At 65.9% G+C, this 115343-nt stretch carries 106 protein-coding genes, 1 tRNA gene and 2 pseudogenes (2 of these 109 only partly in view); 30 read left to right on the forward strand and 79 right to left on the reverse strand.

Going from position 1 to position 115343, the window contains the following annotated elements; all coding sequences use genetic code 11:
• From infB to E3O06_RS10115, 15 genes are all read right to left on the reverse strand, one after another.
• Window positions 1-792 carry the 5' portion of a translation initiation factor IF-2 gene (gene infB, locus E3O06_RS10045; protein WP_134503246.1) on the reverse strand. Its footprint begins 2064 nt before the window's first position, so only the first 792 of its 2856 coding nucleotides appear in the window; the start codon lies at window positions 790-792; its stop codon lies off the left edge, out of view.
• A 76-nt stretch (window positions 793-868) separates the two neighbouring features.
• Window positions 869-1126 carry a YlxR family protein gene (locus tag E3O06_RS10050; RefSeq protein WP_134503247.1) on the reverse strand — a complete coding sequence of 86 codons (258 nt, stop codon included), beginning with the start codon at window positions 1124-1126 and terminating at the stop codon, window positions 869-871.
• Between the two features lie 8 nt (window positions 1127-1134).
• The gene (gene nusA, locus E3O06_RS10055) at window positions 1135-2172 is read right to left on the reverse strand and encodes a transcription termination factor NusA (RefSeq protein ID WP_134503248.1); all 1038 of its coding nucleotides are present in this window, start codon (window positions 2170-2172) and stop codon (window positions 1135-1137) included.
• A gap of 195 nt (window positions 2173-2367) precedes the next feature.
• Window positions 2368-4134, reverse strand: coding sequence for a proline--tRNA ligase (locus E3O06_RS10060; protein WP_134503249.1), 1767 nt, complete (start codon window positions 4132-4134; stop codon window positions 2368-2370).
• Window positions 4135-4194: 60 nt separating this feature from the next.
• Window positions 4195-4416 carry a hypothetical protein gene (locus tag E3O06_RS10065; protein ID WP_134503250.1) on the reverse strand — a complete coding sequence of 74 codons (222 nt, stop codon included), beginning with the start codon at window positions 4414-4416 and terminating at the stop codon, window positions 4195-4197.
• Window positions 4417-4554: 138 nt separating this feature from the next.
• On the reverse strand, window positions 4555-5709 hold the full coding sequence (gene ispG, locus E3O06_RS10070; RefSeq protein ID WP_174843220.1) for a flavodoxin-dependent (E)-4-hydroxy-3-methylbut-2-enyl-diphosphate synthase: 1155 nt from the start codon (window positions 5707-5709) through the stop codon (window positions 4555-4557).
• 50 nt (window positions 5710-5759) lie between these two features.
• Window positions 5760-6809 (reverse strand): alpha/beta fold hydrolase, encoded by a 1050-nt coding sequence (locus tag E3O06_RS10075; RefSeq protein WP_134503251.1) that lies wholly within the window; start codon window positions 6807-6809, stop codon window positions 5760-5762.
• Complete coding sequence (locus tag E3O06_RS10080) at window positions 6806-7705, reverse strand: alpha/beta fold hydrolase (protein WP_134503252.1); 900 nt, start codon at window positions 7703-7705, stop codon at window positions 6806-6808. The genes E3O06_RS10075 and E3O06_RS10080 overlap by 4 nt, the downstream gene beginning before the upstream one ends.
• Window positions 7702-8376: a TetR/AcrR family transcriptional regulator gene (locus E3O06_RS10085; RefSeq protein WP_134503253.1), complete on the reverse strand. Its 675-nt coding sequence runs from the start codon at window positions 8374-8376 to the stop codon at window positions 7702-7704. Before E3O06_RS10085 ends, E3O06_RS10080 begins: the two co-directional genes overlap by 4 nt.
• Complete coding sequence (locus E3O06_RS10090) at window positions 8373-9932, reverse strand: class I adenylate-forming enzyme family protein (protein WP_134503254.1); 1560 nt, start codon at window positions 9930-9932, stop codon at window positions 8373-8375. Before E3O06_RS10090 ends, E3O06_RS10085 begins: the two co-directional genes overlap by 4 nt.
• On the reverse strand, window positions 9929-10972 hold the full coding sequence (locus E3O06_RS10095; RefSeq protein ID WP_420898879.1) for a branched-chain amino acid ABC transporter permease: 1044 nt from the start codon (window positions 10970-10972) through the stop codon (window positions 9929-9931). Before E3O06_RS10095 ends, E3O06_RS10090 begins: the two co-directional genes overlap by 4 nt.
• Window positions 10973-11031: 59 nt before the next feature.
• On the reverse strand, window positions 11032-11907 hold the full coding sequence (locus E3O06_RS10100; RefSeq protein ID WP_134503256.1) for a branched-chain amino acid ABC transporter permease: 876 nt from the start codon (window positions 11905-11907) through the stop codon (window positions 11032-11034).
• Window positions 11904-12665, reverse strand: coding sequence for an ABC transporter ATP-binding protein (locus E3O06_RS10105; protein ID WP_134503257.1), 762 nt, complete (start codon window positions 12663-12665; stop codon window positions 11904-11906). The genes E3O06_RS10100 and E3O06_RS10105 overlap by 4 nt, the downstream gene beginning before the upstream one ends.
• A complete protein-coding gene (locus tag E3O06_RS10110; RefSeq protein WP_134503258.1) occupies window positions 12662-13432 on the reverse strand; it encodes an ABC transporter ATP-binding protein in 771 nt (256 codons plus the stop codon). Before E3O06_RS10110 ends, E3O06_RS10105 begins: the two co-directional genes overlap by 4 nt.
• 4 nt (window positions 13433-13436) lie before the next feature.
• Window positions 13437-14651, reverse strand: coding sequence for a substrate-binding domain-containing protein (locus tag E3O06_RS10115; protein WP_134503259.1), 1215 nt, complete (start codon window positions 14649-14651; stop codon window positions 13437-13439).
• Between the two features lie 219 nt (window positions 14652-14870).
• Between E3O06_RS10115 and E3O06_RS10120 the strand changes: the two genes are divergently transcribed.
• On the forward strand, window positions 14871-16055 hold the full coding sequence (locus tag E3O06_RS10120; protein ID WP_134503260.1) for an acetyl-CoA C-acetyltransferase: 1185 nt from the start codon (window positions 14871-14873) through the stop codon (window positions 16053-16055).
• A 13-nt stretch (window positions 16056-16068) separates the two neighbouring features.
• On the opposite strand, the gene E3O06_RS10125 is transcribed toward E3O06_RS10120, so the two are convergent.
• Both E3O06_RS10125 and E3O06_RS10130 read right to left on the reverse strand, forming a co-directional pair.
• Window positions 16069-16428 (reverse strand): SHOCT domain-containing protein, encoded by a 360-nt coding sequence (locus E3O06_RS10125; protein WP_241980057.1) that lies wholly within the window; start codon window positions 16426-16428, stop codon window positions 16069-16071.
• Between the two features lie 90 nt (window positions 16429-16518).
• Entirely contained in the window at window positions 16519-17898 is a 1380-nt protein-coding gene (locus E3O06_RS10130; protein WP_134503261.1) for a M50 family metallopeptidase, read from the reverse strand.
• 108 nt (window positions 17899-18006) lie between these two features.
• On the opposite strand from E3O06_RS10130, the gene E3O06_RS10135 reads away from it, so the two are divergent.
• Together E3O06_RS10135 and E3O06_RS10140 are read left to right on the forward strand one after the other, a co-directional pair.
• Entirely contained in the window at window positions 18007-19287 is a 1281-nt protein-coding gene (locus E3O06_RS10135; RefSeq protein WP_241980059.1) for a serine/threonine-protein kinase, read from the forward strand.
• Window positions 19284-19811 carry a hypothetical protein gene (locus tag E3O06_RS10140; RefSeq protein ID WP_134503263.1) on the forward strand — a complete coding sequence of 176 codons (528 nt, stop codon included), beginning with the start codon at window positions 19284-19286 and terminating at the stop codon, window positions 19809-19811. The genes E3O06_RS10135 and E3O06_RS10140 overlap by 4 nt, the downstream gene beginning before the upstream one ends.
• A gap of 37 nt (window positions 19812-19848) precedes the next feature.
• Here the strand turns inward: E3O06_RS10140 and dxr are convergent, their stop codons facing one another.
• Complete coding sequence (gene dxr, locus E3O06_RS10145; protein WP_134503264.1) at window positions 19849-20931, reverse strand: 1-deoxy-D-xylulose-5-phosphate reductoisomerase; 1083 nt, start codon at window positions 20929-20931, stop codon at window positions 19849-19851.
• 200 nt (window positions 20932-21131) lie between these two features.
• Here dxr and E3O06_RS10150 point away from each other — a divergent pair, with 200 nt between their 5' ends.
• Complete coding sequence (locus E3O06_RS10150; protein WP_134503361.1) at window positions 21132-21815, forward strand: lysophospholipid acyltransferase family protein; 684 nt, start codon at window positions 21132-21134, stop codon at window positions 21813-21815.
• A gap of 53 nt (window positions 21816-21868) precedes the next feature.
• Window positions 21869-23215 (forward strand): aminotransferase class III-fold pyridoxal phosphate-dependent enzyme, encoded by a 1347-nt coding sequence (locus E3O06_RS10155; protein WP_134503265.1) that lies wholly within the window; start codon window positions 21869-21871, stop codon window positions 23213-23215.
• 7 nt (window positions 23216-23222) lie between these two features.
• On the opposite strand, the gene E3O06_RS10160 is transcribed toward E3O06_RS10155, so the two are convergent.
• From E3O06_RS10160 to E3O06_RS10170, 3 genes are all read right to left on the reverse strand, one after another.
• Window positions 23223-24437 carry a hypothetical protein gene (locus E3O06_RS10160; protein ID WP_134503266.1) on the reverse strand — a complete coding sequence of 405 codons (1215 nt, stop codon included), beginning with the start codon at window positions 24435-24437 and terminating at the stop codon, window positions 23223-23225.
• Window positions 24434-24784: a PadR family transcriptional regulator gene (locus tag E3O06_RS10165; protein WP_134503267.1), complete on the reverse strand. Its 351-nt coding sequence runs from the start codon at window positions 24782-24784 to the stop codon at window positions 24434-24436. Before E3O06_RS10165 ends, E3O06_RS10160 begins: the two co-directional genes overlap by 4 nt.
• 229 nt (window positions 24785-25013) lie before the next feature.
• Entirely contained in the window at window positions 25014-25496 is a 483-nt protein-coding gene (locus E3O06_RS10170; RefSeq protein ID WP_134503268.1) for an OsmC family protein, read from the reverse strand.
• Window positions 25497-25585: 89 nt separating this feature from the next.
• Here E3O06_RS10170 and gabT point away from each other — a divergent pair, with 89 nt between their 5' ends.
• Together gabT and E3O06_RS10180 are read left to right on the forward strand one after the other, a co-directional pair.
• Window positions 25586-26977, forward strand: a complete 1392-nt coding sequence (gene gabT / locus E3O06_RS10175) for a 4-aminobutyrate--2-oxoglutarate transaminase (RefSeq protein WP_134503269.1) — start codon at window positions 25586-25588, stop codon at window positions 26975-26977.
• Between the two features lie 4 nt (window positions 26978-26981).
• Window positions 26982-27974, forward strand: coding sequence for an asparaginase (locus tag E3O06_RS10180; protein WP_134503270.1), 993 nt, complete (start codon window positions 26982-26984; stop codon window positions 27972-27974).
• Here the strand turns inward: E3O06_RS10180 and E3O06_RS10185 are convergent.
• From E3O06_RS10185 to E3O06_RS10205, 5 genes are read right to left on the reverse strand one after another with little or no spacing between them, the layout of a single operon-like run.
• Complete coding sequence (locus E3O06_RS10185; protein WP_198415807.1) at window positions 27971-28855, reverse strand: diacylglycerol/lipid kinase family protein; 885 nt, start codon at window positions 28853-28855, stop codon at window positions 27971-27973. The two genes, E3O06_RS10180 and E3O06_RS10185, sit on opposite strands and share 4 nt — an antisense overlap.
• A gap of 13 nt (window positions 28856-28868) precedes the next feature.
• On the reverse strand, window positions 28869-29675 hold the full coding sequence (locus tag E3O06_RS10190; RefSeq protein WP_174843221.1) for an ABC transporter permease: 807 nt from the start codon (window positions 29673-29675) through the stop codon (window positions 28869-28871).
• Window positions 29672-30589, reverse strand: coding sequence for an ABC transporter permease (locus tag E3O06_RS10195; protein WP_134503271.1), 918 nt, complete (start codon window positions 30587-30589; stop codon window positions 29672-29674). Before E3O06_RS10195 ends, E3O06_RS10190 begins: the two co-directional genes overlap by 4 nt.
• Window positions 30590-30591: 2 nt before the next feature.
• Entirely contained in the window at window positions 30592-31791 is a 1200-nt protein-coding gene (locus E3O06_RS10200; RefSeq protein ID WP_134503272.1) for an ABC transporter ATP-binding protein, read from the reverse strand.
• Window positions 31791-33005, reverse strand: coding sequence for an ABC transporter substrate-binding protein (locus E3O06_RS10205; protein WP_134503364.1), 1215 nt, complete (start codon window positions 33003-33005; stop codon window positions 31791-31793). Before E3O06_RS10205 ends, E3O06_RS10200 begins: the two co-directional genes overlap by 1 nt.
• A gap of 273 nt (window positions 33006-33278) precedes the next feature.
• On the opposite strand from E3O06_RS10205, the gene ald reads away from it, so the two are divergent.
• Window positions 33279-34394: an alanine dehydrogenase gene (gene ald / locus E3O06_RS10210; protein ID WP_134503273.1), complete on the forward strand. Its 1116-nt coding sequence runs from the start codon at window positions 33279-33281 to the stop codon at window positions 34392-34394.
• Window positions 34395-34396: 2 nt separating this feature from the next.
• Here ald and E3O06_RS10215 read toward each other — a convergent pair whose 3' ends face one another.
• The 5 genes from E3O06_RS10215 to E3O06_RS10235 form a co-directional block, all read right to left on the reverse strand.
• Window positions 34397-37354 carry an FtsK/SpoIIIE domain-containing protein gene (locus E3O06_RS10215; RefSeq protein ID WP_134503274.1) on the reverse strand — a complete coding sequence of 986 codons (2958 nt, stop codon included), beginning with the start codon at window positions 37352-37354 and terminating at the stop codon, window positions 34397-34399.
• A gap of 101 nt (window positions 37355-37455) precedes the next feature.
• Window positions 37456-38028, reverse strand: coding sequence for an FHA domain-containing protein (locus tag E3O06_RS10220; RefSeq protein ID WP_241980061.1), 573 nt, complete (start codon window positions 38026-38028; stop codon window positions 37456-37458).
• 12 nt (window positions 38029-38040) lie between these two features.
• Window positions 38041-38385, reverse strand: a complete 345-nt coding sequence (locus E3O06_RS10225; RefSeq protein WP_134503275.1) for a zinc ribbon domain-containing protein YjdM — start codon at window positions 38383-38385, stop codon at window positions 38041-38043.
• 39 nt (window positions 38386-38424) lie between these two features.
• Entirely contained in the window at window positions 38425-39228 is an 804-nt protein-coding gene (locus E3O06_RS10230; RefSeq protein ID WP_420898877.1) for a PP2C family protein-serine/threonine phosphatase, read from the reverse strand.
• A 104-nt stretch (window positions 39229-39332) separates the two neighbouring features.
• Window positions 39333-40769, reverse strand: coding sequence for a gamma-aminobutyraldehyde dehydrogenase (locus E3O06_RS10235; RefSeq protein WP_134503277.1), 1437 nt, complete (start codon window positions 40767-40769; stop codon window positions 39333-39335).
• 123 nt (window positions 40770-40892) lie between these two features.
• Between E3O06_RS10235 and E3O06_RS10240 the strand changes: the two genes are divergently transcribed.
• Entirely contained in the window at window positions 40893-41375 is a 483-nt protein-coding gene (locus E3O06_RS10240; protein WP_134503278.1) for an Lrp/AsnC family transcriptional regulator, read from the forward strand.
• A 4-nt stretch (window positions 41376-41379) separates the two neighbouring features.
• Window positions 41380-42810, forward strand: coding sequence for an aspartate aminotransferase family protein (locus E3O06_RS10245; protein ID WP_134503279.1), 1431 nt, complete (start codon window positions 41380-41382; stop codon window positions 42808-42810).
• A 4-nt stretch (window positions 42811-42814) separates the two neighbouring features.
• Here the strand turns inward: E3O06_RS10245 and E3O06_RS10250 are convergent, their stop codons facing one another.
• The 4 genes and pseudogenes from E3O06_RS10250 to E3O06_RS10260 form a co-directional block, all read right to left on the reverse strand.
• A complete protein-coding gene (locus tag E3O06_RS10250; protein ID WP_134503280.1) occupies window positions 42815-44083 on the reverse strand; it encodes a DUF4192 domain-containing protein in 1269 nt (422 codons plus the stop codon).
• A gap of 93 nt (window positions 44084-44176) precedes the next feature.
• Window positions 44177-44368, reverse strand: a pseudogene (locus E3O06_RS18010) (ABC transporter ATP-binding protein); the annotation flags it as partial.
• Between the two features lie 49 nt (window positions 44369-44417).
• Window positions 44418-45012: pseudogene (locus tag E3O06_RS18015) on the reverse strand (ABC transporter permease); the annotation flags it as partial.
• A 68-nt stretch (window positions 45013-45080) separates the two neighbouring features.
• The gene (locus tag E3O06_RS10260) at window positions 45081-46043 is read right to left on the reverse strand and encodes an aldo/keto reductase (protein ID WP_134503281.1); all 963 of its coding nucleotides are present in this window, start codon (window positions 46041-46043) and stop codon (window positions 45081-45083) included.
• Between the two features lie 113 nt (window positions 46044-46156).
• Here E3O06_RS10260 and E3O06_RS10265 point away from each other — a divergent pair, with 113 nt between their 5' ends.
• Window positions 46157-46681: a methylated-DNA--[protein]-cysteine S-methyltransferase gene (locus E3O06_RS10265; protein WP_134503282.1), complete on the forward strand. Its 525-nt coding sequence runs from the start codon at window positions 46157-46159 to the stop codon at window positions 46679-46681.
• Here E3O06_RS10265 and E3O06_RS10270 read toward each other — a convergent pair.
• From E3O06_RS10270 to prmC, 14 genes are all read right to left on the reverse strand, one after another.
• A complete protein-coding gene (locus E3O06_RS10270; RefSeq protein WP_134503366.1) occupies window positions 46605-47717 on the reverse strand; it encodes a malate dehydrogenase in 1113 nt (370 codons plus the stop codon). The genes E3O06_RS10265 and E3O06_RS10270 overlap by 77 nt on opposite strands.
• Window positions 47718-47805: 88 nt before the next feature.
• Window positions 47806-48636 carry a YaaA family protein gene (locus E3O06_RS10275; RefSeq protein ID WP_134503283.1) on the reverse strand — a complete coding sequence of 277 codons (831 nt, stop codon included), beginning with the start codon at window positions 48634-48636 and terminating at the stop codon, window positions 47806-47808.
• 20 nt (window positions 48637-48656) lie between these two features.
• Window positions 48657-48926 (reverse strand): F0F1 ATP synthase subunit epsilon, encoded by a 270-nt coding sequence (locus E3O06_RS10280; RefSeq protein WP_134503284.1) that lies wholly within the window; start codon window positions 48924-48926, stop codon window positions 48657-48659.
• A gap of 2 nt (window positions 48927-48928) precedes the next feature.
• Window positions 48929-50392 (reverse strand): F0F1 ATP synthase subunit beta, encoded by a 1464-nt coding sequence (gene atpD, locus E3O06_RS10285; RefSeq protein ID WP_092109402.1) that lies wholly within the window; start codon window positions 50390-50392, stop codon window positions 48929-48931.
• A gap of 19 nt (window positions 50393-50411) precedes the next feature.
• Window positions 50412-51314: a F0F1 ATP synthase subunit gamma gene (locus tag E3O06_RS10290; RefSeq protein WP_092109399.1), complete on the reverse strand. Its 903-nt coding sequence runs from the start codon at window positions 51312-51314 to the stop codon at window positions 50412-50414.
• Between the two features lie 66 nt (window positions 51315-51380).
• Window positions 51381-53018, reverse strand: a complete 1638-nt coding sequence (gene atpA, locus E3O06_RS10295) for a F0F1 ATP synthase subunit alpha (protein WP_092109631.1) — start codon at window positions 53016-53018, stop codon at window positions 51381-51383.
• Window positions 53019-53135: 117 nt separating this feature from the next.
• Complete coding sequence (locus tag E3O06_RS10300) at window positions 53136-53951, reverse strand: F0F1 ATP synthase subunit delta (RefSeq protein ID WP_134503285.1); 816 nt, start codon at window positions 53949-53951, stop codon at window positions 53136-53138.
• Between the two features lie 3 nt (window positions 53952-53954).
• Entirely contained in the window at window positions 53955-54521 is a 567-nt protein-coding gene (locus tag E3O06_RS10305; RefSeq protein WP_134503286.1) for a F0F1 ATP synthase subunit B, read from the reverse strand.
• Window positions 54522-54550: 29 nt separating this feature from the next.
• Window positions 54551-54790: an ATP synthase F0 subunit C gene (gene atpE / locus E3O06_RS10310; protein WP_092340865.1), complete on the reverse strand. Its 240-nt coding sequence runs from the start codon at window positions 54788-54790 to the stop codon at window positions 54551-54553.
• A 53-nt stretch (window positions 54791-54843) separates the two neighbouring features.
• Complete coding sequence (gene atpB, locus E3O06_RS10315) at window positions 54844-55632, reverse strand: F0F1 ATP synthase subunit A (RefSeq protein ID WP_241980075.1); 789 nt, start codon at window positions 55630-55632, stop codon at window positions 54844-54846.
• Between the two features lie 195 nt (window positions 55633-55827).
• Window positions 55828-56319, reverse strand: a complete 492-nt coding sequence (locus E3O06_RS10320; RefSeq protein WP_134503288.1) for a Cg1360 family ATP-synthase-associated protein — start codon at window positions 56317-56319, stop codon at window positions 55828-55830.
• Window positions 56316-57584 (reverse strand): MraY family glycosyltransferase, encoded by a 1269-nt coding sequence (locus tag E3O06_RS10325; protein WP_134503289.1) that lies wholly within the window; start codon window positions 57582-57584, stop codon window positions 56316-56318. The genes E3O06_RS10320 and E3O06_RS10325 overlap by 4 nt, the downstream gene beginning before the upstream one ends.
• Window positions 57585-57587: 3 nt before the next feature.
• Window positions 57588-58442, reverse strand: coding sequence for an L-threonylcarbamoyladenylate synthase (locus tag E3O06_RS10330; protein ID WP_134503290.1), 855 nt, complete (start codon window positions 58440-58442; stop codon window positions 57588-57590).
• Window positions 58443-58510: 68 nt separating this feature from the next.
• The gene (gene prmC, locus E3O06_RS10335; RefSeq protein ID WP_134503291.1) at window positions 58511-59395 is read right to left on the reverse strand and encodes a peptide chain release factor N(5)-glutamine methyltransferase; all 885 of its coding nucleotides are present in this window, start codon (window positions 59393-59395) and stop codon (window positions 58511-58513) included.
• Between the two features lie 94 nt (window positions 59396-59489).
• On the opposite strand from prmC, the gene cysK reads away from it, so the two are divergent.
• The gene (gene cysK / locus E3O06_RS10340) at window positions 59490-60425 is read left to right on the forward strand and encodes a cysteine synthase A (RefSeq protein ID WP_134503292.1); all 936 of its coding nucleotides are present in this window, start codon (window positions 59490-59492) and stop codon (window positions 60423-60425) included.
• 21 nt (window positions 60426-60446) lie between these two features.
• On the forward strand, window positions 60447-61034 hold the full coding sequence (gene epsC, locus E3O06_RS10345; protein ID WP_134503293.1) for a serine O-acetyltransferase EpsC: 588 nt from the start codon (window positions 60447-60449) through the stop codon (window positions 61032-61034).
• A gap of 41 nt (window positions 61035-61075) precedes the next feature.
• Here epsC and prfA read toward each other — a convergent pair whose 3' ends face one another.
• The 8 genes from prfA to argS form a co-directional block, all read right to left on the reverse strand.
• On the reverse strand, window positions 61076-62155 hold the full coding sequence (gene prfA, locus E3O06_RS10350) for a peptide chain release factor 1 (RefSeq protein ID WP_092109373.1): 1080 nt from the start codon (window positions 62153-62155) through the stop codon (window positions 61076-61078).
• Window positions 62155-64563 (reverse strand): transcription termination factor Rho, encoded by a 2409-nt coding sequence (gene rho / locus E3O06_RS10355; RefSeq protein ID WP_134503294.1) that lies wholly within the window; start codon window positions 64561-64563, stop codon window positions 62155-62157. The genes prfA and rho overlap by 1 nt, the downstream gene beginning before the upstream one ends.
• Window positions 64564-64847: 284 nt before the next feature.
• Window positions 64848-65807: a homoserine kinase gene (gene thrB / locus E3O06_RS10360; protein ID WP_134503295.1), complete on the reverse strand. Its 960-nt coding sequence runs from the start codon at window positions 65805-65807 to the stop codon at window positions 64848-64850.
• On the reverse strand, window positions 65804-66931 hold the full coding sequence (gene thrC, locus E3O06_RS10365) for a threonine synthase (protein WP_134503296.1): 1128 nt from the start codon (window positions 66929-66931) through the stop codon (window positions 65804-65806). The genes thrB and thrC overlap by 4 nt, the downstream gene beginning before the upstream one ends.
• Window positions 66931-68268 (reverse strand): homoserine dehydrogenase, encoded by a 1338-nt coding sequence (locus tag E3O06_RS10370; RefSeq protein ID WP_241980063.1) that lies wholly within the window; start codon window positions 68266-68268, stop codon window positions 66931-66933. The genes thrC and E3O06_RS10370 overlap by 1 nt, the downstream gene beginning before the upstream one ends.
• Window positions 68265-69674, reverse strand: coding sequence for a diaminopimelate decarboxylase (gene lysA, locus E3O06_RS10375; RefSeq protein WP_134503297.1), 1410 nt, complete (start codon window positions 69672-69674; stop codon window positions 68265-68267). The genes E3O06_RS10370 and lysA overlap by 4 nt, the downstream gene beginning before the upstream one ends.
• Before the next feature lie 136 nt (window positions 69675-69810).
• Window positions 69811-70572, reverse strand: a complete 762-nt coding sequence (locus tag E3O06_RS10380; protein WP_166788173.1) for an LmeA family phospholipid-binding protein — start codon at window positions 70570-70572, stop codon at window positions 69811-69813.
• A 17-nt stretch (window positions 70573-70589) separates the two neighbouring features.
• Complete coding sequence (argS, locus tag E3O06_RS10385; protein ID WP_134503299.1) at window positions 70590-72266, reverse strand: arginine--tRNA ligase; 1677 nt, start codon at window positions 72264-72266, stop codon at window positions 70590-70592.
• A 42-nt stretch (window positions 72267-72308) separates the two neighbouring features.
• On the opposite strand from argS, the gene E3O06_RS10390 reads away from it, so the two are divergent.
• Both E3O06_RS10390 and E3O06_RS10395 read left to right on the forward strand, forming a co-directional pair.
• Window positions 72309-72980, forward strand: coding sequence for an iron ABC transporter ATP-binding protein (locus E3O06_RS10390; protein WP_134503300.1), 672 nt, complete (start codon window positions 72309-72311; stop codon window positions 72978-72980).
• A 62-nt stretch (window positions 72981-73042) separates the two neighbouring features.
• A tRNA-Arg gene (locus E3O06_RS10395) sits at window positions 73043-73114 on the forward strand.
• A 179-nt stretch (window positions 73115-73293) separates the two neighbouring features.
• On the opposite strand, the gene E3O06_RS18425 is transcribed toward E3O06_RS10395, so the two are convergent.
• From E3O06_RS18425 to E3O06_RS10430, 6 genes are all read right to left on the reverse strand, one after another.
• Window positions 73294-73575, reverse strand: a complete 282-nt coding sequence (locus E3O06_RS18425; protein ID WP_134503301.1) for an alpha/beta hydrolase — start codon at window positions 73573-73575, stop codon at window positions 73294-73296.
• On the reverse strand, window positions 73565-73864 hold the full coding sequence (locus tag E3O06_RS10405; RefSeq protein ID WP_134503302.1) for a hypothetical protein: 300 nt from the start codon (window positions 73862-73864) through the stop codon (window positions 73565-73567). The genes E3O06_RS18425 and E3O06_RS10405 overlap by 11 nt, the downstream gene beginning before the upstream one ends.
• Before the next feature lie 772 nt (window positions 73865-74636).
• Window positions 74637-75104 carry a prevent-host-death protein gene (locus E3O06_RS10415; RefSeq protein ID WP_134503303.1) on the reverse strand — a complete coding sequence of 156 codons (468 nt, stop codon included), beginning with the start codon at window positions 75102-75104 and terminating at the stop codon, window positions 74637-74639.
• A gap of 481 nt (window positions 75105-75585) precedes the next feature.
• A complete protein-coding gene (locus E3O06_RS10420) occupies window positions 75586-77202 on the reverse strand; it encodes an isocitrate lyase (protein ID WP_134503304.1) in 1617 nt (538 codons plus the stop codon).
• A 159-nt stretch (window positions 77203-77361) separates the two neighbouring features.
• Window positions 77362-78504 carry a threonine synthase gene (locus tag E3O06_RS10425; RefSeq protein WP_134503305.1) on the reverse strand — a complete coding sequence of 381 codons (1143 nt, stop codon included), beginning with the start codon at window positions 78502-78504 and terminating at the stop codon, window positions 77362-77364.
• Window positions 78505-78528: 24 nt separating this feature from the next.
• A complete protein-coding gene (locus tag E3O06_RS10430; RefSeq protein ID WP_241980065.1) occupies window positions 78529-79344 on the reverse strand; it encodes an Ig-like domain-containing domain in 816 nt (271 codons plus the stop codon).
• 409 nt (window positions 79345-79753) lie between these two features.
• Between E3O06_RS10430 and E3O06_RS17570 the strand changes: the two genes are divergently transcribed.
• Entirely contained in the window at window positions 79754-79912 is a 159-nt protein-coding gene (locus tag E3O06_RS17570; RefSeq protein ID WP_166788174.1) for a hypothetical protein, read from the forward strand.
• Window positions 79909-80376, forward strand: coding sequence for a hypothetical protein (locus E3O06_RS10435; RefSeq protein ID WP_134503307.1), 468 nt, complete (start codon window positions 79909-79911; stop codon window positions 80374-80376). The genes E3O06_RS17570 and E3O06_RS10435 overlap by 4 nt, the downstream gene beginning before the upstream one ends.
• Window positions 80377-80457: 81 nt before the next feature.
• On the opposite strand, the gene E3O06_RS10440 is transcribed toward E3O06_RS10435, so the two are convergent.
• Complete coding sequence (locus E3O06_RS10440) at window positions 80458-80730, reverse strand: DUF2277 domain-containing protein (RefSeq protein ID WP_134503308.1); 273 nt, start codon at window positions 80728-80730, stop codon at window positions 80458-80460.
• Between the two features lie 82 nt (window positions 80731-80812).
• On the opposite strand from E3O06_RS10440, the gene E3O06_RS10445 reads away from it, so the two are divergent.
• From E3O06_RS10445 to E3O06_RS10475, 7 genes are read left to right on the forward strand one after another with little or no spacing between them, the layout of a single operon-like run.
• Window positions 80813-81586, forward strand: a complete 774-nt coding sequence (locus E3O06_RS10445; protein ID WP_198415808.1) for a putative protein N(5)-glutamine methyltransferase — start codon at window positions 80813-80815, stop codon at window positions 81584-81586.
• A gap of 43 nt (window positions 81587-81629) precedes the next feature.
• A complete protein-coding gene (locus E3O06_RS10450) occupies window positions 81630-82304 on the forward strand; it encodes an IclR family transcriptional regulator (protein ID WP_134503310.1) in 675 nt (224 codons plus the stop codon).
• Window positions 82305-82327: 23 nt separating this feature from the next.
• Complete coding sequence (gene hutU / locus E3O06_RS10455; RefSeq protein ID WP_134503311.1) at window positions 82328-84022, forward strand: urocanate hydratase; 1695 nt, start codon at window positions 82328-82330, stop codon at window positions 84020-84022.
• Window position 84023: 1 nt separating this feature from the next.
• Window positions 84024-85346: a formimidoylglutamate deiminase gene (locus tag E3O06_RS10460; RefSeq protein ID WP_134503312.1), complete on the forward strand. Its 1323-nt coding sequence runs from the start codon at window positions 84024-84026 to the stop codon at window positions 85344-85346.
• Complete coding sequence (gene hutI / locus E3O06_RS10465) at window positions 85343-86524, forward strand: imidazolonepropionase (protein ID WP_134503313.1); 1182 nt, start codon at window positions 85343-85345, stop codon at window positions 86522-86524. The genes E3O06_RS10460 and hutI overlap by 4 nt, the downstream gene beginning before the upstream one ends.
• Window positions 86514-87071 (forward strand): HutD/Ves family protein, encoded by a 558-nt coding sequence (locus tag E3O06_RS10470; RefSeq protein WP_166788175.1) that lies wholly within the window; start codon window positions 86514-86516, stop codon window positions 87069-87071. Before hutI ends, E3O06_RS10470 begins: the two co-directional genes overlap by 11 nt.
• A 35-nt stretch (window positions 87072-87106) precedes the next feature.
• A complete protein-coding gene (locus tag E3O06_RS10475) occupies window positions 87107-89224 on the forward strand; it encodes a S9 family peptidase (RefSeq protein WP_134503315.1) in 2118 nt (705 codons plus the stop codon).
• An 11-nt stretch (window positions 89225-89235) separates the two neighbouring features.
• On the opposite strand, the gene E3O06_RS10480 is transcribed toward E3O06_RS10475, so the two are convergent.
• Window positions 89236-90453, reverse strand: coding sequence for a thiolase family protein (locus E3O06_RS10480; RefSeq protein WP_134503316.1), 1218 nt, complete (start codon window positions 90451-90453; stop codon window positions 89236-89238).
• Entirely contained in the window at window positions 90434-91873 is a 1440-nt protein-coding gene (locus tag E3O06_RS10485; protein ID WP_134503317.1) for a class I adenylate-forming enzyme family protein, read from the reverse strand. Before E3O06_RS10485 ends, E3O06_RS10480 begins: the two co-directional genes overlap by 20 nt.
• Before the next feature lie 182 nt (window positions 91874-92055).
• On the opposite strand from E3O06_RS10485, the gene E3O06_RS10490 reads away from it, so the two are divergent.
• Window positions 92056-94755 (forward strand): DEAD/DEAH box helicase, encoded by a 2700-nt coding sequence (locus tag E3O06_RS10490; RefSeq protein ID WP_134503318.1) that lies wholly within the window; start codon window positions 92056-92058, stop codon window positions 94753-94755.
• Here the strand turns inward: E3O06_RS10490 and mgrA are convergent, their stop codons facing one another.
• The 6 genes from mgrA to E3O06_RS10520 all read right to left on the reverse strand — a co-directional run bounded on the left by mgrA (window position 94756) and on the right by E3O06_RS10520 (window position 99906).
• Complete coding sequence (gene mgrA / locus E3O06_RS10495) at window positions 94756-95781, reverse strand: L-glyceraldehyde 3-phosphate reductase (protein ID WP_134503319.1); 1026 nt, start codon at window positions 95779-95781, stop codon at window positions 94756-94758. It abuts the gene before it with no gap.
• Window positions 95778-96542, reverse strand: coding sequence for a glycosyltransferase (locus E3O06_RS10500; RefSeq protein WP_134503320.1), 765 nt, complete (start codon window positions 96540-96542; stop codon window positions 95778-95780). The genes mgrA and E3O06_RS10500 overlap by 4 nt, the downstream gene beginning before the upstream one ends.
• Window positions 96539-97984: a bifunctional PIG-L family deacetylase/class I SAM-dependent methyltransferase gene (locus E3O06_RS10505; protein WP_134503321.1), complete on the reverse strand. Its 1446-nt coding sequence runs from the start codon at window positions 97982-97984 to the stop codon at window positions 96539-96541. The genes E3O06_RS10500 and E3O06_RS10505 overlap by 4 nt, the downstream gene beginning before the upstream one ends.
• Window positions 97978-99006, reverse strand: coding sequence for an acyl-CoA dehydrogenase family protein (locus E3O06_RS10510; protein WP_134503322.1), 1029 nt, complete (start codon window positions 99004-99006; stop codon window positions 97978-97980). The genes E3O06_RS10505 and E3O06_RS10510 overlap by 7 nt, the downstream gene beginning before the upstream one ends.
• A gap of 25 nt (window positions 99007-99031) precedes the next feature.
• The gene (locus E3O06_RS10515; protein WP_134503323.1) at window positions 99032-99511 is read right to left on the reverse strand and encodes a Dps family protein; all 480 of its coding nucleotides are present in this window, start codon (window positions 99509-99511) and stop codon (window positions 99032-99034) included.
• Window positions 99512-99648: 137 nt separating this feature from the next.
• A complete protein-coding gene (locus E3O06_RS10520) occupies window positions 99649-99906 on the reverse strand; it encodes a hypothetical protein (protein WP_134503324.1) in 258 nt (85 codons plus the stop codon).
• Window positions 99907-100043: 137 nt separating this feature from the next.
• Here E3O06_RS10520 and E3O06_RS10525 point away from each other — a divergent pair, with 137 nt between their 5' ends.
• Window positions 100044-100601 carry an MOSC domain-containing protein gene (locus E3O06_RS10525; RefSeq protein ID WP_134503325.1) on the forward strand — a complete coding sequence of 186 codons (558 nt, stop codon included), beginning with the start codon at window positions 100044-100046 and terminating at the stop codon, window positions 100599-100601.
• A gap of 91 nt (window positions 100602-100692) precedes the next feature.
• Here the strand turns inward: E3O06_RS10525 and E3O06_RS10530 are convergent, their stop codons facing one another.
• Together E3O06_RS10530 and E3O06_RS10535 are read right to left on the reverse strand one after the other, a co-directional pair.
• Entirely contained in the window at window positions 100693-101607 is a 915-nt protein-coding gene (locus E3O06_RS10530; protein WP_134503326.1) for a DarT ssDNA thymidine ADP-ribosyltransferase family protein, read from the reverse strand.
• Window positions 101608-101761: 154 nt separating this feature from the next.
• Entirely contained in the window at window positions 101762-102523 is a 762-nt protein-coding gene (locus tag E3O06_RS10535) for an endonuclease/exonuclease/phosphatase family protein (RefSeq protein WP_166788176.1), read from the reverse strand.
• Between the two features lie 226 nt (window positions 102524-102749).
• Between E3O06_RS10535 and E3O06_RS10540 the strand changes: the two genes are divergently transcribed.
• Window positions 102750-103349: a histidine phosphatase family protein gene (locus E3O06_RS10540; RefSeq protein WP_134503327.1), complete on the forward strand. Its 600-nt coding sequence runs from the start codon at window positions 102750-102752 to the stop codon at window positions 103347-103349.
• Between the two features lie 247 nt (window positions 103350-103596).
• Window positions 103597-104373, forward strand: coding sequence for an ice-binding family protein (locus E3O06_RS10545; RefSeq protein ID WP_134503328.1), 777 nt, complete (start codon window positions 103597-103599; stop codon window positions 104371-104373).
• A 59-nt stretch (window positions 104374-104432) separates the two neighbouring features.
• Here E3O06_RS10545 and E3O06_RS10550 read toward each other — a convergent pair whose 3' ends face one another.
• A complete protein-coding gene (locus tag E3O06_RS10550; protein ID WP_134503329.1) occupies window positions 104433-104723 on the reverse strand; it encodes a hypothetical protein in 291 nt (96 codons plus the stop codon).
• 111 nt (window positions 104724-104834) lie between these two features.
• On the opposite strand from E3O06_RS10550, the gene E3O06_RS10555 reads away from it, so the two are divergent.
• Window positions 104835-105119, forward strand: coding sequence for a glutaredoxin family protein (locus E3O06_RS10555; protein ID WP_134503330.1), 285 nt, complete (start codon window positions 104835-104837; stop codon window positions 105117-105119).
• A gap of 52 nt (window positions 105120-105171) precedes the next feature.
• Window positions 105172-105495: a hypothetical protein gene (locus E3O06_RS10560; protein ID WP_134503331.1), complete on the forward strand. Its 324-nt coding sequence runs from the start codon at window positions 105172-105174 to the stop codon at window positions 105493-105495.
• Window positions 105496-105599: 104 nt separating this feature from the next.
• Here the strand turns inward: E3O06_RS10560 and E3O06_RS10565 are convergent, their stop codons facing one another.
• The 4 genes from E3O06_RS10565 to E3O06_RS10580 all read right to left on the reverse strand — a co-directional run.
• Window positions 105600-110441 (reverse strand): NAD-glutamate dehydrogenase, encoded by a 4842-nt coding sequence (locus tag E3O06_RS10565; protein WP_134503332.1) that lies wholly within the window; start codon window positions 110439-110441, stop codon window positions 105600-105602.
• Between the two features lie 222 nt (window positions 110442-110663).
• Entirely contained in the window at window positions 110664-111563 is a 900-nt protein-coding gene (locus tag E3O06_RS10570) for an aggregation-promoting factor C-terminal-like domain-containing protein (protein ID WP_241980066.1), read from the reverse strand.
• 298 nt (window positions 111564-111861) lie between these two features.
• On the reverse strand, window positions 111862-113058 hold the full coding sequence (locus E3O06_RS10575; protein WP_134503333.1) for a Wadjet anti-phage system protein JetD domain-containing protein: 1197 nt from the start codon (window positions 113056-113058) through the stop codon (window positions 111862-111864).
• Window positions 113055-115343, reverse strand: partial view of an ATP-binding protein gene (locus E3O06_RS10580; RefSeq protein ID WP_134503334.1) — the 3' portion only. It continues 1089 nt past the right edge of the window; only the last 2289 of its 3378 coding nucleotides appear in the window; its start codon lies off the right edge, out of view; the stop codon is at window positions 113055-113057. Before E3O06_RS10580 ends, E3O06_RS10575 begins: the two co-directional genes overlap by 4 nt.

Consider the following 115343-nt stretch of genomic DNA (forward strand, 5'->3'; position numbering starts at 1 on the left):
GGCGCCGCCGGGGCGCTGGAAGGCGCCTGGACGCTGACCGAAACCGGTCGGGCGGGCGGCCTGGCCGGGTCCGCCGGGGCGCGGGGCTCCTGGGCGAGGTGCCGGAGGGCGCGGGATGTTGCTCGGGGTGGGGGTTGCGGGGCGCTGGCCCATGCCCTGCGCACTCGCGAACGGGTTGTTGCCCGGGCGCGGCGGCTGGGTGGGACGCTGTCCCATGCCCTGGTTACTGGCGAACGGGTTGTTGCCCGGACGTGCTGCTCCGGGGCGAGGCATGCCCGGCTTGACCGGCTTAGCCGATCCTTCCGTGGTCTTCGCTTCGGGGGTATCCGTGCTCGGCTTGTCGGCAGCAGCAGCTTTGTCGGCCGCAGCGGCCTTCTCGGCAGCGGCAGCCTTTTCGGCGGCCTGGGTCTGGCGCTCGGCGACGGTGAGGGGCGCGACCGGAAGGGGCGCGGCATCAACCGGAGGAGCAGGCTCGGCGACAGCCGGAGCAACGGGTTCGGCAGCGGGCTTGGGGCCGGGACGGGCGCCCGGCTTGGCACCGTGGCTCGGACGAGCCGGCGTTGCCTTCGTGGTTGCAGCGGCAGCTGCACCAGCGGCGGACGCGGGGGTTGCAGCCTTGGCGGCGGCACTTTCCGCCTCGAGAGCGGCGCGGAGGCGACGCGCTACGGGCGGTTCAACACTGGAGGACGGTCCTTTTACGAACTCGCCCATTTCTTTCAATTTAGCAAGGGCTACCTTGCTGTCGACTCCGAGCTCGGTAGCGATCTCGTGTACGCGTGGTTTCGCAGCCACAATTCTCCTGTTCCGGGTCTGCACCCGGAAAGGGGCAGACCGTTAGTAACGGACGGGTCTCATTTCGAGCCGCTCATTAGTTATCCATAAGCCAATTCAGCCTGTTCTCTAGTTGTTTCGCGTCCAGTGACCTGGTCACGCGAAAGGCACGCCCGAAAGCGTGTCGCCTTACGGCGTCCTGAAAGCACGATTCACGGGCATGCAGCCACGCACCTCTACCGGGCATTGTGGCGGTTTCATCCACCACAATTTCTGATTTCCCAGCAACGATCCGCAAAAGTGAGGATCGAGGGGCGCGCGAACGGCAGCCAATACACGTTCTTACGGAGTCCATCGTACCCCCTATTCGGCATCCTCCAGAATGCTGTCCGGCTGGATGTCGATTTTCGCACCGGTCAGCTTGGCCGCGAGGCGGGCGTTCTGGCCCTCTTTGCCGATCGCGAGCGAGAGCTGGTAGTCGGGCACGAGGGCACGAACAGCCTTGATCGACTCGTCGATCACGTAGGCGCTCGTCACCTTGGCCGGCGACAGGGCGCTCGCGACAAAGGTCGCCAGGTCGGGCGAGAAGTCGACGATGTCGATCTTCTCGTTGTTCAGCTCAACGGTCACGGCGCGCACGCGCTGGCCGAGCTCACCGATGCAGGCACCCTTGGCATTGACGCCGGGCTCGGTCGCGCGCACGGCGATCTTGGTGCGGTGGCCGGCCTCGCGGGCGAGCGACACGATCTCGACAACTCCGCTGGCGATCTCGGGCACCTCGAGTGCGAACAGTTTGCGCACGAGCGACGGGTGGGTGCGCGACACGGTGATCTGCGGGCCCTTGAGTCCGCGACCGACGGCCGTGACGAAGACGCGAATGCGCGCGCCGTGCACGTAGGTCTCGGTGGGAACCTGCTCCTCGGGGGGCATGATCGCTTCGATAGTGCCGAGGTCGACGTGGATCATGCGGGGGTTTGGACCCTGCTGGATGATTCCGGCGATAATGTCACCTTCACGGCCCTTGAACTCGCCGAGCACCGCATCATCGGCCAGGTCACGCAGGCGCTGGTTGATGACCTGCTTGGCGGCGAAGGCGGCGATGCGACCGAAGTCGGTGGGGTTGTCTACGGCTTCGCCGATGACGTTGCCCTCATTGTCGTGCTCGGGGATGAAGATGTCCACGTGCCCGGTTTTGCGGTCGAGAACGACGCGCGCTTCGGGGACTTCCTGCATATCGTGCTTGGCTTCAGCAAGCTTCGAAGCCTCGAACTTCGTGACGTCTTGCTGGATGTGCTTGACATAGGCGGTAAGAATCGCCTGTTCGATGATTTGCACGAGTTCCTCAAAGGGAATCTCTTTTTCGCGCTCCAGTAGCCGCAAAACACTGAGGTCGATGTCCATGGCCGGCCTCCTCTATTCAGATCTTGCCGCCGCGAAACCGCGCAGCGGGCTGGATACTACGGTACCCGAATCTGCGGTGCCCCGTCACCCACTCGCCCGGACTGGGCCGGTTCCAGCGGGTTTGCCGAAGAGCGGATGCTGCCGGCTGGGCCAGCCGGCAGCATCCGCTCTCGATAAAACGGGGTACTTAATTTGTCACTGGGCGAAATGCCTGGCGACGTCAGCTACGTCGACCTGCTCGCGGTCGCCGGTGCGGCGGTTCCACAGTTCGACGATGCCGTCGGCGGCGCCGCGACCGACGATGACGATCCACGGCACCCCGATGAGCTCGGCATCGCCGAACTTGACTCCGGGCGAGACCTTGCGTCGGTCGTCGTAGAGCACCTCGCGACCGGTGGCTTCGATCGCGGCGACGACGGCCTCCGAGGTGTCAAAAACGATCTCGTCCCGGCCGGTGGCGATCACGTGCACGTCGAACGGGGTGACCGATTCGGGCCAGATCAGGCCCTTTGCATCGTTGTTGAGTTCGGCGATGACCGCGAGGATGCGGGTGACGCCGATGCCGTACGATCCCATCGTGACGGTGACCAGCTTGCCGTTCTCGTCGAGGACCTTGAGGCCGAGTACCTCGGCGTACTTGCGACCGAGCTGGAAGACGTGCCCGATTTCCATGCCGCGAATGAGTTCAACCGGGCCGCTTCCGTCGGGGGCCGGGTCGCCGGCGCGTACGTCAGAGGCCTCGACCACATCGTCGATGGCGAAGTCACGGCCGGCGACGAGGCCGAACACGTGCCGATTGTCTTCGTTGGCACCGGTGATCCACTCGGTGCCCGCAACCACGCGCGGGTCGACCAGAAAACGGATGCCGGTGGTCGATTTGGTACCAAGAACGGCGCCCTGGGCGCCCCACGGGCCGATGTACCCCTTGACCAGGCCCGGGTTCTTGGCGAAGTCGCCCTCGTTGGCCGCCTCGACCTCGGCGGGGGCGAAGGCGACCTCGACGCGCTTGAGGTCGACCTCGCGGTCGCCGGGAACGCCGATCGCGATGAGTTCCCGGGTGCCGTCGAGGTGCGTGAGCGCGAGCACGACGTTCTTGAGGGTGTCGGCTGCGGTCCACTCGCGACCGTCGAGGCGCGGGTGCTCGGCGTTGGCCTTGTCGACCAGGGTCTGGATGGTCGGGGTGTTCGGGGTGTCGAAGATCTGCGCGGCGGGCAGCGCGCTGAAATCCCGGCCGGCCGGAACGAGGGTGCGGAACGCCTCGATGTTAGCCGCGTAGCCGCCGGCGCTGCGCACGAAGGTGTCTTCACCGACCGGGGTCGGGTGCAAGAACTCTTCGCTCTTGGAGCCGCCCATCGCGCCGGCATCCGCCTGCACAATCTCGTACTCGAGGCCGAAGCGGGTGAATATTCGCTCGTAGGCGTCGCGCTGCAGCTGGTAGCTCAGGTCGAGGCCGGCGTCGGTGTAGTCGAAGGAGTACGCGTCTTTCATGGTGAATTCGCGGCCGCGCAGCAGTCCGCCGCGTGAGCGTGCCTCGTCGCGGTACTTGTCCTGAATCTGGTAGATCGACAGCGGCAGGTCCTTGTAGCTGCTGTACAGGTCTTTCACGAGCAGCGCGAAGACCTCTTCGTGGGTCGGCGCGAGCAGCATGTCGGAGCCCTTGCGGTCCTTCAGGCGAAACAGTCCCTCGCCGTATTCGTCCCAGCGGCCGGTCAGTTCGTACGGTTCGCGCGGCAGCAGGGCCGGAAAGTGCACCTCGTGCGCGCCGGCCGCGGTCATCTCCTCACGGATGATGCGCTCCACTTTTGCCTTCACCCGCAGGCCGAGTGGCAGCCAGGCGAAAATACCCGGGGCCTGGCGACGGATGTAGCCGGCCCGCACGAGGAGGCGGTGGCTGGTCACCTCGGCGTCGGAGGGGTCTTCGCGGAGAGTACGGAGGAAGTAGTTGGAGAGACGTGTAGGCACCCGTCTACCTTACGCGCGCGCCACCATCCACTCCCCCACGCTCATTCACGGCGGAGTGCTTCACGGCGTTGGGCGGGCAAATAGGGGTCGGCAGGTGGTGCAGACCTCGCCGTCGACGCTCCCGGTCAGGGTTGCGCGCGTGGCCTTGCGCTCACTGCCGAGGCGCTCGTGCAGCGCCCAGACCAGCAGCGCCAGGGCAGCGGCGGCCACATACGGCCGCACGTCGCTCGTCGTCTCGGTGCCCGTAGCACCGTGTGCATATACCCTATAGGGTATATGCACAGCGAAGAACGCTCAGTCGCGCGGCCGCCTTCTGCTCGCGCGTCGGGCACGCCAGCCGCGCGAGCAGTTCGTGGCCGCGCCAGCAGCAATTGAGCGCGCATCGAGCGGATGCCGCGGCGCAACCCCGCAGCTGCGCCGCTAGTTCGCGCCGACGGAGACCGTGGGGCTGCCGAGCGCGGCAGCGGGCATCTCGGCGGCGAGCCGGTTGGCCTCTTCGATGAGGGTCTTCACGATCTCGGACTCTGGCACGGTCTTGATAACCTCGCCGCGCACGAAGATCTGACCCTTGCCGTTGCCGCTCGCGACACCGAGGTCGGCCTCGCGGGCCTCGCCCGGTCCGTTGACGACGCAACCCATGACCGCGACGCGGAGCGGCACGGTCATGCCCTCGAGCCCGTCGGTGACATCGTTGGCGAGCTTGTAGACATCCACCTGGGCCCGGCCGCAGCTGGGGCAGGAGACGATCTCCAGCTTGCGTTCGCGCAGGTTGAGCGATTGCAGAATCTGCAGGCCCACCTTGATCTCCTCGACCGGGGGGGCGCTGAGCGACACACGGATGGTGTCCCCGATACCCTCGCCGAGCAGGAGACCGAACGCCGTGGCGCTCTTGATCGTGCCCTGAAAGCTCGGGCCGGCCTCGGTGACGCCGAGGTGCAACGGCCAGTCGCCGCGCTCGGCGAGCAGCCGGTAAGCCTTGACCATGATGACCGGGTCGTTGTGCTTGACGGAGATCTTGAAGTCGTGAAAGTCATGCTCTTCGAACAGGCTCGCCTCCCAGACGGCGCTCTCCACGAGAGCCTCCGGGGTGGCCTTGCCGTACTTCTGCATGAGGCTCGGCTCGAGCGAACCGGCGTTGACGCCGATGCGCAGGCTCACGCCGGCCGCCTTGGCAGCAGCGGCGATCTTGCCGACCTGGTCGTCGAACTTGCGGATATTGCCGGGGTTCACCCGCACAGCAGCGCAGCCGGCGTCGATCGCGGCGAAGACGTAGTTCGGCTGAAAGTGGATGTCCGCGATGACCGGAATCTGGCTCTTCTTCGCGATGATCGACAGCACCTCGGCGTCATCGCGCGTGGGCACCGCGACGCGCACGATGTCGCATCCGCTCGCCGTCAGTTCGGCGATCTGTTGGAGGGTCGCGTTGATGTTCGTGGTCGGGGTGGTCGTCATCGATTGCACGCTCACTTGAGCATTGCCACCGACGAGGACCTTTCCGACCTTGATCTGACGGGATTTACGTCTGGGAGCGAGTACCTCAGGTACTTTGGGCATCCCCAAGTTGATTGCAGCCACTTGCCTAGCTTAGTTGTCGTGGTGTGAGTCAAGCTGAGTGCCGCCGCGGTTCAGCGCTCGAGCTGGGCCAGCAGCGCCTCCAGGAACGCCGCCGGGTGTTCGAGGTGCGGCGAGTGTCCACAGTCGGCCAGTTCCAGTTCGGTCACCTCTCCACCGGCGGCCCGGTAGGCGTCCAGCACGGCGCGGGTCTGTTGGATCATCGGCTGCGGCGGCGCGACCTCGGCGCCAGGCCAGCCCGGAATGACGCCGAGTTGGCCGAGAAAGTTGAGGTCGAAGAACGAGGTATCCGACACGATGACGTCGTCGCTGCCGTGGATCCACAGGATGGCCGGTTTCTCAGCCAGGTCGACGATGCCGGTCGTGTTGAAGTGGCCTGGCGACATGGTATTGAGCACGCCGTTGCCGCCGGGAGCAAAGCCGGGCCAATTCTCGGAATGGATCGAGTCCCCCGGATAGTTGCCGATGCCGGTCGCCGTGGTGAGCATCGACTCAACCCAGATGTCGTCGTGCTCCGACGTGAACGGCGGCTTGACGTAGGTGGTCTGGTAGACGGTACGCGGGCTGGTCGGGTCGGAACCGCGATCACCGCTCTGCAGCCGGGCGATGAAGTCGGGGTTGGCCCCGCCACCGCCCGTGCCGGCATCGTCGAGGGTGAGCCGATGACCATCCGCTCCCCCGGTACCGCCGAAGCCGTAGGGCGAGACCGGAGCGACCAGGGTCAGCGTACTAATCAGCCCGGGGTGGTCGAGCAGCAGCTGCATCGTCACACCGCCACCCATGCTCCACCCCACCAGGTGCGCCCGGTCGACGCCGAGCTCGGCGAGCACTGCGGCGACATCGTCGGAATAGTCGGCCAGACCGCGCGTGGCATCGACCGGCAGGATCGCACTGGTGCCGAAACCGCGCAGGTCGATGGCGAGCGCCCGTACCGACGCCGGCAAGGCCAGCATGAGCGGCTGCCAGAAAAGGGACGACGACACGTTGCCGTGTACAAAGACGACGGTCGCGGTCTCGGCTGCTGTAGCCGGCCGTTCCAGCACGCCGGCGCGCAGCCGCGGGGTGAGAACGCTGCGTTCGGTGATGCCGTCGAATATAGTCATGTCGGGGTCCTCTCTGACTCCATGATCTGCTCCTTCACGGCCTGCGCCACCCGGTCGGCGCCACGGTTGCTCATAACGATTGTGTAGTGATTGACGTCGTCGACCTCGTGCACGGTCAGGGTCGGCAGCGACGCCGACCAGTCGGCGGCGGCCGCGCGGTCGTAGAGCGCGGTCGGTTCGTCCTGCAGCCCGCGCGGTGCCCGCAGAAAGTCGATTGGCACGCTGAGTCCGGCCAGTGCCTCGGCGAACCCGTCGGAACCGTTGAGTTCCATCACGTTTTCGGCCACGGCTGCCAGCCGCGCCGATGGGTGCAGCAGCGGCGCGGCACCGTCGAGGTCGTACCGGGCGAAATCGGCCACCCGAGACGACCAATCGGACGCGAACGCGGGGTGACCGCGCCAGAAGTCCAGGTACGCCGTCTCTGTCTCGAAGGTCTGCGACAGTCGTTCGGCCGCCGGGCCGAGCATGAGCAGCGGGTCAATTCCAGCGTCACGAGGAATGGGCAAGCCACCGTCGACCAGCACGAGCGAGTCGACCCGGTCGGGGTTGAGATGCGCGAGCCAGACGGCGACGAACGCACCCATCGAGTGACCGACCACGACCGCTCGGTCCACCTCCAGAAAGTCCAGCAGCCGGGCCAGATCGTCGGCGTGGCGACGCAGCCCGAATGGTCCGGGCAGCGCGTTGCTGCGAGCGCGCCCGCGCAGGTCGGGAGCGATCATCCGCTGGCCGGGCAGGCGGTCGGCCAGCCACGGCCAGGTCAGGTGGGAGGCGGTGATGCCATGGATGGCGAGTACCGTCGCCTCGTCCTCGCCCGGTTGCTCGGCGCGCCACTGGCCGCCGAACAGGTCTCCCCCGGCAACCGGGGCACGGAACGGCTGATACTCGTCTCTCACGGGTTCCTCACTTCAGCGTGTCGCGTGGCGCCGAGCGCACCCTCGATGAAGCGCATCATCTGCTCGAAGACGTGCTCGGGCACAGCCCGGGTTCCGCTCGCGAACGGATCGGCTGCGGAGCCCTCGACGCCCTCGTCGCCGCTGGCCTCGTCCCCCCACAACACCCAGCGCATGCCGATCATTTCACCGATGCCCATGAGTGCCCAGGCGGCGACGGTCGGATCGATGTCGCTGATCTCCCCCGCCGCTCCGGCCGCCCGCAGGCCGGTGATATACCCCTCGACGATGCGGGTGTAGTGCAGGCGGAGGGCGCCAGGCGAGACGAATTCCGCCTCGCGAATCACCCGGTACAGGGCCGGGTGGTCGGCGGTGAATTGAAAGAAGGCCCGAAACCCGGCGCGCTCCGAATCGATGCGGTTTTCCGTCGCAGCGGATGCCGCACTCATCGCCAACCGCACGCGGTGATTCAGGTCCTCAACCAGTTCGTCGAAGATCTGCAGTTTCGAGTCGAAGTACAGGTAGAACGTGCCCTGGCCGATGCCGGCGGCATCCGTTATGCGCGAGATCGACGCGTCGGCGTAGCCGACCCGCGAGAACACCTGCTCGGCGGCCTCGATGAGTTTGCGTTTCGTTTCTTCGCCTCTGGCGGTGCGCGGCATTCCGGCGCTCATTGTTCGTGTCCTATCTTCTCAAAATCAAGACCGTGGTGCCAATGCTCCAGCAGCTGGCGCCGCAGTACCTTGCTGCCGAGGGATCGTGGAATCTCCGGCAGGAAACGCACGAACGCCGGCACCTTGAATGCGGCCAGCTGGGTGCGGGCGTAGGCCAGGATGCCAGCCTCATCGGGCGAGAAGCCTGGCGCCAGCACGATGAAAGCGGCGCCGACCTCGCCCCAGCGCTCGTGCGGAACCCCGATGACGGCGACGTCGGCGACCGCGGCGTGCTCGATCACAACGGTTTCCACCTCGGCGGGAGCGACGCTCTCACCGCCGGAGATGAAGATGTCGGTGAGCCGGTCAAGCACGGCGAAGTAGCCGTGCTTGTCGCGGCGCACGAGGTCGCCGGTGTGCAGCCAGCCGCCGCGCAGGGTTCGGGCGGTCTCCTCCGGGGCGCGAAAGTAGCCGGAAAACACGCCGGGACCGCGCACGAGCAGTTCGCCAGTGGCGGCACCCCCGAGCAGGTCGCCGGTGACCGGATCGGCCACGGCAACCTCCACGTGCGGGTACGGCTTGCCGGCATAGCCGACCATGCTGCGCGCCTCGTCGTCGGGCAGGCACAACACGTTCGGGGACGCTTCGGTCAGCCCATAACCCTGGGTGAGGGCCACACCGCGGGCGTGCCAGGTGCGCAGCAGCGGCGCCGGCATTGGCGCCCCGCCGACGACGGCATGGTTGAGACTGGACAGGTCTGTCGCGGCAAAGTCCGGGTGTTGCGCGAGGAACAGGTAGTTCGCTGGCACACCCATCATCGTCGTGATGCGGCGGTCCGCGATGAGGTGCAGCACCCGACCGGGGTCGAAGGTGCGCTCGAGCACGACGGTTGCGCCCATCCACCAGGCCAATAGCGGCTGAATGTTCCAGCCGCCCACGTGATACTGCGGCATGACCGAGAGGACGACGTCCTTGCTGGTGATCTCGGTGATGCGGGAGAGCGACAGGTTGGTCCAGAAGCAATTCGAGTGGGTCAGCACGACGCCCTTGGCCGGGCCGAGGGTGCCGGAGGTGAACACGATCAGCAGGGGGTCGTCGTCCTGCACGGATCGGGTCACCAGCGGCTCGTCCCAGCCGCGGCGCGGGGACGGCACGACCGTTTCAACACCACGAACGCCGAGCAGCGTTGACGGGAGAGGCCCGGGAAGTCGACTCTGGGCATCCGTTGCCAGGGTTTGGAACTCGTCTTCCACCAGCAACAGTGCCGGATCAGCGAGCTGCAACTGCGCGGCGAGCTCCCGGGGCGCGAGCCGCCAGGATAGCGGCACGAGCACGATGCCGGCCTGGGCGCAGGCGAAGAACAGCACGACCTGGTCCGAGCTGTTGCCGGTGATGGTCGCGACCCGGTCACCGACGCCGAATCCGGCGGCGCGAAACGCTGCGGCGAGGTCGCCGGCCCGGTCGTCGAGGTCGCGGTAGCGCAGTGTGACGCCGCGGTCGTCGACGGCGACGCGTTCGGGGGTGGCTCTGGCGCGGTCCCGGGTCCACCGGCCCAGGGTGTGCAGGTCGTCGGTCATATCTCCTCCACCTCAAGCATGCGCTCCCGGCTGCGACGTGACGGCCGATGCGGCCGCCCGCCGCGTTCGGTCAGGCCGGCGAGCCCTCCCGGAAGGAACAACACCACGAGAATAAACAGGGTGCCGAGAATGAACAACGGCTGCGACAGCGGAATTCGCAGCAGGTCGGGCAGTCGGGCGATGAACTCGGACCCGGCAAGGGCGGTCAGCCGCTGGTCGAGCAGCGTGTAGACGATCGCGCCGAGCACCGCACCCCAGCGCAGCCCAACGCCGCCGAGCACGACGATCACGAGCAGCGTCAGGGTGAAGTCCGGCGTCGCGACCCGAGGAGACACCCCGCTCTGCAACAGCAGGAACGCGGCGCCGGCCAGGGCGGCGAGCGCACCGGCGATGCCGAAGATGAGCAGTCGCACAAAGTAGGGACGGATGCCGATGACGCGTGCTCGTTGTTCGTTTTCGCGCGTCGCGGCCACGACGTGCCCGGCTCGCGACTTTTCCACCCACAACACCACGAGGTAGACAAAGACGAGCACCGCGAGCGAAAGCCAGTACAGGTTGCGGGTGTTGAGCACCCCAACGAGAGCGTCGGGCACGTGTGAGACGTCGAGGGTGAGCCCTTCCTCACCGCCGGTCTGCCCGCCCGGGTTGCGGCGTACCACGACCGAACCGGCCTGCGCGAAGGCGAGGGTGACCATGGCGAAGGAAATGCCGGTGACGCGCAAACTCACCGATCCGACCAGCGCGGCCAGGACGAAACCGATCAGCACGGTGATGAGGATGGCCGCGACGAACGTCGCGCCGGCCGGCAACCAGCTCGGCGAGAAGTTGCGCAACACGATGCCGAGACCGTAGGCCCCGGCCGCGAAGAACAGCGCATGCCCGAACGAGAGCATGCCGGCCAGCCCGAACAGCAGGTGGTAGCTGAGCGCGAGGGCCGCGATGAGCATGGCGTAGGCGAGCAATTGCAGGGTGCCCGGAGTGTAGGTCGGGCCTGGAAAGACCCCGGGAATGCTGATATTCAGCAGCGGCAGCAGCAGCATGAGCAGCACCAGGGCGGAACTCGCGGCTATTTTCGTGACCGGTCGGGCCCAGATCGATCTCATGCTTTTGCTCCCAACAGTCCGCGCGGGCGCAGCAGCAGCACCGCGGCGAGGGCGAGCACCACGGCGAGGTCGCCGGTGCCGCCGAGATAGAAGTTCGCGAACTGCTGCAGCACCGCCACGAGAACGGATGCGATGGCCGCCCCCGCAAGGGACCCCAAACCTCCGATGACGGTCACGATGAAGGCGAAGATCAGCAGGGATCCACCGATGTGCGCCGAGACGTAGCCGTAATAGATCGACGCGAGCACCCCGCCGAGGCCGGCGGCGGCGCCGCCGATCGCGAAGACCAGGGTGAAGGCGCGGCGCACGTCGATGCCGAGCGCGGTGACCATGAGCCGATTCTCGACGCCGGCCCGAATGATCAGGCCATACCGGGTGAACTTGAGGAACAGTACGATCGCCGCGAGCACGAGCACCGCCACGACAATGAGCATGAACCGGTTGTTCGGAATGCGAGCACCGAGAATCTCGGTGGTCTGCCCGAGCCAGGACGGGCTCGTGACATAGGTCGGGTCGGTGCCCCAGATTCCTTCGAACAGGGCAACGGAGGCGAGTGCGAGGCCGACGGTCACGAGTACCTGTTCGATGTGCCGGTTGTACAGCCGACGGATCAGAAAGAACTCGGTCGCTGCGGCGACGAGCGCACCGACGACGGCTCCGGTCAGCATGGCGGCGGCAAGCGCCCACCAGGATCCGTCGCTCAGGCGGCGGGCGACCTCCCAGCCGATGAAGGCGCCGATGGTCAGGAATGATCCGTGTGCGAAGTTGAGCACGCCCATGAGGCCATAGATGAGGGAGAGGCCGGAGGCGACCAGAAAGTACAGGGCGCCGAGGCCGAGGCCGGTGATGAGCAGCAGAACGATGGTACTCATGCCCGCACCGTCGCATCCGTCTGTCCGGCACTGCTTCGCTCCGAGCCGCTGTGTACGCCCAGGTAGCGCTGGATGCGTTCGGGGTCGTCGAGCAGTTCCGTGGCCTCACCGGTGAAGACGACGCGACCACCGGACAGCACGACCACCCGGTCGGCGAGCTGCCGGATGACCTGCAGGTTCTGTTCCACCAGCAGGATCGGCACCGTTTTCGCGGCGGCGAGCAACGCCTGGGCGACCTCGCCGACGATCTTCGGCGAAAGTCCCTTGGTGGGTTCGTCGACCAGCAGCAGCCGGTTCTGGTTCAGCAGGGCGCGGGCAACAGACACCATCTGCTGCTGTCCGCCGGAGAGCGTGCCGGCCAGCTGGGCCTGGCGCTGCACCAGGTCGGGGAAGAGTTCCTCGACCAGGGCCCGGTTGGGGTGCGCGGAGCGTTCAGCCAGTTTCAGGTTCTCGGCGACGGTGAGCTTGCCGAAAACCTCACGGTCTTCCGGCACGTAGCCGACGCCGAGCTGCACGACCTTGTGGGTCGGCAGCCGGTCGACCCGGCGTCCGCCCAGAGTGACTTCGCCGCTGCGGTCGATCAGGCCGAGGATCGACTTGATCGTGCTGGTCTTGCCGACGCCGTTGCGGCCGAGCAGTGCGGTGACTCCGGTGTCTGGCACGTCGAACGAGACGTCTTCGACAACCTGTTGCCCCTCGATACGGCCGTACAGATTTCGCACGGTGAGGATGTTGGTGGTGCTCGAGTTGGTGCTCATACCGGGTCTCCGAGGTAGGCGGATTGCACCGTGGGATTTTTCATCACGGCATCGGGGGTGTCGCAGGCGAGCAGCTCGCCGTGGTGCATGACCGCAACGCGGTCGACCAGACCGAGTACGACCTCCATGTGGTGTTCGACCATGAGCACGGTGCAGCCACCGTGGTGCAGGCCGCGAATGACTTCCATCAGGCCGGGGATATCGCCCGAGCCCACGCCGGCCATCGGCTCGTCGAGCAGGATGACGCTCGGATCCATGGCCAGCAGCATCGCGATTTCCAGCTTGCGCTTGTCGCCGTGCGAGAGGCCGCCGGCCAGGCTCTGCGCGTGGTCGGCGAGGCCGACCTCGTCGAGTTGGGCAGTGGCCAGCCGGGTGGCGGCATCCGTTACCCGGGGAAACCGGGTGACGAGGCTGCCGCCGCCGGCCTTGGCCTGCGCGGCCAGACGCACGTTCTCGGTAGCGCTGAGCCCGTTGAACAGGCTCGAAGTCTGAAAGGTGCGGCCGAGACCGGCCCGTGCCCTGACATGGATCGGTTCCCGGGTCATGTCGCGGCCGTTTTGCCGCACCACACCTTCCGTGGCGAACATCACGCCGGAAATCAGATTAAACAGGGTTGTCTTACCGGCCCCGTTGGGGCCGATCACACCGAGCATCTCGCCCCGCGGGATCGACAGCGACACATCGTTGAGGATGCGGGCACCGCCGATCTGCAGTCCGACACGCTCTAAGGTGAGCACAGCCATGCTGAGCACGGGCTGGTGCGACATCGGGTTACTTTGCGGCGGTGACCGGCGGGGCGACGGTCTTCGCGTCAACGGTCTCGATCAGTTCCGGCGACCACGTGCCATCGGTGCCTTCCTTGAGCGTCGCCTGGAACATCGGCTGCAGCACGGCGTGGTCTTCGGCGCGAATGGTGAGCGACCCCTTGACCGAGTCGAAGGTGTAGCCCTCGAGCGAAGCGATCATGTCGTCGACGTTGTCGCCGCCGCCTTCACGCACGGCCTGCACGAGCAGCTGCGCGGCGACGAAGCCGTCGGGCGAGAACAGGTCGGCCTGCGCTTCGTTGGCCTCGAGGTAGCTGATCATGGCCTTGCTCTGCTCGTTGTCGGTGGCCGACGCGAAGTAGTGCGACAGGAAGCTGATCTTGCTGCTCGCCTCGCCGTAGGCACCGTAGGTCGAGACGTCACCGAGTCCGGTGACCACGGGAACAGCGTCGAAGACGCCCTGCTGCTGCAGTGCGGTCCACATAGCGCCGGTGCTGGCACCGGCCCATGCGACGAAGATGAGGTCGGGTGAGGCGTCCAATAGCTGCTGAGCGAACGGCGTGAACTCGGTCGCGTCTTCGGCGACGAGTACGCCGTCGACGGTTGCGCTCTTGGCACCGAGCACGGCCTGGACACCGGCGAGGTTGCCTTGACCGAAGGCGTTGTCCTGGGCGAAGACTACGATCTTCTTGCCGCTCGGGTCGCCGATGAAGGTTCCGGCGGTCGCGACATCTTCGTAGGTCTGACGTCCGGAACGGAAGGTGTAGTCGTTGATGCCGGTGATGGCGTCGGCCGCGGCCGGGCCGGAGATGTACAGGATCTTGTTCTGCGCGGCCTGCTCGGCCAGGGTGACGGCGATGCCAGAGGCGACGGTACCGGCCAGAATCTGGTAGCCCTGTCCGATCAGGTCCTTGGCGACCGAGACGGCGGTATCCGGGTTGCCCTGGTCATCCTTCCAGGTGATGTCGAGCTCTCGGCCATCGACCGTGCCGGTGCCGTCGGTCGCGTAGTCGAGGCCGGCCTCGAAGCCGGCGGTGTACGCGGCGCCATAGGCGGCGAGCGGGCCGGTCACGGAGGTGATCATGCCTACCTGCACGGCGGCCTTGTCGGTGGAATCGGTGACTGCTGTGCCGCCGGTCGTTGCCGTGGGTGCGCATCCGACCAGGGTGAGGGCGGCGACGGCGATGAACGCCGGGGCCAGGAACATCTTCGTTACCCGCATGAAATTAGCCTCTGTTCTTTTTAGTTGCTTGCTGTTGATTTGGGGTGGTGCCAGGAGGTGCCGGGGAGGGACTACCAAGAAAACGACCCAAACATGACAGGTGGTTCAGGTATCAGGAATCTAGGGGCGATCGACGCTAGTGTCAAGGGTCAGGCGTAAACCGATACCCAGACGTGGCCAATATGCTGAATACCTCACCTCATTGACAAAGGAGTCCCGATGACCGAAAACGACGTCGTAATCCTGGCCGGATCACGCACCCCGCAGGGTCGCGTGAACGGGCAACTCTCGTCCCTCACCGCCGTTGACCTCGGCGCCGCCGCCATTGCCGGCGCTCTAGCGCGCGCCGGAGTGGCTCCGGAGCAGGTCGATTTCGTGCTCATGGGGCAGGTCCTGCAAGCCGGCTGCGGGCAAAACCCGGCCCGGCAGTCCAGCGTGGCTGCCGGCATCCCGTGGAATGTGCCGGCCGTAACGCTCAACAAGGTGTGTCTCTCTGGCCTGGCGGCGGTCATCGATGCCGCCCGTCTGGTGCGGCTCGGCGAGGCGGACGTGGTGGTGGCCGGTGGCCAGGAATCCATGTCGCGCGCTCCCCACCTGCTGCCGGGCTCCCGCCAGGGCTGGGCCTACGGAACGGTCTCCGCCCTCGACCACGCCGCCCACGACGGCCTCACCGATGCGTTCGACGGCCTCTCGATGGGTCTCTCCACCGAGCGTGCCAACGCGGAGCTCGGCCAGACCCGGCTCGAGCAGGACGAGATCGCCGCTGCCTCGCACCAGCGGGCCGCCGCCGCAGCCGCGAGCGACCTGTTCAGCGACGAGATCACCCCGATCAGTGTGCCGCAGCGCAAGGGCGAGCCCCGCCTGATCAGCACCGATGAGGGCGTCCGCGCCGAGAGCACGACCGAGACGCTCGGCCGGCTGCGCCCGGCCTTCGACCCGGCGGGAAGCATCACCGCCGGCAACGCCGCCCCCTTGAGCGACGGCGCGAGCGCGGTCGTCGTCACCAGCCGCGCCTGGGCCGAGAAGCACGGCCTGCCCTGGCTCGCCGTGATCGAGGCGAGCGGCCAGGTCGCCGGCCCCGACAACTCCCTGCACTCCCAGCCGGCCAATGCCATCCTGCACGCCCTCACCAGGCAGGGGTGGACTGCGGCCGACCTCGACCTGATCGAGATCAACGAGGCGTTCGCCTCGGTCGTGGCCCAGTCGTCGAAGGTGCTCGGGGTTTCCGCCGACGTCGTGAATATTCACGGCGGGGGCATCGCGATCGGTCACCCGATCGGGTCAAGCGGCGGGCGCGTGGCCCTGCATGCCGCGCTCGAACTGGCTCGGCGCGGCACCGGCAAGGCCGCCGTCGCACTGTGCGGCGGCGGCGGTCAGGGCGAGGCGCTGCTCCTGTCCCGGTAGCAGCAGTCTCCGGCTAGGCGGGCGGGGCCGGGGTATCCGGGCGGTTGGCTCGCAGCACTTCCAGCCGGGCGCGGTATTCCACCTCATCGATGTCGCCCTGGGCGAAGCGTTCGGCGAGGGTCTTCTCGGCGCTGCGGGCATCCGTTTGGCCCTGCCAGCCCGGGTGCCAGCCCTCCCCCATACTTCGACGCCACCGGCGACCGAAGATGGCGAACAATGCGGCGATTACGATGATCCAGAACAGCGGAATCAGCAGGAACCACCAGCCGAATCCGAAACCGTTGCCCATCATTCCGCCGTGGTCATAGTCGTCAGGGCCGGGTCGTGCCGCGAGCGCGGTCAGTAGGCCCGAATTCAATACCGTGGTCAACATGGGGGTCCTTTCGATCGACAACACCAGTGTTGTCGCCCAGCGACCTCGCCGCAGCTATCCGAGGTGTCGATTTGGTGACACCCGGACTGATCAGCCGAAGAGGTTGATCGGCTTGACGATGTCGGCGTAGATGAGCAGCAGGCTCATCCCACCGAGCAGAATCACGACCGCCAGCGTGAGCGGCATCAGCTTGGCCATATCGACCGGTCCAGGGTCGGGTCGCTTGAACAGCTTCGCGAAGAAGCGACGGATGCCCTCCCACAGCGCCCCGGCGACGTGGCCGCCGTCGAGGGGCAGCAGGGGAACCAGGTTGAACACGAACAGGGCGATATTGAGTGATCCGAGCAGCTGGAACATGCTCGCCACCTTGGACGCCACCGGGATCGTGTCGATGCTCGCGATCTCACCCGCAACCCGGCCGACACCGACCACACTGATCGGACCGTTCAGATCGCGCTCCCCCGGGCCGAAGGCGGCCTTCGCGACGGCCACGAGCCGGTCGGGCAGGTTGAGGATCATGTGCGCGACACTGCTGATGTTATCGCCGACTGCGGGCAGTACCGCGGCAGCCGGCTGCGGTACGAGTTCGCTCGCCGCGCCGATGCCGACGAAACCGACCTCTTCGGTCAGCAGAGCGCCGGAGGCATCCGTTTCGATCTTCTCCGCGGCGGTGTAGACGTAGCGTTCGGTGAGTTTGGGGGTGAGCGCAAGATCCACGTCAGCGCCGTCACGTTCGACAACAACGGCGAGGGTGCGGCCGGGGGCTGAACGGATGACGTCGGTCGACTGCTCCCAGCTGGTGATGGCGATTCCGCCGATGCTGACCAGGCGGTCACCAGGCTGCAATCCGGCGGCGGCACCCGGCGACGCTTCATCGGTGGCCTCACAGGTTTGCCGGTCGCTCGATGCCGGCAGCACGCACTCACTCACGCTGCCGATGGTCGTGCTGATCTGCGGGGTGCCGAATCCCATCAGCAGAACTGCGAACATCACGATCGCGATGAGCAGGTTCATGGTCGGCCCGCCGAGCATGATGATCACGCGCTTGTAGACGGGAAGCTGGTAGAACGCGCGGTGGTCTTCGCCGTCACCGATGGTCTCGGCGCTCGCTTGGCGGGCGTCGTCGACCAGGGTCGACAGGGCGCTCGCCTTCTTCTCCGGCGCGCCCTCCTGCACCATCTGATCGAAGAATCCGGTCGTGGTGCTGCGCGGAGCTCCGCCCTTCTTCGAGGGAGGGAACATGCCGATCATGGCGATATAACCACCGAGGGGCAGCGCCTTGACGCCGTACTCCGTCTCGCCCCTGGTGCGCGACCAGAGCGTTGGTCCGAAGCCGATCATGTACTGCGTTACTTTAACACCGAACAGCTTCGCGGGCAGCAGATGGCCGATTTCATGCAGGCCGATGGACACGGCAAGACCCACGACGACAATCGCGACACCCAGAATGAACAGCAGTACGGTTTCCACTGTCGTAGAGTAACCGCACCAAGCTGCAAACCGGCTGGCCGTGCAGCCGACCTCCCGAAGAGGGGATGCATGTGGTTTGCTAGAGGGCGGACGCACCAGGAGGTCCCCTTGTCCCACGAACCTGTTCCCACGCAGCAGCTGCCGGTACCACCACCGCTTGGCCCGGTCGGCAGCCTGCTCGCCGACCGCTTTTTGATCGCTAGCCTGATCGGCACCGGCGGGATGGCATCCGTTTATCGGGCGACCGACACCGCGCTCGGCCGCACCGTGGCTGTCAAACTCTTTCGGGCCGATGGTGGCGCATCCGAGCCCGAACGCCAGAGCGGCGAGATCGCCCTGCTCGCGAGCCTGAACCATTTCGCCCTGGTCACCCTGTTCGACGCCGGCACCACGACCGTCGAGGGCGTCCCGCGCACCTTCATCGTGATGGAACTCGTCGACGGCCCCGACCTGCGTACCCGCATCAGCGACGGCCCGGTGTCCAGCGTCGACGTGGCCGGCATGGGCGCCGACCTCGCCGAAGCGCTGCACTATGTGCACGAGCGCGGCATCATCCACCGGGACGTCAAACCGGCCAACGTGCTGTTGGCGCCGTCCGGTTTTCCCGGCCGCGGCATGCACGCCAAGCTCGCCGACTTCGGCATTGCCCGGCTCCTCGATGAAACCCGACTCACCGCGACCGGGTCGCTGCTGGGCACCGCGAGTTATCTCAGCCCCGAGCAGGCCCTCGGCGCCGCTATCGGTGCACCCACGGATGTCTACTCCCTCGGCCTGGTCCTGCTCGAGTGCCTCACCGGACTGCGGGCGTATCCGGGAACCGCTGTGGAGTCCGCGATGGCCCGTCTGCAGCGGCAGCCGGAGATTCCGAGCGCCCTCGGCCGGGACTGGTCCGAGTTACTCGCAGCCATGACCGCCCGCGATGCCGCCGACCGGCCCACCGCGGCCGAGGCATCCCTGCTGCTGCGCGCTCTCGCCACGGAGAGCGGCACGGAGAGCGGCACCGAGAGCGGCACCGCCACCGCGCCCACCCTTCTGCTGCCGGACCTGGCGCCCACGCTGCTGATGCCAGATGTGACCCCTGCGCCGACTGTGCTGCTGGCGGCGGCGGCCGATGCCGCTCCGACCGAGATTCTGAAAGCGGATGCTCCCGCCACCGCTCCTGCTGCCAGCACCGCGGTCCCGGTCAAGCCGCGCCACGCCGGGAGCCGGCGCGTGCCGGTCTTACTCGCCACCGGGATCACCGTGATCGCTCTCGCCGTCGCCGCCCTGCTCCTTCTGAACCCCGCCAAGAACACCGCCGACAACACCGTGGTGCCACCGAGCTATCCGGCCGTCGACGGCACGCTCGGCACCCACCTTCAAGAGCTGCAAGAAAGCGTGAACCCGTGATTCGACGCCATCGTCTGACCCTGATCGCGGCCGTCGCCGTCGGGTTCCTTCTGCCCTTGGCCGGCTGCACGGCAGACCCCGTCGACCTGCAGGCGGGTACCGCCGAGAGTCTGCAGGGTGAGATCCTGGAGATCAGTGAGGCTGCAGCCGCCGGGGACTTCGCGAGCGCTCAGTCGCTGCTCACGGCCATGCAGTCGAATCTGCGCACGGCTGCGGCTTCCGGCCAGGTCAGCGCCGAACGATCAGCAGCGATTCAGTCCGCGATCAACCTGGTTCGGGGCGACTTGAGCGTTGAAATCGATGCCGCCGTCGTTGCCGCCGAAGCCGCAGCGCAGGCAGCCGCAGCGGCAGCAGCCCTCGCCGAAAAGCAGAACGACGAAGACGCCGAGAAGAATGCCGAGCGGGCCCAGAAGGATGCGGAAGAGGCCAGGGAAGCCGCGAAAGACGCTGCGGAAGACGCCAAAAAAGCCAGGGAAGACTGCCTGGCGGACACGGACAAGGTCAAGGCGGGCGAGTGCAACTAGTGCGCGGGGTCAACCAGTACGTGGGTCAACTAGTTCGTTAGTTTGCCGAGATGAGCTTGTCGGCGGCGGCACGCGCCCACCGTTCGGCGTCGGCGAGCGACTCCCTGGTTAGCTCTGGGCCCTGTTCGTGGGATTCGACCACGCGCAGCACGGTGTCGACGATGTCCAGAAAACCGATGCGTCCGGCGTGAAAAGCAGCAACGGCCTGCTCATTGGCCGCGTTGAACACCGCTGGATAGGTGCCGCCCTTGCGACCGACCTTCTTGGCCAGTTCAACCGCCGGGAAAGCCGTGTCGTCGAGTGGTTCAAAGGTCCAGCTGTGCGGCACGGTCCAGTCGATCGGTGTGCCGACAGCGGCGACCCGATTCGGCCAGTCCAGTCCAAGGGAGATCGGCAGTCGCATGTCCGGGGGGCTTGCCTGCGCGATCGTCGATCCGTCAACGAATTCGACCATCGAGTGCACCACGGACTGCGGGTGCACGACGGCGTCGATGCGGTCGTATTCCACGTCGAACAGCAGGTGCGCCTCGATGATCTCCAGGCCCTTGTTGACGAGAGTCGCCGAGTTGGTGGTCACCACGAGTCCCATATTCCAGGTGGGGTGCGCGAGGGCCTGCGCTGGGGTGACCCGGGCCAGCTGCTCCCGGGTGAACCCACGAAACGGCCCACCGGATGCCGTCAGCACGAGTCGACGCACCTCGTGCGGGGTTCCGGCCAGCAATGCCTGCGCGATGGCGGAGTGTTCGGAATCGACGGGCACAATCTGCCCGGGAGCTGCAAGCGATTTCACCAGGTCACCGCCGACAATGAGCGATTCCTTATTAGCCAGCGCCAGGGTACGACCGGCCTTCAACGCGGCGAGCGTCGGCCCGAGACCGACCGAACCGGTGATGCCGTTCAGTACGACGTCGGCGTCGACGTCCCGCACGAGCTGCTCGGCAGCAGCCGCTCCTAAAGCGGTGTGCTCGACCTGAAAGTCGAGGGCCTGCGCATCGAGGAGTTCACGGTTGCTGCCGGCCGCGAGACCGACCACCTCGAACCGTTCGGGGTTGGCGCGAATGACGTCGAGGGCCTGGGTTCCGATCGAGCCCGTAGACCCGAGGATGATTACGCTCTGCACCCCTCCATGCTAGGTGCAGGGCGCGCGTGGCGTAGTGTCAACGGGTGACTGGTGCCAAAGCAGAACCCAAAGACGACGACGCAACCGACATCAGCGACAGCGATTCCACAGCCGTCCCTCGCGACGTTTCTACGGATCTGGTGGGCGAACCGGAACGGGTGAAGCGTCCGGGATTCGTCTATTTTCTCGGCTATGGCATCATGGCGCCCGTTGCCCGCGTCGTGTTTCGCCCGCGCATTCTGAATCGTGAGAACATTCCGGCCACCGGCCGGGTGATTCTGGCCAGCAACCATCTCTCGTTCATCGACAGCATCGTTATTCCGCTCGTCGCGACCCGGCGGGTGCAGTTTCTGGCGAAGTCGACCTATTTCACCGGAACCGGTTTCACCGGTTGGGTATCGCGCACGTTCTTCACCGCGATCGGCGCTATCGGAGTAGAACGCGGAGCCGGCCAGGCCGCTCAGGTCGCACTCGACGCCGGCCGGGCCGTGCTCGAGACCGAGGGCGCGTTCGCGATCTACCCGGAGGGCACCCGCTCCCTCGACGGCCGCCTCTATAAGGGCCGCACGGGCGTCGCTTGGCTCGCCCTCACCACGGGCGCGGTCGTCGTGCCGGTCGGTTTAATCGGCACCCAGGAAATTCAGCCCGTCGGCACCAAAGTGCCGCGCATCCGCAAGGTCACTGTCACTTTCGGTGAGCCGCTCGACCTCGGCCATCACGGCCCGGCCACCTCCGGCAAGGCCCGCCGCCAGGCAACGGATGAGATCATGGCGGCCATCCACCAGCTGTCCGGCCAGGAGTTGGCCAACGCCTACAACGAATCCCCACCGGTCGGCACTCTGAACCGTCTCGCCCAGCGGGTCTTTCCGCGCGAACGTCTGTAGTGGCTGCGCCTGGTGCGGTCGGCGGATCCAGCCGACCGTCCTAGGCTGGAGCAATGACTGCAACGTATTCGGTGCCCCAGAAACGCAAGCTCGTAACGGCTCTTCCCGGCCCCAAGTCGGTTGAACTGCAGGCCAGGCGTGAGAAGACGGTTGCCCGCGGCGCCGGAACCCTCGCCAACATATACATGGACCACGGTGCCGGCGCGATCCTGGTCGACGTCGACGGCAACCAGATCATCGACCTCGGCTGCGGTATCGGGGTGACCACGATCGGTCACGCGCATCCGGATGTCGCGGCCGCGGCATCCGCTCAGGCGGCGAAACTGACCCACACCCTGTTTACGGTCACGCCCTACGAGAACTACGTCGCGGTGGCCGAGAAGCTCGCCGAGATCACCCCCGGTGACTTCGAGAAGCACTCGGTACTCGTCAATACCGGCGCTGAAGCGGTAGAGAACGCGGTGAAGATCGCCCGCAAATTCACCGGGCGCCGCGCCATTGTGGCCCTCGACCACGCCTTCCACGGTCGCACGAACCTAACCATGACGATGACCTACCGGCCCTGGCCGGAGCGCGCCGGAATGGGCCCGTTTCCCGGTGAGATCTACAGCGTGCCGACGAGCTACCCGTTCCGCGACGGCCTGAGCGGGCTGGAAGCGGCCGAGAAGACCATCGATTACATCAACACGCACATCGGCGCGACCGAGGTCGCGGCGTTCTTCGTCGAGCCGATCCAGGGCGACGGCGGCATCGTCATTCCCGCGCCCGGCTACTTCAAGCGCATCCGCGAATTCTGCACCGAGAACGGCATCGTGTTCGTTGCCGATGAAATTCAGGCCGGCATTGCCCGCACCGGGCTCTGGTACTCGATCGAGCACCACGACGTCGTGCCCGACCTCGTCACCACGGCCAAGGGCATCGCCGGTGGATTCCCGCTGGCCGCCGTCACCGGCCGCGCCGACATCATGGATTCCGTGCAGCCCGGCGGCATCGGCGGCACCTTCGGCGGCAACCCGGTCTCGACCGCTGCCGCCCTCGCGGTGTTCAACCTGATCGAGCGGGATGACCTGCTCGGCGAGGCTAAGCGGGTGGAGGCCGCGCTCTGGGCGCGTATCGGTGACTGGGCCGAGAAGTTCTCCATCGTCGGCGAAGTGCGCGGCAAGGGCGCGATGTTCGGTGTCGAGCTCGTGCACCCCGGCACCAAAAAGCCCTACCCAGAAGCCCTCACCGCCGTGATCAAGCACGCCACCACAAACGGCGTCATTGCGCTGGATGCCGGCAGCTGGGATTCCGTGCTGCGCATCATGCCCAGTGTCGTGATCTCCGACGAGCTCATCGACGACGCAGCGACGGTGCTCGAAGAGGCCCTCACCGCTCTCGTCTCCGCCTACCCCGCGTAGCCAGGTCCTAGTCCTCGGCGTCGCCGGCCCCGACCCAGTCCGTGATGTCGACGGAGTGGGTCGGCGGCAGGTCGATGGCCGACGGGCTGATGACCGCGAACACGCCGGCCGTCATTGTTCGGCTACCGGTGCGGCGGATGCTGTCGGCTCCGGTACCGGCGTGGGCGACGGCGTGGGCGACGGCTCCCCCCGCTTCGGGTGCCTGCACCAGCGGCTGCACCTGGGCGAACGGGAACGGCGCGGGCGCGGCATCCGTTTGGTGGGCCTGCCCGAAAACATCGACCGTGTAGTCGATGTCCGTTGACGATACCTGGCGCAAGGGGAATACGTTCCAGCCACTTCCCCCCGGCACCAACAGGCTCGGTACGACCACGTCCTGCTCGTCGGTCGCATTTATCGGGGCCAGGTAATTTGTGTTGGCCGGGTCATTGACCACGTTGAGCGCGCGCCCGTCCTGGTCGAACAGCTGCACGTCACGAAGCGGCTGGCCATCCGCGTCATACGCGAATAGGTTGGTCACTTCCTGGCCGTTTTGTATGAGTCCCTGCGAGACGTACGGGTCGTAGTCTCCGTTCCCGTTGGCGTTTGCACTGGCCAGCGCACGAGCCTGATTCGCCGTGGCAATCAGCATCAGCGGCAGCACGATGACCGCGCACACGCTGACCACGGAGCGAAAGCCGGGCAGCCAGCGCCAGGGCAGCCACCGGCCGCGCCCCCATTGCACGCTCAGAACCACGAAGGCCGCGAGCGCGAGAGCGCGCACGGGGTTGGTCGGCATGGTGCTGATCGCGCCGCCCACAAAGACCTCCGCGACCGCATAGACCACCCAGCCGCGCAGCACCCACCACAGCGGGCGCAGCACGAGCAGAAAGTCGAGCACCGCAGCACCCGCCGCACTCGAGCGGATGCGCCGGGCCGCGCCCGCCCGCACCGCACCAACCCGAGTGCGCAGCCGGCGCAGCCACGGCAATCGAACCGTGGGGCTCGTTCTTCGTACAGGAAGCCCGGCCGCGCTGCGCAGCTCCTCGGCGTAGGCGACCGGATCACCGAGCTCGAAGCCAGGCGCGGCCGAGTCGACGGCCTCGACGTCGGCCGCCTGCTCCGTCAGGTCTGCTTCGAGCCCATCGGTGAGGTCGTCGATCTCGTCGTCCGGCAGATCGCTCAGGGCGCCCCGAACGGCCAGCGCGAAGTCGTGAATGGACTGGGTGGCTGTGTCGCTCATGAGTTGGCCCCGATCGTGGGTGTGCGCTGCGGATTATCGAGCAGCTGGGTGAGGGTGTCGGCAAAGTGGGTCCAGTTCGCGCGCTGTTCGGCGAGCATGGCGCGGCCATGCGGGTTCATTCCGTAGTACTTGCGGTGCGGCCCGCCATCCGACGGCACGACGTAGCTCGACAATGCTCCCGCGCTGTACAGCCGCCGCAGGGTGCCGTAGACCGAGGCATCTCCCACCTCATCGAGCCCGGCAGCGCGCAACCGGCGCACGATGTCATAGCCGTAACCGTCGTCATCGACGATCACGGCCAGAACGGCCATGTCGAGCACCCCCTTGAGTAACTGGGTGGTATCCATGGCATCCCCTTCGGTCGGTCAGGGCGCTCACACACGCCTCTAACGGACCCCACACTACTATGCAAACCGCACTACCGCGCCATGCGTAATTTCGATCACCCGTGCCGAGCCGTGAGTTTCGGGCGCCGACCCGTGAGTTTCGGGCCATTTCCACTCCAGAATTGCCTCACACTCACGGCTCGGCGTTGCGATGCGCCTCAAACTCACGCCGCGGCGCGGCGCGAAGTGATCAGACGGTGGTGACCGGCTCGTGCCCGACCGGAAAGTTCATCGACGCTGCGATGAAGCATTCGCGGGCCGCCTCCGCGTGCAGCGACTGCGCGAATTCCACCTGGGTCGGGTCGGTGATGGTCACGCGGGGGCGCAGGGTAGCGGATGCGAAACTGCCTCCGCCGGCCGGAAGCTGCCGCAACATGCCGATTGCGGAATCGGTGTAGGCCACGACCGTCACACCGTTCCGCACGGCCACATGCAGGTAGGCCAGCATGTGGCATTGGCTGAGCGCGGCGAGCAGCAGCTCCTCCGGGTTCCACCGTTCGGCATTGCCGTGAAAGGTCGGGTCGCTCGAGCCCTTGATGACGGCCTTGTCCTCGGCACCCTTGCCGAGCGGAGTGATCGTGTGCTGCCGCCCGTAGGCACGGTAGCTGCTCGTTCCGGTGCCCTGATTGCCCGTCCAGTCCACCCGTACCGCGTAATTGTGCTCGCCGATCATGGTTCCCCCTCGAAAATCGCTGTCTCGTCCGTCAATTCTGACAGCACAACCAGCGTCGTGGGGAATGGGATCGGTAAAGTGGATGCATCATGACTGACACCCTCACAAACTCTGCCACCGCTGCCGCCACGACCACGTACTCCGTCGCGCAAGAACGAAAGATCGTGACCGCGATTCCCGGTCCGATCTCGGCGGCGTTGCAGGAGCGGCGCCGAGCCGTCGTCTCCGACGGCGTCAGCTCCATGCTTCCGGTCTACATTGCCAAGGCCAACGGGGCGATCCTCGTCGATGTTGACGGCAACCAGTTCATCGACCTCGGTGCCGGAATCGGCGTGACCACGGTCGGCCACACTGAGACCAGCGTTGTTGCCGCGGCCATCGAACAGTCCCGGGACTTCATCCACACCCTGTTCACCGTCACCCCTTACGAAGAATACGTGCGCGTTGCCGAGCTGCTCGCCGAACACACCCCTGGTGATTTCCCGAAGAAGAGCGTACTCATCAACTCCGGTGCCGAAGCCGTCGAGAACGGCGTGAAGATCGCCCGCAAGTACACCGGACGTCGCGCCGTCGCAGTACTTGACCACGCCTACCACGGCCGAACCGTGCTGACCATGGCTATGAACTACAAGGCCATGCCCTATGCCACCGGCTACGGTCCCCTCGCGAGCGACGTCTATCACGCCCCGAGCTCCTACCCGTACCACGATGGCCTGACCGGTGTAGAGGCCGCCGCCCGCACCATCGCCTACCTCGACAAGGTGGTCGGGGCATCCGATCTGGCCTGTCTCGTCGTCGAGCCCATCCAGGGTGAGGGCGGTTTCATGGTGCCAGCGGATGGCTACCTGCCCGCCCTGCAGGAATGGTGCACCGCGAACGGCGTCGTCATGATCGCCGATGAGATTCAGAGCGGCATGGCCCGCTCGGGCAAGTACTTCGCGAGCGAGCACTTCGGTTGGATCCCCGACCTCGTGCTCAGCGCCAAGGGCATTGCCGGCGGCTTTCCGCTCGCCGCCGTCACCGGCCGCGCCGAAATCATGGATGCCTCCCAGCCCGGCGGCCTCGGCGGCACCTTCGGTGGCAACCCGGTTTCGTGCGCCGCTGCGATCGCCGTCTTCGAGGCGATCGAGGCGAACGACCTGCTCGGCGAGGCGCAGCGCATCGAGCGGTCGCTCACTGCCGGCCTGACCGCGCTCAAGAACAAGTACAACATCATCGGCGAGATTCGCGGCCACGGCGCCATGATGGCGATCGAGCTCGTGCAGCCGGGTACCGGCGACGGCGAGAAGGCGCCCAACGCCGCCGCGGTGAGCGCCATTTCGACCTACGCCGGCCAGCACGGCGTGTTGCTGCTCACCGCCGGAACCTCCGGCAATGTGCTGCGCTTCCTGCCGAGCCTCGCGCTGTCCGATGCGCTCATCGTCGACGCCCTCTCGGTGATCGACGACGCCATGGCCGCGCTCACTACGTCGTCGCACTGACGCCGTGACGGAAACGTTCACGGTCGACGATTCCGTCGAGCTCGCCGTCATTGAGCGCAGCGGCTTTGTCGAGTCCCGCCACGCCGGTTCGGCGATCGTGCTCGGTACCAACGGTGAGGTGTTGCGCTCTCTCGGCGACGTGACCAGTCCGGTCTTTCCGCGCTCGGCCATGAAACCATTCCAGGCCGTTGCGGTCATGGCGAGCGGCGTGGCCCTGCGGGGAGCGGATGCTGCCATCGCCACCGCGAGCCACAGCGGCACGGCAGCCCACATCGATCTCGTTCGCGGGCTCCTCTCCCGCGCCGGAGTGCCAGAGACGGCCCTCGCCTGCCCGGCGGCCTGGCCGATCGACTCGGCCGCCCGCGACACTCTGGTGCGTCTCGGTGCCGGCAAGGCACCGGTCTACATGGAGTGCTCGGGCAAGCACGCGGCGATGCTCGTGGCGTGCCAGCAGAACGGCTGGGCGCTGGCGGGTTATCTGGAGCCGGCGCATCCGCTGCAGAAACGCATCCTCGACGTGCTCGAACGTTTCACGGGCGAACGACCGGTGGCTTCAGGAATCGATGGGTGCGGCGCTCCGGTGCACGCGATCTCCCTCACCGGGCTCGCCCGCGGCATAGCGCGCATCGCCACGAGCAAGTCCAACTCACCGTTTGCGATCTACCGCGAGGCCGGTTTTCTCGCTGAAGCGGTGCGCGCCAATGGGTGGGTCGTGGCCGGCCCCGGCCACTCGGACAGCATCGTGATCGACCGCCTCGGTCTGTTCATGAAGGGCGGTGCGGAGGGCATCATGGTCGCCGCCGCCGAGAATGGCACGACCGTGGCGCTGAAAATCCTCGACGGCAACCTGCGCGCCGCCGCGGCAGTCGCACTGAGCCTACTGGCCGACGCGGGTGCTATCGCGCGAACGGATGTCGCCGAGGTACTGCCCGAGCTCGGCCTCACTGTCACCGGCGGTGGCCAGCCAGTCGGCGAGATTCGCGCGAGCTACGTCTAGTCGGTGAGTGCGGGCGGCGCGATCACGGAGAGCGCGCCCGGCCTCACCCGTGCACCGACCGGAAGAGGTCCGACGCGGTCGCCGTCGGCGTAGGCATCGACCGGCCCGGTCGAGTCGATCGTCACCACCCGCCCGGTCTGCACGGTGACTTCGGGCAGCAGCAGGTGCGTGCCGCTGTAGATCATGCGCAACGCTTTGAGTAGTCGCGAGCGGCCGGCCGCCGCGAAGACGACGATGTCAAGCAGGCCGTCGTCCAACCGGGCCGAGGGCGCCACGTGCATGCCCGAGCCGTAATAGCCCGAATTCGCCACGATCACGGTGTGCGCGCTGATACTCCGGCTCACGCCGTCGACCACGATGCGATAGTCGGTCGAACGGTGAGTGGCGATCGCCCAGACGGCTGCGACCGGATATTGCAGCCCGACCGGCAGTTGGTGGAACCGATTGACGAGTTTCGAGGTCAGCGAGTCAATGCCGGCGTAGAGACTCCCCACCACGATCTGACCGTCAACGTCGATCACATCGATGGAACGCACCGGCCCGGTCAGGAGCAGAGCGGCCACCGACGCCGCATCGTTAGGAATACCGAGCTGTCGTGCAAAATCGTTGCCCCGGCCCACCGGAACCAGGCCGAGGATTCCCCTCGCCGCCAGGATCGAGCCGGCCACAGATCCGACCGTGCCGTCGCCGCCGACCGCGACGACGACGCTGCCGCGCGTGGCAGCCGCGGTGGCAACCTGGCAGCCGTGCTCGGCACTCCGGGTGTGGGTCACAGTCACGGCCGCTCCGGCCTCACGCAGGTGCCGGGCAACCTCGATGCCCCGACCGGCGGCTGAGGGCTGGCCGGCTGCCGGGTTGATCAGCAGATCGAAGGTTCTCACGGGGCCGAAACGGTCAGCTGAGCTTGGCCAGACGCCGCGCCTTGGCCGCTCCTGATACCTGCACCGTCACGACCACGATGATCGCGATGATAAACACCATCGAGGCGAGAACGTTCGCTTCCGCCGGAATGCCGCGCGCCGCCGAAATGTAGATGTATTTCGGAAACGTCGACACCGCGCCGGAGTTGAAGTTGGTGATGATGAAGTCATCGAACGACAACGCGAACGACAGTAGCGCGGCCGCCAGAATGCCGGGCAGCAGCAGCGGGAACGTGATCCGAGCGAACACCTGCGCCGCCGAACCGTAGAGGTCCCGACCGGCCTCTTCCAGCGCCGGGTCGAGGCTCGCGACGCGTGCCTTGACCGTGACCACGACGAAGCTGATGCAAAACATGGTGTGCGCGAGGATGATCGTCAGCATGTCCTTTGGCACGCCCACCGACAGGAACTGGGCCGCGAGGCCGGCCCCGAGCACGACCTCTGGGGTGGCCATCGGCAGGAACAGGAGCAGGCTGGTCTGCGAGCGAAATTTGAACCGATAGCGCACGATGGCGATCGCGATCATGGTGCCGAGGGTGGTCGCCGCGACCGTGGCGACGGCTCCGATGAACAGGCTGTTGCCGAAGGCCTGGCAGACGGCTCCGTTTTGCACGTTGCACACGTTCAGCCACTTGTCGAAGGTAAAGCCCTGCCAGGTGATGTTCGATTTGAGGGAGTCGTTGAAGGAGTAGACGAAGGTGTAGCCGATGGGGATCATGAGGAACAGCAGGGCGAGGCCGCTGTAGACGGGCAGCAACCATTTGCCGAGGGAGAGTTTCACAGCAGGTCCTCCGTTCCGGATCGTTTGACGTAGATACTCACGATCACGAGGATCACGGTCATCAGGATGATCGACAGGGCCGCGGCGGCGGGAAAGTTTTGCAGGACCAGAAAGTTGGCCTCGATGACGTTACCCATCATCTGGGTGCCGGTACCTCCGAGGAAGTCCCGGCTGGCGTTGATGTAGTCGCCAGCGGCCGGGATGAAGGTGAGCAGGGTTCCCGCCACGATGCCGGGCATCGACAGCGGAATCGTGACCTTGCGGAACACGTGGAACGGGCTCGCATAGAGATCATTGCCGGCTTCGAGGTAGCGCAGGTCGAGCCGCTCCAGGGTCGTGTACAGGGGCAGCGTCATGAACGGGATGAAGTTGTAGGTCAGGCCGAAAATCACCGAGAAAGCCGTTCCGGTCACGTGGGCTTCCGGCCCGAGCAGCGACAGCGCCTTCAGCGACTGGACGACGAAGGACTCGTCCGAGAACAGCTGCTTCCAGGCCAGGGTGCGCAGCAGGAAGCTGATGAAGAAGGGCGCGATCACGAGCACGAGCATGAGGCTCTGCAACAGCGGCCACCTGCGGGCCTTCACCCCGATGAAATAGGCCAGCGGGTAGCTGATCAGCAGCGCGAAAAACGTTGCGGCAAGCGCATAGCCGAACGATCGCGCGATGTGCGGCCAGTAGGTCGTGACGACCTCGACGTAGTTCTGCCAGCGAAAAGCGTAATCGAACTGGCCGATGTCGCCGAATTCCCGCGGTGCCTGAAACGACGTCAGAAGCAGCGACACGAGCGGGGTGAGAAAGAACAGCACCAGATAGAGGATGCCCGGCAACAGCAGGAACAACGCAACCGGACTGCGGCGCCGAGCGACTGGATCGGTCGACGGCGCGGCCTGGGACGAGAATGCGGCGAAGGCCACAGTTACGCCTCCTCGAGCTCCGTGAGCAGCGACGACCGTCGCTGCTGTGCGATGGTCTTGGTGTCCAGGTCCGCCTCGAACCGCGGGGCATCAGCTGGATCGTCGTCGAGACCGAAGCCGTGGTCGACGTTCCAGCTGAGCCAAACTTCAGCACCGACATGCGCGGCCGGGCCGAAGGCCATGTTCTGGGCGAACACGACCAGGGTTCCCACTCCGGGCACGGCCACGAGGTATTGCGTGCTGACCCCGCTGAACGACACGTCGATGACTTTGCCCGGGCCCATCACGTTGCGCCCGGCATCGTGGGTCGGCGCTGCGGCGTGCAGGGTGAGTTTTTCGGGACGCACCCCGATCGTGACCTCGCCCGACAGCCGGTGCGCGCGCTCCAGCGGCACCACGATCTTCTGTCCGGAGACGTCGACGGCGATGGCGGTGCTCGTCGTGGAGACGACCGGCCCGGTGAACAGGTTGGACTGGCCGAGGAAATTCGCGACGAACGCGGTCCTGGGCAGTTCGTAGAGTTGCTGCGGTTCACCCATCTGCTCGATGCGACCCTTGTTCATGACAGCGATGGTGTCGGCCATGGTCATGGCCTCCTCCTGGTCGTGGGTCACGTGCAGAAAGGTGAGGCCGACCTCGTCCTGGATGGTCTTCAACTCGAGCTGCATTTGACGTCGGAGTTTGAGGTCAAGTGCCCCGAGCGGCTCGTCGAGCAGGAGCAGCGCCGGCCGGTTGACGATGGCGCGGGCCAGCGCGACCCGCTGCTGCTGGCCGCCGGAGAGCTGCTGTGGTTTGCGGTGCGCGAGGTGATCGAGCTCTACCAGCAGCAGCGCCTCGTGGGCCTTGGCCACCGGGTCGGCGATCTTGCGTCGACGCAGCCCGAATGCCACGTTTTCCAGCACGGTCATGTGGGGAAAGAGAGCATAGCTCTGGAACACGGTGTTGACCGGGCGCTGGAAGGATTTCTGAGTCGTCACATCCGTTCCCCCGATGAGGATGCGACCGCTCGTGGGTTCTTCCAGCCCGGCAACGAGCCGCAGCGTGGTCGTCTTGCCGCAACCAGAGGGGCCGAGCAGGGCGAAGAACGACCCGGCCGGAATGGTGAGGTTGAGATTTTCGATGGCGGTGAACCCGGGGAAACGTTTCTCGATGCCGACCAGTTCCAGGTCAGCGCCGCGATCGGCGAACGCACCGACGGCCATCAGGCTGCGCCCAGCAGGATCGCCTGGAACTGCGCGTTAAAGGTCTGTTCCTCGGTGCCGTCGAGGCCACGGAAGACGTAGGCGTTGGCAAGGGTGGCCTCGTCTGGAAAGATCAGGGGATCTTCGGCCAGGGTCGGGTCGATGGCCAGCATGGCTTCCTTGGCGCCGACAACGGGGGTGATGTAGTTGACGTACGCGGCGACCTCCGCGGCGACGGCCGGGTCGTAGTAGTAGTTGATGAGCTCTTCAACGTTCTTCTTGCCGGGCGAACCGATCGGCACCACGAAGTTGTCGTTCCAGAGCGTGCCGCCCTTTTCGGGAACGACGAACCCCCACTTGTCCCCGTTTTCGGCGTTCAGCTGCACGATATCGCCGGACCAGACGATCGCGGCGAGGGTGTCCTCGTTGGCGAGGTCTTCCTTGTAGGAGTTGCCCTTGATGTTGCGGATCTGGCCGTCGGAGACCTGCTTCTTGAACTCGTCGATGGCAGCGGTGAATTCCTCTTCGCCCCAGGTGCCGGAGATGTCGACGCCCTGGTCGAGCATGATCAGGCCCATCGTGTCACGCATTTCGGAGAGCACCCCCACACGACCCTTCAGTTCCGGCGCCCACAGGTCTTCGACGGAGGTCAGACCCTGCGGATACTTTTCCTTGTTCCAGGCCAGGCCGGCGAACCCGCCCTGCCACGGCACGCTCATGGCGCGACCCGGGTCGAAGTCGACGTCCTGCAAGGAGGGCAGAAGGTTGGCGAGGTTGGGGATGTTAGCGTGGTCGAGTTCCTGGGTGTAGCCGAACCGAATCATACGACTGACCATCCAGTCGGTCAGGCACACGGCGTCGGCGCCGATGTCCTGGCCGAGGGCGAGCTGGTCTTTCACCTTGCCGTAGTACGAGTTGTTGTCGTCGACGGCTTCGGTGTACTTGACCGAGATGCCGGTCTGCGCCTTGAACGCGTCAAGGGTGGGGTAGTTGCCGGCGTCGTCGACGTCGACGTAGAGCGCCCAGTTGTCCCAACGAATGATTTTATCCGTCGCTGACGTATCGGCGGCGGCAGTGGGTTTGACCGCGGCACCGGAGGAGCACGCGGCGAGAGCGAGCGCAGTGGCACCGGCACCGGCACCGGCCAGGAGAGTGCGACGGCCCATCTGGGCGTTCTGCGCCTGGCGGATGAGTTGGCGGATCATGGGATCGGCGGGCAGCGGCTTGGACTTCATCATGGTTCTCCTAGCATTCTGGGCACGCACACGGTCAAGACTCGCTGCGTTGCGAGTTGGTCGATAGTTGCACATATCGGTGGTAGAAACACCTAAAAGAGGTCAAAACATTGATCTTGCAATCGGTTTGTCACGAAATCAGCACAATCTTGCAACATTCGCCCTCGAAATCGTCGGTTCGTACGCGACTAGGGTGGTGGCGAGGAGCGGCACTGAACGCTTCGACGGAAGAGCCTGCTTCGGGTGCGGGGCGCGCTTCGAGAGAGGAGCACCATGCGAATCGCCATTCCCACCGAGATCAAGAACAATGAGTTTCGGGTCGCGATCACCCCGGCGGGGGTGCATGACCTCGTTCTGCACGGCCACGACGTTCTCGTGCAGGCCGGCGCCGGCGTGGGTTCCTCGATCAGTGATCAGCAGTATGCCTCGGCCGGTGCGACGATTCTGCCGGACGCCGTGAGCATCTGGGCGACCGCCGACCTGCTGCTCAAGGTCAAGGAACCCGTGGCGAGCGAGTACGGCTATTTTCGTGCCGATCTGGTGTTATTCACCTACCTGCATCTGGCCGCCGAACCCGAGCTGACCCGGGCCCTGCTCGATAGCGGTGTCACCGCCATCGCCTACGAAACAGTGCAGTTGCCCTCGCGGTCCCTGCCACTGCTGGCGCCGATGAGTGAGGTCGCCGGCCGCCTCGCGCCGATCGTCGGCGCCAATGCCATGCTCAAGCCGAACGGCGGCCCCGGTCTATTGGTGCCCGGCGTGCCCGGCACCCATCCGGCGAAGATCGTTGTGCTCGGCGGGGGTGTGGCCGGCACCGCCGCGATGCAGGTCTCCCTCGGCCTCGGTGCCGAGGTGACCGTGCTCGACACGAACCTGTTTCGGCTGCGCGAGATCGACGCGCTGCACTTCGGCCGGGTCAAGACCATCGCCTCGAACAGCTTCGAGATCGACAAGGCAGTGTCGGAGGCCGACATGGTCATCGGCTCGGTCCTTATTCCGGGCGCGAAGGCACCCAAGCTGGTCAGTAACGAGCTCGTGTCGCGAATGAAGCCGGGCAGCGTATTGGTGGATATCGCTGTCGACCAGGGCGGGTGCTTCGCCGACAGCCACGCGACCACGCATGCCGACCCCACGTTCACCGTGCACCGGTCGTTGTTCTACTGCGTCGCGAACATGCCCGGTGCCGTGCCGCACACTTCGACCTATGCCCTGACGAATGCGACGCTGCCCTACGTGCGGGCTCTCGCCACGCTCGGATGGGTCAACGCGCTGCGCGCGGACGCCGCGCTCGCCCAGGGGCTCAATACCTTCGATGGGCGGCTGACCAGCGCTCCCGTGGCGCTCGCCCACGGATTGCCGCACCAGCCCGTAGCCGAAGTTCTGCTCTAGCGTCACCGGTCAGGTTGCGTCAGCATCGCCCGAGTCACCTCGCCGTTGGGGTGCAGCACCCAGACGCGCCCGCGCCCGGGAGCCAGCGGCGGTGGGAGCTCCCGACGGTGGCTGAGCAGCCGAAAATCCGACAGGCTGCACCGATCGAAGACCAGACTCACCGCCTCACCGCTCGAGGTCTGGCCGCGCAGTTTCGCCAGCAGCGTCCAGTGCGCCTGCCACGTTTCGGGGTCACCGACGACGATCACCCGGCCAGCAGCATCCGGTTGGCTGCCTTCCCCCGAGACCTGCAAGGCGGAAGCTGCCGGCCCGCTCGTTCCCGCCAACTCGGTCACCGCCACGCCCAGGGCACCGCGCAGCCGGGTTGCTGTACTCCGGGGAGACGAGGACACGATCAGGAGCGGGCCGGAGCGCGGGAGGGCCGGGATGGACGACTCGGGTGGCGCCGGCACGTGAGACAGTGCGGGAGCCAGAAGTTGCACGCGCAGGGAGTGCCAGACTCCCCCGCCCGCCGGCAGAGAGGCGTTGTAGCTGGCCGATTGTCCCCCGGCAGCGAGATGGTCCTGCACCGTGGGCAGTTTCAGCAGCAGCGTGCTCTGACAAAGGGCGGCGAGCCCGGGAACCACGCTCGTGTGCCGTTGCACGGCGACGACAACGTGCACACCGGCGGCCGGACCGTCCCGTAGCAGCCCGGTAAGCAGGTCCACGGCAGCCAGCCGATGGTCGGGCTGCCAGCGAGCACACACGGAGTCGAAGTCGTCGAACAGTACCAAGCGAGGTGACGCCGGCGTCTGCCGACCGGTTTCGACCCGGGCGCTGATACTGGCGAGGGCATCCCAGGCTGATTCGACGTCCGCGGCGACCAGCTGGGCCACGGTCTCCCCTTCGGCCGCGCGGGTCAGCGTGTGCAGCAGAGTGGACTTGCCCGAACCGGCCCCACCGACGACGAGCAGATGCCCGTCGATCTGCGGAGAATAGACGAACACGCGGTAACGCTGGCGCTCGGGTTCGTCGAGCAATCCGAGCGGATAGCCGGGTGTCGGGGCGTCGGCGACCTCCAAATCATTCACGGTGACCACCGGCGGGAGCGCATCGAGCCACGGACGTCGCAGGGGGCTCAGGAACGGCACGAACAACGTTGCCGCAGCGATGCTCGCGATGTCGCGATCCCCGGTCGTCGCGACCTGGCAGAACGCCGGTTCGCCCGCTTCGGTGGCGACCAGGCACCGGCCGGGCTGATTCGGTGCCAGCGCGGCCGCGGCATCCGTTCCGATCACGGCCTGGCTGTCGGCACGATTATTGACCCGCAGGGACAGGCGCAGGCTGCAGTTCGCCAGCAGTGCGTCCCGCACGACTCCCGCGGGCCGTTGGGTGCACAGAATCAGGTGCACGCCGAGCGATCGGCCCCTGGCTGCTATGTCAACGAAGAGGGCGTGCAGTTCGGGAAACACCCCGAGCATCGTGGCGAATTCATCGACGACGATGACCAGGCGGGGTAGCGGATGCTCCAGGCGAACGTCGGTCAGGTCTCGCGCCCCGGCGTCGCTCAGCATCCGCTCACGGTAGCGAAGTTCAGCACCCAGACTGGCCAGGGCCCGTGCAGCCGTGTTCGAGTCGAGGTCGGTGATGAGGCCGACGCAGTGCGGCAGTCGCCCAAGCGGCTGAAAGGCAGCGCCGCCCTTGAAATCGACGAGCAGAAAATTCACCTGGCTGGGCGAATAGGTCCCGGCCAACGCTGCGACCCAGGTGGTGAGGAGCTCACTCTTGCCGCTGCCGGTGGTTCCCCCGACTACGGCGTGCGGTCCGGATTGAACGAGATCTATTCGCACCGGCCCGTCTCGGCCGATACCGATCAGGCAGTCAAGGCTCACCGGGGCAGACGCCCCGTCGATCGCCGAACGGGTCGCCGAGGTACCGGTGCCGTGTTCGAGCAGTTCCGTCAGGGTGACTGAGGCCGGGAGCGCGTCGGACGTCGTGACGAGCCCGGCGGCCCGAGCCTGCTCCGCGAGCGTCACGGCGAAGGCGGACGCTTCAGCCCTGGCCAGCAATTCCGGACAGAAATCGACGGGCGACGCCCGATTCGGCGATCGGATGATCTGTGCTCGAGCCGGCCCGTTCACCCGCACGACCGTTCCGCAGCCGGGGGGAAGGTCTTCGAGCCGCGACGCCACGACCAGGAGGAGCAGCCGACGATCGGGCTCGAGCCTGCGTCGTTGTGGGGCGGTGCCTGGTCGTGAGGCGGTCTCGGTTCGAAGCATGATCGTGAGCCGGCCCGGCGTAGGGGCGGCATGCGGCAGCTGGGCCACCCAGCTCCAGTCGGTCGGCTGCGGACCGGTGTCGCTGGAGATGCCAAGTTCGGTCGGCGGCACGGCGAAGCAGAGTTGCACCAGAACGGCGCGGGCAAGGGCATCGGCGAGCGGAATCGGGCCGACGATCCCGAGCCCGTGCGTCACGTCGACGACGATCGGGGCACCGGTCACGGTCGCGGCCCATTCCCGCAGTTCGCGGTGCTCGTTCGGGGCGCTCGCGCCGCCGAGGCGGATTCCGCTCGGGGCCGGGCCCGTTCCCAGCGCGACGTGCGCGGCATCCGTCTGGCGCCAGCGCGCGGCCGCAGCACTGCCGCGCACGATAGTTCGGGCTGATGGTGTCTGTTGCCAGGCTTCGTCGCGCCAGCGGGATTGACGCTCGGCGATGACTGTGCGCAGCAGCGTCACCGCCTCGGTCTGGGAGGCCGTCTCCGCCCGGCGGCGTTTGCGGCCCGAGCGTCGTGAATCGAACATGCTGGCCACCGCGATGATCGGGCTGAGGACCGCGAAGATCAGCGCAAAAGCCGAGCCGGTGATCATCCAGATCAGCCCGGCGGCGGCCAGCGGTGCCACTGTGGCGAGTAGCGGAAACCCGGCCGGCGGCAGCGCGGCTGGAGCGGGCGGCAGGGAGAGGGTCTCATCGACGGTGGACACCCGTCCAGCAGATCAGATTGCAGATCGAGAAGCTGGGTCGAGGGGCCTATCGGTGCGCGATCGGCCTTCCCACCGCCGGTGGAGGAGCCGCCGGCGCCCGGTCAGGCGACGCTGAAGGAGTGGTCGGCGATTTCGACCCGGGTTCCGCGCGGCAGAACGTACCGTCGCCCCGGTTCGAGCTGCTCGGCCGTTTCGCCGGGACGGCGGATGACGGTACCATTGCCCGACACCCGGTCGCTGGCCCAGAATTCACCGTCGTGCTGGCCGAATTCGAGGTGGGTTTTCGAAACGGAGCGATCGGCATCCGCTACCCGGATGAGATCGTCGAAGATTTCGTCGGGTTGGGGTAGGGGCCTGCGTCCGATCAGGCCGGAACCATGTACCGACACTCGCTGTCCAGTGCTGAAGGTCAGCACGAAGGTCGCGCGCGTCGGCAGGGCCGCGATCGGTGCTGCGGTCACGACCGCGACGGCACGCACCGGCACCGGCACGACGCCGGGAATCGGTACGGAGATGACGACGGTAGGGCGTGGCAGGCGCGCAATGATCGTCGTGTCGTTCGGGCGGGGGTCCGGGCGTTTTCGCGACTGAACAGTGGCGGTGCGGGAGCTACCGCATTCGCCACAGAACATTGCCCCGACCGGCAACCAGGCACCGCAAATCTGACACGTCACGATCGGCGGGACCTAGACCTTCTTGACCACGCTGGACTTGAGCTGCATGAACCCGAAACCATCGACCTTGCAGTCGATATCGTGGCCGTCAACCGGATCGACGAGGCGAATGTTGCGAACCTTGGTGCCGACCTTGATCGACAACGACTGGCCCTTGACCTTGAGGTCCTTGATGATCGAGACGGTGTCACCGTCGGTCAGCACGGTCCCAAAGGCATCCTTGACAACAGCCTCCTGCTCTTCTTCGGCCGGTTCGTTCGACCATTCGTGGGCGCAAAGCGGGCAAACCAGCAGCGAGCCCATCTCGTAGGTCAGGTCGCTGGAGCATTCAGGGCACGGAGGCAGGGTGTCATTCACTCGTTCTATGATACGCGCCCCCTCCGGCGGGCGGCGCGATCAGGCTGCGGGTGCCTCATAGGTTTCGACCGCCAGCACATCGACAACGATCGCCGTGACGTTGTCTCGACCACCGTTTTCCAGGGCCGCCTCGACCATCGCCGCGACGGCATCCGCTGCGAGCTTCTTCTCGAGCAGAAAGTGACGGATTCCGTAGGAGGTGAGCTCCTTGGTGAGTCCGTCCGAGCAGACCAGGATGCGCATGCCGGCCTGGACCGGCAGGATGCGGTAGTCGGGAATCGGTGGTTCGTGAAAGCCGACGGCGCGGGTGATGATGTTGCCGTGCGGGTGCACGTCGGCCTCTTCGCGGGTGATGCGACCGGCGTCGACGAGTTCCTGCACGACCGAGTGATCGTTGGTGACCTGCTCGAGGACCCCGCCGGTCAGCTGGTAGACCCGGGAATCGCCGATGTTGTACACAATCCAGCTGACGGCATCGGAGACGAGCGCCAGTGCGACGCCGGTCACGGTGGTTCCGGTCCCCTGGTCGGTGACCCCGACCCCCTGCGCCATATCTTCCACCGCAAGAGCGAGCGCCCGATCGATCGAACCGGCCTCCGCCACGAGCGATCCGGAGAGCTCGGCGAGCCTGGTCACGACGGCGGCACTGGCGACATCGCCGGCCGAGTGGCCGCCCATACCGTCGGCGACAGCGAACAGCGGCGGCACGGCGAGGAGGCTGTCTTCGTTCACCTCGCGGCGATGGCCGACATCGGTCAGGGCCGCCCATGCCAGAGTCAACGTCGTTGCAACGCTGGGCAGTTCGACACGAAATTCGGTCGAACCTTGACCAATCTGGGTCACGGTGGTGCCTTCCGAGTGTGGGGCAAGCATTCGGCCCCGCCGTTCCAACGTTCACCGAAGGACTTGGACCATAGTAACGTCACCACTCGCGGCCACCGCACCGGTCAGTGTCCGATGTAGCTCATCACGTGCTTGATACGGGTGTAATCCTCGAACCCGTACATCGAGAGGTCTTTGCCGTAGCCGGAGTGTTTGAAACCGCCATGGGGCATCTCGGCAACGATGGGAATGTGCGTGTTGATCCACACACAGCCGAAGTCGAGGTGCTTAGCGAAGCGCATCGCGCGCCCGTGATCGCGGGTCCACACCGACGACGCCAGGCCGTACTGCACGTCGTTCGCCCAGCGCAGCGCCTCGGCCTCGTCGGTGAAGCGCTGCACGGTCATCATAGGGCCGAAGATCTCCTGCTGCACCGCCTCGTCGGTCTGCTTCAGGCCGCTGACAATGGTCGCTTCATGAAAATATCCTGCGGTGCCAACGCGATGGCCGCCGAGTTCGAGCACGGCGTGGTCGGGCAGCCGGTCGACAAAGCCCGACACCTGGGCGAGCTGGTTAACGTTGTTGACCGGTCCGAACAGCATTCCCAGCTCGTTGGGGGCTCCGGTACGGGCGTTGTCCCTGGCATAGGCGGCGAGCGCGGCGACGAATTCGTCGTGGATACCGGCCTGCACGAGCAGTCGGGTGGCGGCGGTGCAGTCCTGGCCGGCGTTGAAGAAGCCGGCGGCGACGATCCCGGCGACGGCGAGCTCGATGTCAGCATCATCGAACACGATCACCGGGGCTTTGCCGCCGAGTTCGAGGTGCACCCGTTTCAGGTCGTGGGACGCGGCCTCGGCGACGGCCATCCCGGCCCGCACCGAACCGGTGATCGACACGAGCTGCGGGGTCTTGTGGTCGATCATGGCCGCACCGGTCGTGCGGTCGCCGGTGATCACGTTGAGCACGCCGTTTGGCAGGAACTCTGCGGCGATCTCGGCGAGCAGCAGGGTCGCGCTCGGGGTCGTGTCAGACGGTTTGAGCACCGTGGTGTTGCCGGCAGCGAGCGCTGGAGCGAACTTCCAGACCGCCATATTCAGCGGATAGTTCCAGGGGGTGACCTGGCCGACGACACCGATCGGTTCACGCCGAATGAAGGAGGTGTGGTCGGTCAGATACTCGCCGGCCGCTCGGCCTTCGAGGTTGCGGGCGGCGCCGGCAAAGAAACGAATCTGGTCGACCGACAGTAGAATCTCGTCGTCGACGAGGGTGGAACGCGGTTTGCCGGTGTCGAGTGACTCGGCGTCGGCGAATTCGTCGGCTCGCGCCTCCATCGCATCCGCTATGCGAAACAACGCGAGTTGCCGCACCGCCGGGGTCGTCTCACCCCAAATTTCGAAAGCGGATGCGGCAGCACGGTAGGCCGCATCCACGTCGGCCGCATTCGACACCGGACTGCTGCCGTAGACCGTTTCGGTCGCAGGGTCGATGAGGTCGAAGCGTTCCAACGATGTGGACTCGGCGTAGTGGCCGTTGATGAAGTTACGTAGTTCGGGGGCGCTCATGCGGCCCAGTGTACCTATTTCAATTTCATATGCCCCCAAATTCACAAATGAAATGCGCAGTGATTTGCATAATGTGCGACGGATTCGCTTGCCGAAGTGCATTTGGACTGACAGAATCGATGCATGAATGGACAAAGGCGCGGTCACCCGCCCAAGCCGACCCCGCTCGACGATGTATCAAAAAAGATCATCGAACAGCTGCAAGCCGACGGCCGTCGGTCGTACGCCGAGATCGGCAAAGCCGTCGGTCTGAGCGAGGCGGCCGTGCGCCAGCGGGTGCAGAAGCTCACCGACTCCGGCGTCATGCAGGTCGTCGCTGTGACGGACCCGATGCAGCTGGGCTTCTTTCGGCAGGCCATGATCGGCATTCGCGCTTCGGCCGACACTCGCGTGCTGGCGGAGCAACTGGCCGCAATCGACGCCGTGGATTACGTCGTGCTCACGGCCGGCACTTTTGACATTCTCGCCGAGGTCGTCTGCGAAGACGACGACGAACTGCTCGAACTGCTCAACTCCAAGATCCGCAATCTCGATGGGGTCCTCTCCACCGAGACGTTCGTTTATCTCAAACTCCACAAACAGTTCTATAACTGGGGAACACGGTAGAAAAATGAGTCTCACCACACCCACCGAAACGCCCATTGCCTACAGCGACGCCCACAACGCCGAACTACAGCAGAAGGCCAAGGATCACCTCTGGATGCACTTCTCCCGTCAGTCGGTGATGGAATCCGGCGCTGGAGTGCCCATCATCGTCAAGGGCCAAGGCCACCACATCTGGGATTCCAAAGGCAAGCAGTACATCGACGGCCTGAGCGGCCTGTTCACGGTCAACGCCGGCCACGGACGCAAGCGTCTCGCCGAGGTCGCCGCGAAGCAGGCCGAGGAACTCGCGTTCTTCCCGATCTGGTCGTATGCCCACCCCAACGCGATCGAACTCGCCGACCGGCTCGCATCCTATGCTCCCGGTGACCTCAACCGGGTGTTTTATTCCACCGGTGGCGGTGAAGCCGTCGAGACGGCGTTCAAACTCGCCAAGTACTACTGGAAGCTGATGGGTCGCCCCACCAAGCACAAGGTCATCTCCCGCAACGTCGCCTACCACGGCACCCCGCAGGGCGCGCTCGCCATCACCGGCATCCCGGCGATGAAGGAGATGTTCGAGCCGGTCACCCCCGGTGGTTTCCGTGTTCCCAATACGAACTTCTATCGTGCCGACGAGATGAGCCCGGGCCTCGGCCTCGGCGACAACCTCGAAATGTTCGGCCAGTGGGCCGCGAATCGCATCGAAGAGATGATCGAGTTCGAGGGCCCCGAAACCGTCGCCGCCGTGTTCCTCGAGCCGGTGCAGAACTCCGGCGGCTGCTTCCCGCCGCCCCCCGGCTATTTCAAGCGCGTGCGTGAGATCTGCGACAAATACGACGTGCTCCTGGTCGCGGACGAGGTCATCACGGCATTCGGTCGCATCGGAAACATGTTCGCGTCGACAACCTACGACATCCAGCCCGACATGATCACCTGCGCCAAGGGCATGACGAGCGGATACTCTCCGATCGGCGCGACCATCGTCAGCGACCGCATCTATGAACCGTTCAAGCACGGCGACACGACGTTCTACCACGGCTACACCTTCGGCGGACACCCCGTCTCCTCCGCGGTGGCCCTGGCCAACCTCGACATCTTCGAAGAGGAAACACTCAACGAGAACGTGCGCGAGAATTCGCCGCTGTTCCGCCAAGAGCTGGAGAAACTCCTCGACCTGCCGATCGTCGGCGACGTGCGCGGCGCCGGGTACTTCTTCGGCATCGAGCTGGTCAAGGACAAAGGCACCAAGGAAACGTTCAACGACGAGGAGTCGGAGCGGCTGCTGCGCGGCTACCTGTCGAAGGCTCTCTACGAGGCCGGCCTGTACTGCCGCGCCGACGACCGTGGCGACCCGGTCATTCAGCTCGCTCCCCCCCTGACCATCGGACCGAAGGAGTTCGCCGAGATCGGCGAGATTCTGCACGGCGTGCTGTCGGAGGCGCCGAAGTACATGTAGGGCGCTATTTGTCGGCTGCGAACTCGTCGAAATCATCACCCCAGTCTTCATCGAGTTCGTAGCCGTCGCCCTCCTCATCGTCCCGGTCGTCGTCGCGCGGGACCGCGAACGCCCACTCCGGCAGGTGCCCGGACTTGAGCAGCAAATCCAGCAGGATCGCCATGCTGTACTGCGAGTCGATGGCGAGGGCCTGGTCCACGAAGAATCCGGCCACGGATCCACTGCCGAGAGCCCACGACAGCCAGGCCAGCATGCAGAGCGGCGCCGGTCTGGCCGATCGAGGCGCCATTGCAACGACGGTGCGCAGCAGGGTGATCGCCACCCGGATGCGGTCAACGTCGGGTCGTTCACTCTGCAAGCCCAACATGACGTCGCTGGCATGGATGGCGGTCGGCTCGCCGACGTTGAGCTCTTCGGTCACCAGATCGTCGAGCCTCCGGCCGGTATCGTCCTGAAGCCGAGCGTAACGATGATTCATCTCGTGGGCGCGTACGCCCTCGTCACGCCCGAACGCGAATTGCACCATGATCTGGTCGCGGTTGGGTGGGCCCTGCACGAGTACGAGCAGTGCCGCAGCGTCTTCTTCGGTGGGCGGATTCGGCCAGGTCAGCGCCGCCTCAGCGATCGCGACCGGGTCGAACACGAAACCGAGGGTGGGAAACAGTTCCGGAGCGTTTTCAGCCCGGGCGATCAGGTGGCGGTACCGCCGGTAGATCCGAGCCACACGTTCCCGGGCCGCCAGACTGACCTCGATCGGGTCCGGGCCATTCTGGAGCGTGCCCAGCGGACGCGGCGTTTCGGCCGCTGATCCCTGGCTCACCGCCTCGAAAATCGGTGACTCCGCAATATCGCTGAGTGGATGCCCCGGAGCGGGGCAGTCCGGGTCGAGGTAGCTTCCCCAGGCATCCGCTGCCACGCACAGGGAATCGCGCAGCAGAAAGCCGCTGAGTTCGAGTCGCCGGTTTAGAATCTCGGCAAACCGTTCGCGCGGCACGCCGGTGGCATCCCGAAAGGAATCATCGGTGTAGATGACCGGAACGACTGCGTCGACTCCGGGAATCTTGCACAGCATCCCGGCGAGGGTCGTCGCGATGCGTTTGTATACCTTGTGTGGTGCGCCGTCGTCCGGCAGGTTGAAACGGAGCGCACCGCAGGTGCGGTTGCCGCGAAACGCGACGAGCACGGCGCTGGCCTCGGGAGCAAAACCGAGCAGCTGGGGAACGAGTGCCAGAAAGTCCTGGGCCTTCTGGGCTTTGACAATGGTGGGATGCATGCCGCCACTGTGCCAGCACCGTCGCGCGCCGGATCTGAGCCGGACTGAATCTGGGGTTGATCCGGTCCGGCGGCCGGTTGGGGAGGAGGCACCCTACACCTCGTCAGCGACAGGGGCGGCGAACTGTGCGGCGTACAGCGCCTGGTAAGCCCCGTTCGCGGCCAGGAGCTGCACGTGGTTGCCCTGCTCCACAATGCGCCCCGATTCCATCACCAGTATCAGGTTGGCGTCACGAATCGTCGACAGGCGGTGGGCGATGACGAAGCTCGTGCGGTCGGCCCGTAGGCGATGTTGTCGCGAATCGTGCCGCCGAATAGCCAGGTGTCCTGCAACCGATCTGCATGAGATAGCTGAGGAAGGCGATGAGAGTTCCCACCTGCATCGAACCGTCTTCGATGCGGAACGCTCCGAACCAGATCACGGCCACGCTCGAGACGTTGAGGACGAGCATGACGATGGGGAACATGAGCGCCATCAGACGACCAGAACTCAGGGCTACCTCGGTGACGTCCTGGTTGGCCCTCGCAAACCGGGCAACCTCGACGTCTTCACGCACGCACGAACGCGCGCACCACCCGAATACCGGTGAGTTGTTCCCGCAGCACCTGGTTGACGGTGTCGATGCGGGTCTGCATCTTGCGAAACAGCGGAACCATCTTCACGACGATGAGTCCCACGGCAAGGAGCAGGATCGGCACGCTCACTGCGATGAGCCAGGACAGCTGCACGTCCTGGCGGATTGCCATGATCACGCCGCCGATGCTGAGGATCGGCGCCGAGACCAGCAGGGTGCAGGTGGTCAGCACGAGCATCTGAACCTGCTGCACATCATTGGTGGAGCGGGTGATGAGGGAAGGAGCTCCGAACCGGGTGACTTCCTGCTCAGAGAATTCGCCGACCCGGCTGAAGACGGCGCCGCGCAGGTCAGCAACTGCCAGTATGGGCGCAGGTATCGCACGAGCAGGGACCACAGCACAAAATTCTCCTGGGTGAGAGGTCAGGCGAACAGGTTCGAAATGTACGCGACCTCGTCGGCGGCGGGCTGCCAGGACGTTGCCGCGGCCGCATTCTGCACGATCTGTTCCGGCTTGGTAGCACCCGCAATGACGCTGGTCAGCCCCGGCTGGGCCAGAAGCCAGGCGAACGTCGCCGCCAACATGGTGATCCCGCGTGCGTCGCACCATTCCTGGTACTGCTCGATCCGGTCCCACGGGGCGTCGTCAACGAGATGGCGCCGGATCATCATGATCCGGCTGTCGGCCGGCCCGCCCGCACGGGAGAACTTGCCGGTGAACAGACCGTTATAGAGCGGAAAGAACGGCAGAAAGCCCAGGCCGTAGGCGTTGACAGCCGGCAATACCTTGTCTTCGACGTCTCGCACGAGCAGACTGTATTCGTTCTGGCTGGAGATGAACGCGGGGTGTCCGTTCATGCGGGCCGTGAACTCGGCCTCGGCGATCTGCCAGCCGGCCAGATTCGAATGACCGATATAACGAATCTTGCCCTCCGTGATGAGGTCATCAAGCGTGGCCAGGGTCTCCTCAATCGGCGTCGACGGATCGGGAACATGCAACTGGTACAGGTCGATCCAATCGGTCTGCAGCCGTCGGAGGGACGCCTCGACGGCCAGACGGATGTATCGGCGCGAGCCACGCGCGCCCCAGTCCGGACCGTTCAACCCGCCCATGTCCATGCCGAACTTGGAGGCGAGCACAATCTGATGGCGCTTGCCGCGCAGGGAGTGGCCCATGAGCGTTTCGCTCAATCCACGCTCGGCACCGTAGATATCGGCGGTGTCGTACAGCGTTACTCCCGCTTCGAAGGCTGCGTCGATGACAGCAGTCGTGCCGTCCTGGCTCTCTGACGCCGTCCCGGTGCGACCGAAATTATTACACCCGAGCCCAATCGTCGACACGGTCAGTCCGGAAGAGCCAAGTCTGCGATATTCAATCTGAGCCATCCCTACAGAATACGGCTGCTGCCGTCTCCTGCACAGGCGCAGGTCTGCGCTGCTTGGGCACCGATGTCCGAAACCCGCGAGGCCCCGGTGGAGGCGGCGGCTACAGTCGAATCATGGACAGCATCCACACGCAACCCTCGCGTTCAACGACACCAAACGCGCTCCTTCGTCTTCCCAGCCCCATCGGCCGGCTCGAGCTGACCGCCGACGACGAGGGCGTCCTCTCCCTCTCCATCGAAACCGACGGCAGGTTGCCGCTCGAGGCGACCCCCGAGACGCCCTCCCCCGTATTGCGGCGGGCGGCCGAACAACTCGACGAGTACTTCGCCGGAACGAGGCAATCCTTCGACCTTCCCGTGCATCTGACTCGCGGGACCGAGTTTCAACGCAGCGTCTGGGCGCGGCTGGCGACCCTCAACTTCGGTGATGTCATCTCCTACGGGGCACTCGGCAGCGCGATCGGTCGCACCGGTTCGGGCCGTGCAATCGGCGGGGCGGTCGGCGCGAACCCGGTGCCGATCATCATCGGCTGCCACCGGGTGCTCGCCTCGAGCGGCCAGATCACCGGCTACAGCGCCGGCCAGGGCATCCCGACCAAAGCGTGGCTGCTGGATCATGAAGGAATCCTGCACCGGTAGCGGTGCTGCCGATCCCTGGCGTCGTCTGGCGCGGTGAGGCGAGGCGACGCGGCGGCAGCAGGCCGAGCGCCCGCACCGCATCTCGTTCCTCGACCAGCTCGGCAACGGAAGCCGCGATTCTGCTGCGTGAGAACTCGTTGCGTTCCAGCCCGGTCACGATGCGCCACTGACCATCAACGGAGCGCACCGGGAACGAGCACACCAAACCGGGCGGAACATCGTAGGAACCGTCCGAGACCACCCCGGCACTGGTCCAGTCCGTACCGCGCCCGTTGACCCAGTCAGCGACGTGGTCGATGGCTGCGTTGGCGGCGGAGGCCACCGACGATCCTCCGCGCACGGCGATGATCTCCGACCCTCGCTGGGCGACTCGCGGAATGAAAGTTTGCGCCAGCCACTGCTCATCGACAAGGTCGCGAACGGCCCGGCCTTCCGCCGTGGCGTGAAAGACATCCGGATACTGGCTGGCAGAGTGGTTACCCCACACGGTCAGGCCTTGGATCATTCCGACGGCAACGTCGAGATGGTTAGCGAGTTGCCCGACAGCCCTGTTGTGGTCGAGCCGGGTCATGGCTGTGAAACGCTCCGGTGGCACGTCGGGTGCGTGTGCGGCAGCGATGAGGGCGTTGGTGTTGGCGGGGTTGCCCACCACGAGCACGCGCACATCATCCGCGGCCCCCGAGTTGATGGCGGCGCCCTGCGGGCCGAAAATACGACCGTTGGCTTCGAGCAGATCCGCACGTTCCATGCCCGGCCCGCGGGGGCGGGATCCGACCAGCAGCGCAATATTCACCCCGACGAACGCGACGGCGGGGTCATCGGTCACCGTCACCCCGCGCAGCAGATCGAAGGCACAGTCTTCAAGTTCGAGAGCGGTACCCTCGGCGGCTTTCAAGCCCTGAGGTATCTCCAGCAGCGTCAGTCGGATCGGCGTCGTCGGCCCGAGCAGCGCGCCGGCCGCGATGCGAAACAGCAGCGCGTAGCCGATCTGTCCGCCAGCCCCGGTGACGGTCACGTTGACCGGTTGCCGAAGGATCGGAACGTTGACGGATGCCGCTTGGGCTGCCGATGCGGGGAAGGTGCTGGCGTCTGTACTCACGCGCCCAGCCTAACCCCGGTGTAGATCAACTCCGTTGTAGATCCGCCCCGGTATAGATCGTCGACGCCGCGGCACGGCCCGCCGAGGCGAGGTGCTGCTCGACAGTGAGCTCGACTTCGCCGGCCGCACCCGGCGCAAGGCGGATTCCGACCGATCCTGCCCAGTCGATGAGTTCCGACATGCTGCTGAAATCGTGCTGCTGGTCAAGCAGGGCTCGGGTGAATTCACCCTTGGACTTCTTGTTGAAGTGATTCAGGGCACGCTTCTGACCGTCTCCAGCGTCGGCGACGACTCGCAGATAGAGCGAGTCCGGGCGCAGGGGGCGGGCGCCGAGGGCGACATACGCCTCTGACCGGAGGTCGAGCAACAGCCCCTCAGCCTGACCGAGCACCTTCGCGACAGCCGCGCTCCAATGCTGCTTGAGCGTGAGGCTGGCCAGTGTGAGGTTCGGCACGCGCGAATCGTGCGACAGCCGATAGGCCGGAATCGGGTCGAGCGCGGCGAGCGGTCCGAGCAGTGCAGAGTGCACGGCCAGGTGGACGCGCGCAAACTCGCGCTGGCCGATCGAGAGGGTGGCAGCATCCAACCCGTCGAACAACACCCCGGTATACCGATCGATGACCGGGAGTGTCGGAGACGACAAGAGTTCGCGATTGCGGTCGATCTCGAACAGCTGAGTGCGGCCCAGTTTAAGGGCGCTGCGGGCTTCTTCCGGATGCCGCGCGAGGGCGACGAGCGCCCGCGCGAGTACCCGACGTTTCACGTTCAGGCTCGGGTGCGCCAGGAGCGTGAGGTCCAGGGATACAGCTTCGCCGCCGGAGCGTTTCGTCTCCGACGGCGGAAGCAGTATCAGCACTGGTCTTGCAGAACCGCGGGTTATGAACCGACGAGTTCAGCCTTGCGGGCCACGATGGTGACCATGTCGTTGTCGACCGACAGGAAACCGTCTTCAGCCTTGGCGACGACCTTGGAGCCATCGGCCAGGGTGAGACGAACGTCGCCCAGCGCCAGAATCGCCAACATCGGTTCGTGACCGGCAAGGATGCCGATCTCGCCCTCGACGGTCTTGGCTACAACCATCGTCGCTTCGCCGGTCCAGACCTGGTGGTCGGCCGACACAACGCTGACGGACAGCGACTTCGCCATGCTTAGTCGTTCTCCTTCTGGATCTGAGCCCACTTCTCTTCGACGTCGTTGATGCCACCGACGTTGAAGAATGCCTGCTCGGCGACGTGGTCGAAGTCACCGTTGGCGATTGCCGTGAACGACTCGATGGTGTCCTTGAGCGGAACTGTGGAACCCTCGACACCGGTGAACTTCTTCGCCATGTAGGTGTTCTGGGAGAGGAACTGCTGAATGCGGCGGGCACGGGAAACCGTAACCTTGTCTTCTTCAGAGAGCTCGTCGACACCGAGGATCGCGATGATCTCCTGGAGTTCCTTGTTCTTCTGGAGGATCGCCTTGACGCGCACAGCCGTGTTGTAGTGATCGGCACCCAGGTAGCGGGGGTCGAGGATACGGCTGGTCGAGGTGAGCGGGTCGACGGCCGGGTAGAGGCCCTTCGACGCGATTTCGCGCGACAACTCGGTCGTGGCATCCAGGTGGGCGAAGGTGGTCGCCGGTGCCGGGTCGGTGTAGTCGTCGGCGGGGACGTAGATCGCCTGGAGGGAGGTGATCGAGTGGCCGCGGGTCGACGTGATGCGCTCCTGCAGGATGCCCATCTCGTCGGCCAGGTTGGGCTGGTAGCCCACGGCGGACGGCATGCGGCCCAGCAGGGTCGACACCTCGGAACCGGCCTGGGTGAAGCGGAAGATGTTGTCGATGAAGAGCAAGACGTCCTGCTTCTCAACGTCGCGGAAGTACTCAGCCATGGTCAGGGCAGAAAGCGCGACGCGCAGACGCGTTCCCGGCGGCTCATCCATCTGGCCGAAGACCAGGGCGGTCTTGTCGAAGACCCCGGCTTCTTCCATCTCGGCGATGAGGTCGTTGCCCTCACGGGTACGCTCACCGACTCCGGCGAACACCGATACTCCACCGTGGTCCTGCGCAACGCGCTGGATCATTTCCTGGATGAGGACGGTCTTGCCGACTCCGGCACCACCGAACAGGCCGATCTTTCCACCGAGAACATACGGCGTGAGAAGGTCGATGACCTTGATACCGGTTTCGAACAGCTGAGTCTTGGACTCGAGCTGATCGAAGGCCGGCGGCTTGCGGTGGATGGGCCAGCGCTCGGTGATCTCGATCTTCTCGCCGGGCTTGGCGTTGAGCACATCGCCGATGACGTTGAAGACCTTGCCCTTGGTGACGTTTCCGACCGGAACCGTGATGGGGCTGCCGGTGTCGCGTACTTCCTGGCCACGAACGAGTCCGTCGGTCGGGTTCAGCGCGATGGCACGAACGAGGTCGTCACCGAGGTGCAGTGCTACCTCGAGCGTGATTTCGTTCGAATCGTCACCGATGGTGATCGTGGTCTTCAGGGCGTTGTAGATGCCGGGGATCGAGTCATGCGGAAACTCGATGTCGACGACGGGGCCCGTGACGCGCGCGATGCGGCCAACAGAGCCGGCCGTGTCCTCCGCCCGGACTGGCGCGGTTGCGGTGTCAGTCATAGCTCTCTCTTCTCTGGTCTTACTTCTTAGCGGATGAGAGCGCGTCGGCTCCACCCACGATCTCGGAAATCTGCTGGGTGATCTCGGACTGACGCGCGTTGTTCGACAGGCGGGTGTAGTCCGTGATCAGCTTGTCGGCGTTGTCGCTCGCCGACTTCATTGCCTTCTGGCGGCTCGCATGCTCAGACGCGGCCGACTGCAGCATGGCATTGAACAGGCGACTCTCGATGTACACCGGGAGGAGGCTGTCCAGAACCGTTTCAACGTCGGGTTCAAACTCGTAGAGCGGAAGAACCTTGTTGTCGCCGGGTTCTTCCACACCCTCGACGACCTCGAGGGGAAGCAGCCGAACGACTTCGGGCACCTGGGTGACCATACTGACGAAGCGGTTGTAGACGATGTGGATCTCGTCGACGCCGCCGTCGGAGTAGTCCGTGAGGAATGACTCCAGCAGTGCTTCGCCGATTTCCTTCGCCGTCTCGAACTGCGGCTGATCGGTGCCGCCGGTCCAGACTCGCTCCGACGTGCGGTTGCGAAAGCTGAAATAGGCGATGGCCTTGCGGCCCACCAGGAAGTAGACGATGTCTTTGCCCTGGCCACGGAGCAGCTCACTGAGCGACTCCGCCTCGCGCAGAACCTGCGAGCTAAACGCGCCGGCCAGGCCTCGGTCGGAGGCGAAGATGACGACCGCAGCGCGCTCGATCTTTTCCGGCTCCGTGGTGAGCACGTGCTCGACGTTCGAGTACGTGGCCACCGCTGAAACGGCGCGCGTCACCGCGCGCGAGTACGGGGTTGACGCAGCGACTCGCGCCTGCGCTTTCTGGATGCGCGAGGCGGAGATCAGCTCCATGGCCCGAGTGATCTTCTTGGTCGTCTGGGCAGACTTGATCTTCTGCCGGTAGACCCGAAGTTGCGCTCCCATGTGTCTGCTTCCTTGTCTTTCAGTGTGGTTTCGTCAGTGGTTCTGCATCGCGCGAATCGGCGAGGACTAGCGGCGGTGCTTGACGATCTTTTCCTGGTTGACGTCTTCGACGGCAATCGCCTCAAACTTTTCCTTGCCGACCGAGGCGAGCGGCTTGCCCTCACCGGTTTGGAACTCGAGCTTGAACTTGTCGACGCCGGCGGTAAGGGCGGCAACGGTCTCGTCGGAGAGAACGTTGGTCTCGCGCAGGGTCTTCAGGATCTCGGTGTTGCGACCGAGGAAGTCGAGCAGTTCACGCTCGAAACGCAGCACGTCGGGAACCGGAACCTCATCGAGCTTGCCGTTGATGCCGGCCCAGATCGAGACGACCTGGTCCTCGACGGGGTACGGCGAGTACTGCGGCTGACGCAGCAGTTCGGTCAGGCGGGCGCCACGGGCGAGCTGACGACGGCTGGCCGCGTCGAGGTCCGAGGCGAACATGGCGAAGGCTTCGAGCGAACGGTACTGGGCCAGCTCGAGCTTGAGCGTGCCGGAGACCTTCTTGATCGACTTGACCTGCGCGTCGCCACCGACACGCGAGACCGAGATGCCGACGTCTACCGCGGGGCGCTGGTTGGCGTTGAACAGGTCGGACTGCAGAAAGATCTGGCCGTCGGTGATCGAGATCACGTTGGTCGGGATGTAGGCGGCAACGTCGTTGGCCTTGGTCTCGATGATCGGAAGTCCGGTCATCGATCCGGCGCCGAGCTCGTCGGAGAGCTTGGCACAACGCTCCAGCAGACGGGAGTGCAGGTAGAACACGTCGCCGGGGTATGCTTCGCGTCCCGGCGGGCGACGCAGCAACAGGGAGACCGCACGGTAGGCCTCGGCCTGCTTGGAGAGGTCATCGAAGACGATGAGAACGTGCTTGCCAGCGTACATCCAGTGCTGGCCGATGGCCGAGCCGGTGTACGGGGCGAGGTATTTGAAGCCGGCCGGGTCAGAGGCTGGGGCGGCGACGATGGTGGTGTACTCCATCGCTCCGGCATCCTCGAGCGCACCCTTCACCGAAGCGATGGTGGAGCCCTTCTGGCCGATGGCGACGTAGATGCAACGAACCTGCTTGTTGCTGTCGCCCGACTCCCAGTTGGCCTTCTGGTTAATGATGGTGTCGATCGCGATCGCGGTCTTACCGGTCTGGCGGTCACCGATGATCAGCTGGCGCTGGCCACGGCCGATCGGGATCATGGCGTCGATGGCCTTGATACCGGTCTGCATCGGCTCGTGAACCGACTTGCGGCTCATGACGCCGGGGGCCTGCAGCTCGAGGGCGCGACGGCCTTCGGTTGCGATGTCGCCGAGTCCGTCAATGGGGGCACCGAGCGGGTCGACGACGCGGCCGAGGTAGCCGTCGCCGACGGGAACGGAGAGAACCTCGCCGGTGCGGTGCACCTCCATGCCCTCAACGATGCCGCCGAACTCGCCGAGCACGACGACGCCGATCTCGTCTTCGTCGAGGTTCTGGGCGAGGCCCAGGGTGCCGTCGGCGAATTTGATGAGCTCGTTGGCCATCACGCCGGGCAGGCCCTCAACGTGGGCGATACCGTCGCCGGCCGTGGTGACGTAGCCAACCTCGGTCGTTGACGTCTTGTTCGGCTCGTAGGACTTCACGAAGTCCTGGAGAGCGCCACGGATCTCATCGGGGCTGATCGTTAGTTCTGCCATCATCTTCCCTTTTCTGTACGGCTGTACAGGTTCTGTCTGTTCGAGGACGCTGCCGCCCTGAGTCATCTGGTACTGCTGGGTTTGTGGTGCTGCTGGTTCTGCTGGACTGCGCCAGAATCAGCGAGCGAGCTGGAGTCTCAAATCGGCCAGGCGGGTCGCGATGCTGCCGTCGATGACCAAGTCGCCGATCTGTACGCGCACTCCGCCGACCAGTGCCGGGTCGACGACCCGGTTGATGGTGAGTGCACGTCCGTGGCGTTCCTGGAGATTCTTCTGCAAGCGGGCGAGCTGGGCGGGCGTGAGAACGCTCGCCGAAGTGATGGTCGCGATCGAAGTTCCCGACTGATCGGCGACGACGGCTGCTGCGTGTCGCAGCAGTTCGCCGATGCGGCGGCCGCGAGGCTGCTGCACCAGGTGCCGAACAATGGCGAGCGTCTGACCGGATACCTTGCCGGCCAGTAGCTTTTCGACGAGTGCGGCCTTGGCTTCAACCTTGCCGAGCTTGCTGGCCAGGGCCAGTTCCAACTCGGCATCTGAGGAAACCGTGTTACCGAAGGCGAAGAGCTCGCCCTCGATGGATGTGTCGACCGAACCAGCCAAATCCGCCGAAACAGAAAGGGCGGATGCCCGCAGGCCCAGTTCCTCGATCCCGGCAAGCAGGTCGTCGTGGCTGGACCAGCGTTCGGACACGGCGGCTGCGAGCAGGTCGAGCGCCCGAGGTGTCACTTGGCGTCCAAAGACGGCACGTACGAGAGCGACCTTGGCTGCGGCATCCGCTGACGCGTCGCCGAGTGCCGACAAAAGCTGAGACGACGACCCGATCACTCGACCGGCGCCGAAGAGGCTTTCGCCCGTCGCCAGATCAGTCGTGCCGCCGGGGACGGACAATGCCGCCCTCGATGTGGCGAGTGCTTCTCTGGTGGCGCTTCCCATGTGCTAAATCTTTCCGGCTGTAGGGGCTGCCGCTTCGCTGGCTTCCAGTTCTGCCAGGAAACGATCGACAATGGCGCTGGCCTTGGCGTCGTCGGACAGGCTCTCGCCGATGACACCCGAGGCGAGGTCAATGGCAAGGGTGCCGACCTCGCTGCGGAGCGAGACGACGGCAGCCTGACGTTCGGCTTCGATCTGCGTCTTGGCACTGGCCGCGATGCGACCGGCTTCGGCCGCAGCCTGCTCCTTGTGCTCAGCGACGATGCGCTGGCCGTCGGTGCGGGCCTGGTCCCGAATAGCACCTGCTTCGGCGCGAGCATCAGCGAGCTGGGCCGTGTACTGCACGAGTGCAGCTTCGGCCTTGCGCTGGGCGTCGTCGGCCTTGGCGATGTTGCCCTCGATGGCTTCTGCACGGTCGTCAAGAAGCTTCTGCATCTTCGGGAGCACGAGCTTCCAGAAGAAGAACAAAATCACGACAAAGCAGACCGCCGACCAGATGATGTCGTAGATCTCCGGGATGAGCGGGTTTGGCGCCGCTTCTTCCGTCGCGGCTGCAATTACTGCGTGAAGCATCATGCCTCCTAATTAAGTAGTGAAGAGGTTTAGACGCCGGTGAAAATGAAGTAGGTCGCGATGCCGATGAAGGCGAGCGCCTCGGTGAATGCGATACCGATGTACATCAGCACCTGCAGGCGGCCGGCCAGTTCAGGCTGACGAGCGACACCCTCGATGGTCTTGCCAACGACGATACCAACACCGATTGCCGGGCCGATGGCTGCGAGGCCATAACCGACAGTCGCGATGTTTCCGCTGATTTCCGCGAGAACGGTTGTTGCGTCCACGTGTGTTTCCTTCCGTAGTGGTGAATTCGGCGAGTGCCGGATTCCTAAAGTGTCTAGTGTTCCTCAGCCAGCGCGAGCTGGATGTAGACGGCGGTGAGTAGGGCAAAAATGTAAGCCTGGAGGACGGCAATCAGCACTTCGAAGAGCGTGAAGGCGAAGCCGAAGACGAGGGTGCCAGCGCCGAAGAGCTTGAACCCGCCATCCGCAGTGAAGAAGAAAAACTGGGTGGCGCTGAAGAACAGCACGAGCAGGAGGTGTCCGACGATCATGTTCATCATCAGTCGGAGCGTGAGGGTGACCGGTCGCACCAGGAACGTCGAGATGAACTCGATCGGCGTCACGATGATGTACAGGGCCGGCGGCACTCCGGGCGGGAAGAGCGAGTTGCGGAAGAACTTGCCCGGATTCTTCTTGACTCCCGCGTAGATGAATGTTCCGTAGGAGATGACACCGAGCAGCAGCGGAACCCCGATCACCGAGGTACCGGCGATGTTGAGGAACGGAATGATGCCCGTGATGTTCATGAACAACACCATGAAGAAGATGGTGGTCAGAAGCGGCAGAAAACGCTTGCCGTCTTTCTTACCCAGCAGGTCTTCGGCAATGTTGAGGCGAACGAAGTCGAGTCCCATTTCGGCCAGGCTCTGGCCTCGCGTCGGAATGATCTTCATGCGGCGGGTGCCGAGCCAGAAAACCAGCATCAGCACCGCGACCGCAAGGAAGCGAATGAGAATGATGCGGTTGATCTCGAACGGAGTTTCGGCGAAGAAAATTACTTCGGGAAAGAACTCATTGATGGAGGGACCGTGAAATTCACCGTCGCCGGTGGCAGACGGGACCATCAGGTTTACGGCGATTTCTAGCAGCGCTTTCTCCTGTTTCGGGGCGGTGAGCTCTGCTCGCGCAACGACGAATATGGGCAGGTTTACGACGCTGTAAAGCATGTGCAAACCGGGGTGGGATCGGTGTTTACTCTAGCAAAGATCAGGCGTTGCACCGAATCGAGAGCGGTATCCGTGGGTGGATGGGCCGTAGGGTTACTCGTCCACCGGGGCGGGGGGCAATGTGACGTCGCTGACGTAGGGCATCCGGCTCTTCATAACGACGACGGCATCGACCACGAGGGATCCGACGACCCCCGCAATAATGCAGAGGAACAGCACCATCGGCTGGATCCACTCGCGGTCCTGCAACACGACGAGCAGGACCAGGAACACGACGAATTTGAGCAGCCATCCGCCCATGATGATGCCGAAGAAGCCACCGATCGCGGATTCGTTGCCGGCGACGCGGTTGGCCAGCAGAATACTGCCGGCCGTGATGCCCATGAAGGCGACGGACATGGCCGTTCCGATCAGGGCGCTGAGCACGCCGGTTCCACCGGCGACGAGATAGCCGATGACGGACCCGACCACGGCGATGGCGAGTGCGACCCAGCCCCCGTAGACCAGGATGCGACGCAGGACAGGGATGGACGTGGCCTGGGTAGACGCTGATGGTGTTGAAGCTGATGGGGTGACGCTGGTCATACGTTCTCCTCGGCAGGTGCCGCCGCGGGGGCGGTCGCTCGTGTCGGTATTGGGTCTGTTGTGGCTGGCGCGGCCGCCTCGTCGAGCGGGTCGAACTGGTCGAGGACAGCGATCTGGGCCGGTGCCGACTGGCTGGCCCATTCACCCGTCTTGCGGCGGCCGAGCGGGGCGAGCGTGACGATCGTGCAAATGAGCAGCGAGGTCACTAGGAAGATGGTGGCGTACCAGGTCGGCAGGGCGAAGTAGACCGGCAGGATGTAGTAGAGCAGGCACCCGACGGATGCTGCCGCCGTCCACCCGTAGAAGATCAGTACGGCATGCAGGTGGGAATGTCCCATATCGAGCAGCCGGTGGTGCAGGTGTTTACGGTCGGCGCTGAATGGCGATTTACCGGCCCGCACCCGCCGGAACACGGCCAGCCCGAAGTCGAGCAACGGAATGATCATGATCGCCACCGGCAGCAGGATGGGAATGAAGGCCGGGAACAGCTGTGACCGGTTGATGGCCGTCGGGTCGATCTGGCCGGTGATGGCGATCGCGCTCGTGGCCATGAGCAGACCGACGAGCAGGGCACCGGCATCGCCCATGAACATTTTGGCCGGGTGCCAGTTCAATGGCAGGAACCCCACACAGGCGCCGACCAGAATAGCGGCGATGAGCGAGGCGAGGTTGAAGTAGTTCGTCGGCGAGGTGTCGCGCACGAGAAGGTAACTGTAGAGAAAGAACACGCCGTTGGCGATCAGGGCCACCCCGGTGACGAGGCCGTCGAGGCCGTCGATAAAGTTGATCATGTTCATGACCACCACGATGGCGACGACCGTGAACACGATCGACATCCAACCGCTGCCGACGGTGAGCCCTCCAATCGGCAGGGAGTAAATTTGCACGCCCTGCCAGGCGACCAGCCCGGCGGCGATGAACTGACCGGCGAGTTTGGTCATCCAGTCGAGGTCCCAGATGTCGTCGGCAACACCGACGAGCACGATGAGCAGGGCCGCGCCCAGAATCGCGAGAATCTGCTGCGGATCGGCGAACACCAGTCGGAGCGGCGCGAAGGCCCCCGCGATGAGATAAGCGATCCCGAAGGCGACCAGAATGCCGAGGAACATGGCGATGCCACCGAGGCGCGGGGTGGGGCGGGTGTGCACGTCGCGTTCGCGAATTTTCGGGTACAGGCGGTACTTGTGGCTGAGTTTGTAGACCACGATCGACAGCACGAACGTGACGATTGCAGTGACGAGCGCGAGCAGGAAGAAAAGGGTCATGGGCTACCGACCGGCATCCGTTTCGTTCCGGGTGTCTTCCTCGGCTTTGTCTTCCTCGGCGGCGTCTTCCTCGGCGGCGTCGTGGGACGGGGCGGCGATCGTGGGAGTCGCATCCGCTTCACTTGGTTCTGCCGGTACTCCGGGGATGGCCGGTGCGGCCGCGAGAACGTCACCGACGACCGCAGCGATCGCCTCTCGGGAGATGACGCCGCTGCGCACGATGTGCAGAAAACCGCCATTGGTGTCGAAGCCGGTGGCGTCGACGATCGTCGAGGAACCGTCGCCGGACTGGCCGAACACGCTCTCATAGGTACTGCCGGCGGTGCCGCCGTCGAGGTAGACCTCGACGCTCTCGCCGAGCGCCGCTTCGGCGGCCTGGGCGTCGCGGGTGGCGGGCATCCCGCTGAGGTTGGCGCTCGACACGGCGAGGGGGCCGGTTGCCGCAAGCAGGTCGAGCGCGATCTGATTGCTCGGCATGCGCAGCGCGACGGTGCCGCGGGTTTCACCGAGATCCCAGACCAGTGACGGCTGGGCATTGACGATGACGGTCAGTCCGCCCGGCCAGAACGCCGCGACGAGGTCGCGTACCGGCTGGGGGACGTCGACCGCGAGGGCGTCGAGGGTGGGGATTCCGGGAATGAGCACGGGCGGCGGGGACTGGCGACTGCGGCCTTTGGCGTCGAGGAGCAGCTGCACGGCCTCGGCGTTGAAGGCGTCAGCCGCGACGCCGTAGACCGTGTCGGTGGGGATGACGACGAGCGCCCCGCGGCCGATGGCCGTGCGCGCCAGTGATATGTGCGCTTGGTAGTCGGAGTGGCTCGTGTCCGACTCGCTCGTGCAATCGTAGATACGTGTCATTTCCGGTAATTCTAACCCAGCGCGGTTGTGAAGAACGGATGCGCGCGCGGGCGCCCGCAAAGGCACGTTCAGGGGTGCAGCGCTGTGGTGGCCCGATCACGGCTGGTGTAGTCGCGGTGCGTGGCCGCAGCCCGCCAGCCGTCAGTCGTCAGCAGCGCACGAATGTCGCCACCCTGCAACTCGCCGTGTTCGATCACGAGCACACCGCCCGGGCGCAGCAGGCGCAGGCCGGTGGCCGACACGCTGCGCACCACGTCGAGGCCGTCCGGGCCCCCGAAGAGTGCGTGGGCGGGGTCGAACAGGCGCACCTCGGGATCGCGCGGGATCGCATCCGCTGGAATGTACGGGGGGTTCGAGATGACGACGGCGACCGTGCCGTCGAGTTCCACGAAGGCGTCGACGAGGTCGCCGAAGGCGAGGGTGGCGTTGCCGGCGGCGACCTCTGCGAAGTTGCGGGTGGTCCAGGGGAAGGCTTCGGGCGAGTTCTCAATCGCGAAGATGCGCGCGTGCGGCACCTCGGTAGCCAGAGCGAGGGCGATTGCGCCGCTTCCGGTGCCGAGGTCGACGCCGATCGGCTCGGGATCGGGCATGGACCGGAGTGCGTCGATGGCGAACTGGGCGACCTGCTCGGTTTCCGGCCGGGGCACGAAGACGCCGGGCCCCACGTTCAGGGACAGGGAGCGGAACGGCGCACGTCCGGTGATGTGCTGGAGGGGTTCCCGTGTGCTCCGCCGTGCCAGCAGGGTGTCGATGGCGGCAGCATCCGCTTCGCTGATCGGTCGATTCAGGATGCTGCCCGCCTGCACTTCGCCGCGACTCTGGGCCAGCACGTGGCCGATCAGCAGGTCGGCGTCGACTTCGGGATCGGTTACGCCGGCGGCTGTGAGCAGGCTGATCGCGCGGTTTCGCAGGACGGTCACGGTGGAGGGCAGGGCAGCATCTGAAGAAGGCACGTAGTGAAATGTAACGCACCAACCCGTTATCGGCCGGGAGACCTAGGCTGGAGACGGCCCTGATATCGAAAATCACCGAACGAAAGTTGCTCACGTGCCTAAGATCTATTCCGACATCACCGAAGCCGTCGGTGGGACCCCCCTCGTCAAGCTGAACCGTTTGACCGAGGGCCTCGGCGCCACCGTGCTCGCGAAGCTCGAGTTCTACAACCCTTCCAGCAGCGTGAAGGACCGCATCGGCGTTGCCATCATCAATGCCGCCGAGAAGGACGGTTCGCTGAAGCCGGGTGGAACCATCGTCGAAGCCACCAGCGGCAACACGGGCATCGCCCTGGCCATGGTCGGCGCAGCCCGCGGCTACACGGTCATCCTGGCCATGCCGGAGACCATGAGCAAGGAACGTCGCGTCATGATGCGCGCCTACGGCGCCGAAATCGTGCTGACCGCCGGTGCCGACGGCATGCGCGGCGCCGTCGAGAAGGCCGCCGAGATCGTCGCGAACACGCCAGGTGCCGTATTGGCCAGCCAGTTCACCAACCCGGCCAACCCGGCCATCCACCGCGCCACGACCGGCGTGGAGATCTGGAACGACACCGACGGATCCGTCGACATCCTCGTCGCTGGCATCGGCACCGGCGGCACCATTTCCGGCGCCGGCGGATACCTCAAGGAACAGAAGCCGGGCCTCAAGGTCGTCGGCGTCGAGCCGATCGACTCCCCCATCCTCACCGGCGGCAAGCCCGGCCCGCACAAGATCCAGGGCCTCGGTGCGAACTTCGTGCCCGAGACGCTGGACCGCCAGGTCTACGACTCCATCACCGATGTGACCCTGGCCGACTCGCTCGCCACGGCCCGCTCACTCGGCACCGACGAGGGAATTCTCGGCGGCATCTCCGGCGGCGCCGCCGTCTGGGCGGCGCTCGAGCAGGCGAAACTGCCCGAGAACGCCGGCAAGACCATCGTCGTCATCGTTCCCGGCTTCGGTGAACGATACATTTCGACCGTGCTGTACGAAGACCTGCTGGACTAAGAGAACGTAGTCTGCCCCTACATGAATCCCTTCCTGCGCCTTCGCGAAGACATCGCGGCTGCGCGCATCCACGACCCGGCCGCACGCAGCAACACCGAGGTCTTCCTGGCCTACAGCGGGTTACATGCGGTCTGGTCGTACCGGGTTGCCAATCGCCTGTGGCGTGCCGGGCTGCACCTGCCTGCCCGCCTGCTGTCGCAGGTGACCCGGTTTCTCACCGGGATTGAGATCCACCCGGGGGCGACGATCGGGCGCCGGCTGTTCATCGATCACGGCATGGGCGTCGTGATCGGTGAGACGGCCGTGCTCGGCGACGATGTGATGCTATACCACGCGGTGACGCTGGGTGGCAAGAGCCGTCACGGGCATGCGCGGGGGGTGCGGCGGCATCCGTTTCTTGATGACGGAGTGACGGTAGGGGCCGGCGCCAAGGTGCTCGGCCCGATCACTATCGGGGCCTGGAGCACGATCGGCTCGAATGCCGTCGTGACCAAGGACGCCCCGCCGCGGTCGTTGCTCGTGGGTGTGCCGGCGACGGTTCGCCCGCAAACTCCGGAGACGGTGGAGTCCGCGCGCGGCGGCACTCTCGACCCCGAGTACTACCTCTAGAAATACGACCGGGCCCGGGCCCGGTTCAGTTAATGCGGGTGCTACTCGGGGTCACCGAGCTCGGCCAGACGGGTTTCCTCGTCGGCGTGGATGCAGGAGTCGATGACGGGGCCGAGGGCTCCGTTCATGACGGCGTCGAGGTTGTAGGCCTTGTAACCGGTGCGGTGATCGGCGATGCGGTTCTCCGGGAAGTTGTACGTGCGGATGCGCTCCGAACGATCCATGGTGCGAATCTGACCCTTGCGCACCAGCGAAGCGGCCGCATCGATCTCTTCCTGCTGGCGGGCCAGGACCCGGGCACGCAGCACGCGCATACCGGCTTCCTTGTTCTGCAGCTGGGACTTCTCGTTCTGCATCGCGACCACGATTCCGGTGGGAAGGTGGGTGATGCGCACGGCGGAGTCGGTCGTGTTCACCGACTGGCCACCGGGACCGCTCGAGCGGTAGACGTCGATCTTGAGATCGTTCGGGTGCAGCTCAACCTCTTCGGGCTCGTCGACCTCGGGGAAGACGAGCACGCCGGCCGCGGACGTGTGGATGCGTCCCTGCGATTCGGTCGCCGGCACTCGCTGCACGCGGTGCACGCCACCCTCATACTTCAGATGCGCCCACACGCCCTCGGCCGGGTCGCTCGAATTGCCCTTGATCGCGAGCTGGATGTCCTTGATGCCGCCGAGGTCGCTCGAGGTCTGCTCGATGATCTCGGTCTTCCAGCGATTCGACTCGGCGTAGTGCAGGTACATGCGCAGCAGATCGGCGGCGAACAGTGCCGACTCGGCACCGCCCTCCCCCATCTTGATCTCCATGATCACGTCGCGGGCGTCGAGTTCGTCACGAGGAATCAGCAGGCGTCGCAGCTTCTCGGCTGTGACATCGAGCTGTTCCACGAGATCCGGGATCTCTTCGGCGAAGGCGGCATCTTCGTCGGCGAGTTCACGAGCGGCCTCGAGGTTGTCGTCAACCTCTTTCCACTCGTGGTACGCCGCGATGATGCGACTCAGCTCGGCATAGCGCCGGTTGACCTTCTTCGAACGGGCCGGATTCGCGTGCAGCTCCGGATCCGCCAACTGCGACTGCAGGTCGTCGTGCTCGGCCAGCAGCGTGAGGACGGATTCGAACATTACTTGTCCTTGTCTGACCCGTTCAGGGTCGGCATCGACTTCTGAACCTGCATGAGGAATTCAACGTTCGACGACGTCTCCTTGAGACGGCCGAGGATGAGTTCGAGGGCCTGCTGCTGCTCGAGCCCGGCGAGGGCGCGGCGCAGCTTCCAGGTGACCTTGACCTCATCGGCGCTCATCAGCATTTCTTCGCGGCGGGTGCCCGATGCGTTCACGTCAACGGCGGGGAAGATGCGCTTGTCGGCCAGCTGGCGCGACAGGCGCAGTTCCATGTTGCCTGTTCCCTTGAACTCCTCGAAGATGACCTCGTCCATTTTGGAGCCGGTCTCCACGAGCGCGGAGGCGAGGATGGTGAGTGAACCACCGTTCTCGATGTTGCGTGCCGCTCCGAAGAAACGCTTCGGCGGATACAGAGCGGATGCGTCGACGCCGCCCGAGAGGATACGGCCGGAGGCCGGGGCAACGAGGTTGTAGGCCCGACCGAGGCGAGTGATCGAGTCGAGCAGCACGACGACGTCGTGGCCCAGTTCGACCAGACGCTTCGCGCGCTCGATGGCGAGCTCGGCGACAACGGTGTGGTCTTCGGCCGGACGGTCGAAGGTGGAGGCGATGACCTCACCCTTAACCGTGCGCTGCATGTCGGTGACTTCCTCGGGTCGCTCATCGACCAAAACGACCATGAGGTGGACCTCGGGGTTGTTGGTAGCGATAGCGTTCGCGATCTGCTGCATGACGATGGTCTTGCCGGCCTTGGGCGGTGCCACGATCAGTCCGCGCTGGCCCTTGCCGATCGGGGCGACGAGGTCGATGATGCGCTGCGTGAGCTTGCCCGGCTCGGTTTCGAGGCGCAGGCGTTCCGTCGGGTACAGCGGGGTCAGCTTGTGGAAGTCAACACGGGTCGCGGCTTCCTCAACGGTCTGGCCGTTGATCGAGTCGACCTTGACGATGGCGTTGTACTTCTGACGCCCGGACTGGTCACCCTCGTGCGGCTGGCGGATGGAGCCGACAACGGCGTCACCCTTGCGCAGGTTGTACTTCTTGACCTGACCGAGCGAGACGTAAACGTCGCTCGCACCGGGCAGGTAGCCGGAAGTGCGCACGAACGCGTAGTTGTCGAGCACGTCGAGGATACCGGCGACGGGAATGAGAACGTCGTCGTCGTTGACCTCGGGTTCGAAGTCATCGCCCTGGTTCGGGCCGCGGCGCTTGCGGTCACGGTACCGGTTGCGGTTGCCGCGGCCGTTCAGGTCATCGTCGAGCCGATCGGGACCCTGGTTGCGGTCCTGGTTACGGTCTGGTCCGCGGTCGTTCTGACCCTGGCCACGGTCCTGGCCGCGATCGTTCTGGCCCTGGTTGCGGTCGGCCTGAGCCTGAGCACGCTCCTGGTTGCGTTCCTGGTTGCGTTCGTTGCGAGCCTGGCGCTGGCTTTGCGCCCGCGTCATACCCTCATCGTTGCGGTCGTTCTGGCCGCGCTCATTCTGGCCGCGGTCATTCTGATTGGCCTGGCGTTCGACGGCCGGGGCGTTCTCGCTCTGGTTGCGATCGGCGCCCTGCGCACGGTCACCACCGCGGCTGCGGCTGCGGCTGCGTCCCTGACGGGGTGCACCAGAGTCGTTCGCGTCGTCGGTTGCGGCGTCGGCACTGTCGGCCACTGCTTCTGGTGCATCGGCAACTGCGACCTCGACGGCCACGCCGTCAGGCGCCGAAGATTCTGCGGGCGCGGCGGCGGTGCGCTGCGACGAAGCACGACGGGACGGACGGCGGGCAGGAGGTGCGTCCTCAGTGGCCAGGTCGACCGGCGCAACGACCGGCGCGTCAGCAGACTCGGCGACCACGGCGGCCGCTTCGTCGAGCTGCACCGGTGCAACCTGCACGCGCTTGCGCGCCTGGCGAACCGGCTTGTCGGCATCCGTCGTCGCAGCGTCGGGTGCGGTGTCGGTCGTGGTGCTTTCGATAGCGGATGCCGCGCCGCGGGCGTTGCGCGCGATTCGGGAACCGGCGGCCGGAGCGTCGGGCAGAATGATGCCGAATCCGGTGCTGGCGTCGGCATTGACGTGGGACTTGGCGGGAGCGGCGGTGCTGGTGCTGGCACGACGCGGTGCACGCTTACGGGGAGCGGTGTCGATCGCCTCAGCGAGGCTCTCGATGGGTGCGGCCTCGACCGGCGCAGTCTCAGCTACCGGACCAGACTCAGCAACCGGAGCAGACTCAGCAACGGGCGCCTCAACCGGAGCAGCGGTGCTGGTGCCGGCCTGAGCCGTTTCAATTGCGTCCACGAGTTCTCCTTTACGAAGTTTGGAAGCGCCGGGGATTTTCAGTTCGAGGGCCAGAGCCTGCAGCTCGGACACGCGAAGGGTACTCAGGCGGGGAAGATCCGAGCCAGTGGCGCGGAGTTTGACATCAGTCACGAAGGGGGTTCCTTTCCCCTGCCGAACAGAAATTCAGGCCAGGAGAGATGTATGCAGCGACGAACGCGCTGCGGGTGATCCAATCCGAGAAATGGAGGGGATTGGTGTAAACACACACAGCCACGCACGAATCGCAATAGCAGTGAGGTACAGGGAATGCACCGGAGAAGATGTTGCCGTGGGCGGTCTCTATCGGGTGCACATCAACCATAGCACCCCACAAACAGTGGGGCCGCCAGTCCGGCCGACCCGCGCGCGGCAGGTCGGCCCGATCGGGGCGCTCGTTAGGCGGCGCTCTCCCCAACAGTGTCCGCGGTGAGCGGATGCACGGTGGCACCCTGCATGTCAACGGCAAGCATCAGGGCCCGCCACGGGGTGTCGGATTGGCTCGCGACCAGTTCGGCAGCGACCAGGCGCTGGCCCGGGTCGCTCGCCAACACGAGAATGGACGGCCCGGCACCGGACACGACGGCCGCAAATCCGGCGGCGCGCAGCAGGGTGATGAGCTTGTTCGTCTCCGGCATCGCGGCGGCACGGTAGCTCTGGTGCAGCTTGTCTTCGGTCGCGGCGAGCAGCAGCTCCGGGCTCTGGATGAGCGCGGCGATCAGCAACGCAGACCGGGACACGTTGAAGACGGCGTCTTCGTGCGGCACCGAGGCCGGCTGCAGGCTGCGCGCGAGCGCGGTGGACATCTCCTGCTCGGGTACGAATACGAGCGGCTTGACGCCACGGTGCACCATGAGCTTTTTGTGACGCGGACCCTCCGGAGTGGTCCAGGCAATGGTCAGGCCGCCGAACAGGGCGGGGGCGACGTTGTCGGGGTGGCCTTCCATCTCGGTGGCGAGAACGAGGAGCATCTCAGCGTCGATGTCGACGACGCCCTCGAGCAGCCCCTTGGCCGCCATGATGCCCGACACGATGGCCGCGCCGGACGACCCAAGACCACGCCCATGCGGAATCACGTTGTGCGCAATAATGTCGAGCCCGGGCATGGGCTGGCCCACGGCCTTGAAGGTGTGGATGATGGCCCGCACGACCAGGTTGCTCTCGTCGGTGGGCACCAGGCCGGCACCGACGCCGTGCACCTCGACGAACACGCCGGGAGCGCTCCGCACGGTCACGTCGAGCTGGTCGTACTTGGCCAGCGCGAGACCGAGGGTGTCAAAGCCGGGGCCAAGGTTGGCCGTCGTGGCCGGCACCTGCACCGACACTGCTCGGCCGATCAGCGATACGGAACTGGTCATGCCTTGGCCAGGCCGAGCACGCTGGCGATTTCAGCGGTGTCCACCGGAACGATGGTGGGCACGACGTCCGAGCCGTCGGCGGTGCGCAACGCCCACTGCGGATCTTTCAAACCGTGCCCGGTGACCGTGATGACCACGGTCGAGCCCTTCGGAATGAACCCGGCTTCGGCCCGCTCGAGCAGGCCGGCGACGCCGATGGCGGATGCCGGTTCCACGAAAATGCCGACCTCGGCCGAGAGGATGCGGTGCGCTTCGAGAATCTTCGCGTCGGTGATGGCACCGAAGTAGCCGTCGCTCTGCTCGCGCGCATTCAATGCAAGGTCCCACGACGCCGGGTTCCCGATGCGGATGGCGCTCGCGATGGTGTCCGGGTGGTCCACCCGATGGCCGAGCACGATCGGGGCGCTGCCGGAGGCCTGGAAGCCGAACATGCGCGGCAGCTTCGTGGTGGCGCCGCGAGCGACCTCTTCGCTGTAACCGCGAAAGTAGGCGGTGTAGTTGCCTGCATTGCCGACCGGGACGAACTGAAAGTCGGGGGCGTCGCCGAGTACTTCGACGACCTCGAAAGCGGCGGTCTTCTGGCCCTCGATGCGGTCAGGGTTGACCGAGTTGACCAGGTGCACCGGGTAGTTGGTGGCGAGGTCGCGAGCGATGTCGAGGCAGTCGTCGAAGTTGCCCTGCACCTGCAGCAGGTGTGCGTTGTGTGCGACGGCCTGGCTGAGCTTGCCCATGGCGATCTTGCCCTCGGGCACGAGCACCGCGGCGGTGATGCCGGCGTGGGTGGCGTAGGCGGCAGCGGACGCACTGGTGTTGCCGGTCGAGGCGCAGATGACGGCTTTCGCGCCGTCTTCCATCGCTTTGGAGATGGCCATGGTCATGCCGCGGTCCTTGAACGAACCGGTCGGGTTCATGCCCTCGAATTTGATCCAGACTTTGGCCCCGGTGCGTGCGGAGAGCGCGGCGGCCGGAATGAGCGGTGTTCCGCCTTCACCCAGGGTGATGATCGGGGTCGCGGCCGAGATGTTGAGTCGGTCGGAGTATTCGTTCAGCACCCCGCGCCACTGGCGGCTGACAATCGCGCCGGGTGTGGTCAGGTTGGTACTGGTCTCGCTTGGGCTAAACATCAGGCTCCTTCAACTCTCAAAACGGATGCGACTTCGCTGACGACACTGTTGGTGGCCAGGTCCTGCACGGTGGCGGCGAGTGCGGCCTCCGTTGCGTCATGGGTCCCGATTACTAGGGTAGCCGTGGCCGAGCGGGCTGCGCGACTCTTCGTGGCCATCACGGCCGGCGTCATGGACTGTTCAACGAGCGCCAGCGAGACCTTGCGCTTGCTGAACACGCTCGCGATGGTCGCGAGCACGCCGGGTTCGTCGGTGACCTCGAGGGTCACCGCGTAGCGGGTGGTGACCCGGCCGATGTCGAAGACCGGCAGCGCGGCGTAGCTGGACGCGGCCACCCCCGGGCCGCCAGCGACGTGGCGCCTCGCTATCGAGACCACGTCGCCGAGCACGGCCGAAGCGGTCTCCACTCCCCCGGCGCCGGCGCCGTAGAACATGAGGCTGCCGGCGGATTCCGCCTCGACGAAAACAGCATTGTTGGCCCCGTGCACCGCGGCGAGCGGATGGCTGCGCGGCACCATCGCCGGGTAGACCCGCGCCGACACTCCGAGGACGCCGTTCTCGTCGCTGACCCGTTCGCAAATGGCGAGCAGCTTCACGACGTAACCGGCCTTGCGGGCCGATTCAATCTGAGCCGGCGTGATCGACTCGATGCCCTCGCGATAAACGGATGCCAGCGGCACCGTCGTGTGAAACGCCAGACTCGCCAGAATGGCCGCCTTCTGCGCGGCGTCGTAACCCCCGATGTCGGCGGTCGGATCGGCCTCCGCGTAGCCGAGCGCGGTGGCCTCGGCCAGCGCGTCCTCAAGACTGGACCCTTCGGTATCCATCCGGTCGAGGATGAAGTTCGTGGTGCCGTTGACGATGCCGAGGATGCGCTTGACCTGGTCCCCGGCGAGGCTCTCCCGCAGCGGACGCACGATGGGAATGGCCCCGGCGACCGCGGCCTCGTAGTTGATCTGGGCGCCGACCTGGTTCGCGGCCGCGAACAGCTCGGGTCCGTGGAGGGCGAGCAGCGCCTTGTTGGCGGTGACGACATCCGCTCCACTGTTGATCGCCAGCAGAATGTGGCTGCGGGCCGGCTCGATGCCGCCCATCAGTTCGATGACGATGTCAGCGCCGAGAATGAGTTCCTCCGCGTTGGTCGTGAACAGTTTACGCGGCAGGTCGACGGTGCGTTCGGCGTTCACGTCGCGCACGGCGATGCCGACCAGTTCGAGGGTGGCTCCGACCCGGTTGGCGAGTTCCGGGCCCTGTTCGAGCAGCAGCCGGGCCACCTGGGCACCGACTGATCCACCGCCGAGGAGGGCGACGCGCAGATTGCGGTATTCGATCTTCAAGATTCTCCTTCAGTGGGCGACTGCGCCCCGGTGTCCCGCGCGAGCAGGTCGGCAATCGTTTCGCCGCGCACGAGCACGCGTGCCAAGCCGTCGACGACAGCGACGACGGGTGCGCGGCCCTGGTAGTTGTAGTTGTTGGAGAGCGCCCAGCAGTAGGCGCCGGTGGCGGGCACGGCGAGGAGGTCGCCGGGGGTCACGTCGCCGGGCAGGTAGTCGGAGTCGACGACGATGTCGCCGCTCTCACAGTGCTTGCCGGCAATACGCACGAGCACGGGCGCTGCGGTCGACGCGCGATCGGCGAGACGCACGGCATAGTCGGCGCCATACAGGGCCGGACGCACATTGTCGCTCATGCCGCCATCGACGCTGACGTAGAGCCGCGGGGTGCCGGAGACGTCGACGGCCTTGGTGGTGCCGACGCGGTACAGGCTCACGCCGGCGCGACCGATGATGACGCGGCCGGGTTCGAACGCGACGACCGGAAGCGGAATATTCAGTCGCGTGCACTCGGCGGCGACGATGTCGGCCAGGGCCACGGCGAGCTCGCGAATCGGGGTGGGTTCGTCGGCACTCGTATAGGCGATACCGAATCCGCCGCCGAGATTGAGTTCGGGTACCGGCCCATTCACAAGCAGGGCCGCGTGCACATCGAGCAGCCGGGCGGCCGACTCGGCGAATCCGTCGGCACCGAAGATCTGCGAGCCGATGTGGCAGTGCAACCCGACGAAGTTCAGCGCGGGCTCGGCACGAATGAGCCCGACCAGCCTCGGCGCATCGGTAAGCACGATGCCGAATTTCTGGTCCTCGTGGGAGGTGGCCAGAAATTCGTGGGTGTGGGCGTGCACGCCGCTGTTCACGCGCAGGCGCACGTTCTGCACCCGGTTATTGCGGGCGGCGGCTGCGGCGACGCGGCCGATCTCGACTTCGCTGTCGATCACGATCGTGCCGACACCGACCCGGGTGGCTTCATCGAGTTCGGCCAGGGACTTGTTGTTGCCGTGAAAACCGAGCCGCTCCGGGTCGGCTCCACCGGCCAGCGCGACGGCGAGTTCGCCGCCGCTGCACACGTCGATGTTCAGTCCGGCGGCGATCATCCAGCGCACGACCTCGGTGGAGAGAAAGGCCTTGCCGGCGTAGTACACCTTGGCTCTCGTGCCGATGCGGGCGAACTCGGCCTGGAACACGGCGAGCAGGTCGGCGGCGCTGGCGCGGGCATCCGCTTCGTCGATGACGTAGAGGGGCGTGCCGAATTCGGCAGCGAGGTCGGCGGCGTTCACTCCGCCGATCACGAGGGCGCCGGTGCTGGTGCGGGAGGCCGAGGTGGGCCAGAGTCCCGGCGCGAGCGCGTTGGCGTCGGCGGGCAGGCGCAGCCAGTCGGGCGCGAGCGGGTTTGGTGCAGCTGTCACGGGAAGTACCTCACGAGAGTCGAAGGGGAATCTCAGCGAGCGAACCCGGATTGGTCCCTGAAGCCGGAAAGTGGGCAGCCCGAGCGAATGGGCCTGCCTACGGCGTATTCTACCGTCGCGAGTGGCGAGGTTCGAATCAGCCGGAGCAGCTGCCGAGGGTGGTCAGCGACTGCGCGGTGAGCCGTAAACTGCTCGACTCCAGCGTAACGCGTGCTCGCTCAGGCGAAATGTCAACGCCGCTCAGCTCGACGCCTTCGGGCAGGTAGCCGGCCACGCAAACCCCGATCGGGGCCTGCTGCAGGATGAGGTTGACGAGGGGTGTCGCGTCGATGTCACCGACCCCGCTCGTCACGGCGGCCTCGGTCGGGGTGAAGTTCAGCGTGTTCCCGGCGGCGCTGGCCGTGGCCGTGGCGCTGTAGCCGACATTGAACTCGAACAGTTTGACCGTGCCGGTATAGGTGACGACGCCGTCGCCGAGGGCCATCACGGCATCGGCGGGCGCGGTGCCGGAGGCCAGCACGAGCTGGGTGAGCGCGGCTTGATCGAGGTCGAGGGTGGCGGTGAGCGAGCCGATGGCCTTGGCGCTGTTGGTCGACACGTCGCGGGCAATGACGTGAACGGATGCCGGCACACCGTCGACCGTCAGGTTCGGCGCGGTCAGCTCAACCTGGTCGAAGTTTCCGGCGATGAACTGGGCGATGACGGAGGTGCCGCCGATGGTGACGTCGATGTCGCCGGTCACGGAAGCAGGCATCCGGTTGCTGATTTCGGATTCAGCCCGATCCTCGGCGAACGCGCGCAGACCGCTGTCGACCAGAAAATAGGCGACGACGAGCAGAATGGCGAGCACGCCCACGATGATGAGTGGAACGAGGCCGCGCCGTTTGGTTCTGGCCACTGTTTCATTCACGGCGGCTACATGCGCTCCGGGGCGGTGACGCCGAGCAGGCCGAGGCCGTTGCGGATCACCTGGCTGGTGGCGTCGTTGAGCCACAGGCGGGTGCGGTGCAGGTCGGTGACCGGTTCTTCGCCGAGCGGAATGACCCGGCAGTTGTCGTACCAGCGGTGGTAGTAGCCGGCGACCTCTTCGATGTAGCGGGCCACGCGGTGCGGCTCCCGCAGTTCGGCGGCTTGGGCGACAACGCGAGGAAATTCCTGCAGCACGCCGAGCAGCGCGGATTCGCTGTCGTGCACGAGCAGTTCGGGGGCGAACACCGTGCGTTCGACGCCGCTCGCTGCCGCATTGCGGGCGACCGAGCAGGTGCGGGCGTGGGCGTACTGCACGTAGAAGACGGGGTTGTCGTTGGTGCGTTTGCCGAGCAGGTCGAGGTCGATATCAAGCTGCGAGTCGCTGTTCGAGCGCACCAGGGCGTAGCGACCGGCGTCGACACCGACCGCGTCGACGAGGTCGTCGAGGGTGACGATGGTGCCGGCGCGCTTCGACATGCGCACCGGTTCGCCGTCTTTGAGCAGGTTGACCATCTGGCCGATCAGAATCTGCAGGTTCACGCCGGGTTCGTCGCCGAAGGCAGACACCATCGCCATCATGCGGCCGACATAGCCGTGGTGGTCGGCGCCGAGCATGATCAGGCACTGGTCGAATCCGCGCTCGCGCTTGTCGAGGTAGTAGCCGAGGTCACCCGAGATGTACGCCGGTTCCCCGTTCGAGCGAATGATCACCCGGTCACGATCGTCGCCGAAGGTGGTGGTGCGCAGCCAGATGGCGCCATCCGCTTCGAAGATGTGGCCCTGTTCGCGCAGGCGCGCGATGGCGCGGTTGACTGCGCCGGATTCGTGCAGCGAATCTTCGTGAAAATACACGTCGAAGTCAACGCCGAAGCCGTGCAGTTTGTCTTTGATCTCGGTGAACATGAGGTCGACGCCGATGGAGCGGAACACCTCCTGCTGCTCGTCCCTGGGCAGGGCGGCGACGTCACCGTCGTACTTCGCGAGCACGTTCGCGGCGATGTCGCCGATGTACGCTCCGCCGTAGCCGTCTTCGGGGGTGGGCTCGCCGAGGTAGCTGGCGAGCACGCTGCGGGCGAAGCGGTCGATCTGTGAGCCGTGGTCGTTGAAGTAGTACTCGCGGGTGACGTCGGCGCCCTCGGCCTGCAGCACGCGGGCCAGGCTGTCGCCGACTGCGGCCCAGCGCACGCCGCCCATGTGGATCGGGCCGGTGGGGTTGGCCGAGACGAATTCGAGGTTGATCTTGAGGCCGTCATAGAGGTGGCCGGTGCCGTACACGGCCCCCTGGTCGACGATGGTCCTGGCGAGCGCGCCTGCAGCCGCCGCTTCGAGGCGGATGTTGATGAAGCCAGGGCCGGCGATTTCAACGGATGCGACCTCCGCCAGCTGTTCGAGACCAGCGGCCAGTTCCGCCGCGATTTCACGGGGGTTGGCGCCGAGCGGTTTGGCGATCTTCAGCGCTATGCTCGAGGCCCAGTCGCCGTGGTCGCGGTTGCGCGGGCGTTCGACGGCGACGTCGGCGAGGGTGAGTCCGAGGTCTACCCTTGCCGTGTCCGCCTCGCGTCGGCGTTCACTGACGTCCTGAATGAGGTTGAAAAGGGACTGGGAGAGTTCGGCAGGAGTCACTGGTCAATCGTACCGGCCCCCTCCTGTTGGTAAGGTCAACGCGTGACTGATACACGCGTCTACCCCTCTTCTACTCGTACCACGGTTCGTTCTGCCGCTCAGTCTGCGCGGCGACGAGCCGGCCTGGTGCTCGCCGGCGGCGCACTGTTCGCCCTCGTTCTGACCGGCTGCAGCACCGGCGACGAGCCGACGCCGACGGATTCCGCGGCCGCGACGAGCGGGGCATCCGCTGACCCGACCGAGAGCGCGCAGCCGACGTCATCGCCGACGCCGGAAGCGACCGGTTCACCGATCGCGCAGACCTGCGGTGACCTTCTCACCCTGCAGGACGTCTATGACTTCAACTCGAACTACGGCACCGCGCCCGACTATTCGCCCAGTGCTGACAGCCTGGCCGAGACCGCAGCGACCTACAACGGCCTGACCTGCGGCTATTCGAATCAGTCCAGCGGCGAGCTCATCGAACTCTCACTCGTGGCCCCCAACGCCGTGCTGATGACCACGCTCAAGCAGCAAGCGGATGCCGACAGCCAGGCCGTGCCGACCTACGGCACTCCGCCGACCGTCGACGGATTCTTCACCTACGCCGGCGGCAGCGGCCAGGCCCAGGTCTTCACCGGAACCTATTGGGTGACCCTGAGCTCGCCCGCGTTCTACAACGAGCCCGGCGCTGCCGAAGGCCTCATGTCGGCGGTACTCGGGCATTTGGGCTAGCCGGCACCTCGGCTGGCAGGTTCTTGGTGAGTGAGTCATGATGCTAACCTTGAACTACCCTGGCCCCCATAGCTCAGGGGATAGAGCACTGCCCTCCGGAGGCAGGGGCGGCAGTTCGAATCTGCCTGGGGGCACACCATTCACACCGCAGAAATTTCTGATCAGAGGAATTTCCAGGGCCATACTGGGGCGGACATCTCGGTCTCGCGAGCGTCTTGTGCCCACGCGTGCCCACAATTGATTCGTGTCCGTCCACTCATTATGGGTAAAACTTCCAGCCCAGACGCCCTGATATTTGAAAAATCGAATTGAGCTACTTTCGGAGGGTCCACTCGGCGATCAACGCAACGGCCTTCGAGAATGCGTCGTTGTCGGGTCTGTTCAGAAATGCGTGCCGAGTGCCCTGAAGGACGTGGCGCTGGACGTCCACGCCGTAGCTGGAGAGTTCTGATACGAATGCGTCACCGGACGCTCGCATGTTGTCCCTCTCTGCGTTGATTGAGAGGGTTCTCGGAAACTTTTGAAGGTCGTGGCCACCAGGGAAGGCGAGCCTGTTGGCAAGTTTGGCTTGTGAACCGGCATAGTTACGGTTCATCGCGTTCAACGCCCAGACAGAGTGAGAGCATCGACACTCGTCTTGGTGTCATCCACGTCTGACTACGTCGGGCCGCGAAAACAAAAACAGTCACCGCTAAACCACCCCAGAATGCCGCCCACAACGTCACGCCGACTATTGCCGCCGATGGAGTGAACTGATCGACCTCTATCATCCGCGAGCAGATAGCGTCGAAACTCAGCGCCGGCACTTTCGCCTGCGGGTTCCACACAAGGAGATCGACCGCACCAATCACGATCACCACGCCAACCGCAGCAACACCGAACAAAGCGGTTGGGATCCTCTTCGAACGGCTGGCTACACGCCGTTCGAGTGAGAACGGGGACGGCAAGGGCGATTGTTATGGGGCCCGTCACTGCAGCCGCCGTGGCAATTCTGGCAAGGGTTGATCTGGCCATGATCGCAGCGCGGCCGAAGTACAGCACGCCGACCAAGACCGCCAGCATCGCAAGGCGAAGGCTGATCCACGCAACTGCGCTGAGCGTGTCGAGCGCCCGTGGGGAGGTGTTGGGCCTTTCGGGCACGATTCCACCGTTAGTGAGCCACGCCCCGGCAAGAACAACCGCCGCAGCAGCGAAGAGACCGAGCCCGCGGCGCGCGAGTCGGCGCGGCACTGCGCCGCGAGGCTCATTAGTGTTCGCTGGCAGATCGCGGTCAATCGTCAAGGTAAGCGCTGCGGCTCCGCGAGCGATGTCGCGCCGCCGGAGGCCGGCTTCTGCCGCGGCCAATGAGTCTGCGCGCCATTCCTCCAGATAGCGGGCGCGGACTGCGCAGGGCAGCATCTGCGCAAGGACATGAAGGAACACATCGCTGTTCATGCGACGGTTCCAGTCGCGATCGCATTCGGGGCAACGACGACCCGAGCCATCCTGGCCTGACTCCGCGTTGCGACCGCGGCCACCACTTCCCTCGCGGCTGATGTTCCGTCCGAAGTCAGCTCATATAGGCGTCGCCGCGGGCCAGTCCGTTCGGAATCGTCCTCCCACTCGCGTACTCGGTCTTCTTCGTGGGCCTGGCGACCAGGTCGTCTTTCGCCACCGTCAGGGACGCTCAACCAGTTCAGCGTCCTCGAGCCACTCGAGACTCTCGACCGGGTAGCTCGCCAGCCCAGCAGCGAGCGCGGTCGCGGTCTCGCGCCAAGAGGTGAGCTCGGCGATGGCGAGGTGCGCCTGGCCTGTAGCGAAAGACGCTCGAGCAGCGTTGACGAGATCTTTCGCGCACTGTGCCTGATCCCCCGGCGACAGCGCCAGCATCCACGGGAACCGGTCAGCCATTCTCGATGAGAGCGTGCCCTCGTCATCGAGCGTGACCGTGATGAGGTCTGCTGCGAATTGCAGAAGTAGAGCCCGAGCGTCGGCCTCGCGCTGCGACATCAGCACCAGCGGCTCACCGTCGCGGCGCGTGATCTGGACAGTGTGATCCTCAGCCTCGGCGAACACGTCGGCCGAGTGCTTGCTCAGGTCTGATGATCGCCGAGTCGTGGCACGAAGGTCGTTGATCAGAGTCATGTGATCATCGTATTCGGAATGCATTCGGAAGTCCAGACACTACCGGCGCTGCGTATCCGTCATGATCGCTCTGGACCAGCCACAGTCATCCAGCGACAGTGACCGCTGATAGGACATTGATACCCATGACGAAGTCATGAGCGGAATCTCTGATCGAGGAAGGATCGACTGTCGTCACCTGCGGCACGGGCCCATTTCTTGCCCACAATCATAGCGCAATCATTGCTCAATCATGATCACTATCGTGAGCAAAAACGACTCTTGATCGGCTATTTACCGTCAGGAGGACGACTGGAAAAGGTGTCTGGTTCGCCCTCCGGAGGCAGGGGCGGCAGTTCGAATCTGCCTGGGGGCACCGTCAGAGAGAGCATGGTGCCATGATGGGCCTGAATTCGGGCTTGATCGAGGGCTGTCGTAATCCTTCAGCACGCGAAGAAGCCCCGGTCATGTGACCGGGGCTTCTTCGTTACTGCCGTTGGAGTCAGTGGCTGCTCAGAACCGGCTCGTCAAACTGGTTGCTCGTGTTGTTCACGCCGCCAGCCTTGAGGGCTGCGGCACCGGCGAAGTACTCCTTGTGGTTGTCACCGAGGTCAGATCCAGACATGTTCTGGTGCTTGACCGTGGCGATTCCCTCACGGATTTCGCGACGCTGCACACCCTTGACGTAGGCGAGCATGCCTTGGTCGGCGAAGTAGCCCTTGGCCAGGTCATCCGTTGACAGCGCGGCCGTGTGGTACGTCGGCAGGGTGATGAGGTGGTGGAAGATGCCAGCCTCTTTCGAGCTGTCGCGCTGGAAGGTACGAATGTTCTCGTCGGCGTTCTGAGCCAGTTCGGTCTCGTCGTAGTCGACGCTCATGAGCTTGGCGCGGTCGTAAGCGGAGACGTCCTTGCCCTCGGCGAGGAGTGCGTCGTAGGCCTGCTGACGGAAGTTCAAGGTCCAGTTGAACGACGGGCTGTTGTTGTAGACCAGCTTGGCGTTCGGGATGGCCTTGCGAACCTCGTTCATCATGCCGGCGATCTGGCCGATGTGCGGCTTCTCGGTTTCGATCCAGAGCAGGTCGGCACCGTTCTGCAGCGACGTGATGCTGTCGAGCACGCAGCGCGCCTCACCTGTTCCGGCGCGGAACTGGAACAGGTTGCTGGCCAGGCGCTTCGGGCGAAGCAGCTTGCCGTCGCGCTTGATGACGACATCGCCGTTGCCGAGGTCGGCCTCGGTGATCTCGTCGACGTCGAGGAAGGAGTTGTACTGGTCGCCCAGGTCGCCGGGCGTGTAGGTCACGGCGAGCTTCTGGGTGAGGCCGGCACCGAGGGAGTCGGTGCGCGAGACGATGATGCCGTTTTCAATGCCGAGTTCGAGGAACGCATAGCGAACGGCGTTCAGCTTGGCGATGAAGTCTTCGTGAGGAACGGTGACCTTGCCGTCCTGGTGGCCACACTGCTTCTCGTCCGACACCTGGTTCTCGATCTGGATGGCGCAGGCGCCGGCCTCGATCATCTTCTTGGCCAGGAGGTAGGTGGCTTCGGGGTTACCGAAGCCGGCGTCGATGTCGGCGATGATCGGCACAACGTGGGTCTCAAAGTTGTCGATCTGCGTCTGGATTGCAGCGGCCTTGGCGTCGTCGCCAACGATGCGGGCGTTGTCGAGACCGGTGAAGAGCAGGTCGAGCTCGCGGGCGTCGGCCTGACGGAGGAAGGTGTAGATCTCCTCGACGAGAGCGGGAACGGTCGTCTTCTCGTGCATGGACTGGTCGGGGAGCGGACCGAACTCGCTGCGCAGCGCGGCAACCATCCAGCCGGACAGGTAGAGGTAGCGCTTGTTGGTCGTCTTGAGGTGCTTCTTGATCGAGATCATCTTCTGCTGGCCGATGAATCCGTGCCAGACGCCCAGCGACTGGGTGTAGATGGAGGAGTCAGCGTCGTACTCCCCCATGTCCTTGCGCATGATGTCGGCGGTGTACTGCGCGATCTCGAGGCCGGTCTTGAACCGGTTCTGGGCCCGCATGCGGGCGACGGACTCGGGGTTGATGGCGTCCCAGCTGCTTCCAACCTGCTGTTTGAGGGCTTCGATGTCCTCGATGTCTTTCTGGTACGCAGTCATGTTCATTCCTTCGACGTATGAGTTGGGCTGAGCCGGGACTACTGACTCAACGGGCCGCTATCGGCTGTTGAATCAAGATTGGCGCAAGAACAACCGCTCTTCTCAAGAATGTTGGCCAGAAGAAGTGCGATTCTTCTGCAATTGAAAAGTTATTCGACGTTATGCGGGCGACTTCAGGCCGGCTCCGCACAGGGGCACCACGACAGACTCGGCCGTGAGCAGGCTCGCAGCCCTCATCCAGGTGGGGTTGGCGGAGTCGAACGTCTGGTCGACGGCGGCGCGCACCGCGGCGAAACAGACGGCAGAGGTCGGCTCGACAAAGAGACCTTCGTCGGCAAGCTCCTGGCGTGCGGCCGCCGTCTGCTGGTCGGTGACGGAGACGATGGTGCCGCCGGTGGCGCGCACGGCCGCCAGGATCTGCTTCCCCCGGGGCGGCGCAGCAATGGCGATGCCCTCCGCGATCGTGGCGCCGTTCTCTACGGCCACGGGTGCGTCGAGTCCCTGCGCCATGGCCTGCTCAAGCGGCGAACACGCGGATGCCTGCACCGCGCAGAGCCGCGGCATCCGCTCGGCGAGCCCAGCGGCCACCAGTTCGCTGAAAGCGAGGTAGCAGCCGAGCAACATCGTGCCGTTGCCGACCGGAACCACGACGGTCTCGGGAAGCGAGCGCCCGCGCTGTTCCCAGATCTCGTAGCCGTAGGTCTTGACGCCGTGCAGAAAGTAAGGGTGGTAGACGTGGCTCGCGTACATGACTCCGGGCTGTCCCGCGGCCTGCAGGGCCGCGGCGGAGGTGTCAGCTCGCGAACCGGACACCAGTTCAACCGTCGCGCCGTGCGCGCGCATCTGGGCGAGTTTGCCGGGCGAGGTGGCTTCGGGGACGTACACCGTGCAGCGGATGCCGGCCCGACCGAAATAGGCGGCCATCGCCGTGCCGGCGTTCCCGCTGCTGTCAACCATGGCGTCTGTGACGCCCAGCCGCCTGGCGAGGGTCGCGAGCACTGCCGCGCCGCGGTCCTTGAACGAGAGCGTCGGCAGCAGAAAATCGAGTTTGAGTTGCACGGGCGCGAACGCCCGGGAGGGGATGAGTGGTGAGAATCCCTCGCCCAGGGTGATGGCGGGGTCGACCTCGATCGGCAACGCTTCAAAATAGCGCCAGAGGGAGGGGGCGCGGCCGGGCAGCGCCGCGGCATCCACTGTCCGGGCGAACTCGGCGACGTCGAGCAGGCCACCGCACGTGCACCGCCAGGCCAGGCTTTCGACCGGATAGCTGGTGCCACATTCGGAGCAGACAAGGTCGGGCATCGCTTCAGACTAGCTGGCGCACCATCAACTGCCCGTGGAAAACTTCCAGACGCTCGTCGAGACGGGGTTGCCAGCCAGGTCGCGCACGGCCGATGCGCCGCCGGTAACCGTGACGGTGAAGTTGGTGTTGGCGGCAAGCGTGCCGCTCGGGTTCAGAATCCACTGGTTGGTGCTGCCGCTACGCGAGACGACGGCGCTGATCGCCGCGCCCGTCGTCGTGTTCTTCAGCTTGAAAGTGGATGCCGTCACCCCGGCCATCCCCTCACTGAAGGTAACCGAAACACTCGCGGTGCGGCTGGCGCCCGTTGCCCCGCTCGCCGGGGTGCGAACGCTGATCGTGGGCGCCGGCCCGGTCGTGAAGCTCCACCCCGTCGCCGCGAGAACCGTGCCGACGGGGTTTTTCAACCGCATCGTGGTCGACGAGAGGCCCTGCACGGCTGTGCTGAACGTGGCCGTCACATTGGCCGTCTGCGCAACCCGAGTGGCCAGGGTCAGCGGTGATTTCGCGGTGACGGTCGGTGGGACCGCCGACGACGCGACCGGCGTCAGGAACCCGCTGTTGGAGGTGTTCCAGTGGGTGGCGAGATAGTTCGAGGCGGGCGGCGTGCCCGGGTAGTAGTAGTCCTCGTCATGGCAGTCGATGGCCGAGTCGAGCCCCGCACAGGTGAAGGTGAGCGTGCCGCCGGCGGCGAAATACAGCCCGCCGTCGTCGTAACACATGAGGTCGGCCTCGTCGTAGCAGTGGCCGCCCCTGGTCGAGTGCGGAGCCGAATCCTGCACGGCCCCGATGTTGTGGCCGACCTCGTGCGCGATGACGGGCAGGTCCAGGTAGGCCGACATGGAATAGCGCGGTCGCGAATCATTGTTGGCGTTCGCCGCGGCACTCGGCTGGTCATCGATCGATAGCTCACCCTGCCCACCAAAAGGATAGACATCCGGCGCAAATCTTGGCGAGGTCGGGTGCGGTCTGCACGACGGCCCGGGCGGATGGTGGCAACGCAAAGGCGTCAGCGTCATTCGTCGGCAGCAGCGCAGACGAGGTGGCGACAATCGCGCCCCACGGCGAGCGCGGCGAGGGTACGACGAAGGATGCGGAACGGCTTCAAGGCACGAACAAATATCATTTTCGTGTCCTTCCGGTGCTGGCCACGACGTGATCGCTACAGTACTACGGCGCGCACCGGACGGATCTGGTCATCGACCCGGTCACCGACTGAACGGATGCCGACCGCCCCATAGGGTGGGAGCCATGATGATCCACCGATACTGGCGCATCGCACTTCTGGCCCCGGTCCTCGGCTTTCTGCTCGGGGCCGTCGTGTTCGGGCTGGTGAACCTGGCCGGAGCGGGTGGAGCATCCGCTGCCCAGCGCCTGGGTGGAGTTCTAGAACGTAGGGTTGGCACATGATTATTCGGCGCTACTGGCGCATCGCCGTGTTTGCGCCGTTCATGGGGTTCTTGATCGCGGCAGCCGTGGCGGTCGTGATGACCGACGCCGGAAGCGGTGAAACCGAGTATCGGTTCTGGTTTGTGGTGCGATCCATGGCCAACTATGGCGTGATCGGCCTCGTCATAGCGGTGGCGGGCATGCTCGGCGGTGTCGCCGCGATGGTCCTGTTCGATCGGCACCTCACGAAATCGACGCGTGCGCGCACCACGCTCGCCGCCGTCGGGGCGATAGCCGGGGTGGTGCTGCTGTCGGGTGTCGTGGCCATCGTGCTGACCATGCTGGACGACGGACTCTACGCCGGCATCACCCTGGCATTCGGCCTGATTTTCGGTTTGGCGGCCGGCGTCATGGCGGCCATCATGGTGCTCTATGCGGAACGGCAGAGCCAACGCCCGCGATCTGCGGCTACGGGCAGGCACTAGAAATCACCTGGCCGGGACACCGCACGTTGATTTTGCACCGGAGTCGGCGAGACCTCCGCGGTTGTGAACGGGCAGGTCGCGTCAGGCAGCAGCGAATCTCTTCTGCGAGCGCGCCTTGGCCTTGTCGGCCTCGACCTCCCGATTCTTAGGCGGCGCTGTGCTCACAAGGTCTTCGAGCAGGTGCCGCGAGATGTGGGCGATCTCCTGCACCGCACGCTCGAACGCCTCCTCGTTCGCCTTCGACGGACGCGTCGCCCCGCTGATCTTGCGCACGTATTGCAGCGCTGCCGCGTGCACCTCATCGTCGGTGGCAGCGGGCTCGAAGTTATGCAGGACATGAATGTTTCGGCACATGCTTTCAGGGTAATCACGCGTCGCGCAGCCTTCAAGACCCGGGCGTAGGATGCCCCTGCTCGGCTTCGACAGGAGACGTCCCATGCTCGCACCCGACCTCGTCAGCATCGCTTCACGGTTGCGCGCGGCCGGCTGTGTCTTCGCCGACGAGGAGGCCCGCCTGCTGCTGTCGGTTGAACAGTCGCCCGCCGAGCTCACCGCCATGGTCGACCGCCGGGTCGCGGGGGTGCCGCTTGAGCAGATCATTGGCTGGGCCGAATTCTGCGGCCTGCGCATTCTGGTGGCTCCGGGGGTGTTCGTGCCGCGGCGGCGCACGGAGTTTCTGGTTCGGCAGGCCCTGGGGCTCTGCCCGAGCGATGCCGTCATTGTCGATCTCTGCTGCGGATCCGGCGCGGTGGCGACCACGCTGGCCGCCGTCCGGCCGGATGCCACGGTGTTCGCGGTCGACATCGATCCGATCGCGGTGGCCTGCGCCCGCCGCAATCTGGCCGACCGTGGGCTGGTGTTCGAGGGCGACCTGTTCGCGCCTCTCCCGGCGTCGCTCACGGGTCGGGTCGACATCATTGTCGCCAACGCACCCTATGTGCCGACCGACGAGGTCGCTTTCATGCCGGTCGAAGCCCGGCTCTTCGAGCCGCGCGCGTCCGCCGATGGCGGCGACGACGGCCTCGACGTGCAGCGGCGTATTGCCGCTACGTCATCCCAATGGCTCTCGCCGAGCGGATGCCTGCTCGTCGAAACCGGGCAACGCCAGGCCGCGCAGACGGCCGAGATCTTTTCCCTGAACGGGCTGCTTCCCCGCATCGTGCGCCGTGAGGAGCTGGACGCGACCGTGGTCGTCGGCATTGCCATCTAATGAAATTGGTGTTTTACTGGGTGCGCAGGAAAGGCGGTGCTCTATGAATCAGGTCGATGTGCCCAGCAAGACCGACAGCACGACCCGCACCGCCGAGCGTGCCCTCACCCTGCTGAGCGTGGTCTGCGAGCGCGGTTCGGTCACCCTCGGGGACGCGGCGAAAGCGGCCGACCTGTCGCCGAGCACCGCTCTGCGCCTGTTGCGCACGCTCGAATCCGCCTCGTTTGTGCGTCGCGAAGACGACGGCACCTATCGCCCCGGCGTCGCCATCGTGCAACTCGGAGTTCTCGCGCTCAGCCAGGAATCACTCGTGGCCACTTGCCGGGCGCCCATGAACCGGGTGGTGGAAGAGACCGGGGAATCGGCTTACCTCAGCGTTCCGGCCCCCGGTCGGCAGGGGCTCTACATCGCAATCGTCGAGGGAACCCATTCCGTGCGCCACGCAAACTGGGTCGGCCGCCGGTTTCCGGTGGAGTCGAGCGCATCGGGCCGGGTGCTTGAGGGCGCCGTCGACGCGAGTGGATACTGCGTCGTCAGCGACGGGGTCGAGCAAGACGTGACCGCCATCGCCGTGCCGATCCGGGTGGGCGACCGCGTGGTGGGAGCCCTCAGCGTGGTTGTTCCGAGCTACCGAGTCACACCGACCAGTATCGAGCAGCTGGCCCACGTTCTGCTCGCTGAAAGCCGCGCGCTGTATCGCGCCGAAGCATCCGCTTAGATCTGTTATCGAGGGAGATACCAATGAGCACCCCCCACACCGTACGCCCCGTTCGCGCCGCCCGCGGCACCGAACTGACCGCGAAGAGCTGGCAGACCGAAGGCCCGCTGCGCATGCTCATGAACAACCTCGACCCCGAAGTCGCCGAACGCCCCGACGACCTCGTCGTCTACGGCGGCACCGGCAAGGCCGCCCGCAATTGGGAATGCTACGACGCGATCGTGCGCACCCTCGAAACCCTGGAGAAAGACGAAACTCTGCTCGTGCAGTCGGGCAAACCGGTCGGCGTCTTCCGCACCCACGAATGGGCCCCGCGCGTGCTCATCGCCAACTCCAACCTCGTCGGCGACTGGGCCACCTGGCCCGAGTTCCGCCGCCTCGAGCACCTCGGACTCACCATGTACGGGCAGATGACCGCCGGATCGTGGATTTACATCGGCACCCAGGGCATTCTGCAGGGCACCTATGAGACCTTCGGCGCCGTCGCAACGAAAATCGCCGCCCGCAAGGGCGGGCACGATAGGCCCAGTGAGGGAACCCTGGCCGGCACGCTCACGCTGACCGGCGGTGCCGGCGGCATGGGCGGCGCGCAGCCGCTCGCCGTCACGATGAATGACGGCGTCGTGCTCATCGTCGACGTCGACCCGGCCCGGCTGCAACGCCGGGTCGACCACGGCTACCTTGACGAGATGACCGACGACATCGACGATGCCATCGCACGAGTGCTCGCGGCCAAGGCTGAACGTCGTGCCTTGTCGGTCGGCCTGGTCGGCAACGCCGCGACCGTGTTCGCCGAGTTGCTGGCGCGCAAGGTGCCGATCGACATCGTCACCGACCAGACCAGCGCGCACGATCCGCTGTCCTACCTGCCTGAGGGCGTCACCGTGGAAGAATGGCACAGCTACGCGGCCGCGAACCCCGAAGAATTCACCGTGCGCGCCCGCGCCGCGATGGCCAAACAGGTGCAGGCCATGGTCGAATTTCAGGACGCCGGCGCCGAAGTCTTCGACTACGGCAACTCCATTCGCGCCGAGGCACAACTCGGCGGCTACGAGCGGGCCTTCGAGTTTCCCGGGTTTGTGCCCGCTTACATTCGACCGCTCTTCGCCGAGGGCAAGGGCCCGTTCCGCTGGGTCGCGCTGTCCGGCAACCCAGCAGACATCCTGGCCACCGACAAAGCCATTCTCGAATTGTTTCCGAACGATGCCGGGCTGCACCGCTGGATCACCAAGGCCGAAGAGAAGGTGCAGTTCGAAGGACTGCCGGCACGCATCTGCTGGCTCGGCTACAAGGAACGTCACCTCGCCGGGCTGAGGTTCAACGAGATGGTCGCCTCCGGCGAGCTCAGCGCGCCGATCGTGATCGGCCGCGACCACCTCGACTCCGGCTCGGTCGCCTCGCCCTATCGCGAGACCGAGGATATGAAAGACGGCTCAGATGCGATCGCCGACTGGCCACTGCTGAACGCCCTGCTGAACACCGCCTCGGGCGCGACCTGGGTGTCGATTCACCACGGTGGCGGTGTCGGTATCGGCCGCAGCATCCATGCCGGGCAGGTCATCGTCGCCGACGGTACCCCACTGGCCGCCGAGAAAATCGAGCGTGTACTGACCAACGACCCCGGTACCGGCGTCATGCGTCACGTGGATGCGGGCTATGAACGGGCCGACGAAGTAGCCCGCGAACGCGGACTGCGCGTACCCATGTGGGAAGTGTGAGGTGTCGGCCGGGTTCTGGTGCGAATCCCTGCTGATCGACGGGATCGCCGTCGCTGGGGTGCGGCTCGAGGTCGACCCGGCCGGTCGCATCACGCGCGTTCAGCCTGAAGCGGCGAAGGCTGCGGACATCCGTTTGGGAACGGTTATGCCCGGGTTCGGCAATGCCCATTCACATGCTTTTCATCGGGCCTTGCGCGGCCAGACCCACGGTGACGGCGGCGATTTCTGGCTATGGCGCGAGCGGATGTACCGGGTCGCCGCCCAGCTCGACCCCGGCAAGTATCAGGCGCTGGCTACGGCGGTGTTCGCCGAGATGCTCGTGAGCGGGTATACGGCCGTCGGCGAGTTCCACTACGTGCATCACCGCCGTGACGGCGCACCCTATGAACCCGGGCACGCCATGGAATTGGCGATCGCGGCGGCGGCGCGCGCCGTCGGCATCCGTTTGGTGCTGCTCGACACGGTGTATTTGCAGGGCGGAATCGGTCGGGAGCTGGCGCCGGAGCAGCTCGCGTTCGGCGACGGCAGCGCCGCTGCCTGGCTGGCCCGGTGGATGTCGCTGCGCGCGCGGCTTGACGGCGACGGTCTCGTGACTCTCGGGGCGGCACTGCACTCGGTGCGGGCCGTCACACCCGACGCGATGCGGGAGGTGCAGGGCGGGCTGCCGCCGGAGGTTCCCCTGCACATTCACCTCTCCGAGCAGTCGCAGGAGAACGCCGATTGCCTCGCGGCCTACGGCCTGACCCCGACCGGCCTGCTCGATTCGCTCGGGGCGCTCGCGCCGCGACTGAGCGTCGTGCACGCGACGCATCTCAGCGACGCCGACCGGGCCCGGCTCGGTGACGCCGCGGTGACCGTGGTGATGTGTCCCACCACCGAGGCCGACCTCGGCGACGGCATCGGCCCGGCGCTCGCCCTCGCTGCGGCGGGGTCGCCGATTGCGCTCGGTTCCGATCAGAACGCGGTCATCGACCCATTCCTGGAGATGCGCGGCCTCGAAATGGGTGAACGGCTCGCCTCACAGAAGCGCGGATGTTTCGCCCCGGCCGCGCTCCTGGCCGCCGCGTCGACCGCCGGCTATGCCTCCCTCGGGCTCGGCCGTCATCGGCTGCAACCGGGCGACCCGTGCGACCTCGTCGAGATCAGCACGACCGGGGTGCGCACGGTCGGCTCCCTCGCTGGGCAGCTTCCGCTGACCGCGACGGCCTCCGATGTGCTGCGCGTTTTCGTGGGCGGGCGGCTGGTGGCCGAGGGTGGCCAGCTGGTCGGCGGCGAGCGGCCGGCAGCGCTGATGACCGAGGCGCTCGCTAGGCTCAGCAGATGACGACGACCGAACTGACCGGTACTGAGCTGGTGACGGGCATCGGTGAGCTCACCACCCACGATGAATCGGGCGAACGGCGCCGCGACGCCGCCCTCGTGATCGGCGCTGGTCGCATCCTTTGGATCGGCTCCGCCGCGAAGGCTCCCGCAGCCGATCGTCAAACGGATGTCGACGGTCGCGCCGTTCTGCCCGGCTGGGTCGACACGCACACCCACCTCGTGTTCGGCGGGGATCGTTCCGCGGAGTTTGAAGCCCGCATGAATGGTCAGGCCTATGCCGCGGGCGGCATCACCACGACGGTCGACGCCACGCGGGCCGCGACCGAGGAACAGCTCGTCGCTACGGCACGGCGTCTGCGCCACGAGGCCGAAGCGCAGGGCACCACCTTTCTCGAAACGAAGACCGGATACGGGCTCGATGTCGCGAGCGAAACACGCTCGGCGCGCGCTGCCGCCCAGGTGGCCGATGTGGTGACCTTTCTCGGCGCCCACATCGTGCCGGCCGGGATGGATCGTCGCGACTACCTCGACCTAGTGACCGGGCCGATGCTCACTGCCGTGCGACCCTACGTGCAGTTCATCGACGCGTTCTGCGAACTGGGCGCGTTTGACGTGGAGGAAACCCGGGAGGTGCTGTTGGCCGGCCGCGCCGCCGGCCTGGGACTGCGCGTGCACGGCAATCAGCTCGGATTCAGCGGCGGCGTGCAACTCGCGGCCGAGCTGGGCGCCGCGAGCGTCGACCACTGCAACTTCCTCGAGCCCGCCGACATCGACGCGCTGGCCGCCGGAACGACGGTTGCCACCCTACTGCCGGCCTGCGACCTGTCGACCCGGCAGCCGTTTGCGCCGGCCCGGCAGTTGCTCGATGCCGGAGTGACCATCGCCCTGGCGACCAACTGCAACCCGGGAACCTCGTACACCACGTCGATGCCGTTTTGCGTGGCGACCGCCGTACTGCAGATGGGCCTGACCGTCGGCGAAGCCGTCTGGGCGGCCACGCGCGGTGCGGCCCGGTCGCTCGGCCGCGACCAGGGAGCGGATGCCGTCGGCTCCCTGCAGGTCGGCGGCCGCGCCAACCTGCAGGTTCTGAACGCTCCGTCGATTTCACACTTGGCCTACCGCCCCGGGGTACCCCTGACCGATGCCGTCTGGCGAGAGGGTGTGCGCGTTGGGCACTGACATATTGTGGGCGGCCCATCGGGTCGACGTGCCCTGGCGCAACGGCGCCGGCGTGACGAGCGAGATTCTGGTGTCGCCGGCGGTCGGCGATTTCGACTGGCGGCTCAGCATCGCGACCGTTGATTCCACGGCACCGTTCTCGACCTTTGCCGGCGTCGACCGGTGCCTGCTCGCGCTTTCGGAGCAGGGGCTCGACCTAATCGACCAGGGCCGACTGGTGCGCCTCGGCGAATTCGAGTCCCACAGTTTTGCCGGCGAGAACGAGGTCGCATCGGCAAACGTCGCCCGGCCGACCCTCGACCTGAACCTGATGACCCGACGCGGTCGGTGCAGCGGCACAATCGAATCACACCGGGTGGCCGACACCTGGTCGATCACCGCCAGGGCCGGGGAGATCGTCGTCGTGGTGATCGCGCGCGGCCTGTTCTCGCTCGGCGCCCAGCCCCTGGCGGTGCTCGACGCGGTTCGGCTCGACGCGAACCTCGACGCCCTGACCCTGACCGGTATCGGCGAACTCGCTGTCGCCCACATATCCCCGGCAGTCTGAGCACGGTACGAACGCGCACAAACTACGCTGGGGGGATGACCTCTGGCCCGATCACCCCTCCCCTGGCAGCGAAGAAGCCGCAGCATCGTGAGCACCACAACGACATCTACATCGATGATTATGAGTGGCTGCGCGACAAGGATAACCCCGAGGTCATCGCCCACCTTGAAGCGGAGAACAGTTACACGGAGGCCCGCACCGCCAACCAGGAGAACCTGCGGCAGCAGATCTTCACCGAGATCAAGAACCGCACCCAGGAAACCGACCTGAGCGTTCCGGTGCGTCGCGGCGCGTTCTGGTATTACACCCGCACCGTCGAGGGCCGGCAATACGGTATCCACTGTCGGGCACCCATCAGCGGCCCCGATGACTGGGCCGCGCCTATTCTCGACAACGTCAGCCAGGGTGTGCCCGGCGAGCAGGTTCTGCTCGACGACAACGTTGAAGCCGAGGGCCACGAGTTCTTCTCGCTCGGCAGCTTCGACCTGAGCGAAGACGGAACCCAGCTGCTGTACGCCGTCGACGTCGAGGGCGACGAACGCTACACGATCCGCGTGCGCACGATTGCGACCGGCGAAAACCTGCCCGACTCCATCCCGAACACGAGCGCCGGCGCCCTGTTCGACCCGAGCGGACGCTACCTTTTCTACACCACCGTCGATGACGCCTGGCGTCCAGACACCGTGTGGCGGCACGAGATCGGTTCGGCCAGAGAGGCCGACGCCAGCATTTTTCACGAGCCCGACGAGCGGTTCTGGGTCGGCGTCGGCATCACGCGCAGCCGCAGATTTCTCATGATCGAAGCCGGCTCCAGCGTCACGACCGAATCCTGGGTGCTCGATGCGAGCGACCCCACCGGCGAGTTCACCGTGGTCTGGCCGCGGCAGGACAACGTGGAATACGACGTCGAGCACGCCGTCATCGCTGCGGAAGACCGCCTGCTGATCGTGCACAACGGCGGCACCGCGGTCAATTTCGAGCTGGTCAGCGTCAGGGCAGAAGACCCGCAGGGCGAGAAGCGGATGCTGCTGCCGCACGACCCGCAGATCCGCCTCGAAAGTGTTGACGCTTTCGCCGACTTTCTCGTCGTGGAGTATCGGCGGGACGGCCTGACCCGCCTGGCCATCGACCGGCACGACGCGAGCGGCCTGACCGAGCTCGACTTCGACGAGCCGTTATTCGCCGTCGGCTCGGCCGGCAACCCAGAGTGGGCACAACCGACCCTACGGTTTGGTTTCACGAGCTTCGTCACCCCGTCAACCGTCTACGACCTCGTCGTGAAAACCGGCGAGCGACGCCTGCTCAAGCAGCAGCCCGTTCTCGGCGGCTACGACCCCAAGCTCTACGAGCAGCGCCGCGAATGGGCGACTGCCGCCGACGGTACCCGCGTACCGATCTCGCTGGTCTACCGCCGCGACCTGGTCACGCCAGGCACGCCGGCACCGACCCTGCTCTACGGCTACGGATCCTACGAGCACAGCATCGACCCCGGCTTCGGCATCGCCCGGCTGAGCCTGCTTGACCGCGGCATGATCTTCGCCATCGCGCACGTGCGCGGCGGCGGTGAACTCGGCCGCACCTGGTACTCAATGGGCAAGACCACTACCAAACGCAACACCTTCACCGACTTCGTGAGCTGCGCCAGGCACCTCATCGACACCGGTTTCACCACCCCCGACCAGTTGGTCGCCGAGGGCGGCAGCGCTGGCGGACTGCTCATGGGCGCCGTCGCGAACCTCGCGCCCGAACTATTCGCCGGCATCCTCGCCGAGGTTCCGTTCGTCGATGCCCTCACCTCGATTCTCGACCCCTCCCTGCCGCTGACCGTGATCGAGTGGGACGAATGGGGCGACCCCCTGCACGACGCCGACGTGTACGCCTACATGAAGTCGTATTCCCCCGTCGAGAACGTGCACGCTGTCGACTACCCGTCGATTCTGGCCGTGACCAGCCTGAACGACACCCGCGTGCTCTATGTCGAGCCGGCCAAATGGGTGGCCAGGCTGCGCGAAGTGCACGCGGATGCCCTGCTCAAGACCGAAATGTCGGCCGGCCACGGCGGAGTTTCCGGGCGGTACAGTGCCTGGCACGAGCGCGCGTTCAACTACGCCTGGGTACTCGACGCCGCCGGCTTGAACGCGCCGGTCGAGTGAACTAGATCGGCTTAGCCGTCCCACCGCCACAACGCCGCGACCCCCAGTCCGCCGGCGATGCTCACGGCGGCGAGGGAGAGCTCCCCCGCCGAGCCGGATGCCCGGCCCTGCTTCAGAAGCCGCAGCACGAGCAGGGCGCCGCTCGCGCCGAAGGGGTGCCCGAGCGCCAGCGCCCCGCCCTGGAGATTGGCGCGCTCCTCCGGGATGCCGAGGATGTCCATCGAGGCGAGCACCTGGGCCGCGAAGGCCTCGTTGAACTCGATCCGCGCCAGGTCAGCCGCCGCGAAGCCCTGCCGGTCGAGCACCAGCCGGGCGGCCTCGGCGCCGGCGACGCCGAGGTGGTTCGGGTCCGTGCCCATCACGGCCGAATCGACGAAGCGCAGATAGCCGGTGAGGCCGAGGCTCTCGGCGACCCGTCGACTGGTGACCAGCACGACGACGGCGCCGTCCGCATCGGCGCAGGAGTTGCCCGCGGTGACGGTACCGCCGGGCCGGAAGACGGGCGGAAAGCGGCGCAGCAGGCCGTCGGTGAGCGAGCGCCGGGGACCCTCGTCAGTCGCGACCCGGCCGGTCTCCGTGTGCAGCGGCACGATCTCGCCGGCCAGGGCGCCGGTGTCCTGGGCGACGACGGCCAGCCGGTGGCTGCGCAGCGCGAACGCGTCCTGGCGCTCCCGGGTGATGCCGAACCGCTCGGCCACGTTCTCGGCCGCGACGCCCATGTCGGGGTCGCCGACCGCGTCGGGCGAGAAGCGCACCCGGTCGAAGAAGTCCGGATGCCCCGGAGTCGAGGTCAGCCGGTGCGCGCGGAGCGGCGCGGTGCTGCAGCTCTCCACTCCCCCGGCCAGGTAGGCACTGCCGGCCCCGGCGGCGACGAGCCGGCAGGCCAGCACGATGGCCTCGAGTCCGGAGCCGCACTGCCGGTCGATCGTCAGGCCGGGCACGCGGTTGGGCAGCCCCGCCCCGAGGGCGGCCAGTCGGGCCACGTTTCCGCCGCCGCCCACCGCGTTGCCGATGATCACGTCGTCGATGTGGTCCACGGGAACTCCGCTGTCGGCCACCACGGCGGAGAGCACGGGTGCGAGCAGCTCGTCGGCGAGCAGCCGTCCGAAAACGCCGTTCCGGCGTCCGAACGCGGTGCGGCGGCCGAGCACGATCACCGGCTCCCGGTCGGCGCTGTCGTGGACGCCGGCGGAGAGGCCGGCGGGGGCGCTATCCCAGGTGTCGGACACGGTCGTCCCCTGCCAGGATCCACTGGCTGAGCAGTCGGCGGCTGATCTTGCCGGTCGCGGTCACGGGCGCTTCGGCCAGGGCGAACCACGCGCGGGGGCGTTTGGGCCCGGCGAGCAGGGTCGCGCTGGCCGACCGGAGGCTGGCGGCATCCGCTTCGCCGCTGCCGATCACGGCGGCCACGAGCCGGGTTCCCCGGTGCGGGTCCGGCAGGCCGGTGACGATGATGGTGCGCACGCCGGGGACGTCCTGCATCGCCACCTCCACCTCGTGCGGGTACACGTTGTGGCCGGAGGTGATGATCATGTCGGCGCGGCGGCCCTGGTGGTGCAGCACGGCATCCGCGTCGAGGAAACCCTCGTCGCCGACGGTGCACCAGTCACCGTCGCGGCGGAAGGCCTCCCCGTCGTCTCCCCAGGCATACCCGTCGCTGACCAGCGGGCTGCGCACGAAGATGGCGCCGGGGACCCCCGCGGGCTGCTCGTGGCCGTCCGGATCGAGGATACGGATGTCGACGCCGGGCAGGGCGCGGCCGACGGCGGTCGCCGAGCGCCCCGGCGCCTCCGACGTGTCTCCGGGGCGGAGGGCCGCGGCCGTGACGTAGCTGAGCTCGGCGGCACCGTAGTACTCGTACACGGTCGCGTTGGGCGCCCAGCGACGCACCAGCGCCAGTGTGACGGCGTCGAGTTTGGCGCCGGCGCTGACGATCCCGGACAGCGCTGTTCCGTCGGCGCCGGAGGCCAGGCCGCGCTCGCTGATCAGGCGCAGGGCGGCCGGAGCCGACACGATCCGCGTGATCCTTCTCTCGGTGACGCAGGCGATGGCCGCGCCGACGTCGAAGCTCGGCAGCGCGAAGAAGGCGGCGCCGGCGTGCAAGGATTCGGCGAGGGCGAAGAGGGAGAGGCTGGCCGAGAGCGGGCCGGGGACCAGCGTGCGATCGGCTCGGGTCAGGCCGAAGAACCCGGTGCTGTGGTCGAAGGAGTACTGCCAAGACCGCCTGACCCTGGTGAACGCCTTGGGCAGCGAGGTGGTGCCGGAGGTGAAGCCGAGCAGGAAGACGGAGTCGGCCGGACCGTCGACGAACTCGGCGCCGGTCTCACCGCGCGAACCGCGGGTCGACCCTGCGATCACCCCGCCCGGGACGTATCCACGCAGGCGTTCCTCAACGGCCGAGCGCTGCGCATCCGGCCACCCGGGGTCCAGCACGGCGCACACGCCGCTGCCGGCCACGGCGGCCGCGAAGGCGACGGCGAACTCGATCCCGTTGGGCAGGCAGAGCGCGGTGAGCGCAGGCTCGACACCGACCTGGGAGGCCGCCCGGTCCCGCAGCTCGGCGAAACTGAGGCGATCCGCGCCCACCTCGACCGCCGTCGCTTGAGGCTGCACCTGGGCCCAGTGCTGAAGCCGATTCACAAATGGCATGGGACCGCTACCAGCGCGCGATGATTTCGCGGCGCGGTTTCCGGGCGTGGGGGCGAGTCGGTCATGCACCGAGCCTACGTCCCGAAGCCTGCGCAGGGGGCACGGAACTATGGCCTGGAGAATCATGGGGCAGTTCGAACCTTCAGTCTCTTCGCGGTGCACCAGCGTGAGAATATAGGGGAATGTCGGATTCTGCGGGTGCCCCGGCGCAGGGGGCCGATTCGACCCCCGCATGGAAGCAGCTGGTGCTGCCGCCGGAGCAGCCGGCATCCGCTCTGCCGCGAATCGGCAATTTCGGGCAGCCGCGTGCCCTGCCCACCGGGCCGAAGGTGCCGATGGGGCTGCAATTCGAGCTGCGCGAGCAGACTCCGCGCACGAATGACCGCTGGCGCGGGCCGACCGCCAAACCGGTGAAGGCTCTCACGGCCGGGCACGGCGAGTACCGGCTCGGCGTGCGACCGGTCATTCAGAATGCGAACGGCAACTGGGTGCGCAGCAACGTCACCTGGAGCCACCTCACCTTTCAGCTGAACCGGTTCAACCTCGACCCGGAACATCACCGCTGGATCTCGCAGTTCGCGGCCCTGTACAAGGCCGTGCGCGAGGTCTACACGAGCCAGGAAACCGACTGGATCTACCTCGACAACTTCACCAGTCCGCTGCTCTGGCCGCTGCTGCGGGAAGCCGAGCAGCTCGGCATCGGCTTCGTCGGCAACAAGAAGGACGTCTCTGTGCGGGTCGGGTCGCTCGCCGAAGTGAGTCTCGACGCCTCCCAAACGGATGCCGGCCCGCTGCTGCTGCAGGCCCGCCTGCACATCGACGGTGCCCCGCACCCGCTCGAGGCCGCCGGAACCATCGCCGGCCACGGCGTGTACAGCGTGCGCTTCGGCGCTCCGACGGTGTTCACGCTCGCGCCGAGCGCCGGCCCCCTGAGCGGGGAGCAGCGCCATCTGCTCGGGCAGATCGAGGCCGCGACGGTTCCCGCCGCCGACACGGCCGAGTTCCTCGGCACGGTCTACCCGGCCTTGCAGCGCAGCGTCTCCGTCACCAGCACCGATTCATCGGTGCACTTTCCCGAGGTGCTGCCCGACGACTTCGAGCGCACCGACACTCCCCACCTCGTGATCACGACCGTGGAAACCGACCAGCGCGACTGGTTCGACCTCGGCGTGATCGTCACGGTCGGCGCGATCACGGTACCGTTCGGCCCGCTGTTCAAGGCCCTCGCGAAGGGCCAGACCCGGCTGAAGCTGGTCGACAACAGCTATCTCTCGCTGCAGAGCCCCGAATTCGAGCAGCTGCACGACCTCATCAACGAGGCCCGCGCGTTACAGGAATGGGAGACCGGCCTGCGCATCAGCCGCTACCAGGCCAGCCTGTGGAGCGATTTTGAGGATCTCGCCGACGAGACCGTGCCGGCCGTGTCGTGGCGGGCAGCCGCCGCTGGCCTCAAGGACCTGGCCGGAATCGCCCCGGTCGCGCTGCCTGACACCGTGCACGCAACCCTCCGCCCGTACCAGCAGGAGGGGTTCGCCTGGCTCGCGTTCCTATGGAAACACCAGCTCGGCGGGGTGCTCGCCGACGACATGGGGCTGGGCAAGACGCTGCAGACCCTCGCACTGCTGGTGCACGCGCGCACCTCGAGGCCGTTTCTGGTCGTCGCGCCGACCTCCGTGGTGGCGAACTGGTTGAACGAAGCGACTCGATTCACGCCCGGGCTGCGGGTGCGCACGCTCACGGCGACCGAGGCGAAAAGTCGCACCCTGATAGCGGACGCCGCCGCCACCGGAGACGTGCTCGTCACCTCCTACGCACTGTTCCGTCTCGACTTCGACGCCTACCAGGCCGTCACCTGGGCCGGCCTCATCCTCGACGAGGCGCAGTTCGTGAAGAACCGCACCAGTCGGGCCTATGCCTGCGCGAAAGAGCTCGACACGCCGTTCAAGCTGGCGATCACGGGCACTCCGCTCGAGAACAACCTGATGGACCTGTGGTCGTTGTTCAGCATCGTCGCGCCGGGCCTGTTCGCGTCGTCCCGCAAGTTCCTGGAGGATTACGTGCGGCCGGTGACCCTTGCGTCGAGCCCGGAGCGGCTGGCGAAGCTGCGCCGGCGCATCCGCCCGCTGATTTTGCGGCGTACCAAGGAGGTCGTCGCTCGAGACCTTCCGCCGAAACAGGAGCAGGAATTGCAGATCGCGCTGAACCCGGCGCACCAGAAGCTCTACGACACGTTCCTGCAGCGCGAACGGCAGAAACTCTACGGACTGATCGAGGAGCTCGACAAGAACCGGTTCATCATCTTTCGCTCGCTCACCCTGCTGCGGCTGCTGAGTCTCGATGCCTCCCTCGTCGACCCGAAGTATGCCGCCGTGCGCTCGAGCAAGCTCGACGCCCTGTTCGAGCAGCTCGACGATGTGATCGCCGAAGGGCACAAGGCGCTCATTTTCAGCCAGTTCACCTCGTTTCTGAAGCTCGTCGCTGCCCGGCTCGATGCGCAGGGCGTTCCGTATTGCTACCTCGACGGGTCGACTTTGCGGCGCAGCGACGTGATCGACCGGTTCAAGAGCGGAGCAGCCCCGGTTTTTCTGATCAGCCTCAAGGCCGGCGGCTTCGGCCTCAACCTCACCGAAGCCGACTATGTCTTTCTGCTGGACCCATGGTGGAACCCGCAGACCGAGGCGCAGGCCATCGACCGCACCCACCGCATCGGGCAGACCCGCAACGTGATGGTCTACCGGCTGGTTGCCACGGGCACCATCGAGGAGAAGGTCGTGGCGCTGCAGAAGCAGAAGGCGCAACTGTTCACCGCGGTGCTCGACGACGACGCCATGTTCAGCACCGCGCTCACCGCCGACGACATTCGCGGCCTTCTCGAGCCCTGATCAGACCGCGCTCGAAGCCGCCCACAGGTTGATGCCGTTGTCGACGGCGTGCTCATCGATCGCGGTCAGCTCCTCGGGGGTGAACTCGAGGTTCTGCAGCGCTCCCACGTTCGCTTCGAGCTGTTGCACCGACGACGCCCCGATCAGGGCGCTGGTCACCTCAAAATTGCGCAGGATCCAGGCCAGGGCCAGCTGGGCGAGGGATTGACCGCGCTCGGAGGCGATCGCGGTCAAGGCCCGGATGTGGGTCAGCGCCTCCGGGCTCACCATGGACTTGTTCGCCGATCCGTCGCGGGCGACCCGGGAGTCTGCCGGGATACCGCCGAGGTAACGGTCAGTCAGTAGTCCCTGGGCCAGCGGGGAGAACGCGATGCAGCCGGCTCCGATGTCTTCGAGGGTGTCGAGCAGGTCGTCTTCGACCCAGCGGTTGAACATCGAGTATGAGGGCTGGTGAATCAGCAGCGGGGTGCCGAGGTCGGCCAGGATCGCCGCGGCTTCACGGGTGCGTTCGGGCGAGTACGAGGAGATGCCGGCGTAGAGGGCCCGGCCGCTCGTGACGGCCGTGTGCAGTGCGCCCATGGTCTCTTCGAGCGGGGTATCGGGGTCAGCGCGGTGGGAGTAGAAGATGTCGACGTAGTCCACGCCCATGCGGCCGAGCGACTGGTCGAGGCTCGACAGAAGATACTTGCGGCTGCCGAAATTGCCGTAGGGGCCCGGCCACATGTCGTAGCCGGCCTTGGTCGACAGCACGACCTCGTCGCGGTGCGCCGAGAAGTCTTCGCGGAACAGCTGGCCGAAGTTCGTCTCAGCGGAGCCATAGGGAGGCCCGTAATTGTTGGCCAGATCGAAGTGGGTGATGCCCAGGTCGAAGGCCCGGCGCAGAATGGCCCGCTGCGTTGCGAGCGGCTTGTCATCGCCGAAGTTCTGCCAGAGGCCGAGCGAGATGGCGGGGAGTTTGAGGCCGCTGCGCCCGGCGCGACGGTAGGGCATGGACTCGTAGCGAGATTCATTCGGGAGATACGTCATCTGTTCATGATCCCATTCTTCTGGTCGACGTCGACATGATCGCGCAGGTAACCGGCGAACCCGGCTGGGGATCGCCCGACCCGTCGCCCCGACGTCAGCACCGGAATCAGCGCTGTGCGCGCCTCGGTGACCGCGAGACGGCGCAACGCGGCCACGAGTAGTACGTCTTCATCGCGGTCCACCGGCGCGAACTCGCCGGCGTTGAGGTAGCGGTCGGCTCGCACCCCGAGGTTGGCGCCGTGAACGTGCGGATGTCCCTCACCAATGGTGTGCAGCGTTTCCCAGCACAGCAGTTCGTGGGCGGCCAGATCGTCGTCCGGCTGCACCGTTCCGAGCACGAGCTCGGCGCCGTTGCGCGCCAGGGCCAGCTGGGTGACGAGCCAGTTCGGCGGCACGGCCGAGTCCGCGTCGGTGGTGGCGATCCAGATCTGCGAAGCGGATGCCGCTGCATCCGTTCGCGAGCGCAGCGACCGTCCCAGCGCGTGCCGGATACCGTCGCGGCGGGCCACACCTACCGCTCCAGCGTCGATCTCACAGCGACTGAAGTTGGTCCAGTGTGCGGCGACTCGCGCTGACAGGTCGGTGCATCGATCGAGAACCAGGAGCACGGTAACTCGCGGGCGGTCCGGTTCGGGCACGGCGCTCAGCGCGTCAATCGCTGCGGTGAGCGCGCTCAGACAGCGGGGCAGCAGCACTTCCTCATCGCGCACAGGAACCACGATGGCCACGTGTTCGATCGGGATCTGCGCGGCGCCAGTCACGGAACCAGTCCGTCGCGCTGCGCCACGGACTGGGCGGGCCGCGGCTCGTAGACCTCGAGCACGAAGTCACGTTCCAGATGGTGCACGGTGCGCTGCAGCCCCACGACGTGGGTGAGCTGGGCGTGCACGGCATCACCGGTGATCGGATATTCGGCGACCGGATGCCGCCAGTGACAGGCCACGAGCGCTCCGCCCGGCGCGAGGCTGGCTCGGCACCGTTCCAGCAGGCGGCGCAGATCGACCGTCGAGCAGTAATACCCCACCTCGGACAGCACGATCAGGTCAAAGGATCCGTCCGGCCACTCCCCCGGTACCGTGCACCGTTCGAAGGTGACCCCCGGGCGACCCGCCAGCCGTTCGCGGGCCAGGATGAGCGGTTGTTCGACCAGGTCGATACACAGCAGGGTGTCGCAGCGGTCGGCCAGTTCGGCCGTCAGCACGCCGGTCGAGCAGCCCAGTTCGAGTGCCGCCGAGAACCGTTGCCGGGGCAGGGCTGCGATCAATGCGGAGCGTTTGCGTTTCTCGTACCAGCGGGATTCGAACCCCCACGGGTCGGGCCCGGATGCGTAGACCTCATCGAAGTAGCCAGCGGTGAGGGTCTGGTTCGGGTCGGCCTGCACGGGAGCGTCGCTCGTCGCGGGCCGCCGGGCGCGAGGTACACGCGGAACGGTGTCCACCGTCGCGGGCAACGTCATTTCGAGAAGCGTCTCGTAGTCCCGCGCGAAGTGCGCCCGAAAGTCGGCCGGAACGATGGCTTCATCACCGGGGGAATCCGATAGCGGCCCCAGTTGGCTGCGATGCAAGGCCAGGGCTCGAGCTTTGGCCTTGCGCTCGGCCGGGATCAGGTCGAACAACCGCACAGATTCGCCGGACCAGACCGAGTCCTCCGGGGTCGACCAGTGCCAGGCCCAGATCGGATACTCGAATAGGCGCGCACGTCGCTCTCGCGCCGCCCGCTCGGCGGCCGCACTGGCCGCGGCATGGTCTGGATGCCGATCGGCCCGCCACGGCGCCACAACCCAGGCTCCGTCGCCCGCATTGCCGATCGCTTCGGCGATCGCTCCTGCGGCCAGGTCCACGTGCTCTGCCAGTTTGCCGTCGGGAAGTTCCAGCAGGTGAATCTCCGCGTTGGGGGCGAGGTGAGCGAGGGCATCCGTCACTTCGAGGCGGCGAATCTGCGCAAGTCTGGCCGGATCGTGGGTGGTGGACTGCGGGTGCGATGCTTCGCCGTTGCTCAGCACGATGACGACGATCGGCAGCCCGAGTCCGGCCACGTGGGCGATGAGGCCGCCGACGCCGAGGCTCTCATCGTCGGGGTGCGCCGACACCACGACCAGGCGCTCCAGTGCGTCGAGGCCGAGCGAGCTGAACCGATCGGGCCAGTGGGCTGCCTCCCAGACCTTCTCGGGCGTTCCATTGTCGGAATGACTGAATGTCACCACGGCGCACTCCCCCTCGTCACGAGCATCTGGCCGAGCGCGGCGTCGTCGCGCTCGGCATGGTGTTGGCGCACATACAGTTGCAGGTCGGCTACCCGCTGGGCGTGCCGGGCGTCGAGCGCGAGCGGGGCCGGACCGAGTGCATGCCCGACATGGAATATGACCTCGTCGACCGTTCGGGCGACGATTCCGCGCACGCGCGCGGCGAGCAGGGAACCGGCCGTTCCGTCGGCCTCGCCGGCGTCAATGGCCGTCGCCGCAGCGGCGAGCGAGTGTCCAGCCCCGGACACGACCAGGTCGACAGCGCCGAGGTGGGCGAGGGCGATCTGGTCGGGGGCGCGGCCCCGGGCGGAGGCGTACATTGTGCGGGCCATGCCCACGGCGCCACCCCACCAGACGGCGGCCACGCCGATGCCGCCCCAGGCGAACCCCGGCCGACGCAGATACCATCCCTCGTCACCGACCGCATCGGCGACGACGGCTGAGAAATCGACCGGGCCGCTCGACACCTGGGAGAGCCCGCGAGCCACCCAGGCGTCGTCGTGCACGGTGACCCCGGGCTGGCGCAGGTCGACCGCGAAGAGTCGGCGACCCCCGTCAGCGGCCGGTCGCGCCACGTGCGCCGTCACGAGCGCGTGGCTGAGCAGTCCGGCGAGCGAACACCACGGCTTGATGCCGTCGAGCCGCCACCGGTCGCCGGTTCGGGTGGCCGTGAGCGCTGTTCCGGGGCCCTCGGCCGCGAACACCCCCCAGGTCTGGTCCGCCCCGGCCGGGTGGCCAGCCTGATGCAGTATCGCAAGGGCGTCGAGGTGCGCCTCGGCGACCCGAGCTGCGGTGAGGTCGGCCGCCGCAAGCGTCGACAGGGTGTCGAAGAGCTGCGCCGTGTGCCCCTCCCCCGCAAAGGGAACGGATGCGAGACCGCTCGCGAGCACCAGCGCCCGCCGCGCGTCACCGTTGACCGCGTCGGCGGCATCCGCGAGGTCATGGCGAAGCCCGGTTGGTCGCACGTTCCATTCAACCCTCATGACGCCCCGTCGTGTCCAGCCGGCGTCAGGACTTGGACTTCGCCGCGGAGCGCTTACGCGGTTTGCGGTTCTCCGCGCTCACCATCCAGGAATACTGCTCGAGTTTTTCGATGAAGGCGTGCAGGATGTCGGCGCTCGTCGGGTCTTCCGCATCGACCTCATCGTGCACCTTGCGCATGTTGTCGACCGTCGCATCGAGCCGTTCGGTGATCAGCGTGACCGTCTCGGTGGTGTCCACCTCGCCATCGGGAAATTTCGGCAGGTGGGTGGTCTTGGTGACCGTCTCGCTGCGGCCGTCCGGCATGGCGTCGAGGGCGCGCATCCGTTCGGCGACTTCGTCGGAGAATTCGCGGGCGTCGAGAATGATCTCGTCAAGCTGCAGGTGCAGGTCACGAAAGTTCTTGCCGACGACGCTCCAATGCGCCTGTTTGCCCTGAACGTGCAGCTCGATCAGGTCGACCAGAACCGACTGCAGGTTGTTGCTGAGTGTTTCGGAGGCGTGCATGGTGACCTTTCACTAGGGAGAATTTGCCTCGAGACCATATCACCGCGGACCGATCCGAGCCACAATGCCAGCACCCGACCGAGGGCCGCAGACCCGAGGCGCGGCCCCCGGCAGCCTGGACGATGCCGAGCGCTCGCTCAGGCGTCTTTCGGCGCTCTCGGCTTGCTGTACTTCTTATGCGCGGTCTGCGGAGCGGTACCGAGGATGCGCGCGATGACGGCCCAGGAACTGCCACCATCCCGCATCGCGTTGACCGCCGCGGTGACTCGCAGGTTGACCTCCACCCGGTCACGCACGGCCCGTTCCAGTTCCCGTTCGAGTGCCCGGTAGGGCCGGGCGACGTGCGGTGCGGGTTCGTCGCTCTGGTCGAGACTGTCAGGGACAACACTGCTCATCGGCATCCTTTCCACTGATGTAATGTAGGCCCAGCGCACTGTACCGTCAACCACTTGACACAAACACGGTGACGCCTGCACTGTCGGTGTCGTAGGCATCCGTTCGAACGTGCGTGCGCTGTGGCAGACTCGTTGGCATGACACTCGACAGACCTGCCGGTACGGTGATCTCTGTCAGCCGCGACGACGCGCACCGTTTCAGCAAGCCGGTGGTGAGCAGCATCCGCTTGCTGGCCGGAATCGGCGTGGAGGGCGACTCGCACGCCGGCGCGACGGTTCAGCACCTGTATGCGAAGAAGCGCAATCCCTCAGCGCCGAACCTGTGCCAGGTGCATTTCATGGCCGCCGAGCTGTTCGATGATCTGGTGCCCACCGGCTACATCGTGGCACCGGGAGAACTCGGCGAGAACCTGACGACCGCCGGGATCGACCTGATGACTCTGCCGCTCGGCACCCGGCTGCACCTCGGCGCTGAGGCCGTGGTCTCGATCACCGGCATGCGCAGCCCGTGCTCGCTCATCAACGGCTACCAAAAAGGCCTGATGAAGCAGCTCATCAGAACGGATGCCGCCGGTACCGTTCAGCGCCGCGGCGGCATCATGGGCATCGTGGTCACCGGTGGCGTCGTGAACCCGGGTGACGGCATCCGGGTGGAGCTGCCCATCGGCGAACATCTGCCCCTCGGTGTCGTCTAGCCCGACCCACCGCACGCTGGGCCCACTTTAGGGAACTGGGCCCACGATAGATCATGGGCCCAGTTTCCGGGCCCGGTCCCGGGAAGTAAAACTACTGGGGGTCAGCGGAGGTGTGGAACCACGGCGGGTAGACAGCGACCTTGGGTTTGAACGCGCTCGACTTCAGAATGCCGCGCACGGACTCGCGCACATTGTCATTGCAGACGCCGATGAGGGTGATCAGTTCCATCGGAACCGCGTCGGGCACGAGCAGCTCGGCTTCGAGAATCATGGCGCCGTCGCTCTCGGCGCGCAGGGTCTGCAGCATGCGCTCGGCGGTGGCCGGCGTGGCGCCGAACCGGGTGAGCGTTCCGGCCGCGTCGCCGTTGGTGACGGCGACCAGGCTGGGAACGCGCGGGGTCTCGTCGTCGGTGGCGTCAGCAGGTGCCGCGGCGAGGGCCGCGAGCCCGTCGTTGATCGTTTTGACCGTGCTCACGAGCATGACGAAATCGAAGGCTTCCGAGCCATGGGCGTCGAGCGCGAGGCGCGGGTCTGCCTGCTCAGCGCGAACGCTTTCCCACACGGTCGCATTCGGCGACAGGAAGAACGGCACGTACTCGGCGACGCTGCGGTCAGCATCCGCGACGCGGGCGTCCCGACGGGTTTCCCGCGTCGATGCGGCCGAGATGTCCACCGCGGGACGCGCGGTGAGCGCTGCGTTGGAGCACAGGCGTCCGTCGCGAAGAATCGAAGCGAGGTTGCTGATGTGGGTGAGGTGGTAGACACGCTGCTCGCCGACGTTGTCAGTCGAGGCCTTCTCGGCACGCACCGGGCGGGGGGCGCCTGCGACGCGAACCGGGCGAGCCGTGCGGGCGGCCGGGGTGGCCGCGGTCGGCAACGGGTCGCGCAGCGAGGACAGCTTCGGGGCGCGGGTCTTCTTCACCGGCGTCGCCGGCTCAGTGACCACCTTGGGATAGCACAGGGCGCACAACTGGCCCTCGAGTCCGTGGATGCATTCGTCGTCCAAGAGGGAAAACCTTTCGTTTCGCGGCTCGCGTCACCCGGAAAAGCCGAACGTGCATACCGCCTATCAACGTTACGTTCATTTGGGTGGCAGCGGTGACCGTTCTTGGCTTTTCGGCACCACGACCTGAACAATCAGCCCAGCGGGCATCCGTGGCTCAGATGCTGAAGTCGACGCCGTCGACGGACACCGAAACTGCCTCAGCGGGATTCGTGATGTGGTGCGCGGCATCCGTTTGCATCATCTGCTCGTCGGGGTAGGTCGCCGTCACAAGAATGGGCATGTGGTCGGAGGTACCCTGGGGCAGCGTCTCGACATTGGTGATGGCCAACCCCATCGAGGTAGCGAGGTCGAAGTGCCCGCGGAAGAACTTGTAGCGGGTGTAGGTGCGCGTGTCGCTGAGCGTGAGGTCGTAACCGGACTGGTTCACCTTGTTGCCGAGCTTGCCCTGGAAGATCGGGTAGTTGTAATCGCCGACCATGAGGGTGGGCAGGCCCGGTCCGAGCAGGCTCAACTCTTCGTGGGCGGTGCGAATCTGGTTGCGCCGCAGGGAATTGAGCGCGGTCAGCGGCGCGGCGTGAAAGGACGCGACGACGAGCTCCCGCTGTGCGACATTGTCGATGAGTCGGGTGGCGATCAGTCGCTCGTGCGCAGGCGCGGCGAGATGGTCGTGCAGGGACTTCTTGAGGGCGAAGGTCTGGGTCTTGACCGCCGTGTAACGGTCCCGGTTGTAGTAGATGGCGAGGCCGAGCCGGTTACGCCGGGTGGAATCGGCCAGGTGCAGGCTGCCGACCTCGGCGGGCAGATCGATGGTGTTGCACTCCTGCAGGCAGAGAATGTTGGGACTGTAACGCTCGGCCAGAGCGACGAGTTCGCCGCTGGCACGATTCTTGCGGAGGTTGTAACTAATGACCCTCATGGCACCCGTCTCAGACTTGATGGCTATGCGTCCAGCCTACGACTTGCGCGCGGGTCGAAATTGAACATCGGGGGCCAGTTGGAACATGCGCAGGTGGCATCCAGCCTCACGTCGTCCGCAGCGTCGACTCGTCAGTACGCATGCGGATGCCGGAACAGGCGAGTGGCCGGGTGAAACGTAGACTTGACGGGCCGAAGCGCGTCTTCGGCAAATTTGAGGGAGCTGCATGACCCAGAACGACATCGTTCTTATTCGCCACGGCCAGACGGAGTGGAGCATCTCCGGCCAGCACACCGGGCGCACCGACGTTCCGCTGACCGATTTCGGCCGCCAGCAAGCGGATGCTCTCGGCGAGATGCTCGACGGGCAACACTTTGATCGGGTCTACTCGAGCCCGCTCGTGCGGGCGTGGGAGACTATGGAACGAGCCGGCTACGGCGCCCAGGGCGTGGCGAGCGACGACGTGCTGGAGTGGGATTACGGGGTGTACGAGGGGCGTCGCACCGTGGACATCCGCTCGGAAATTGCCGGGTGGACGGTGTGGGGAAACCCGATTCCGGGGGGCGAATCCGTCGACGAAGTGGGCGCACGCGCCGACCTCGCCATTGAGAAGTGCCTCGAAGCCGAGGGGCGCGTGGCCGTGTTCGCCCACGGACACTTTTTGCGCATCATGACTGCCCGCTGGATGGGGCTGCCCGCCGTAGCCGGCAAGAGCCTCAGCCTCGGTACCGCCACGGTATCGACACTCAGCTGGGAGCGCGAGAACCGCGTTCTGCAAATGTGGAACGACGCCTGTCACCTGAGCTCGATGGACCCCGTCGTTTAGACCCCCCGAACGGCCGAACTACCCCTAGTCTGAGGTTAGACAGGTTCTATTCGTTGGAACCGCGGTCGTGGGGGCGCACGAACGAACGTGCGGATTGCGCCCTGAGGGCACGACGGTGGGGGCTTGGGGGCGTCACATGCTTGCGAGTTCGGTCAACGGGAGATATCCGATGTGCAGCATCGGCGACCACGACCGCCGTGGTCCTGCCCCGGCCCGCATCGTGTGGGTCCTTGAAGAAGGAGAAAACATGAGTACTTTCACGCAGCTTTCACCGTCGCGCAAGCGACTTATCGGCATCCTGCTCGCCGTCGGCATCGTCGGCGTTGGCAGCATCGGAATCGGCGGAGCCGTCGCCTCCGAGCCGATCCCGCGGGCCACGGTCGACCTCGGAGAGGCCGGCACCTTCGCCGTTCTCTCGAATGCAGGCATCACAAATGTCTACGCTTCGTCGGTCAGCGGAAACGTCGGCGCGAGCCCCATCACCGGTGCCGCTATTCACCTCACCTGCCCTGAGGTGACCAACGGAACCATCTACAGCGTCGACGCCGCGGGGCCCTCCTGCACGGTGACCGACGCAACGTACCTCACCGAGGCCGTCAGCGACCTCGAACTCGCCTACACCGATGCAGCCGGGCGCACCACTCCCGACTACATCAACCTGGGTGCCGGCGAAATCGGCGGCCTCACCCTGACCCAGGGCCTCTACACGTGGGGCACCGACGTGACCATTTCCACCGATGTCACACTCACCGGCGGCATCAATGACGTCTTCATCTTCCAGATCTCCAATGACCTGAATCAGGCCTCCGCCAAGCGCGTTGTCCTGGCCGGCGATGTTCAGGCGAAGAACGTGTTCTGGCAGGTTGCCGGATCCGTCGCCATCGGCACGACCGCGCACTTCGAAGGCACCATTCTCAGCCACACCATGATCGCCATGAAGACCGGAGCGACCATCAACGGCCGCCTCCTGGCCCAGACAGCCGTCACACTGCAAAGCAACACGGTCACTGCGCCCGTCGGGTAGCGCTGCACACGAGAAAGGCGCGGGTGACTTCTGGTCACCCGCGCCTTTCTGTTTTAACGTCAGTGCACCGGAACCCAGGTTCCCTTGACCCGCTCGGTGACGAGCGACGCCCGCAGCTCGGCGACGACCCGCAGGTCGGCCACCACCTGGGCGCCGATCTGCAGGGCCGACGCCGCGTCATCCGCTGTGAAGCGCACGATGACCCGGGCTGCGCCGGCGACGATGGTGAGATCGGAGGCCTCGACGGTGGTGAGCTCGGCAGCCTTGGCTGCGGCCCGCGGCACGACCGAGGCGGGCGCGGTTCCCGGGTGCAGGGCTTCGATACTCATGGTGACGCGATAAGAAGGCATGGCTTCAGGGTACGGGTACTGCTGTACTGAACAGGTCATCATCGATCACCTGCACGACTGAAGCGGATGCCCACCCCGCGGCACACAGGCGCGCCGCCTAAGATCGCTGGCATGACTGAAACGACTGCCACCGCACCGCGCATCACGATGTATGGGGCGGAGTGGTGCGGCGATTGCCGTCGTTCCAAGTCGTTGCTCGACCGACTCGAGGTGGACTACGACTACGTCGACCTGTTGCTGGTCGAGGATGGCGCCGACCGTGCCCGCGCCATCAGCGGCCGCACCAACATTCCCGTCATCGTGTTTCCCGACGACAGCCACCTGGTCGAGCCGAGCGACGCCGAGGTACGCACCAAGCTCACGCAGCTCGGCAGCTTGAGGCTGACCGACCGCTGAGCTTTCCCCCGTGCTACTGTCAGAAATCGCAGATACCAACGGGGGTCGTACCATGCACGCAACTGTCACGCCGTCGACGCGGCGCTTTCCCGTCTCGCTGTGGGTCAGCGTGGCGCTCTTTTTGCTGTACAGCGTGCTCGGCGTGGCCGTCTGCCTCGAAGTGCGCAACGATGCGCTCAACATCATCGCCCTGTTGACCGTGTCGCCCCTGATGTTCGTGGGCATGGTCGTGTCCGTGGTCGACATCGTGCGCACCCGCAAGCGCGGCGGCGCCGATTCGGCCTACATCCGGCTGCAGTGGGTCGGCCTCGCGCTCATGGCCGCTGCGATGCCGCTCTGGCTGGCCATCGCCTTCGCGGTCGCAACGCTGCCCTAGCCGACGATTGTTTCGACTGATTTGACCTGCAGGCGGGGATCTTGTGCATGGGCCGTTTTGGGTGAAAAGGGCGCCCCGCACTCGGGACGCCCTCTTTGCTGCAACTAGCGGCGCACGATGGATCGCAGCAGGCGCACGGCCACCGAGAGCGACGCCATGTCGTCTTGCGCGAGCGAGTTGACCTCTTCGAACACGCTGCGCGCCCGGCCGAGCTGTTCGGCGTTGAGTGCTTCCCAGGCGAGAAGACGCTCGTCGGCGGGGCCGGCATCCGTTTCGTCGAGCACCGCGCGGGCCATATCGGCGACCGTCGAATACAGGTCGTCGCGCAGGGCTGCGCGGGCGAGCGCCTGCCAGCGGTCCTTGCGCGGCAGCTTCGTGATGCGCTCCAGCAGGTTGTCGACGCCGAACCGGTTGTAGACCGTGTAGTAGATGGCGGCAACCTCGGTGACCGGCACGTTGGCCCTGGCGGCGACCTGGGCCACGTCGAGCAGCGCGTAGGCCTCGAACAGTTCCGACCAGCGGCGACCGAGATCGTCGGGCAGGCCCCATTCCCGAGCCTTCGTTTCCTGCGTTTCGAGGCGCCCTCGGTCGGTGCCCTGCAGGTAGTCACCGAGGTGCTCCCGCATCAGCGCGATCTGCGGCTTGTACTTGGCGATCACGGCGCCGACGGGCATGTTGCCACCGTGGTTGACCTGCCAGCGCACTGCCCGGTCGAGCAGCCGGCGAATGTCGAGGTGGATCGCCGTCCACTTCTCGGTCGGGAAGGACGACGGGAGCGCGTTGAGCTCGCCCACCATCGTGTCGATGTCGAAGACCTCGCGCAGGGCCACGAAGGCCCGCGCGATCGTCGCCTGGCTGGCCGAGGTCTCTTCCATCGTGCGAAAAGCGAAGGTGATGCCGCCGAGGTTGATCATGTCGTTCGCGACGACGGTCGCGATGATCTCCCGGCGCAGCGGATGCGTGTCGAGCTCGGCATCGAAACGCTCAGACAGATGGGTCGGGAAGTACCGGCGCAGGGTACCGCCGAACCACGGGTCATCGGCCAGATCGCTGTCGCGCAGCGCGGTGGCCAGCTCGATCTTGGCGTAGGCGGCGAGCACGCTCAGCTCGGGGCTGGTCAGGCCCTGCCCGCGGTCGAGACGCTCCCGCAGGGTGGCGGTCGTCGGAAGGGCCTCCAGCTCGCGCTGCAGATCACCCGATTCCTCAAGCCAGTTCATGAGGCGTTCGTAGCTCGGGCTCCAGTTGTTCACGAGCACCCGGTCGTTGAGCAGCAGGATATTCTGGTCGACGTTGTCCACCAGAACCAGACGCCCCACTTCGTCGGTCATCTCGGCGAGGAATTCAGCCCGCTCTGCGGGGTCGAGCTTGCCGGCGGCGACCATGCGGTCCACGAAGATCTTGATGTTGACTTCGTGGTCTGAGCAGTCCACGCCGGCCGAGTTGTCGATCGCGTCGGTGTTGAGGATGACGCCGGCGAGTGCGGCTTCGATGCGGCCGAGCTGGGTAAAGCCGAGGTTGCCGCCCTCTCCCACGACCTTGACCCGAAGGTCCCTGCCGTCAACCCGGATGCCGTCGTTGGCCTTGTCTCCGACCTGCGCAGCGGTCTCGCTGCTCGCCTTGACATAGGTCCCGATGCCGCCGTTGTAGAGCAGATCGGTGGGCGCCAGCAGAATGGCACGCAGCAGTTCGGGCGGGCTCAGCTCCGTGGTTCCCTCGGGCAGTCCCAACACGACCTGAACCTCGGCCGAAATCGGAACGACCTTGGCCTGGCGGGGGAAGACGCCGCCGCCGGCGCTGATCAGGTCGGTCGAATAGTCGGCCCAGGACGAACGCGGCAGTTCGAACAATCGGGCCCGTTCGTCGAAGGAGAGCGCCGGGTCGGGGTTGGGGTCGAGAAATATGTGCCGGTGGTCGAAGGCCGCGACGAGCTTGGTGTGCTTCGAGAGCAGCATGCCGTTGCCGAACACGTCACCCGACATGTCGCCGACACCGACGACGGTGAACTCTTCAGTCTGGGTGTCGACACCCAGTTCGCTGAAGTGGCGTTTGACCGACTCCCAGGCACCCTTGGCGGTGATGCCCATTTCCTTGTGGTCGTAACCGACCGAGCCGCCGGAGGCGAAGGCGTCGCCGAGCCAGAAACCGTACTCGGCGGCCAGCCCGTTGGCGATGTCGGAGAACGAGGCCGTGCCCTTGTCGGCGGCGACGACGAGGTAGCTGTCGTCATCGTCGTGGCGCACCACGCGGTGCGGTGCCACGACGTGCTCGCCATCCGCTTCGGCGACCAGGTTGTCGGTCAGGTCGAGCAGCCCGCGAATGAAGGTCTTGTAGCTGTCGATGCCTTCCGCCATCCAGGCCGCACGGTCGATGCCGGGGTCGGGAAGCTTCTTCGCGAAGAAGCCGCCCTTGGCGCCGGTGGGCACGATGACGGCGTTCTTGACCGTCTGGGCCTTGACCAGCCCGAGCACCTCGGTGCGAAAATCTTCGCGGCGGTCCGACCAGCGGAGCCCGCCGCGAGCGACCTTGCCGAACCGCAGGTGCACGCCCTCCACCCGCGGAGAGTACACCCAGATCTCATACTTGGGCTTGGGCGAGGGCATCTGCCCGATCTGCGACGGGTCGAGCTTGATGCTCAGGTACGGCTTGTACTGAAAGAAGTTCGTGCGCAGCGACGCCTCGATCAGGGTGATCAGCGAGCGCAGCACGCGGTCGGCGTCGAGGGTGGCAACCTGCTCCATCGCGACCCGAAGCTGCTCGCGCACGTCGGCGACGCGGAGCATCCGCTCGTCATCGGCCAGGTCCGGATCGAACCGGGCCTCGAACAGGGCGACGAGGCCCCGCGTGACCGCCGGATTGGCCAGCAAGGCGTTCGCGACGAAGCCGTAGGAGTTGGTGTTGCCGATCTGGCGCAGATACTTGGCGTAGCTGCGCAGAATGACCACACGGTGCCAGGGCAAGCCGTCTTGTAAGACCAGGCGGTCGAGGCTGTCAGATTCGATGGCGCCGCTGATGGCCGCGCCGAAGGAGTCGGCCAGCAGCGCGCCGGTCGCGACCGGGTCGACTCCGGCCGGGTAGTGCAGGCCGAGGTCGTAGAGGTAGAAGCGGCGCCCATCGGTGGTCTGAATCTCGAATGGCACCTCATCGAGCACCTCGATTCCGAGGTTCTGCAGAAACGGCAGAATCTGGCTCAGACTCTTCGGTTCGGTCATGTAGAGCTTGATCCGAGCGTCTTCGCCGGGATCGCCGGCCGTCTTCGGCAGGTAGACGTGCAGCCCGGGGCGGGTGTGCGGGTCAGCGGATGCCCCCACCTGCGCGGCGCAGGCCTCGAACCGGCCGATGTCCTCGAGGGCGTCGGTGATTTCGTAGTCGACCCGGTAACTGTCGGGAAAGGCCTCGGCCCACACGTCGGACAGCCGCTCGGCTTCTTCAACCGAGTGGGTTTCCCGGAGTTCGTCGCTGATGCCCTCGGGCCAGGACCGTACCGCCATCGCGAGGCGGTGTTCCAGATCGGCGGCATCGACGGAGTCGGCGGACACTTCTTTGGGCAAGCGGATGCGATAGAACAGTCGCGCCAGCGCGGATTCGGTCATGCGCGCTTCGAAGTCGAGCGATTCCGAGTTGAACGTCTCCTGCAGTTCCTTCTCGATCCGCAGCCGCACAGCGGTGTTGTAGCGGTCACGCGGCAGGTAGACGAGGGCCGACATGAAGCGGCCGTAGATGTCGGGCCGCAAAAACAGGCGGGTCCGGCGACGTTCCTGTAATCGTTGGATAGCCAGCGATGCCGTGACGAGGGCGGGGACCTCGATCTGGAACAGCTCATCACGGGGGTAGGTCTCCATGATGCCGAGCAGGTCCTTGCCGCTGTGCGACTCGGGCGGAAAACCCACCTCGGTCATAACGGCCTGGACCTTTTCACGCAGTACCGGCACGGCCGTGACCGAGCTGGTATACGCGCTCGCAGCGAACAGTCCGATGAATCGCTGCTCGCCGTTGACCTGGCCGGCGGAATCGAAGCTCTTGATGCCGATGTAGTCGAAGTAGGCGGGGCGGTGCACGGTGGACCGGGAATTGGCTTTGGTGATGACCAGTGCGGTGCGCTCGCGCGCTTTCTGCCGGCCGGCATCCGTCAGGTGCTGAATCTGGTGGCGATCATCGGCGGAACGCAGCAGGCCGAGGCCACTGCCCTCGATGAGGGAGAGCACGTCTTCGCCGTCGAGCGTCTCGAGGTTGTATTCGCGGTAACCGAGAAAGGTGAAGTTGCCCTCGTCGAGCCAGTGCAGCAGCTGTTGGGTCTGGCGGAGATCTTTGATCTGCTCGGCGCCGGCGATCGTGTCGAGGGCGTTGGCGATCTGCATGGCCTTGGTGCGCATGAGCGGCCAGTCGGCGACGGCGGCACGCACGTCGCCAAGAACGGCGGTCAGCCCGGCGACGAGGCTGGCCTGTTCCCCCTCGCTCGCGGTGTCGATCTCGATGGCGATCCAGGATTCGAGGTGTGAGGCGTCATCACCGGTCGCGATGAGGTGTGCGATGTCGGGCATGGCCGAGGTGTCACCGCTGGAGACGCCGGCGCTGGCCGGGATGCGGTTGATGTCGACGAGGTCGTTCGAGGCCTTGCTGCGGGCCACGATGAGCAGGGGGTGCACGACCAGGTGGATGGCCGAATGCTGGCGCACGAGTTCGGCCGTGACCGAATCCACCAGAAAGGGCATGTCGTCGGTGACGATATAGACGACGCTGCGACCGGATTCATTGTGAATCTCGATCGTGGCCGTCTTCGGCTCCCGACGCTGCGCGACCTGCCAGTGCGTACGCGCCCGGGCTTCGAGCAGCTCCGGGGTGTAGTTCACCGCATCTTCGTCTGTTAGATGCTCATAGTAATCAACTATGAACGTTTCGAGCGTGGGATCTGACGGGGACAGACCCGTTCGGGTGAAACCAGACGACATCGAAAAAACGCCTCCATTAAAGATAGGTGTGCGGACTCCCGCGGCGGGCACGTCGGTGTGCCTCGCCGAACTCAAACCTGCAGAGCCCGTGCTCGCCCATCGTACCGCCGGGCCCGCCGCCCCGGCTGGCCGCCGCAGAACCTGCGGCCAGCCGGGGCGAAACAGCCTGCTACTCGTCGATTCGGTCGTGACCGGGGCATAAACCGCCGGGAACTATCGAATTCAGTACCAGCCGACGGCCTGCGAATGCGACCACGCGGCGCACGGCGTTCCGTAGGAGGATGCCTTGATGTAGCCGAGCCCCCAACTGATTTGTGTGGTCGCGTTGGTAGCCCAGTCGGTGCCGGCCGAGGCCATCTTGCTGCCGGGCAGCGCCTGCGGAATTCCGGTCGCGCCGCTGCTGGAGTTCATGGCGGCGTAGTTCCAGCCGGATTCTTTCTGCCAGAGCCGGTCGAGGCAGCTGAACTGGTCCTCACCCCAGCCGTACTGCGAGGCGGCCATCGAACGTGCCGTGGCGCGCGCGCCGTCGACGTTGTTGCCTCCGGCGAGGGATTGAACGCGAGCGGCTTCGGCTTCGGCCTCTGCGGCAGCAGCAGCGGCAGCTGCCGCCGCAGCCGCCGCAGCTGCCTCGGCGGCAACGCGGTCGACTTCGGCGGTGGCGGCAGCAACCGCCGCGGTCTGGGCCTTCGCCTCGGCCGTGAGGTCTTCGACCTGCTCGATCGGCAGGATGTTGTAGCTGGCCAGGGAGCTGGCGACCGAGGTGAGGGCCGTGGCATCCACTTTGCTGACGCTGGCAGCGATGACCAGGTTGGCTGCATTCAGGGCAGCGGATGCGTTGCCGCGGGTGATCGATTCACCGCGCGCGGCGTAGAAGTCGAGTTGGTCGCTCTGCAGGCCCGAGCTTTCGGCCAGTGCGGTCGTGGCTGCGATGCTGTCCTGCCGGGCATCGGCGGACTGTGCGGCGAATCCGCTGCCGGCGACGAGGCCGGCGATAACGAGTGCGGCACCGGTGGCAACGGCAATCTCGTGCCGGCGGGTGCGTGGCCTGCGGGGCTTGCGTGTGTTTCCGAGGTTTCGGGGGGCGAGGTGGGCACGGGGCGTTTCAGTGTGTTTTGGGCGCATGTCCTTCATCTGGCGCGAGTGCTGGGCGCTAGGTACGCCCGTTCGCTGAGTTTTTGGCCCGTGCACTTCGGGGTGGCGCGGGCGAGTCCGCCAGCATGCCCGGCCCGTTTGAACGAATCCTCACGATTTTCTCCGAATCTCCTGACTTTCGGTCATGCGAGCTGCGCCGTGGCATACTTTGCGACCAACGGCAGACTGGCGCACCCTCGAAATCCGATGATTTAGCTGATCAACGGCGCAATAACCCGCACAATCCGCCTGCTGGAGCGCAGCCAGGCGAGCCGAAAGAAAGTCGTGACTAAATCTGCGCGGCGACGGCGAGCAGGCGCCCGAGTGCATACTTCCACTCGATGCGCTCCTGCTCCAGGCGCACGTTTCCCTCCGAACGGATGCGCGTGAGCGCAACCTGTTCATCGGGCGTCAGCGTCGGGTAGGTTCCGCTGGCCGCTTTCGGCTCGGGCACCCAGAGGTCACGAAACTGCAGCAGAACGCCTTCGTCCATGAGTACGCTCGTCACGTCGTCGCAGGTGCTGCGCAGCGCGTGCAGAATAGCGAATCCGTCGGAGTCGAGGTCGCCCCAGTAGATGACGCGGCCAGATTGGATCCAGGGGATGGCACCGAGGCGCGGCGCGGCATAGCCGCCGCCGTGCACGACGACCGCGCCCGGCAGGTCGGGCATCGCGAACATGGTCTCCAGATTCTCGAATACGAACACGGTCGTCGGGCGGATGGCGAGAGCGGCGAGCTCCTCGACGGGCGCGATCACATCGCAGAGCCCCCCAGGCCGCAGTTGCGGGTCGAGAAAGCGAACCCGCACGAGGTTCGGTGCACCCTGCAATCCGAGCGAGAGACGCCCGCTCACCCCCGCGTGCAGCCCTTCGACGACTGCACGATGCGCTTCGAGCCATTTCGTGTCGATCCCCCGAATGGGCAACTGCCGAATGCGCCAACCGGATGCGGGGTGCGCGGTCAGCCACGCCACAACATGCAGCAGGGTCGCAAAGTTCGCATCGGTCAGGGCCTGCAGGGTGCGGGCATGGCCGCGGATCGCGGCGGCCAGCGGATCGATCGTTCCGGAGTCGATCATGCTGGGGAATGCCGCCCGTAGTTGGGCGGCGCGGCGCTGCAGAGCCTGCCACTCCCGGGCGGTGGCGGCGCCGGCGAACGCGGCGATCGCATCCGCTCCGCTCAGCGTGCAGCGCTCAGGCACCGTCTGCGCGCCAACCCGCGACCACTGCCGCTCACCCCACGTCACATAAACACCGGGCACATCGATGTTCGGGAAACTATCGGCGATCGCTCGCCACTCGCGTTGCCAGGCGATCGCGGCGTCCTGACCGAGGAGCGCTGCGCGTTCGGTCGGCGGGTGCAGCACGATCTCGAGCAGCGCGGTCTCACCGCCCAGCGCGGCCCAATCGCGTTGGTCCTGTGTGACGCGCTTGCGGGCCCGCTCGCGGGCTTCGGCGACCGTTACCATGCCGCGAGGCTGCTTCATTCGGCCTCGTCGTCGGCGCGAAAGACCACGCTCGCGGTGCGGGAATCGTTGCGGCTGGTGTTGGTGATGGAGGTGATGCCTCCGACGTAGGGTTCGATCGTCTGGAGCAGTTTTTCGGGGGTGGCCAGGATCATGTGGAATCCGAATTCCACGAACACGTCCATCGCCATGCGGGTGTAACGGCTGTCGGCCTTGTCGAACGCTTCGTCAAGGATGATTGTGGCGTAGGTCGGCAGCTCGTCTTCGTCGGCAGCAAGCTGGTAGCGCAGGGCCGCCGCGAGGCAGAAAATGACGAGCTTCTGCCGCTGCCCGCCCGAGAGACCGGCGCTGGAGTCATGCACGTTCACCGTGCGGCCGGCCAGGTCGACTTCGTGGGCCATGAAGGTGACGTGTTCGCGGGTGTCGAGGCAGCGGCGGCGCCAGGCGACGTCGGCGTTCTCGCTCGACGCCAAACGTTGCATGATCTGGTTGAGAACAATGAACCTTCGTTCGGCTGCAGCGAGGTCTTCGTCGTTCCAGGCGCCGTCGGCAACGGTCTTGAGGTCGGCCATGAACTGCAGCACCTCGGGAGCCCGCCGCGTCTTCACCTCAATGCGCAGATAGCGTTCCACATCGAATCGGGAACGGCCGAGCGACGCGTTGACCGGGTCGATTCGGTCCACGACGAGTTTGGGGGCATCGCGAATATCCGAGGCGAGGTGGCCGATGAGATCACGCGATTTTTCGCGCAGCAGCTTGAGAAAGTTGCCCTCGTGCTCGGGCAGACCGCGAGCCACGATCCCCTCGAGCAGGGCGCGATAGCCTGCCCGGTCGTCGATCGAAGGGCTCAGGTCAGCGGATGCTGCAGGCCAGTTCGCTTTGAATGCTCCTGCCCCTAACACGAAGGCCGATTGCGCCTGGCCGATCACATCTTGTGCGGCACGCCACTCACGATTCAACGCTTCGCTGACCTTACGGCCGACTTCCTCTATGTTCTTGCGATCGATTTTGCGTCGCTCGGAGCGATAACGGGTCTCGAGCAGGTTCGTGTCCGCATCCGACAGTGCGGCTTCCTCGTCGGTGTTGCGCGATTGCACCCGTCGACCGATGTTGTCGATGAGCTGCCCGAGTTCGCGCAGAATCGCCCCGCCCTGACTCACTTCGAGGGCGCGCGCCCTGGCTGTGGCTTCGGCCGCGTGCTGCCGGGCACGGGCATCCGTTTCGACGGCGATCGCTCCCTGTAATTCGTGGTTGCCGGTGGTGAGCGCTTCGAGCTGCCGGCGACGCGCACGCACGAGTTCATCAGCCGCTATGCGGTCGAGCTCTGACCAGTCCTGGCCGAGCACACGCTCCAGGACGGTGCGGCGTCGGGTGGCGGAGTCTCGCACGTGTTGCGCCTGCTTGAGCCTGTTGTCGGCCTCGCGGTGCCGCTGGTCTGCCTGGCGGCGGCGCTCCAGCAACAGGTCGATCTTGGCTTCGTTGTCGGCTCCAAGAATCCACTGGCTACGGTCGTCTACCCGGTGGCGGTCGTTCTTCTCATACCGACGAGCGCCTTTCTTGACCTGCCCACCGATCGTGACGCCCTTCTCAACTTCGTCGAGCTCATCGGGATGGTCGACGCAGGCGTAGTCGAATTCCTGGGCGGTGCGCGTTTGCAACCAGTCGTGGAAAGGGCCGTCGCTCACGCGAATACGGTGCAGCAGCGACCGGCCGGTTCGGGCGGCCTTGGGTGCGTCGGCGAGCGTCGGAACCGCCTCGAACACGAGCCGGGCACCGAGGTTACGTGACTCGACGCGGCGGCGCACCTCGGGCAGATAGTCGTCGCGCACCAGCAGGGCATTCGCGAGCGGATACAGCACTCGCTCGATCGCACCGCTCCAGGCAGAGAACTCCGGCAGCACTTCAATCAGCTCACCGGCGAACGGCAGCGCAGCCTCGGTGACGCCGAGTTCCTCGGCGAGCCGTTTGCGCGCGAGCAACAGCGCCGCCGGCAGGTTGCTCTTGCGGGTGCGCAGCTCGGTGAGTTCCCGGTCGACCCGGTCGAGTTCTGCCTTTGCGGCAAAGTACTGCTCGTTGTCGTCGTGATCGTGCGCTGCCTGCGGTGCGGATTCAGCCAGCACCCGGCGGCTCGACTCCTGGAATTCGACGAATTCGGCGTTATCCTGCGGTGCAATCGCAACGCCGACCCCGGCGAGATCGTCACTGAACGATTGCCAGCGCTTCGCCGTCGCCTCGTAGCTCGTCACCGCATCGGCGACGCGGGCCTGCATGAGCGCCGCGTCAGATCCGCCCAGCTGCAGCGCCCG

It is taken from the genome of Cryobacterium glaciale (genome assembly GCF_004402535.1).
Classification (GTDB): domain Bacteria; phylum Actinomycetota; class Actinomycetes; order Actinomycetales; family Microbacteriaceae; genus Cryobacterium; species Cryobacterium glaciale.

Coding starts and splice junctions, on each gene's coding strand:
- E3O06_RS10050 (WP_134503247.1), bottom strand. CDS start 1,126: ATGGACTCCGTAAGAACGTGTATTGGCTGCCGTTCGCGCGCCCCTCGA.
- nusA (WP_134503248.1), bottom strand. CDS start 2,172: ATGGACATCGACCTCAGTGTTTTGCGGCTACTGGAGCGCGAAAAAGAG.
- E3O06_RS10075 (WP_134503251.1), bottom strand. CDS start 6,809: ATGACTATATTCGACGGCATCACCGAACGCAGCGTTCTCACCCCGCGG.
- E3O06_RS10085 (WP_134503253.1), bottom strand. CDS start 8,376: ATGAGCGCCGGAATGCCGCGCACCGCCAGAGGCGAAGAAACGAAACGC.
- E3O06_RS10090 (WP_134503254.1), bottom strand. CDS start 9,932: ATGACCGACGACCTGCACACCCTGGGCCGGTGGACCCGGGACCGCGCC.
- E3O06_RS10095 (WP_420898879.1), bottom strand. CDS start 10,972: ATGCTGCTGCTGCCGCTGCTGAATATCAGCATTCCCGGGGTCTTTCCA.
- E3O06_RS10100 (WP_134503256.1), bottom strand. CDS start 11,907: ATGAGTACCATCGTTCTGCTGCTCATCACCGGCCTCGGCCTCGGCGCC.
- E3O06_RS10105 (WP_134503257.1), bottom strand. CDS start 12,665: ATGAGCACCAACTCGAGCACCACCAACATCCTCACCGTGCGAAATCTG.
- E3O06_RS10110 (WP_134503258.1), bottom strand. CDS start 13,432: ATGTCGCACCAGCCCGTGCTCAGCATGGCTGTGCTCACCTTAGAGCGT.
- E3O06_RS10115 (WP_134503259.1), bottom strand. CDS start 14,651: ATGCGGGTAACGAAGATGTTCCTGGCCCCGGCGTTCATCGCCGTCGCC.
- E3O06_RS10120 (WP_134503260.1), top strand. CDS start 14,871: ATGACCGAAAACGACGTCGTAATCCTGGCCGGATCACGCACCCCGCAG.
- E3O06_RS10125 (WP_241980057.1), bottom strand. CDS start 16,428: ATGTTGACCACGGTATTGAATTCGGGCCTACTGACCGCGCTCGCGGCA.
- E3O06_RS10150 (WP_134503361.1), top strand. CDS start 21,132: ATGGCGCCCGTTGCCCGCGTCGTGTTTCGCCCGCGCATTCTGAATCGT.
- E3O06_RS10155 (WP_134503265.1), top strand. CDS start 21,869: ATGACTGCAACGTATTCGGTGCCCCAGAAACGCAAGCTCGTAACGGCT.
- E3O06_RS10160 (WP_134503266.1), bottom strand. CDS start 24,437: ATGAGCGACACAGCCACCCAGTCCATTCACGACTTCGCGCTGGCCGTT.
- E3O06_RS10165 (WP_134503267.1), bottom strand. CDS start 24,784: ATGGATACCACCCAGTTACTCAAGGGGGTGCTCGACATGGCCGTTCTG.
- E3O06_RS10170 (WP_134503268.1), bottom strand. CDS start 25,496: ATGATCGGCGAGCACAATTACGCGGTACGGGTGGACTGGACGGGCAAT.
- gabT (WP_134503269.1), top strand. CDS start 25,586: ATGACTGACACCCTCACAAACTCTGCCACCGCTGCCGCCACGACCACG.
- E3O06_RS10200 (WP_134503272.1), bottom strand. CDS start 31,791: ATGGCCGTCGGTGCGTTCGCCGATCGCGGCGCTGACCTGGAACTGGTC.
- E3O06_RS10205 (WP_134503364.1), bottom strand. CDS start 33,005: ATGAAGTCCAAGCCGCTGCCCGCCGATCCCATGATCCGCCAACTCATC.
- ald (WP_134503273.1), top strand. CDS start 33,279: ATGCGAATCGCCATTCCCACCGAGATCAAGAACAATGAGTTTCGGGTC.
- E3O06_RS10235 (WP_134503277.1), bottom strand. CDS start 40,769: ATGAGCGCCCCCGAACTACGTAACTTCATCAACGGCCACTACGCCGAG.
- E3O06_RS10240 (WP_134503278.1), top strand. CDS start 40,893: ATGAATGGACAAAGGCGCGGTCACCCGCCCAAGCCGACCCCGCTCGAC.
- E3O06_RS10245 (WP_134503279.1), top strand. CDS start 41,380: ATGAGTCTCACCACACCCACCGAAACGCCCATTGCCTACAGCGACGCC.
- E3O06_RS10250 (WP_134503280.1), bottom strand. CDS start 44,083: ATGCATCCCACCATTGTCAAAGCCCAGAAGGCCCAGGACTTTCTGGCA.
- E3O06_RS10260 (WP_134503281.1), bottom strand. CDS start 46,043: ATGGCTCAGATTGAATATCGCAGACTTGGCTCTTCCGGACTGACCGTG.
- E3O06_RS10265 (WP_134503282.1), top strand. CDS start 46,157: ATGGACAGCATCCACACGCAACCCTCGCGTTCAACGACACCAAACGCG.
- E3O06_RS10280 (WP_134503284.1), bottom strand. CDS start 48,926: ATGGCGAAGTCGCTGTCCGTCAGCGTTGTGTCGGCCGACCACCAGGTC.
- atpD (WP_092109402.1), bottom strand. CDS start 50,392: ATGACTGACACCGCAACCGCGCCAGTCCGGGCGGAGGACACGGCCGGC.
- E3O06_RS10290 (WP_092109399.1), bottom strand. CDS start 51,314: ATGGGAGCGCAACTTCGGGTCTACCGGCAGAAGATCAAGTCTGCCCAG.
- atpA (WP_092109631.1), bottom strand. CDS start 53,018: ATGGCAGAACTAACGATCAGCCCCGATGAGATCCGTGGCGCTCTCCAG.
- E3O06_RS10300 (WP_134503285.1), bottom strand. CDS start 53,951: ATGGGAAGCGCCACCAGAGAAGCACTCGCCACATCGAGGGCGGCATTG.
- E3O06_RS10305 (WP_134503286.1), bottom strand. CDS start 54,521: ATGCTTCACGCAGTAATTGCAGCCGCGACGGAAGAAGCGGCGCCAAAC.
- atpB (WP_241980075.1), bottom strand. CDS start 55,632: ATGGTCCCGTCTGCCACCGGCGACGGTGAATTTCACGGTCCCTCCATC.
- E3O06_RS10320 (WP_134503288.1), bottom strand. CDS start 56,319: ATGACCAGCGTCACCCCATCAGCTTCAACACCATCAGCGTCTACCCAG.
- E3O06_RS10325 (WP_134503289.1), bottom strand. CDS start 57,584: ATGACCCTTTTCTTCCTGCTCGCGCTCGTCACTGCAATCGTCACGTTC.
- E3O06_RS10330 (WP_134503290.1), bottom strand. CDS start 58,442: ATGACACGTATCTACGATTGCACGAGCGAGTCGGACACGAGCCACTCC.
- epsC (WP_134503293.1), top strand. CDS start 60,447: ATGAATCCCTTCCTGCGCCTTCGCGAAGACATCGCGGCTGCGCGCATC.
- prfA (WP_092109373.1), bottom strand. CDS start 62,155: ATGTTCGAATCCGTCCTCACGCTGCTGGCCGAGCACGACGACCTGCAG.
- thrB (WP_134503295.1), bottom strand. CDS start 65,807: ATGACCAGTTCCGTATCGCTGATCGGCCGAGCAGTGTCGGTGCAGGTG.
- thrC (WP_134503296.1), bottom strand. CDS start 66,931: ATGTTTAGCCCAAGCGAGACCAGTACCAACCTGACCACACCCGGCGCG.
- E3O06_RS18425 (WP_134503301.1), bottom strand. CDS start 73,575: ATGAACCGTAACTATGCCGGTTCACAAGCCAAACTTGCCAACAGGCTC.
- E3O06_RS10415 (WP_134503303.1), bottom strand. CDS start 75,104: ATGACTCTGATCAACGACCTTCGTGCCACGACTCGGCGATCATCAGAC.
- E3O06_RS10420 (WP_134503304.1), bottom strand. CDS start 77,202: ATGACTGCGTACCAGAAAGACATCGAGGACATCGAAGCCCTCAAACAG.
- E3O06_RS10425 (WP_134503305.1), bottom strand. CDS start 78,504: ATGCCCGACCTTGTCTGCTCCGAATGTGGCACCAGCTATCCGGTCGAA.
- E3O06_RS10430 (WP_241980065.1), bottom strand. CDS start 79,344: ATGTCGGCCTACCTGGACCTGCCCGTCATCGCGCACGAGGTCGGCCAC.
- E3O06_RS17570 (WP_166788174.1), top strand. CDS start 79,754: ATGATGATCCACCGATACTGGCGCATCGCACTTCTGGCCCCGGTCCTC.
- E3O06_RS10435 (WP_134503307.1), top strand. CDS start 79,909: ATGATTATTCGGCGCTACTGGCGCATCGCCGTGTTTGCGCCGTTCATG.
- E3O06_RS10440 (WP_134503308.1), bottom strand. CDS start 80,730: ATGTGCCGAAACATTCATGTCCTGCATAACTTCGAGCCCGCTGCCACC.
- E3O06_RS10445 (WP_198415808.1), top strand. CDS start 80,813: ATGCTCGCACCCGACCTCGTCAGCATCGCTTCACGGTTGCGCGCGGCC.
- E3O06_RS10450 (WP_134503310.1), top strand. CDS start 81,630: ATGAATCAGGTCGATGTGCCCAGCAAGACCGACAGCACGACCCGCACC.
- hutU (WP_134503311.1), top strand. CDS start 82,328: ATGAGCACCCCCCACACCGTACGCCCCGTTCGCGCCGCCCGCGGCACC.
- hutI (WP_134503313.1), top strand. CDS start 85,343: ATGACGACGACCGAACTGACCGGTACTGAGCTGGTGACGGGCATCGGT.
- E3O06_RS10475 (WP_134503315.1), top strand. CDS start 87,107: ATGACCTCTGGCCCGATCACCCCTCCCCTGGCAGCGAAGAAGCCGCAG.
- E3O06_RS10485 (WP_134503317.1), bottom strand. CDS start 91,873: ATGCCATTTGTGAATCGGCTTCAGCACTGGGCCCAGGTGCAGCCTCAA.
- E3O06_RS10490 (WP_134503318.1), top strand. CDS start 92,056: ATGTCGGATTCTGCGGGTGCCCCGGCGCAGGGGGCCGATTCGACCCCC.
- mgrA (WP_134503319.1), bottom strand. CDS start 95,781: ATGACGTATCTCCCGAATGAATCTCGCTACGAGTCCATGCCCTACCGT.
- E3O06_RS10510 (WP_134503322.1), bottom strand. CDS start 99,006: ATGAGGGTTGAATGGAACGTGCGACCAACCGGGCTTCGCCATGACCTC.
- E3O06_RS10515 (WP_134503323.1), bottom strand. CDS start 99,511: ATGCACGCCTCCGAAACACTCAGCAACAACCTGCAGTCGGTTCTGGTC.
- E3O06_RS10520 (WP_134503324.1), bottom strand. CDS start 99,906: ATGAGCAGTGTTGTCCCTGACAGTCTCGACCAGAGCGACGAACCCGCA.
- E3O06_RS10525 (WP_134503325.1), top strand. CDS start 100,044: ATGACACTCGACAGACCTGCCGGTACGGTGATCTCTGTCAGCCGCGAC.
- E3O06_RS10535 (WP_166788176.1), bottom strand. CDS start 102,523: ATGAGGGTCATTAGTTACAACCTCCGCAAGAATCGTGCCAGCGGCGAA.
- E3O06_RS10540 (WP_134503327.1), top strand. CDS start 102,750: ATGACCCAGAACGACATCGTTCTTATTCGCCACGGCCAGACGGAGTGG.
- E3O06_RS10545 (WP_134503328.1), top strand. CDS start 103,597: ATGAGTACTTTCACGCAGCTTTCACCGTCGCGCAAGCGACTTATCGGC.
- E3O06_RS10550 (WP_134503329.1), bottom strand. CDS start 104,723: ATGCCTTCTTATCGCGTCACCATGAGTATCGAAGCCCTGCACCCGGGA.
- E3O06_RS10555 (WP_134503330.1), top strand. CDS start 104,835: ATGACTGAAACGACTGCCACCGCACCGCGCATCACGATGTATGGGGCG.
- E3O06_RS10560 (WP_134503331.1), top strand. CDS start 105,172: ATGCACGCAACTGTCACGCCGTCGACGCGGCGCTTTCCCGTCTCGCTG.
- E3O06_RS10565 (WP_134503332.1), bottom strand. CDS start 110,441: ATGTCGTCTGGTTTCACCCGAACGGGTCTGTCCCCGTCAGATCCCACG.
- E3O06_RS10570 (WP_241980066.1), bottom strand. CDS start 111,563: ATGCGCCCAAAACACACTGAAACGCCCCGTGCCCACCTCGCCCCCCGA.
- E3O06_RS10575 (WP_134503333.1), bottom strand. CDS start 113,058: ATGAAGCAGCCTCGCGGCATGGTAACGGTCGCCGAAGCCCGCGAGCGG.